This window comes from Brevibacillus sp. RS1.1 (assembly GCF_013284365.1).
GTDB classification, from domain to species: Bacteria; Bacillota; Bacilli; order Brevibacillales; family Brevibacillaceae; genus Brevibacillus; species Brevibacillus brevis_D.
Map to the genome: position 1 here is coordinate 1 of NZ_JABSVA010000007.1, position 115,343 is coordinate 115,343.

Consider the following 115,343-nt stretch of genomic DNA (forward strand, 5'->3'; position numbering starts at 1 on the left):
TAATGCCTGACAGCTCTCCCCTTATTCCTCACTCTTTTTCCTCGTTCGACGGTACAGCAAATCCATACTTTCTTTGAGCGTCTCATACTCGCGCTCGGTCAAGTTTTCGATCTGTCGGATATTTGTGATCGTCTGCTTTTTGATCTCTTCGGTCAAGCGATCTTTCTCATCTGGGCTTTTGCTTTCATGTGTCTCTGTCCAATGCGTAGCAAAGTTTGCCGTCAAGGCTCCCAGCATTCCGATCCCCGTAATCATCAAGATCGCCGCCATGATCCTTCCACCTGACGTCACAGGCGAAATATCACCGTAGCCGACTGTCGTGGTTGTCACAATCGACCACCACAACGCATCCGGGAAGCTTTTGATATTCTCGTTTACACCGTATTCCAGCAAATAAATCGCAGTCGAGCTCCACAGCATGATAATCGTGACGACGCCAAATACTTGACGCATCGGACCTGAACGAATGATTCCCAACAAAAACGGTGAAGCGCGCACGATGCGCACCAGCCGAAGCACGCGCATGATTCTGGCTAAATACAAATAAGAGTCCAATGGAATCATTGCAATCAGATCGAACCAGTTGGCCAAAGCGAATTTCCGCTTGTCTTTCGCCCTCCATAGCCGGACCAAATACTCGACAATCAGCATGATGATCAGCCAAGTGTCTACCTTGTCCATCAGTTCATCCGTCAAGAGTGGATGATTAGAGAAGTCTGCGAACAACAGGATCGCATACGTAATCACTAGCATAATGATAAAAATCTCATACATGACGCGCCAGAACAAAAAGACTCCTCCCTGTGCTCATAAGTGCCTATTCAAAATAGGATCAGTTCCGCATCGAAAAAGAGGCGGGAACCTGAAGCGGGAGGAGCCAAATGTAGAGAACCTACATGAGCACCAGACTTCGAAGGTGAACGCCTCTTTCCATGCTTAGTAACTGATCAGCGCAGCCATCAACAAGCCCGCGGCAATACTCAACCGCGAAGCGAAAATACCGACGGATACGTTTCCGTTCGGAATTTCAGACACGACTTTAAATGGTGTGATCCATTCGAACAAATAAAAAACGATGACTTGAAATACCATTCCTACAATACCCCAGATGACCAAATCCCACAAGTTAACCGAGTGGTATACAGCCGAAGCGAGGACGATTGCCAAACCGATGATTTTCCCTCCCAAATCGTGCGAGGCTGCTTTTGCCGCTGCCATTTTCTTCGGATCATCAGTCTGTGCTCCCTGCTTGATCAGATCAAACTCCTTGTAAGGAGTCGTAATCGTAAACACAAAAATCCCTACAGCCAATATGGGAATGGTCACTGCCAAATACGCTAAAAAGTTTACAACGTAATCCAATTGTCCCAACATGTACGTTGTCCTCTCCTTTCACTACTTGTCTATGCCGACCGGCAAATAATAGGATAGGTTGTTTGTTATCGGTCCCCCGACACGAGCTACAATGGCCGATGCCTCTGTACCGATCCAAAAGGACCCCCAGAGCAGCCGTCCAGCATATGCTCCCTTCATCGTCTGAACCGTTATCTCTGGAAGCTCTACCCGTCTCTGATAAATCATCGGCTGCTCCCAGTAAAACTCTTCCTGATCCTTCTCTTGCAGCGTACCATCTGATGCAAACAGCATGACACCACCACCTTCCCGCCCAAAAATCGGCTTCGTGACGTAGTCCTCCCTGCCTGCAAACCGATTTTCAAAATAAGTCGGCAGCATGTAAGCTTCGATGATCGCGTGCTCTTCTTCGGTGAAAAACTCACTCGCCTCATGTAAGTTCCAGATGAGCGCCTGCAAAGCCTTCGTCTGAATGAGAAACGCAGAAGGAGGATTAATAATGGCCAGCTTTTTGCGGGCAATCAGCGAGAGCACATGCTCACCTGTCGGATAACCATCTTCATCCTGTTCTACCGCCAGTTTTTCCAAAGCATGCAGGCGGTACAGCACATCGACTGGTAATAGCTCCTCATTCTCCTTTACATAGAGACGATCTTGCCAAACACGCAAATGCTCCAAAGCGGCAAACCGGGCAGGCAGACCCGATTGGTCCAGTAAGTACAACGTCGTTCCCTTGTCTTCCTCATGCCAGTCGAGCGAGCTAAACCAGATAGAATCTGTATCATAGCCTTGCGCCCGATAGGCGTCGAACACCTTACTGAATGCCGAACGCAACTGCCGCTCCATCCCTTCATTCGGGTCCTCGCGCAGGAAATGGCGACAAGCACGGCCGTTCACATAAAAAGCCTCGACGATTCCGGTAGGGGTATCGCTGTTACACTCGAGCATCTTCAATCCTTCTGTCGTCTGGGCAAAATCAAAGCGTCCAATCACAGTCGGCACCGTTTGGGAAACGACGATCCTGACTGCCTGTAATGCCTGCATTGGCACTCCTAGTTCTAACAACAGGGAGTCCTCTGCACGCTGCAATACGGGAACGACCTTGGTAAAGATTTGCCCAAGCCGCTCGGTTGCCATCGCGATTTCTTCTCGAAAAGCGGGAGAGATCAGGTGGATATCATATAGCGCATACTCCTCGCCATACATCCAATCCCAGGTAAATACGCCCTCTTCCCGCATCGGGCCGTACAGCGCCTCACGTTCTCGTTGGTTATGGGCTTCCATTTCCCTCACCTCACCCGGAGCTGGAATAGCCCGAGCTGCCGATACCGCCCTTGGAGCTGCTCGTGCTTATCCCACTCGATACTCCGGATTTGCTCTTGTAAGACCTGTAAGTAGAGCTTGAACCCCCACTGCTGTTATCGTCACAATAGCCGTCATTGTCGTTATCGTAGCAATCATCATCATAGTCGTCCCCGGAAGAACAACCGCTGACCGCAAGTGCAGCTGCGACGAACAGACCGACTACTTTCTTCGATTTCGTTTGTGCCATTTTCTTCCTCCTACACTGGCTTCGCGTAGTAAACATAAACCTGCCGATCTTCATCCACCTCGGCCGATGTCTTCTCCCATTCGCGTCCATTCACATACAAGTAGTCACTTTGCAAATGCAAGAGAGCATCGTCATCGTCCTTGAAATAAAACGTGTGTACGAGCGGATAAACGCTTGCATTTTCTTGATATTCACGCATTTCGATCTGGATGCTGCCCCAGCGTGCAGACACAGCCTCCGCATAATCGACAGCTTGCTCTTCTGTTGAGCGCTTGACGTAAATGACATACGTATCGTTTTCAATTGCACAGGACGTCTTTTCATAGACGACATGCCCTTTCACCAAATAATCGCAAGTAAAACGCAAGGAGACCTCATCTTTGTCCACGTTGTCATAGTAAAACTGAACTGGGTATCCCCTCGCCTCATCCAGTAGCCGATATTCCAATCGTGCCATTTTTCTCACCTCTTTTACCTATGCCAGCATTCGCAACTTTTTTATACGTGAGCCGAAACATTTGGTTGCACGACATAAGTCCTGCTTCTTTTGTTCCCGTTACTGTCGAATCATACCGCGAATGGTTTCATGCAAATGTCCGTTGCTCGCCACGAATGAAGGAGTGTAATCCTGTTGGAATGGTTCATGCATATACGGCTTTCCAGACCAGTCCGTAATCGTTGCACCCGCCTCCTGGGCGATCACAATTCCGGCGGCCACATCCATAATATTGGAGCGTTGCATCACGATATAATCGAGCCATCCGTTTGCCAGCAAGCACCAGTCCAGTGCAGGCGCAATATTTCGCATGAGACGCTTGGTCTGGAATACAAACGGTTCCGTAAAAGCCATCTCTTCTTCCTTCGTTACCGTGTTGCGCCCACGGATGTATGTCCCCACTGCACGTGTGAGGTCTTGGCGGTTATTAACGTTCAATCGTTTTCCGTTCAAATAGGCTCCTTTTCCTTTTTCCGCCCAAAACATTTGACCTGCTACCGGATTATAGACGACGCCCAGCACCAGCTCGCCCTTGTGCTGCAACGCAATCGAAATCGAGAAATACGGATAGCCGATAAAATAGTTATTCGTTCCATCTAAAGGATCGATAATCCACAGATACTCTTCCTCACGGGAAACCATTCCGACCTCTTCAGAAAAAATAGTATGTGTCGGGAAGTGGCGATGCAGTACCTCGATGATGCGCTGTTCACTGCCTTTATCCTCTGGCAGCTTCACGTCGTTATGCAATTCCTCATCGGGCACGAGTTGTTCGAGAAAACGTTCCTTCAAAAACGCACCTGCGACACTTGCTGCTTCTTTTGCAATTTCGATCATGACATTTCGCTCCTTTATTACATTGGGAACAATTTTTTTGAACAACCTTCCACTTGCACTTGTATAGGAAAGATTACTATCATAGAGAGATACCCGAAGGAGGGGGATAAACATGAACACCGACTTCATTCGGCTGAAAAATATGGAAGGTGAACTCAAATTCACCCAAATGAACAATAGCTACGGCTTCTCTGTCACCACAAAGGAGCTCGTTTTTTTCAAGCCACACACGACCTACCATTTGTTTTTGCAGGATATCATCAGCATGGTCCCGATGAAGCTGGACACAAGCCCAGTCACGTTTCGGCATCGGAGTGAGACGGTACACGCCTCGTTTGGTTCCGATTACTACAAGCTGACCGCCAAGTGGGCGCGGATAGTTTCACGATCCGGTATCGCAGAAAAAGAAGACATGGAGTTTATCGTGCCGCTTTCCACCAAAATGCTCACCTATATCTCGGAATACAGCGGTCTCGTTGTCATTAAATAACGCCGTCACCCCTCGCTCCCACCTTTTTGATGGGAAGCGAGGTTCTTTTTATTTCCGTCCATTTCTGGTGAGAACAATGAACGTTCCTGTACCGTGGGCGACCCGCCTATCCCGATCATCGTAAACACTGCCCTCCATGACGACCAATGTGTGTCCGCGATGCAAAAAGCTCGCTTCAGCGCGCAGCCGCTCCCCTTTTCCCGGAAGCAAATAGTTGAGCTTTAGCTCTGTCGTCACTGCATACTGATCGGGTGGCAAGGACCGATTGATCAAGGAGCCCATCGCTGAATCGATCAAGATCGCAAGAATTCCTCCATGAACAACTCCCCCTGAATTGTGCATAAAAGGGGTCAGAGGCAATTCAAAGCGATATGACTGTCTTTCTTCGTCTATGAACTCTCCCTTTAATCCGAGAAACCCAGAGATAAACGCGCTATTCCGTTCCCGCTTTTGATGAATGGCAGCAACAGCCAGCTCGAGAATGCGGCGCTCCTCTTCATTCCCGTCCGACCAGATGTTTTTTAACTCATCTAACATTTTGTTCACTCCAAACGAAATAGAGTCGATTCTTCTATTTTATCCCAAACAAGCTGATTTCGCTATGATTCCTAAACGTATCCCAATCGAGAGCAGCTCTCCGAACCACCCGGGGCTGAGCGAATGTTCAGACTTTTAAGGTTGTTTCTGTAATTAAAAATTGATAAGATAGTTCAAAACATAAGACAGGCATGATCCGTATTGGAAGGGAGTTTTTCAAATTGGCCAGACAACGAAGTGATATGATCAAAAAAGGATTCGACCGCGCACCACACCGCAGCTTGCTTCGTGCAGCAGGTGTAAAGGATGAGGATTTCGATAAACCGTTTATCGCTATTTGCAACTCGTACATCGACATTATTCCAGGTCACGTGCACTTGCAGGAGTTTGGAAAACTGGTCAAGGAAGCCGTTCGCGCTGCTGGCATGGTTCCATTCGAATTCAATACGATTGGTGTTGACGACGGAATCGCTATGGGACATATCGGGATGCGCTACTCCCTCCCGAGCCGCGAGATCATCGCAGACAGCTTGGAAACCGTTGTCGCTGCTCACTGGTTTGATGGCATGATCTGTATTCCAAACTGTGACAAGATCACGCCTGGGATGATCATGGGTGCGCTTCGTGTCAACATTCCAACCGTATTTGTAACCGGCGGTCCTATGAAAGCCGGAAAAACGAGTGATGGCCGCTCCATCTCGCTTTCCTCCGTATTCGAGGGTGTCGGCGCTCACCAAGCAGGCTTGATCAACGACCAGCAACTCGAAGAGCTGGAGCAATATGGATGCCCGACTTGCGGTTCTTGTTCCGGTATGTTTACAGCGAACTCGATGAACTGTCTGCTCGAAGCCATCGGATTGGCTCTGCCAGGCAACGGTACCGTACTCGCTGTCTCTCCTGAACGTCGCGAGCTGGTACAAGCATCTGCTGAAAAACTGAAAAATCTGATTGAACGCGACATCAAGCCACGCGACATCGTGACACTCGAGGCAATCGACGATGCATTCGCTCTCGACATGGCGATGGGCGGGTCAACCAATACCGTTCTTCATACACTGGCTATCGCACAAGAAGCAGGTATCGAATACCCAATCGAGCGCATCAACGAAGTAGCAAAGCGCATTCCACATATTTGCAAGCTGGCTCCTTCCTCCGACTATCATATCGAGGATTGCCACGAGGCAGGCGGCGTATCTGCGGTTCTGAAAGAAATCGCGAAAAAAGCAGGCGCGATCCATCCAGACCGTATCACAGTCACGGGCAAAACCCTTGGCGAAAACATCGCTGACGCTGAAATCAAAAACGATCAAGTCATTCGTCGCCTTGATAACCCGTACAGCGCTTCTGGCGGTCTCGCAGTTCTGTTCGGTAACCTGGCGGAACAAGGCTCGATCATCAAAACAGGCGGTGTCGATCCTTCTATTAAAAAGCACGAAGGTCCAGCCATCTGCTTCGACTCCCAAGAGGAAGCTCTGGCAGGAATCGCTGCTGGCAAAATCAAATCTGGTCATGTTGTCGTCATCCGCTATGAGGGTCCTAAAGGCGGACCAGGTATGCCAGAAATGTTGGCTCCTACCTCGCAAATCGTGGGTATGGGTCTCGGTAAAGAAGTCGCCCTCGTTACAGACGGACGCTTCTCCGGTGCTTCTCGCGGAATCAGTATCGGTCACGTGTCTCCAGAAGCCGCAGAAGGCGGTCCAATTGCGTTCGTACAGGACGGAGATATCATCTCGATTGACCTCGAGGAGCGCACGATGCAACTGCTCGTGGATGAAGCCGAGCTGGCTCGCCGCAAGGAAGGCTGGAAAGAATTCGAGCCGAAGGTAAAAACAGGCTATCTGGCTCGTTACTCCAAGCTGGTAACGAATGCGAGCATGGGTGGTATTTTGAAAATCTAGTGTTGCAAGTAAAGCCAAAACCCTTCCTTTGTGAATCACCGTCACTCAGGAAGGGTTTTTGTATTGACTTTTCCATATATCCCCTCATACAATCAAGTTAATAAATTTTAACTGGTTAAAAGGATTGTGATGCATATTGGAGCAAAAGTCGATTTTTATCATCGAAAACTACGATCAGCTAAAAGTGATCAGTGACCCGTTACGCACGAAAATGCTGATGCATCTGGTGGAAAAGCCGCACACGGGGCAACAGCTTTCCCAGCTTTTTGGACTGTCTCGTGCGAAGATTCTGTACCACCTGCGTGAGTTGGAGAAGCATGGCATCATCCAGCTGGTTAAAAAGGAAGAGAAGGGCGGCAACATTCTCAAATACTATCAGGCGGTGGCAAGAGGCTTCATACCCGCTGATCATCTGCTCACGTATACGGAGTCGAAGGAGGCTACCAGACAATCCTATGTCGAAGTGTTGCAACGGGCGAAAACAAGAGCGCTCAGTGCTCCTGAAGAAGCCTTTGCACTGACATCAACGGAAGTCGAGAAATGGCCGCGCATCTCCCTACAGTCTGAAGTCAGAGTCAGTGAGCAAGCGTTTGTGTCCTTTTTACAAAAATACCGGAGCCTACTCCACGAATTGCAGCAACGCTCCCTGGATGACCCCTCTTCGAAGCAGGATTACTACCTGATGATTACGGGATTTCAAATTGATGAACCGTTATTTAAAAAGGATGGACAGGAGTAACAAAGGAACATGTAATCCGATAAGTCCACATGTGTATGAAAAGCCTATTCGAGTAGGTTTTTCTTTCAGACATACGGTTAATATTTTTTAACCGGTTAATAATAAGGAGAGTGAATTTCCATGGAAGCTGTCCCCAAGCAATCTAGCCTTCCCTCAGCGGATACATCCCGCTTGTTTACGAAACCTTTTACCCTTCTTTGGATGTCCGCCCTTTGTTCCGGACTCAGTATCTCACTCTTTCTTTTCTCGCAAACCTGGTATATCATCCAGGTTTTATCTCAGGAAGCCTCATTAGGCATCGTATTTATGGCGGCAACCATTCCCAGGATCGTCTTCATGCTGATAGGCGGAACGCTCGCTGATCGGATGAGCAAAAAGAGAATCCTGTCAATCACAAGCATGTTGAAAGCATTTTTGATGCTGTTGCTTGGAGGAATCATCTGGTGGGGGTATTCCTCGCTGGCGCTATTTATTTGGTTCGCTCTCTTCTTCGGTACCATTGATGCCTTTTATTGGCCAGCTCAAAATTCGTTCATTCCGTCAATCGTACCCTCTTCCTCCCTTTTGCGAGCGAATTCTGTGCTACAAACGACAAACCAAACCTCACAACTGCTCGGTCCTGTTCTTGCCGGTTTTGTGATTGAGTGGGGAAGTTACCCCCTTTTATACGGCTTTGTTGGCTTGCTTCTGCTGGTTGCAAGTGTATCTGCATGGTGCATGCCGAAACAGGAACCAGCAGTTCTTTCCAAACCACAGCAACGACTCAAGGAATCTATAGAGGAAAGCTTCTGCTATGTCAAACAATCAGATTTCCTTCCCTTGCTATTGACCTCCATCATCTGCTTGAACGTATTTTTGATGGGCCCCTTATATATCGGCTTGCCGATTTTTGTAGATCAGGTGCTAGCTGGTTCTACGCTGCAGTACAGCTTTTTGGAAGGGGCACTCGCTTTTGGCATGCTTGCTGGGGCAATCGTGCTCACACTCACGACACTAGGCCAAAACAGGTTGCAGATCGCCTTTCTTTTCATGATCATGCAAGCACTTGTCTTTTTTGCTTTTAGTCTCACCCAACAGTTCTGGCTCAGCTTGCTTATTCTATTTACGCTCGGCGTCACGTTTTCTCTCATTAATGTTCCGATTCTCTCTTTTGTTCAGGAAAAGGTGCCACAAGCCTCGTTGGGGAAAGTCATGAGTTTGGTTTCGCTCTCCTCTTTAGGCTTGCAGCCGATTTCACAGGCGATAACGAGTCTATTGATCGCATGCGGACTTACGGCCAAGGAAGTGATGCTGCTTGCCTCCATCCCCCTCTTTCTTGCTTCCTGTTTCTTTTATTGGCGGCAAAAGTATGCTCGGCCTGCAAAGAGATCCGATTGAGTTTCGCGCGACAGCAAAAAGGGATGATCTGCAATAGATCATCCCTTTTCCCTATCCTATTTACAAAACTTGCCTATTCGCTCATCGCAACTTTACCGCGTGCGAGACGTATTAGTAAGTAGAGAGCCAGACGGGTAGATTACAAGACTCGCCGTGCCGAAACGAAGCGTTTCTCCCAGGACGTGCCCTTAAAGGTTGAATACGTCACTCCTGGTTTTCCATATGTATGAAGGAGTTTGTTGTTACCTGCATAGATCGCCACGTGTGTGATCCGTTTGGACGTCGTCGTTTTACTCGCCTTGAAGAACACCAGGTCTCCTTTTTTCAGGTTTGACTTGGACACACTCGTTCCTACCTTGGCTTGATCGCGAGAAGTGCGTGGCAAGCTCTTGCCGACTGCGACTTTAAATACGCGTTTTGTAAAGGAAGAGCAATCAAAAACGGCTGTGGTATTGCTGCTCGCACCGAATTTATAAGGAGTACCCATATACTTTCTTCCCGTGGCAATGACTTTGTCCGCCTTGGATTGCGTCCATGCCGCCTCAGCTACATTTTTCTCTCCTGGCAGCGGAGCGACAATCGCTGTGACTCCCAATGCAACTCCCATTACGATTCCTATGAGGGCTTTATGTAATTTCATGCTGTTCATCCTCCCTTTTCTTTTGAAAAAGATCCCTGCTCAACAGGGGACCATTTTATGCAAAGTTTGGCTGACCTCTCACTTGTTCTCTACTTTACCAAAGCCCACACACTATGAAATTACCAAAAACTTGCCAAAAATGATTTTTTCAACTGGACACGATTACCGCTTGACGCCTTCGCGCTTGATTTAACAGGCATTCCTCAAATTTTCAGTCTATTTTCCTACCAGAATGTCCCTCTCAAATTGGCAAAATTTATCCAGCCATCCTATGTTAAAATCCGTGCTGTATGCGACTTTCGTCCCAGTACCTTTTACAAAAAACCCCTTTTCGCACCTTTCTCACGTAATCTGCCTCCGGAATCTCGCTTCTCTTTCTTCTCTCTCTACTTGCAACTAGCAGGGAGTCATCGTAAAGTAGAGTGGAGTTCGTTTTGAAGGAGGCACATATGCGACTGCGTAACATTCCAGGTGCCGAAGCGGCCCTGAGAGAATATCCGACGTTCGTAGACAATCCCCTTTCCTATAAAGGAAATTGGAAGGAACGCTTCGGGAATAACAATCCGATTCACGTGGAGATCGGCTGTGGAAAAGGACGTTTCATTAATACATTGGCCGAGCGTCACCCTGACATCAATTTTATTGCGGTTGAACTGAAGGCAGAGGTCGTTCTGCGCGCTGTCCAGCGTACGGAGTACAAGGCTATTCCGAATCTGGCTTTTGTTCAGTACGACGCTTCCAAGTTGACCGAGTTGTTTGCCGATCATGAAATTTCTCGCATCTATCTGAACTTTAGTGATCCGTGGCCAAAAACCCGTCATGCGAAACGCCGTCTTACTTACAAAAGCTTCTTGAACACGTATCGTCAGGTGCTTGTGGCAGACGGTGAGCTTCATATGAAGACAGACAATGAGAACCTTTTTGAGTTTTCACTCAACCAATTCGCTGCGGAGCGTTTCCAGATGCGCAATATCACCTTTGATCTGCACCAGTCCAAGCTGGCGGCGGATAATGTGATGACAGAGTACGAGGAGCGCTTTTCTTCTCGTGGGCAGCGTATTTATCGGGTGGAAGCGAGCTGTGTGATTAAGTAGAACCGGGTTTGAGTCAACATAGGGGAGGAGAAGAAAAAGCACAGTTCTCTTCGACTCTGACACGCTCGCAAGGGGGATTTTACTGTCCGTCTCCACTTCAAAAAGGGGCCCGTCGAGCCAAAGCCACCCTACGGGCGGAAGTTTCTCAGGGAAGAAGTGTTCGACAAGCGTGGTCCCCTTTTTGAAGTTCCGACTGGGTAGGCGTTGTCAAGGTCTGCGAGCCCTCCGCTTTTTCTTCTCACCAGCTTTGTTAGTTCATCGGAACCTTCTAAATACTTGTCAAAAATCATTGTACAAAAAAAGACCCTCCGTGCAATCAAGTAAGCTTTGGAACTTACTTGATTGCACGGAGGGTTTTTTTATTCTTTTTGCCGCCCGACGCTTTTGTACACGCGTTCTGGACGTCCGACAACACCGTACGAAAGGTCTGCGATGGCGTCTCCTTTGGCTACCAAATATTCGAGGTATCGCCTTGCTGTTGAACGGCTGATGCCTGTTTCTTTGCTGACTAAATCCGTTGTGGCCTCCTGTGTCTGCATGAGAAAGCCAGAGATCTTGTCCAGCGTAATTTGATCAATTCCTTTGACTGCTTTTGTCTCGGGTGTCTTCTTTTGGCCTGTCCGGGCAATAAGTTCGTCTATTTGGGTTTGACTGATCTGATCGGTGTCTTTTTTCCAATCACTGACCTTTTGCCTGAACTCCTGGTAATTCCGTAACGTTTGTTGCAGGCGTGCAAAAATAAGCGGCTTGGTAATAAAATCGAATACACCGTAGCGAATCGCCTCTACAACCGCATCCACTTCTTTGGCAGCTGTCAGCATGATGACATCCGTTGTAGGGAACTGCTCCTTTATGATCGACAAAAAATCGAGGCCGTCCATATCCGGAAAATAAATATCGAGCAACACGAGATCGGGCTGTAAAATTTCCATTTGGTCTTTGGCCTCTTGTCCATTCGTGGCAATGCCAATCACCTCGTACCCCTCCACTTTTTCCACGAAGCGTCGGTTTACCTCTGCGATTCTCAGGTCGTCCTCAATAATGAGTACCCGTATCATCTAGTACGGCCTCCTTCCGTTCTGCCGTGTGTGCATCCTTTGGTATCGTCACAGTAAAAATTGTTCCACCTACCGGATTACCTGTATGCGTAATATTGCCGTGTACATGAATAACAGCTTGTTTGACTAAGTGCAGTCCGTAGCCATGATTCGGCTGTTGTTTGGTAGAGAAGCCCAACTCAAAGATTCGTTCAGCATTTTCTTCGGAGATGCCTGGCCCTCTATCCTCTACCTCGATGAGCAGGACCTCTTCCATATTGAGCAAAAAGATCGTGATTTCTGGTGCAAATGCACCCGGAGCTTTTACAGCGTCCATCGCATTATCTATCAAATTGCCAAGAATGACAATCAGCTGTGAGCGATCAATCGAGGCAGGAATGTCACGGAAGTTGCTTTCTGGATCAATTTTCAATTCCACTTTGCGTTCGTTGGCTTGATTCAGTTTCCCGAGCAATAAGCCACCTATCAGTGGGTCGGGGACTTCTTGGATAATAAACGTCGTATTGTGGACATGTACATTCAACTCAGAAGAGATCGTTTCAATGGCTTCCTGATACGATTCGAGCTGAATGAGTCCTGATATGAGGTGCAGTTTGTTGGAATACTCGTGCGTCTGGGAACGAAGGACTTCCGCATACTCCTTCACTCGTGACAGCTCCTGTGTGACCTCGAACAGCTCGGACCGATTGCGAAAGCTCGCTACCGCGCCCAAAACATGGCGCTCCTTATCCATAATCGGGACCCGGTTCACCACTAATATGTGCTCGTCCACTTTCGTTTCGCGGTCAAATTCGGCTTTTCCTGTCTCAATCACCTCATGAAGGCCCAACGACCGAACCAGCTCGTCCTGTTTGTCCATGATCCTGTCATTATCCTTCGCTTGCCCCAGCATATGGAGAGCGGTCTGATTCGCGAGTGTGATCGCTCCATCCTTATTGACCGCCACAATGCCTTCGCGAATCGATTCCAGCACGGCTTGATTTTCCTGATACAATCGCCCGATTTGTTCAGGCTCCAAACCAAATATGGCTTTTTTTACATTTTGTGAAAGAATGAGCGTAGCCACCACACCCAAGAGCAAGGTGACGATGCCGATGACGAAGATTCGATTACGATACGATTCGATCGTCTCATTTATATCCTCAAACAAGAAGCCGACCGAAACGACCCCCATCACCTTTCCTTCCTCATCATAGATCGGTGTCTTTCCTCTGAGTCCAGGGCCAAGCGAACCGACTGTCTCAGAGATAATAGATTGCCCTTTAAATACTGCCTCATTGTCGCCTCCCACCATCTTTTTGCCAATCTGCTCTGGATCAGGATGGGAATAGCGAATGCTTTGCAAATTTCCTACTGTGATAAAAGCCGCATTTGTGTCCACACGTATTTTTTCCACGATTGGATTGATAATCTTGGCGGGATCTTCTGTGTCAAACGCCTGTTTGATCTCGGACATCTGCGCGACGGTCTTGGCGGTATGCAGTGCGCGCGTCCCGATCTCATGCTCCAATACGCCCGCCAGCATCTGCTCAAACATTGTACCGAGTATGACCGTCACACCAAAAAGGAGCGAACAAATAATCAACATCAGCTTGCTGTGAAAACGCACATCGTTCCCTCCTCTTCTTCTCATTGTATCTCATTTCGCTCGATGACGAAAAAGAGGCCATGAGCAGGCCTCTTTTTCCTTTCTTCCTTCTTATCTTTGACTAAAATGAGATGACTCCGGTAAGAAGAGCAAGCGCAATCATCACGATCGATGTTCCAAACGCCCATTTCAGGATGAACTTTTGGGTTTCTGCATAATCGACCCCAACCATTCCGATCAACAGGTACTGTGCTGCAAACAACGGGCTGAGTACATGCAGCGGTTGACCCAGGATGGAAGCGCGACCAATTTCCGCCGGATCGATTCCGTAAGCCGCTGCTGCATTCGCCAGGATGGGAACGATCCCGAAGTAATACGCATCGTTCGACATGAAATACGTGAATGGCATGCTTGTCAGCGCTACGAGTAAAGGCATATGGGAACCAAGTGAATCCGGAATCCAGGAAACGAGTGTGCTCGCCATCGCATCGATCATTTTCGTTTCAGTCAGGATGCCTGTAAAGATACCCGCAGCGAAAACCATGGACACGGTAGCCAGTGCGTTAGCTGCGTGGGCGGCAATTCGCTCTTTCTGATCTTGCATTTTCGGATAGTTCACAAACAGGGCAATCGCAAAAGCGAGCATGAACAGCGTCGGCAGTGGCAAAAAGCTCGTAATCAGGCCGACCATCAGTGCTGCGGTCAACAACAGATTGAACCAGATCAAGCGCGGACGTTTCAGTGCAGCGGTCTCATCCGTCGCTGCCACTTCTTGTCCTGCAAGCGATTTCAAATCTTCATCTGGTATCTCAATAATCCCCAGACGCTTACGCTCTTGTTTGCCCAGAATACAGGCTACGATCATCACCCACGCAATTCCGCCAATCATCATAGGAATCACTGGGACAAAAATCTCGGAAACATCCATATGGAGTACACTCATGACACGCGCTGTCGGTCCACCCCAAGGCGTCATGTTCATGACACCGAGTGAGAGCATCGCCATGGCTGCCAAAATCATCGGTCTGATTCCCAGCTTGCGATACAAAGGCAGCATCGCGGTAACGGTAATCATATAAGTCGTGGTTCCATCTCCATCCAGTGCGACCAAGGTAGCGAGAATCGCTGTACCTACAATCACCTTCAGTGGATCACCCTTCACCATTTTTACGATTTTTTTAATTAATGGATCAAACAGACCTGCATCCATCATGACTCCAAAGTACAGAATGGCAAACAACAGCATGATTCCCGTAGGCGCAATTTTCTTGATGCCTGCAAGCATCATGTCGCCAATTTCTGTACCAAATCCGCTAATCAACGCAAATACAACAGGAACAACAATCAAAGCAACCAATGCCGAAAGCCGTTTCGACATAATCAAGTACATAAAAACGGCTACCATGAGAAATCCAAGTAATGCCAGCATACGCGAGTTCCCCCTTGCAAGAATGCGCTTTCATATCGTGCTGTCATTATAGCAATGTTCGTAAAAATCCGAATAGAATATGCGCATAAACTGTTTTAACCGCATTTCCTCTATTAACTTCATAAAAATCACGAAATGCGCATACGGTGATCGGAGCATGCAACACCTTCGTCAGTAAGCCTAACGGACCGTTTCGTGATAAGAAAGCAATTCATAAGAAATACCCATTTTTCATATTTGCTATGATGGAATCAACACCCATTTACAAACGGAAAGCAGGGGGTACGTATGAAGAGTTTAGGATCTAGGAATGTGGATGTCATCACGCTGTTTGTGGAGGATTTTCAGCAGGTGAAGGCGTTCTATCAGGAAGTATTCGGCTTTCAAGCCGTATATGAAGACGAGGTCTCTTCGGTGTTTCGTTTCGGGAATATGAGCGTGAACCTCTTGGATATTTCCGAGTCACACGATTTAATGAAACCGGGAACAGTCGCAACACGTGAATCAGGATCCCGCTTCCTGCTCACCATGTGGGTCGATGACGTAGATGAAGTCTGCGAAGAATTGAAAAACCGGGGAGTTGCTCTACTTAACGGTCCGATCGACCGGCCATGGGGAGTGCGAACGGCTTCCTTCATCGATCCGGCAGGACATGCCTGGGAGATCGCGAAACAATTGGCATAGGATCAGATTGAAAAATATGGAAAAGAAAAAGAACGGCACGAATCAGCCGTTCTTTCTTGTATTTTATACATCCCGCTTTTGAAACACCCGGATGGACAACCCCAACGCCACGATGCCATAGAGAATGGTGTAGATGAGCATGGCAGTACTCGGTGGAGAAGTCGTCCCGAAAATTCCTTGCGAAGCAAAGGACAACGGATCGTCTGCCGTGTCAAATAGTGAGAGCGTCGTTTGCCTGAATAACGAATCGGTTGGAAAAACCAGACTGGAAATAATCCCGATGTTCGTGAGTGAGCTGTTGCTAAAGGCAACACCAAGCTGCTCGATAAAGCCACCGATGAAGCTGATCCCATACAGAATGATCAGGATAATACCGCCTGTTACTGTTGTAGTTATACTGCTCAAGAGCATGGCTACACAGACAAGAATGATCGGCATACTTACGAAGAAAGCTGCTGCTTTCAGGATTTGGGCTCCACTTACCTGAACAGCCAACGCACCGCCACCCACCCATTGGTTGATCGCCAAAAGTCCGGCAAACATCAGGAGTGCGTAAAGCCCCAACATACTTGCCAACCCGAAAAATTTCCCCAATACATATTTGTAGCGAGGAAGGGCGCGGGCCAGCCACGTGTCGATTTGGTGGCTCTCAATTTCAGATGCAATACTCCCGACACTGCTCAAAATCGCCAGGAGTGCCGTAATGACGGAGCCAAAGTACAAGCCCATTCCCAAGAGCTGCGTGGAAAAGAAGTTTTTTTGCAGCAAAGCTTCTGGACCTGCGCCCCCGAATGATTCCTTCATTTCCTTGACGGCATAGCCTGTGGCAAGTCCAAACAGCAGCAAGAAGGCCAGCGACATGATCAGCGTAATCGTGAAAATACGCTTGGAGATCATTTCTCTATACGTGATTTTGATGATCGGCCACATGTCGTTCTCCCTCCTTTCTCTGCACCCAATACAGGAATACATCTTCCAGTGATTGCTGCTTGCGGACGACTTCATGTACCCCAGCCCCGGATGCGATCAATTGTTGCAACAGAGCGGGTACCCGATTGTCCTGATCCAGCGTCAATAACCATGTATCACGGTCTTCCTCTTGTCTAACGAGACGACTCTCTGTGACGAAAGAAGGAAGCTCGTTAGGCAAGCCAGCGCTATCCTTTTCCACAGTCAATTCAATTTGTGGCTGGACGCTGCTCAGCTTGCGCCAGTCGCCATGTACGACCAGCTCACTGCGGTGAATGATCCCGACGTAGTTGCACACACTCTCCATTTCACTCAGGAGATGACTGTTGAGAAAGACCGTCTTTCCTTGGTCACGAAGCCGCGCGATCAGCTCACGCACTTCTTTTCGCCCGATTGGGTCAAGTGCGGAGGTCGGCTCATCGAGGAAGATCAGCTCTGGATCGGATAAGAGGGCGCAGGCAATCCCGATACGCTGCTGCATGCCTTTTGAATAGCCACGGATGCGTTCACGCTCACGTCCAGCCATTCCGACCAGCTCAACGACATTTTTTATGACTGTTTTACTCTCGCGATGTGTTAATCCACACAACTCGGCATGATGCTCTAAAAGCTGTTGACCTGTCAACCAATCCGGATAGCGGAATAGCTCTGGTAAGTACCCTACCTTTTTTCGCGATTCTACACTACCAATCGGCTCCCCAAGCATAACCGCTTTGCCATTCGTTGGGTGCAATAACCCGAGCATCGTCCTGACAAAGGTACTTTTACCCGCTCCATTCTGCCCGAGGAAACCAAATACGGAGCCACGTGGTACTTGTAGCGTAATATTTTTGCAGCCGGCCTTGCCGTTATATTGCTTGGTCAAGTCCCAGGTCTCAATCACATAATCTGACATCGCTTACCTCACTTTCTCCATGACAAACGGGACAAAGCAGAGCCCCCTTTTCAGGAAAACTCTGCCAATACCCGACTATTTATTTCCTTATTTCAGCTGATTGGCAAAATCCAACAGCCCATCCGCGTTCTTTTCGCTGCCTTCCAGCATGTGAATGTGTCCATCTTGCTGCCACATCAGATGCACATTGTATTTACCTGTGATCAGCATTCCGTTTTGACCGTTCACTTTTACTTCCTTCATCTTACTCTCGCCGTCTGCCATGTATGGCACAGGGAGGGTATGCTGCCAGTCTTCGATGCTAATCATCTGCTTTTTCACTTGATCAGGAATGAACGGCAGGGCCAAGATTGTCTCGCGAAGCTGTGCCAGATCGACTCCCTCTGGTGCGCTTAGCTCAGGAGCACCTACGACAAAGTAGCTAATATTATCATTTCCGACAAGCATCCTGACCTGCTGCATCTGTGGAATCTTCAAGGAGAAGCGTTTGCCACTCAGTTTTTCATCAAAGCGCGCCTCTACCTGCAATTGGGCCAGTAGCTTGTTTGCACGATCGGCATCGATCTCCATGTGCATGGTAAAAGGAGATTGAATCTTTACACTATCCACCGTGACGTCCTGCGGCAGCTGTGGCAGCTTCACGCCAGCCTTTTCAGCGGATTCCTTGTTGTTGTAATAGTAGCTTCTTTGCTCAAGTTTCTCTTGATCGTTTTTATCCATCCAGATTTTTCCGATCCCAGGCAGTTCCGTCTCGCCCCAATTGCCGCTAGCGATCCATTGTTCGACCTCTCGCAGATCCTCTTGCGTCACTTTGACAAACTCTACTTTATCCATGCGGAAAATGGACAGAAAATCGTTCGCTGCTGCTTGTACTTGGGGGAAAGACAGGGACACAGCCAGTACTGCTGCTGCCGAAGCACCTGTTACCCATCTTTTTGTTTGCTTGTTCATCTGATTCCAGCTCCTTCTCATTGTTGCTCGATTGGTTATCGTTTGTCGCTCTTGTGCATAGGTGTCAGTCGTTTTCTCGATGGATTGCGAGAATCGCTGCCACGCTGCTTCCGTATTGACCTTCCCACCGTTTGTCTCGGAAAAAGCATGCTCCATCTTCTCACGAGTCCAGCTATCCAACGCGGACAGTTCGTTCAGCTGTGTGCGGCAGGTTTCACAGTACTCCAGATGAAGCAGGAATTGCTTACTTTCTTTTGAGCTGCATTCCCCATCCAAGAACGTCTGGATAAAGCCTGTATCGGCACATTTCATTCCTCTTCCCCCCTCATCCGGCCATATATGGTACGAAATTTACTTTTCGCTCTCGCGAGGAGTGTTCCCACTGAGCTGATCTGCGTGCCAGTCGCTTTCGCCAACTCCGCATAAGGAAATCCGGAATATTTCATGACCAGCAAGGTTCGTTCCCGCTCGTCTAGCTCCTCTAGCACATCGCGAACGATACTCTGGGACTCTTTTGCAAGCCACATCTCTTCTGAAGAAGGGCTGACGTGTTCTTGCTCGGATGCACTTCGCTCTTGTCTTGCGTACCTACGTTTTTCTGAACGAAGATAATTGTACGCTGCGTAGAGCGCGGACTTGGACAGCCATGCCGGGATATGTTCGATCACCGTGCGATCGGTATGGTAAAAGGAAAGAAATACATCCTGTGCAATATCTTCTGCCGTTTGTTGATCTTTCACAATTCGCATGATCTGTCGGACTACAAACGGATAATAAGTCGTAAACAATTCTTGAAAGGAATCTGTATGATCCTCTACTCGAGCATGGTTCATCACCAGGTTTGCTTGCACCTCCACTGGATTCCTCCTTCCCGCGTGCGCCATTAACGAATGCCTCTACTGCTTCGTTCATCTAATAGAAACCGCCAAGGCGAGTTTTGTGACAGGAAGAATGAAAATTATTTTTCATCTAAAAATAAATCGGGCTTCTCCAGGAAACGGCGCGTCAATTGATAGTGCTCTGTATCGCGATAATTCACCTCTTGTACCGGCGATTCGTCAAAATTAAGGATAGTCGCTCCGGGATAGCCCAATAGAATCGGCGAGTGGGACGCAATGATAAATTGTGCTCCTTCTTCCACCAAATCACGCATCATATACAAAAAAGCGATTTGACGCTTCGGTGAAAGAGCAGCCTCGGGCTCATCCAGCAGGTAGATTCCCCTGCCGTTAAAGCGATTGGCAAACAACGAGAAAAAAGATTCTCCGTGCGACTGCTCATGCAGCGAGCGTCCGCCGTAATGTTGATAGCTTTTCGGGCCCATCTCATCGATATGGCTGGCAAACTGGTAGAAGCTCTCCGCTCGTAGGAAAAAGCCATTCGTTATTTTAGGCAGCCAGGAAAGGCGTATGTAGTCACCCAAAATCGCCTCCGAGCGATGCACCTCATAAAAGTTGTGACGCGATCCTCCAGCCGTGTGAAAACCGCATTGATAGGCGATTGATTCCAATAAGGTCGATTTACCCGAGCCATTCTCTCCTACAAAAAAAGTGACACTGCTCGCAAGCTCAATCTCTTCCAGCTTGCGCAAGGAAGGCAAGTGAAATGGATATTCTTTCGTGTTGGGAAATTTCTCTCGCAGCAGCTTGATCGTTCGTAAGTAAACCATTTTTGACCTCCACTCTCATTATTTTCCCGACTCCCGCCGATACATCCTAATAAGGGCGCCTTTTTAAACGCTCATTTATTTGGGGGAGAAGCATCCGTGGACAAGGTTTCCTTTCTTCAGGAAAAAAGTACATTTCATATGAAATATCCGGATCAGAGCGACCTCGCCTTTTACCGGTGGTATACGACTCAGTATCCAAACGAAGCCATTGGGTGGTTTTACCTTGGCAAAGAACGAGAAGCACAAGGAAACTCGGAACAAGCTCTCGAAGCGTATAGGCGTGGCCTGGTATCCAAGCAAGGCCCGTATTACAACGAGACGCGTGACGCTTATCACAGACTGCTGCGTGAGCGACAGCGCAGCTCCTTGGGCAGTCGAACACGTTTACTCTTGGCTTCACTCTTGTTTCTCTATTTTCAATTCGCTTTTTCGCCCGGACCGTTGAGAGATGGGTCATCCGGGACAACCCAGCAGGCTGCCAAACAGCCCGTACCGACCCCTGGGCAAACACAGCCACATGTAGAGGTCATTGCAGTCCCTCCTACACTGAGTGCCCGTGAGCTATCTGAACAGGTCCGGCGGTATGTTGAGTCCCGGCGTCCAGCTCTGACGCAGCCTTTTACGGTGATGGTTGTCCCAGAAGTACCTGGTTCGCCGTTGTTCCGTCCCTTGCTGTTTTATCAGCCGCGCGAAGTCCGAGGCATCTTGCGTTATAATCCGACGAGTCGAACTGTTCTCAGTGAAAAATGGTGGGATAAACCTGTGCAACTGGAACGAGAACAGACGCTTGCTAAAAGTAAGGCAGAACTCACGGATGAGCAGCTAACCCTTCAGCATGTACTGATCTTGCGAAACGCCTTGTATCGCTACTATCAGCAAACGGGTACATTGCCTGCCCAGCTGTCTGATCTGGCTGGCGCTTATCCAGGCAATTATTTGCCGCAAATTCCAGTACCGCCAAAGAGACTTTTGTTAAAAAGCTATCCGTATCATCCCAAGGCCTTTTTGCCAGAGTCCGCATGGGACAGCTTGCGCAATGTACTGCCGCTTCCCGGCTATCCGGAGCCAGTTGCGCCTTTCGAACCGTTACAGCTTCAATTGACTACATCGACACATACGTTGAAGCTCATCAGCGGTTCTCATCTCGTACGCAGCTATCCCGTCGCGATAGGCAAAAACGGTTCTACACCCGAAGGCTACTATACCATTCAGCAAAAAATCAATCAGCCTCGCGGACATGACAATATTTATGGTACGAGGGGCATGGTCTTTCAGGAGAACGGATATGCCCTCCATGGGACGAACCATCCCGAGAGCATCGGCTCATCCGTTTCACTCGGCTGTGTTCGCTTGTACAATGCCGCTGTCGAGGAGCTGTACAGCTTTGTTTCATTGGGGACAGAATTCATGATCTCCAATGCCCCGTCCCCTGCCCAGCCTTGGAGCAATCCCGTTCCATTCGTCCTCCCGGCTGGTCCTGAGGAAGAGACGCCACAAGTCATTTACAATTGGCTCCATTGATTCTTTCAGCTACGTAAAGAAAAGACGTGCGGAACGTCATAGCGTTACGCGCTGATTTTTACCAGACGCTTATCGAGCGAAAAAAAAGCCCTTCTATCCTTTTTTTAAAAAGGGGTAGAAAGGGCTTTGCTTCCTATAAATGGGGAGGTTACTCAGCGTTCACGATAGCTTTGTACGGAATCTTCGTGTTGTTAATGTTGTAGACTAACAAGTAATATTTCCCTGGTTTTGCCTCAAATTCTCCAGTCAGTTTCTTACCTGTGGTTTTGGGGTAGGCGAAATATGTTTTGAGATCATCTTCATGGAACACCACCCAGTTTAAGCCTTCGTCCTTCTCGCTACTTACCGTAACTTGAATGACTCCTTTCTCTTCAACCTGAATCATGTACGTGTCCTTGTCATCTGTACGATCGGTTTGACCACTGATCTCTTCACCCAACTGTAGCGCATTAGCCTCATCAAATGAATTATTCGGCTCCGCTTCGGTCGGTTCTGTATTTTCTTCTGGCCATTCCGCGGTTACTTTGTATGGAATGGTTTCACCGTTAAAGTTGTACACGGACAAATAATAGGTGCCCGGAGTGGCTTCAAACTCACCAGAGAGCGTTTTGCCTGAGGTTTTGGGGTAAGCGAAATAATGATTCAGATCATCCTCGTGGTGAACGACCCAGTTCAAACCAGTATCATGCTCACTCGTTACGTTGATTTTCACCGTTCCGTTGCCCAATACCTTCAAGGCAAAAATGTCCTTGTCGTCCTGTTTACTTGTTTGACCACTCAGCTCCACATTGCTTTTCAACGGATTTGCCTCTGAAAAGCTGTTGTTTGGCTCCTGTTCCTTTTCCCCAATTTCTCCACCCTGCTCCTCGATCGTGATCGTCATCGATTTCGCAGTAACCGCTCCTTTGTCATCCGTTACTCGCAGTTTCACGATATATTCTCCCTGATTTTCGTAGACATGCGTAGGGTTGGCATCACTACTGCTTGTGCCATCTCCAAATTCCCACAGATAGGATGCGATGCTCCCATCCGGATCGGAGCTTCCGTTACTACTGAATGCTACCTCCTCGTTTACAGCTGCTTTTGACGGTCCGTTCATGACAATAACAGGCGGCTTGTTCTCACCATCACCTTGTTCTGGAAGTACTCCGTGGAACGTGACATCATACTCAAACTGATTGGACGAATTTACTCTATAGTTGGTAAAGTAGGCGGTTACGGTTTTATAGCCGTTCCACGGGTGGGAAGTAAGTGTAGTTAGAAACTCGTCAGTCATGCGACTCATCGTTTCCCAGTCTTGCTTCTCCCCTTGTGCCTGCGTACCCGTGTACGTCCCGGTTAACGTAAAGGTTTGGAAAAACTCTGAATGATGCCTGTTTGTAGACACATTTTGCAATCCAGCGACATCCTCAATTTCTCGGAAGATTTCTGCACTTGCTTTGGGGGCTGGTGTGACCAAATAATCATCAGACACCAGCGGCACGGTCAGATCAGGATAGCTGTCCACCAACGATTCCATTGTTCGGTGGTAATCCCGATTCAGCTCTGAATCATTGCTGAGCTTACGGATGAACTGGTCATAACCATCCACGTTATTGGCCTCTATGTAATCCATGATATCATCGAGCTTGTTCCAGTCCTCTTTCATCATGTGATACTGCAAGGCGTATGAATACGTATAAAAGTCCCATGTGCCGTAGCGTGCGTGCAAAGTTTGAGAGGCTGTATACCAATTATTTTGTCCAAAGCGAATCAGATTGTTGACCATGGATTTTCGAGGCAGAACACCTGTTGTTCGCGTGGAGCCTGCAAAGAGCTCCGCTCCTCCTTCTTCAAACCACGACAGTCTCTCGTCTCTGTAAATCGGTCCTTCATTCCACAAGCCAGGTATGGCATAGCGCCCTTGCAAATAGTGCGTGAATTCATGGCGGAATAATTCTTCCAGTGTGTATGTGCTCTGCTGCGGTGTTCGTTCGTAGGTGAAGAAAGTTCCTTTTCCCTCGATATACATGCCCCCGTTGTCCGTCTCATAGCCATACAGGGGGTTGTTCATCTTGTACTCTGAAGGACTATTGTAAAGGACCATGGTTAAAATATCGTCGGGGTTCCCTTCCTCCATCGGTTCATCTCGCCCTGCCATCCGATGAAACTGCGCTTTTACCTCTTTTGCCGCCCAGTATAACCGTTTGACTTTTTCTACTGTGACATCCCCTCCTGTTTTCATGACGATGCTTCCGTCATCGAATGTGTATTCTTTGGGCAGATACTTTTCCATGGCATCCTCACGAATCTTGTTGAACTGGATGTCCCTTCCCTTAGCGTCTTTTCCGCCATAGACCGTCTGGATCAGCTTCGCTACCTGCATATACTGAAGTCCCACATACGGATAAAGCTCTAATGCTTCTGTGAGGACCTCGTTGCCCTTATTCGGATTGGAATGGTATTCTCCCAAATGCGCACTATGATAAAACCCATTGTCGAGGACCCATTCCTTCGCTTCATCCGTATCGCCATGCAACGCGAGTTTTCCCAACTCGTTGAGATACGTATCGATTTTGCCGTAAAACTCCTGTTTCTTGGTTGGTTCATCCACTTTCCACATCAGAATATAGCTAAACTGGCTCATGATGCGGAATACAGCATCTCCCGCACTCCGTTGCGTGATGAACGTATCCATTTGTTCTTCGTATTGACGGATGATCGGTGCAGCTTTCTCCACAAGGGAAGCGCTTACAAACGTGTTTCCAATAAGTCCACCAAATGCACCTACCACCTCATTTTGGGCATCTGTCCCTAATTTAAAATTCGGATTGTCGGCAATGGCTTGTAGAGCAGGGAACACTTTTTCATGCTCGCTTCTCTGATTGAGATAGGATAATTCCTGATGGTAGTAGCCGAGATAATATCCAGAGCGAAGAACCTCTACCAAGGTGTCTATTCCTTTGGAATCGCTGCTGGAGTATTGTGTGCCTCTGACTTGCAATGCGTCAATGATGGCCTGAACGCGCTGCCGATCATTGTAAAAGGCATACGAATCGGGGGTAAAATCGAATAATTCAGGAATCTGCTCCCAGCTGACCGTCACCAGTACATTAACTAATTCGTCATAACTGAGCTTGTTCAAATCGGACATCGCGTACTTTTCGGCATTTGCCTTTATGCTCCGCTGCTGTTCGTTCGAAGACCCTTGCTCCTCTACACGCCAGGTCGGCTCCACTGGATGGGGATATTCCCCTGCTTTGTCACTGGATTGATGCTGAAACGAGGTGACTGGGTCCAGCCTTCCCTCTACATATTTCCCAGAAGGCGGAACGTTTTGATGTGCATCCCTTCCGATCGCACTCGAGTAATCCTTGACTGCCAAGGCTTGGGCAGGAGTACCAACTGTCCCCAATAGAAAGGATGTTGAGAGAAGAACACCAGCCATCATGCGGCTTGTGTGTACCGTGTGGCGCTTTTTCTTCATGAATGAGCAAACCTCCTTTGAATGGTAACGGATTGAGATAAATGACACGCTGTTAGAAATTGCAAGTATGGTGCCAATGCATATAACAGAAAAGAAGAGCAAAGATGTATACATTTTTTTACAAAACCACATAAACATGTATGTGATATTAGACACTATTCCTTTCAAAAGTGAGCCTAGCTTCGCGCACGCAAAAAAGCGCGTTCCCGCAATGGGAACGCGTCATCTTTTTACGATCACATTTATTTTTCTTCTTCCAATTCCCTCATCGATTCTTCTTGTTCTTCTTCTGGGTTCCAATAATCGAGCACTTTTCCTTGCAGAACCTTGCCTTGAATGAATTCTACCTGCTGCTCACTGAAATCCTCTGTCCACTCAATACCCAATTGCTCAGCTAGACGTACGACGGTCAACAGTTCTGACCAAGCCACGTAACGTTTGTACCAGAAGAACTGTGGCTGTTCGTTCATGTATGGGTAAAGATCATCGAAATCGGTGTGTTTACAGTCAAGTGCTCGCTCAAAATTCACCTTGGTTTGGCGTAACTGTTCTTTGAAAAATGTGGGTAGATCCCTTTGTGCGTAGCTAGACATGGACTGTCCCCCCTGTCTCCCGATTTAATGGTATTGTACCACGCGAAAGAAGCTGTGCAAATAGTCGAATCGGTTTTGAATCGTTCTTGCTGGGCTAATCTTTAGCCGTTTGAAGCATCTTGGGACTGGTTCTGCCCATCCTCTTGTGGAGGTGGTGGTAATTGAATTTCATTGGAAGAACCATTTGTCTGACCAGGCACTGGATTCATGATGTCCGGTGGAACCTCACCTGTTCCCGGATTTGGCGGTTGGCTACTGCCTCCATTATTAGTATGCTCACCAGTTTCTCCGGTACCTTGGTCAGGTGGAATTTCCCCGTTGCCATTTCCCGTACCATCCGGATTTTGTCCCTGATTGTTGCCTTCCTCGTTATGACCTGGATCTTGATTGATCATATTCTCCAGCTTCTTGGAATCGATTGGGACTGTTTTTGAAGGTGTGCCTTCCTCGCCTTGTGCATTTCGTGGAACGACTTGATACTGATACTGTTTCGGACTATCCAACACATCTACATAAGAGGTTTCCTTCATACCCGCAGAGATGAGTTTCCTTTCGCCGCTTTCACTAATGCGGTAAAGATCGTACGTATCGCCGTCAGGCCCACCAATCCAGCTAAGCACGACCATCAATTTATTCGTACTTGTGTCCAATGTCATATCTGCAGCCAATTGGATTTCTGGTTCAACTTCTTCTTGTTTATGCTGTACGGCGCCTTCTGGTCGAACGAAGTCCGATGACGGTACACCTTTTAAGGCGGTTCCCATCACTTTGGAGAACATTTGCGCCGTCATGCTACTTCCTTGGTGCATCAAATGCTGTTTGTCCTCCGGATCGAAGCCCATCCAAACGGCACCAACATATTCCGGAGTATAGCCCACAAACCAAGCATCCTTGTTTGCTTTGCTGTCGCCTGCTATCGATTGAGTCGTACCGGTTTTACCCGCAACATGGCGGCCAGAGATACGCGCTGCCTTCCCTGTCCCTTCCTGAACCGCTTTCTCCAGCATGGTATGAATCTCCCAAGCTGCTTCCGGCTTCAGTGCTTCCGATTGTTTTGGCTGGTATTCACGGACGACACCCTCATCCTTATTCTCGACCTTGCTGATCGAGTGCGCCTCGGAAACTACCCCTGCATTCACAAAAGGTGTATAGGCCTGAGCCATTTGCTTCGGGGATATACCTTGATTCAATCCCCCGAGAGCAATCGCCAGGTTTCGGTCATTCGGTGTCAGCTCTATGCCGACTTTCTTGAGGTATGCCAAGCTTTCTGATACCCCAATTTCATTTAACAGCCAAACCGGCGGGATATTTGCAGAGTCGATCATCGCCCGGCTCATACTGACTGTTTCCGTGTAGCGGTTATTGTAGTTGCGCGGCTCATAGCCATTAAAGCTCTGCCTTTTGTTACTCAGTTGCGAATTCGCGTTCCATTTGTTGATATCTTTATTGACTGCTGGAGCGAACACGGCAATCGGTTTAAAGCTGGAGCCCGGCTGACGCTTCATGTCTGTCGCATAGTTAAAGCCTTTTGGCGCATAGTTGCGTCCGCCCATCATCCCGGCAATTCCGCCTGTTTTCGCGTCGATGACAATCATCGATGATTCTACACCGCGCTTGGCGCCGTCTTTCGGGAAGTTTTTGGCATTGGCATATTCCTCTACCATGGCATCCTGTACTTTCGGATCAAAGGTCGTGTAAATGTCCCAGCCTCCACGGTACAGTTCTTCTTCCGTTACACCGAACTCTGCTTCGGACTCTTTTAACATATTGTCAAAAAACGCGCGATAGCCTTTTTTCAGGCTCCCACCGGCCACTTCATGCGGTTTGGTCGGCAACGCCTCTGCTTGAGCTGCATCCTTTTGTTCATTGGTAATAATGCCTTGCTCAGACATTAGACGTATAACAGTATCTCGACGTAGCTTGGCTTTTTCCGGATTGTTAAATGGTGAATAGGTGCTCGGTGCTTTTGGAATCGCCGCCAGCATCGCTGCTTCTGCAACGGTAACATCGCTTACCGACTTGCCGAAGTAATACTGGGCAGCATCCTCTACCCCAAATTCCCCTTCGCCCAAATAAACGCGGTTCAAGTACATCTCTAAAATTTGATCCTTGGAGTACTTACGCTCCAAGCCAATCGCAATACTCATTTCTTTTGTTTTGCGCCAGAATGTTTGATCTAGGGTGAGAAAGACGTTTCTTGCCAACTGTTGGGTAATCGTACTTCCCCCTTCAGCCAGCGATCCTTTTTTGATGTCATTGACTATGGCGCCACCGATCCGAACCATATCCACGCCCTTATGTTCATAAAAGCGCTTATCCTCTACAGCGAGGAACGCATCGATCAGGGTCTTTGGCATTTCATTAATCGGTTTGTATACACGGTTCTTCTGACGAATCAGACTAATTATCTCATTTCCGTTTTTGTCGTAAATGACAGTTGGTTCTGCTTTTAAGTCCTGTAGCTTTTGTACGTTTTGCTCAATCATCCGGTCTCCCGCATACAACAGGGCGAAGTAGCCCCCAATCACACTAAGGACAAGGAAAATTGCAAACGATACGGCAATCATCAGCAAGTTGTTCTTTTTCTTCTTGACTTTCTTCTTGGCCTTTGCTGCCATTATTTACCTCCTGGTATTCTCTCTCTCCCCCACATCTTATATAGACGGTCCCATTTCAAAAAAGTTTCTGTTTTGGGTTGTAGTCTATCATTCCATACAAAATTCCGTTTGTCACTGGAAAAGCCTATCTCCTGAAACAGAAGATAGGCTTTTTCCTAAAGGTTTACTATTTCAGCAGTTTTTCTGCTTCAGCTACCACATTTTCTACCGTGAAGCCGTATTCCTTCATGATACGCTCACCTGGTGCAGATGCGCCAAACTGATCAATTGCGATGACCGTACCGTTATCACCAGCATAACGCTCCCAGCCCATTGGAGAGCCCATTTCTACCGCCACACGCGCTTTGACAGACGGTGGAATCACAGCGTCGCGATACTCTTTTGGCTGACGCTCGAACAGGTTCCAGCTCGGCATGGAAACAACGCGTGTTTCAATACCTTTCGCAAGCAATTGCTCACGCGCCTGCATCACGAGGGATACCTCAGATCCAGTTGCGAGCAGGATGAGCTGCGGATTGCCGCTTGGAGCGTCTGCGAGAACATACGCACCTTTGCTCACGCCTTCTGCCGCTTTCTCAATGGTTTCAGGCAGAACTGGCAGGTTTTGACGAGTCAGTACCAGAACGACTGGCTCATCTGTACGGGATACAGCATATTTCCATGCCTCGTTCGTCTCCACTGCATCAGACGGACGAAGAATGGTCAAGCCTGGCATTGCACGCAAGGAAGCGAGCTGTTCAATCGGCTCATGCGTCGGTCCATCTTCACCAACTGCGATCGAGTCATGTGTAAATACGTAGACAACTGGCTGCTTCATCAGTGCAGAGAGGCGAATTGCCGGACGAACGTAGTCGGAGAACACGAAGAATGTACCCCCGTATACTTTAACGCCACCGTGAAGAGCCATACCGTTGAGGGCTGCACCCATCGCGAATTCGCGAACACCAAACCAAATGTTCCGGCCATCGTAAGAACCTGGCAGGAAGTTGCCCGCTTCTTTAATCACCGTATTGTTGGAATGTGCCAAGTCAGCAGAGCCGCCCAGGAAGAACGGAACGCTGTTTGCCAATGCATTGATTGCATTACCGGAAGCAACGCGTGTCGCCAGCTTCGCGCCAGCTTCATACGTCGGCATATGGTTGTCCCAACCAGCAGGCAGATGACCTTCTTCTGCAGTCGTAAATTGCAGCGCCAGTTCCGGATACGCTTTTGCGTATGCAGCAAACAGGTCGCGCCAAGCAGCTTCTGCTTTTTCGCCAGCGTCAGCCAAGCCTGCAAAGAAATCCGTCACTTCTTGTGGTACGTGGAACTCACTTTCATGATGCCACTCGTAGTTTGCTTTTGTCAGCTTCACTTCGTCTTTTCCAAGAGGAGCGCCATGAGAAGAGCTGGAGCCGCCTTTGTTCGGGCTACCGTATCCAATGACAGTTTTTACTTCGATCAAGGTAGGACGGTCCAAATCTTTTTTCGCTTCTGCGATAGCCGCGTCAATAGCAGCCAGATCATTGCCGTCTTCTACGCGAATGTATTGCCAACCATACGCTTGGTAGCGACCCGCAACGTTTTCAGAGAAGGAACGGGAAAGCTCGCCATCCAGAGAGATATCGTTCGAATCATAGAGCACGATCATTTTGCCCAGTTTCAGGTGAGCAGCCAGGGAAGAAGCCTCGCTGGATACACCCTCCATCAGGTCACCGTCGCCGCAAATTACGTATGTGTAATGGTCAACGATGTCAAAATTGTCGCGGTTGTAAACAGCTGCCATGTGCTTTTCAGCCATCGCCATACCGACAGCCATCGCGATCCCTTGTCCCAAAGGACCCGTTGTCGCGTCAACACCCGCTGTATGTCCAAACTCAGGGTGACCAGGCGTTTTGCTGCCCCATTGACGGAAATTATGTAGGTCTTCCAGTGAAACATCGTATTTCATCAGATGCAACATCGAGTATAATAGCATAGAGCCATGTCCTGCTGAGAGGACAAAACGGTCGCGGTCAATCCATTTTGGATTGCTCGGATTTACTTTCATAAAACGGCTCCACAGTACATGTGCCATAGGGGCTGCACCCATCGGCATTCCCGGGTGACCGGAATTCGCCTTCTCGATGGCATCAATCGCCAGCGTGCGGATGGTATTAATGGATAGCTGATCAACAGACGTATGCTGAGTCATCTCGCAAAATCCTCCCTGCGTTTTCTAGAAATTACTACCGAGAATCAGGTAAAAACACACTGTGCCATTATAGCATAGTTCCCATTCATAATCATGTTCGCTTTGCATGAATTAAGGAGGTCTTTTTCAATGAATTCGCTGTATCTTACTATCGGGATCGTTTTAGGGGTTGCTGGAATTGGAATGTTGCTCTTCGCGATGACCAGCTCTCCTATTTTGAAAAAAAACAGACTGGAGCGCCGGAAACAGGCTGCGGAGAATCATCGTCCGGAAGAGTATCATTAAAAAGAGGAGAATTCGCATGCAGAAAGAGCGCTTCGCGATGCAGGTAGCCGTTCACCTTTTCCTGGTAAAAGATTCGCAAGTCTTGTTATTACGCCGCTACAATACCGGCTACGAAGACGGCAATTACAGTGTTCCCGCCGGACATCTCGATGGGAATGAAGAAGTGAAGACAGCCGCGATCCGCGAGGCCAAAGAAGAATGCGGGATTGACATCGATCCAGCGAGCCTGGAGATGGTAGGCGTCATGCATCGGCTCTCTACAGATGAACGCATTGACTTTTTTGTTGCAACCACCGAATGGCGCGGAGAAATTATCAATGCAGAGCCGAATAAATGCGATGAGCTCGTATGGGTGGACATGGATAAATTACCCACGAACGTCATTCCTTATGTGAGACAAGCTCTCTTGAACTTTAGACGTAAAGCGTGGTTTGACAGCTTTGGCTGGGAGCGTCCCATTCGAGTGGAATAAATCATAAAAAGCAACCCATCCGCCAGACGCCTTGTGCCCGCGTTGGCAGTTGGTTGCTTTTTTTACGTTACCCTTCGCTTACTTGTAACAAAAGGTGAACCGCCTTGTTCCAGCGAGCACGCAGTCTTTTCCTCACCGATTCATCAAGTGTCGGCTCATAGCGACGCCCTACCTTCATTCGCGCTTCCAAGTCTTTCACCGACCACCAGCCGCACTCTTCCCCAAGCAGAAACGCAATGCCCATCGCTGTTGTTTCATGACTCTGGGGCACCTCAACCGGAACACCTAGCAGATCTGCCTGAAACTGCATCAAATACGGATTTTGCGTCAAGCCCCCATCGACACGCAAGACCGAAATCTTTTGTCCGACCGCCTGTTCCATTGTGACAAACACATCCGCTACACGGTGAGCGATCCCTTCCAGAATCGCTTTTGCCATTAACGGTCGGTCCGTATGCTGAGAGAGTCCGAGAAACACCCCTCTGGCCTCCGAGTTCCAGTATGGCGTGCCGATCCCATTCAATGCCGGGATAAATAAAAGACTGGTTGGGGCTTCCCCCTTGTGTAGTTGTTCATACCACTGCTCCGACCACCGTTGTAGCTCTTCTATATCCTTATACAGCCCAAGCTGCTCCTTTCCCCATTCAACAGCAGACCCCGCCGCATAAATCGCGCCATCAAGCGCATAAGTCTGTTGTGCCCCGCGTTTCCAGACAAGCGTCGTCAAGAGTCCGCTCTCATTCGTAGCAGGCGGCTCGTTTCCAACGTTCATGTAAGCGAAGCACCCCGTGCCATACGTGCATTTGGACATCCCCGGCTCTATGCAGAGATGACCGTAAAGGGCGGCTGGTTGATCCACCTGGTTGACGAGAATCGGTGCTTGAATGCCGCAAAATTGATCCGGATTCGTACGACCAAAAGAGCCAACGGTTGAACGAATCTGCGGCAGCCAGTCTTCCTCTATTTCCAAATACCGCAATATATCCTCATCCCAATTCCCCTGCCGATGGGCAAACAACAGCGTCCGGGCAGCAGTCGAAGCATCGGTTACATACGAGGCGCCTCCTGTCATCTGCCAGATCAGCCAAGAATCAAGCGTGCTGCAAAAGGCCTGCCGCTGTCGAATCTTTTCTCGCACCAGAGGCACTTCCTCCATCATCCATCTGATTTTGGTCGCAGAAAAATACGGGTCAATCAAAAGTCCGGTTTTCTCGGCTACCTTCTTTGCCCACTCACCATCCGCCTTCCAACGCTCGGCGATTTGATCGGAGCGGCGGCAAGACCAGACGACTGCCGGATAAAGCGGCTCCCCACTGACCGAATCCCAAAAGAGGACCGTTTCCCCCTGATTAGCCAGACCTACCGCTTCCACCTGCTCAGGTTCGATACGTCCCTTGAGCATCACGTCGGCCACTCCCATCAAGACCTTTTCCCAGATCTCCTCCGGATTATGCTCCACCCATCCGGACTGTGGATAAGATTGCGTATGCTTCTGATAGCTTTCAGCAACAACTCGTCCATGACGGTTGACCAACAGCACCTTGGTCCCAGTTGTTCCCTGGTCGATCGACAGCAAATACTTCTCCATACAGCAGACTCCTTTTTTATTATTCTAGGCGGAATGATCTTCTTTCTCTTCACCAAATCCGAATGTTCTGTCTCTTATACCGATACGGCCCTCCCTAATCCCTTTGCGGAACAGCAGATGATACAAAATCACACCAACTGCCAGCAAGGTAGCTGCTACGATCGCTACGCTATGGAAGTTTTCCGGAATAGTCAAAATGCCAATTTCAAAGATCAGCCATGCAATCGCTAGGAAAGTGAGCGGTGTCCGCCATTTTCCCAGGTCAAAGTACTTCGATTTGGGCAGTTCCTTGCGTTTCCATGCATAAGCCGCAATCGTTGTCAGATAGAGAAGGGCAGGCAGAACTGAAGTGGCCCCTACCAGAAGGGTCAAGGAATCTGCGAATAGCACCGCGAGAATGCCTAGCACGAAAACGAGTAAAACTGCGTTTGTTGGTACGGAAGTCTGAGGTGATACCTTCTTGAAGATGGAAGAAGCGAAGAATACATTGTCGCGTGACAACGCATAGATGAGGCGGGAAGCGGAAGCCATGATGATCAAGCCGCACGCGAAGATGGAAATGAGGCAAAGCACCAGAAAAAAGCTGGATACAGCAGAGCCAAGACTTGCTTGCAATATGTACGGAATCGGATTCGCTACACCAAGCACAGTCGGCAAATCCGTGATGGCAACAGAAATGACGATCAACAGTAAGAAACCGATCACACCACTTAGTAATACGGATAAAATCATCGCACGAGGAACCGTTTTCTTCGCATTGATCGTCTCCTCGGAGAGATTCGCAGCAGCCTCGAAACCTACTAATGTAAAGGAACCCATCAGGGCAGCCATGATAAAAGCGCCTAGGTACGAACCATCTGATTGAGTGGCAGTGGTACCGATATCGGTCAGCATGCTCCAATTTGCCCCGTTGTACATCACAACTGCCCCCAGCACCACAACGATCCCAACCATACCGATCACTTCGGTGTACACGGCGATATCGTTAATGCGAGTTGCCAGCTTCACTCCATAAATGTTTAATAAAGCTTGCACGACCAGGGTACCAATCACGATCCAGACTAGCGTCTTGGAGCTTGTATCCCAACCAAACATCTCGGCAATGATGGGCGCCAGCGCATAGTCGACGGTTGGAACGACGATAACGAGAAAGCAAAAGGCAATCCAGCCAGCAAACCAACCCAGTCCCGGGTTGGCAAGACGTGTCACCCATTGATAGGAATAACCGCTCAATGGAATTCTTCCAGCCAGCTCTGCAAAAATAATCGCCACTAACAAATGCCCTATGGTTACAATCGGCCAGGTCCAAATACCAGCCGGCCCAGCTGTACTCAGCACAAATCCATAATTGCTAAAAATACCTGTTGTAATGGAAATGAAAGAAAACGCGACGGCAAACGAACTGAACAATTTTAATGTCCGTCTCAATTCTTGCTTATAATGATACGTTTGCATATCTTGCGAATCATTTGCTTGTACCGATTGCTTCACCATGGACTGCCTCCCTCACCATTTGCTTTACACGGATGTCTTAGCAACGATGACTTGCAATCCTTCCTGAGCCAGTCGCCCAGCAAGAGATTGGGGTAGTTCCTCATCTGTAATGACTACGTCGATATCGGATAGCTCTGCCACTCTCATAAAAGCGGTTACATTTATTTTGGAATGATCAATCAGGGCATATGTTTCTTTGGCGTTTGTAAGCATCAGCTGCCTGATGTCTGACTCGCCTACATGGTAATCCGTAAAACCAGTTTCGGCTGCCAATCCCCCCACACCAATAAAAGCTTTGTCCACAAACAACCCCTCGAGGCTTTTCCTGGCAATCGGACCGGACATGGCCAGATCCCCTGCCCGCAATTCACCTCCACTCATGATCACCTTTGCATCCGGGTGATGAGATAGTTCCAATGCCACCAGTAGCGCATTGGTTATCACCGTAATTCCTTTTTTATGGTAAAGGTGTTTGGCGAACAATTGTGTCGTCGTGCCTAAATCAATATAGATCGCGTCACCGTCCTCCACCAAAGAGGCGGCGACCACTGCAATCGCCTCTTTCTCCGCCAAGTTTAATCCACTCCGCTTGGCATAAGGAGGCTCTATGTTGGTTTTATTCAGAATAGCGCCACCATGCACCTTTTTCAGTAGTCCCTGCTGCTCCATTTCATACAAATCACGCCTGATTGTTTCGCGGGTCACCATTAGTCGGCTGCATAGCTCTGCAATACGAACGGATTGATTTTCCTGTAGCATTTGCAGGATCAGCTGCTGCCTTTCTTCTTGTAGCATGGATGATCACCATCTTCTCTTAATTGTAAATCTCCTGACTAGACTGAAACAAGGTTTGGACGTTCGTCGCAAATTCTTCTGCCTTTTTCTTCACAGTCCCTTTCATTAGTATATCTCCTAATGATGCCAATCGTCCTGTCATTTGCAAATCCATCTCGTATTGAACTCGTGTGGTTCCCGGCTGTTCCTCTTTTAACTGAAGGTGCAATTGATTGCGGAACAATCCCGCCAACGCTACTGGTTGTCCGGTCATCTCTACTTGTAGCGCTTCTCCTTCTACTGCTTCTCTTAATTCTCCGGTGACACGGAATAGGATCGTCATAAACTGTATTTTCACTTCCATGTTCGCTTCATAACGGGTTGGGCTGCTCATTTTTACTTCTTTGCAGCCCGGTACGCATCCTGACAGCTTTTCTACATCCATAAAGACCGACCATACATCCGCTTTGCTTGCCTGAATCGTAAACGAGTCGGATAGCTTCATCGTAAACTCTCCCTTCTGATGATCGCTTTAAAAGAGGTGCTTGGCTGTTTCTTTTGCCAATTCCATTGAATTGGTGTGATCATCGTCGCCAAGGCAAGTACAGCTCCCCACTGCATAAATATCTGGCAGATTCGTTTTCCCCGTGGCATCTACGATGATCGCATCGTGATGATCTCGCTCGATTGGTGTTCCTTTCAAGAAAAACGTGCAAGGCACACGACCTTTTGCAAAAATGAGCGTATCGCACGCCACTTCGTTTCTCTCATCCGTCATCCGATTCCGCAGCTGCACTCCTTCTACACGGGACAATCCCTTGATAGAGGTAAGCTCCCAATCGGCCTCCGCATATTTGACCAGATTGCTCGTCTCTTTTTCCAGAAGGGTCGCTGTACTGCGTGAGATTCTACCATTCTCGATCAACACAATCTTGTGGCCTGGCAGATATCCTCGCTCTACCAGCTGCATCGCCATCATCGGCGTCATGATTCCTGCTGGACGTGTCCCCGGGATTTTATGCGCCTCACGCGGTTTTTCCAGTGAGCCTGAGGCGATCAGTACCTTTTTTACCTCAATAGAATAGGTGCCCATCGGTGACTGGACGTACAACTGATGCAGTTGACCGTTTGCCCCTGGGAAAAAACCGACGACCGTTGATTGTTCGTGAATCTCGTAGGGAAGCGACGCGATTTTTTCCAGCAGCTCCCGTTCTGGTGCAAACTCCTCGGAGCTCCAATACGGTAAGGTGAAGCCACCTTTTCTCTTCTGGTAATCAATCATCAGAACAGAGCTGATTCCTCCTTCCCACGCTGAAACGGCTGCCGTCAATCCCGAGATTCCTGCTCCAATGATCACCAATTCATACTTCATGCCTGCTTCTCTCCTTGTACTACAGCTAGATAAGAGTTTTTTACTCCTTTTAAAGGCTGCTTCCCGGTCTGATCAGGATAGGTCTCGGCCATAACATCGATGATTTTGGGAATACAGCAGTTTCCTTGGCACTCTCCTAAGGTGGCGCCCGTCCGCCGCTTCACGCCATCAATGGTCAGCGGGGTGAGTGGACGCTTCAAGGAATGGACGATCTCACTCCGGGTAATCGAGCGACACAGACAAATGATTTCTCCTGTATCCTGCTCCTCTGAAAAGAGATCGGGAAGGGTGTGCTGTGCCTGTTCGTTTGCTTGCAGCTCAAGTCCAGATTTCTGAAGTGTTTCCGCTACCAGCTCTGCTATGCCAGGGGAAGCAGATAGTCCGGTGGAACGAATCCCGGCAGCATGAATCATACGTGGCTGTACAACGGATGGACGGATGACAAAATCTCCTTCGCTGCAAACTGCCCTGACCCCGGCAAACTGACGAATCGTGGAAAATTGCCGCGTGTCTGGAACGAGTTTCTCACAGCCTGCCAGCACCGATTCCATCCCAGCCTCCGAGGTGGAACGATCCCATTTGTCCTCTTGATCCTCCGCCGTTGGCCCAAGCAGAAAACCGCCGAACACGACTGGCGAAACCAACACGCCCTTGGAGGTTTTCGTAGGAACCGGCAAAAGGATCGAGGAGATGGATATCGCCTCTTCGGTCAGGATAAACTGGCCTTTGCGCGGTGAAATCGAGAAGCTCCCCTCTCCCACCATCCGGGCAATTTCATCAGACCATAATCCGGCAGCATTCACCGCATAACGGGTCGTGACCGTTTCCCCATTTTCCAGCGTAAGGCGCAAGCCCTCTCCATCCGGTACAGTCTCGATGTGGGAGACGCCATGCCCAAGCACAACCTCCGCACCGTTTAACACGGCTATCTCTCCGAAGGCTCTGGTGGCCCAGAATGGATCACAGATAGCTTCACCCGGTACCGCCAATCCACCTGTTACCTTGGTTGTCACGGCGGGATTCATCTCCAGAATCTCCTCAGCAGACATCCAGTGAACATCTACGTCATTTGCCTTTGCCTGGGGAACATAGGTGGTTTCGATAATCTGCTTTTCTTCTTCATTTGTCGCCACCATTACGGCGCCACATGGAATGAAGGGGATTCTCAGATTCTCAACCAACATCGGCCATAAGCGGCGGGAGCGGCGAAGGCACTCTGCCTCAACCGTGCCTGGCTTTGCATCAAACCCGGTATGAACAATCCCACTGTTCGCCTTGCTTGTCCCTTCACAAACGTCAGGCTGCTTCTCGATTAAAAGCAGTTTCAGTTGATAAAACGAAAGGGCGCGTAATATGGCTGTACCGACTACTCCACCACCAATCACCACAACGTCATACTTATGGTTTTGCATTCTGTTCCACCAGCCTTGGATTTTTGTTTGCAAAATATTGCTTTTGTTTGCTTTGTTTCAAATTCATTATATTCTGACTTGTATTTTTCTGTCAATAAAGCGAACTGCTCCCATCGCATGACAGCAGCAGTTCATCATTTTGCATTTTTTTGCAAACAAGGTTTAGAGTGTGAAACGGTTGATCATTTGCTGTAATTCCCTCGCCATCTGGTTTAGCTGCTCGGCGGATGTAGAGAGCTGGTCCATCGAGATGCGCTGCTCTTCCGTTGAAGCAGCCACACCCGATGCACTTGCCGCAGATTCCTTTGCAATCAAGGACAACTGCAAAATAGATGCCGTCACCTGTTCCGTTGCCGCTGACATTTGCTCGGCAACGGAGGAAATCTCCTGAATCTGATCGGCAACATCCTGGGTAGAATCCATGATCCGGCGGAATGCTTCCCCTGTCTCATAGGCTATCTGGATGCCGGTTTCTACCTCGCGTGTTCCCTCATCCATGGCTTGTACCGCCGAGGTCGTTTCCCGTTGGATTTCCGTAATCAGGTTGGCAATTTGGTTTGCGGAGTCGTTGGACTGCTCTGCCAGCTTGCGCACCTCATCTGCTACCACTGCGAAACCTCTTCCCTGTTCCCCTGCACGCGCAGCTTCAATCGCTGCATTGAGCGCCAACAGGTTCGTCTGGGATGCAATGCTTGCGATGACTTCTACGATCTGCGAAATTTCTGCTGAGCGGCTATCCAACGAACGAACGACATGAGCAGAATGGCTTACGGATCGGTTGATGGAGTCCATTTGTCCTGACACCTTCTCTACGGATTGGTTGCCCGTCACCGCTTCGTTTGCCATATGTTTCGAAGATTCGGCCATCGTGGATGAGGCTTCGGCAATCCGCTGAATACCGATGGCCATCTCTTCCATAGCACGCGCACTTTCTTCGGCACTATGCTGTTGATTCTCCGTGCCGGTTGCTACCTCTTGGAACGACGAGGCCACCTGACCAAAGGCAAGCCGTGCTTCATGAGACTTCTTTGCGGAAGTTTCCGAAACAGTTCCGACTTGACCGGTATAGCCGCTAATATTTTTCATCATTCCGTGCAGATCCGCAATAAATGCATTCACTGCTGTCGCCACGTCGCCAATCTCATCCTTGCGCCGGATTGGGATCGTCTGGGTTAAATCCTTTTTTTCCACCAGGTTGACTATGCTTGCTTTTAGCTGCAGCAAAGGGCGTGCTACCTGTCGATTGATGAACCAGTACAAGAGCACGAGGAAAATGCTGATCGAGACACCAAAAATAATCAGGCTGATGTAAAAGTATTGGGTAACCGGTCCGTTAATCTCTGCTGCGGGCATGACAGTAGCTAGTGTCATGCCTGTTTCCCCGATAGGAGCGAAGGTGACGAATTGCGTTTGACCAGCGATGGTTGCTTGCGTCATACCCGTTGCGGTTGCTTCTGTTATTTGATTGGCAATGTCTCGCAGTCCCGTTTCAGATTCGTCCGTCATTTTCACCTGCAAGTTCTTTTGGGCATCGCGATGGGATACGTAAATGCCCGACTTGGAAACGATAAAACCGTAGCCTGTTTCGCCAACCTTCAGATTTTCGATGCTTTTGTTAAGCTCCGTAAGCCCGATATCCAATGTCGTCGTACCACTGATTTTTCCTCCCACCTTAATGGGAGCAATTGCTGTCACCATAGGAACTTTGGAAATCGGGTCGGCATACGGCTCAGTCCATACATATGGCTTGTCCACCATCCCCGCTTTGTACCAATCCTGCGCGAGATAATCATAGCTGCCATCGCTATAAGCCGGATCCAGCTCTACTTTTTCGTTATTGCGGATGGCATACCTGCCGTACAGCTTTTGCATGCTGTCGAAGCTGTATGGCTCCATCCAAAATCCACCGCCCACAATCAAAGGCTCAGACGCTACGACATCGACCAGCGTCCCTTCCATTTGCTTGATTGTTTCCTTGGAGCCATGCGAGACAGAATAAGTGAGTGTTTCCGAGAGCTTGCCTGTCTTGTCCAGCATCCCATTCAGATAAGCCGCCTCTTTGGCTACCTGCATTTGTAGCTTTGCCTCTACTTCATTCGAGATAATTTGCTCAAACTGGAGAAAACCAAACACTAGCTGAAGAATAAAAATACCGATCGTGATAGCAGCCAAAATGGTTACCAGCACATTTTTTATGCTCCTCATGCAAAAGCCTCCAATCATACAAATTTTTTAAAATGGAAATTCATGACACGACGACATTTGGTAATTTACCCCATCGTTACCAAATGTAAACTTCTTCTTTACAAACTTTTAAAAGTATCAGAACAGAACGATAATAAATCCGCATAAAAAAAGGCGCCTGCCATCCGAAAAGCTCGTGGATAGTAGACGCTGCACTAAGAATTCATATCGGTTACGAAACAGGTGGTTGCTTATTCGTTCGAGGTCCTTTCATTCCACCAAGACGCTGCAACTGGCGAATCATGAGGAACGAAAACCCTACAAAACAAACAATCGTCAATGTAATTTTGCTATATTGATAAACGCCCGCAATCATTATTTCCAGTTGATCATAGAACAAGTAGCCTGCCACAAAGTAATGCAAGGTCCAAACGATACTGCTCGGCAAAAAGAATAGAAGGAACTGCCGAAACGACATTCGGCTGGCACCAGCGAGGATAGGCATGATATGACGAATAATCGGAAGAAAGATACCAAAAGCAAGCAACCAGCCCATTGACCCGCGCAATGCCGATAGTCTATCAGCACGCAAGCCCAGCCTCCGGGTCATCCAGCCAAATACCTTCGCTCCCAGCAAGTATCCCACGCAAGAAACGATGAAAAAAACGGGGTATATGATGGCAAATGCTGGAAAAAAGTCCGCTCCTGTATTAGCAACCTGTGCCCCCATGGTCATAACCGTAATCTCATCAGGAATGAATTTTCCCAGCATGCCTGTAACCATCTCCCAGAATAGCTCGTAATACCCTGTAAACTCCACCTGTGCCGCCTCCTTTCTCTCTGCACTCTATCCTAACGGGTAAACCTTTCAAAAGAAGACAGAAATCCTTAAGAAAAGGATAAGTATTTCTGAAGAATTTCTTACAAAATACATTCGAGATACCCAAACAAAAAAACGTGTTCACCAACTACCGCTTACACACGGCTTGGCAAACACGTTCTTACGCTCTATTCTCTTCCCTCAGCCTTACGCTTGCTGCGCAACGCTGACATGGCTTCAATGAACTCTTCCTTGTCAATGACATTCAGCTCATATAGCTCCCGAATTTCATCTTCTATCAACAGCAAATCCCCTTCAGGATCACCTGTATAAATAACCAATCCGAAACGGTGCAGAAACGCCTTCAAATCGAATTCATTCGGGTTTATTTTCAATGAGCTCCCTCCAGATCGATTTCCATCCTTGCGAGGACGGCATCGTAATCAAACTCGACAGCAAAGCCGGTAATGACGATGATCTTCGCGTGTGGATACGCTTCTTGCCACGCCTCCTCCTCTTCCGGTTTCAATCCGACGATATACAAAGGGTCCGCGGATAGCTGTGGGTGTTCTTGACACAAGCGTAAAAACTCTTTGCATCTCTCCTGTTCGACAGCCGCATTCAGAACGAGGACAGCTCGCTCAACTTCTCCGGACTCTCTTTGTTTAGCCAGCAACTCAAACGTTTTGACCGAAGGCACAATGGCATTAATCTCAGGAAAACGATCGAGCACTTCATCCAGCCAATCATCTTCATGCCAGGCCAGGTAGTATAGCATCGCAGTAGACATGTAACAAACACCTCATGGATATATACTTGACAATATAGGTAGCCATTCTTGTTTCTTTTCTATTATAGCACGTCTTGCTATAACTGCCCACGCTGCTGGCTTGACTTCGCCATTTCCTTCACGTAAGGTGGAAAAAGCAAACAATTCGCTTGAACAGATTTTTGTGCGAAAAGAGGTAGACGTAGTGAATAAGAAGCACCTTGCCCTCTTGTTCTTTATTGCTTTTTTCATCATGCTCGGTTTTGGCATCATTATCCCCATTCTTCCCTTTTTCGCGGAAAAATTGGGTGCGACTTCGTTACAAATTGGCGTACTTTTTGCCAGCTACAATATTATGCAGCTGGTGTTTGCACCGATTTGGGGGGCACTTTCAGATAGAATCGGGCGAAAGCCACTCCTATCATTTGGGCTGTTCGGCTTTTCTATCACCTTTATCCTGTTTGGACTCGCTGACAGTTATACAGAAATGCTCCTGTATCGCATTTTGGGTGGAATCGTCTCGGCTGCCGCATTGCCAACCGTAACCGCAATGGTAGCGGATCTCTTCCCTTCAGAAGAACGGGCAAAAGGGATGGGGGTCATTGGCGCAGGGATTGGACTTAGCTTTGTCTTCGGTCCGGTCATTGGTGGACTGCTCAGCAAATTCGGCTTTGCCGTTCCCTTCTACGCTTCGGGTATCGTGGCGTTGCTTACATTTTTCCTGATCCTGTTTTCCTTGCCAGAGAGCTTGCCGAAAGAAAAACGGGCGAATCTGCAAAAAGAACAGCGGCAAAATCCGCTTGTCTCTTTGTTCGGATCCATGTCCTTGCTGTACGGTATTTTGTTCACCGTTTCCTTTGCTTTTTCCGGACTGGAAACGACTTTTGCCCTGTACATAAGTGATTTGTACGGTTTTACCTCCATAGACCTCGGCTACATGTTTCTCGTCATGGGCTTGATCGCTGCCGCTGTACAGGGCGGGCTGATCGGAAGAATGGTCAAGCAGCTAGGGGAAGCAAGTGTCCTCGTCATCGGGATGATTCTTTACGGCATTGGATTTTTCGCCATTCCGTTATCGGGTAACTTTTGGGTGCTAGCGCTGATCCTCTCCTTATTCGGGGCGGGACAAGGCATGATCAGAGCGACAGCCACCGCAATGATCACCCAGCGAACCACGCAAGGCCAAGGCGTGACAAGTGGAGCAATCAGCTCGATGGACAGCCTAGGACGGATCTTGGGTCCATTAGCTGGTGGAGCGGTTTACCAAGTCTCCCACGGCGGTCCGTTCTTCCTCGGAGGGGTCTTGATGGTGTTGCTCCTCCTGTGGTTCGTAAGTAGCTATCGCCGCCTTCCAGAGCCAAGCACACATGCGCAATCGTAAGCCATACAAAAGAAAGCACCGCCAGCCATTCAACAATTTGCTGACGGTGCTATTTTTATGGCAGCCTACTGTTCCTGTAGCTCCATCCAAACTGAAAAGGTTACCTCTATCTCCTGCTGTACCTGATCAATCGACTGTTGCCAAGCCACTAACTGCTCGTAATCGGCCCCTTCACTTTGGAGCAAGGCCGTCAGTTCGCCTTTTCTTCCTTCTAACGAGGCTATTTTTTGTTCAAGCTCTGCTAGTTTGTAAGGATTTGGACGTTTAGCTGTCGCATTCGTCACGGCCGTCTCTTGGACTTGTTTGACTGCTGACTGCTTTCGCTCTATTTCTTCTGGCTTACCCGCACGATCAGCAATCCTTTGTTTTTGCTTCTCCCTTGCTTCCTCATAGGAACCCACATCGTGAACCAGCCGCTTATTTTCTACCCAAAACACACCATCTGCCATCTTTTGCAGGAAATAGCGATCATGCGAGATGATAAACAACGACCCTCGGAAATCTGCCAAGGCTTCCTCCAATGTTTCTCGCGCTTCAATATCCAGATGGTTGGTCGGTTCGTCCAGAATGAGCAGGTTGATTTCCTGATGCATCATTTGGGCCAATCGTAGTCGCATCCGCTCTCCGCCGCTCAACTGCCCGATCCGCTTGAAAACTTGTTCGCCGTAAAACATAAACCGCGCCAGCAAATGTCGTGCTTCCGGCTCCGTCACGCTGGCTACCTCGCGGAAAACATCAATCAGACGTTGGTTTTGGTCCCCTTCCAAAGCTTGCTGTGACAAGTAGCCAACCTTTACGCTGCTGCCAATTTTGAGCGTACCTTCGTCTGGCTCAATCTCTCCCAGCAGCATGCGAATCAACGTGGATTTACCGCAGCCATTTGGTCCAAGCAGCGCTTTTCGCTCCCCGTAGCGCAATAAAAAGCTAGCGTCCGCAAACAACTGTTTCCCGCCAAATGCTTTCTGTACCCCCGTCGCTTTTAGCACATCCTGCCCGCTTCGGTCGGTTTTCATAAACTGCAAGCCCATGCGATCCGCTTCCATTTTTGGTCGCTCGATACGTTCAATCCGCGCCAGCGCTTTTTCCATGCTTTTTGCCCTTCGGTGAAAGGCTTCGTTCGGCGGATTGGAGCGATTGCCCCACTCCTTGAGCCGTTTGATTGTCTCTTTCATTTTCTTGATTTGTTTCTGCTGTTCCTGATAAGCAGCAAACTGGCGCAACAAGCGCTCCTCACGCTCCGTGGCGAACGCACTGTAATTGCCGATATAAAATTCAGCTTCCCCTCCGTCCACATGATAGACAGACGTGACGACCGCATCCAAAAAATAACGGTCATGGGAGATGATCAGGATCGTGCCTTGATAATTTTTTAAAAACTCTTCTAGCCACTCCATCGACTCCACATCCAAATGGTTGGTCGGCTCATCCAAGAGCAGAACATCGCTTTGTTGGCAGAGTAGCTTTGCAAGGCCAGCCTTCGTCTTTTCCCCACCACTGAGCTGGGCAAAAGGTGTCGCTAACTGCTCCGAACTAACTCCCAAGCCCTGTGTCACCTGGGCCATTTTAATCTCCCACTGATAGCCATCCCGTTGTTCAAATTCATCTTGCAGCTTTTGATACCGTAGCATGAGGCGGTTTAGCTCTTGTTCATTTTCGTAAAGCAAACCCATCTGTTGCTCGAGTTCGCGCATCTGCTCCTGCAGCTTAATGACATCCGCAAAAGCACTGGCTACAACATCCGCCCCCGTCCACTCCGCCGGATACTTCGGCGTTTGGGGCAGGTACGCCCATATCGTTCCTTTTGCCCGAAAAAGCTCACCAGAATCTGGGCTTTCGATACCTGCCAACAGCTTGAACAATGTGGTTTTGCCTGCTCCATTCGGTCCGACGATCCCGACGCGTTCTCCTGCCTTTATTTCCAATGTGATATCTTGTAAAACCGGATCGGCTCCGTACGATTTCTGCAACTGCTGTGTCGCGACAATAATCATGATAGTTTCCTCCTAGAAATGTTGGTAACGGTTCAAAATAATGGATTTCCTGGTGGCCCCGGCACAATTTTGAGACCACACCGCACGTACGAGTGGACGCAAAAAAGCCGCAGGCCATTACCTGCGGCATCGTGAAAGGGACCGACCTTACGTCAGTTACCCATTATAGACAAGAACAAACCGCCCCTGATCGATGCATGGTACGCCTATGGAAACTCCGTTCAGTTGTATGCGCAAAAAAGGACAGACTGGTCCCGTTGAATGTAAAATCATGCGTCATACTGGAAGTTTCTACCACAAACCATGCTTGAAGAGTTCCGGACACGTACACACACCTCCATTTCTCAAGGGATAGGAAATCACAACCATATCTTACATCAGGAGTTACACAAAAACAAGAGGGCCTGCTACGTGCTCCTCGTTAGCAGGCCCTCTGCGTCGTTTGTTCGATTTTTTTATCGGCTTCCGTTGCCCTCTGTGGGAAACAGCGGCTTCTTCGTCTCTGCATCTAGAAAGGAAATCGTCGTGTAAGGTGGCAGCTTCACTTTTGCCGCCAAATACGGATAGGAAATCACTTGCGGATACATTTTGCCCGGATCAGGCTGCGTTTGTTTGACATACACAAAAAGCTGCTCCAAGCTCTGCTCGACTTTGGTTACCTGCAGTCCGTAGCCAGGATTCGGTGAGGACCCGCGTGCGATGACATAAAGATCTCCCTGCTTGTGAATGCCTTGCTGTTCTTTTACCGATTCAATAAATGTACGTTCCTGTTCTGTCAGCTTATCGGCATCGACAAGCGTAAAGGCACTCTCTTCCCCAGCCATCACAATTTCCACCGCCTTTTTCTCGGCATTCCACGTGATTTGATGTCCGGCCTGCTCTGCCATCCATCTCAACGGCACATACACTTGTTTGTCACGCACGATTGCGCCCTGCCCATCTAACAGCCACTTGCCATTCAACGCTACTTTTCCTGTAACGAGTTGGAACGTCAGCGTCCCTTTTGCCAGCTTCATTTCTCCATTCGTTGCATCCTGTTTCCAAGTGCCTCCTAAAATCCGGCTCGCATCCTCGGCAGTTACATAGGTACGCTGCTGGACGAGAATCGGTGCTTTTGCCAAGGAAGATTGCTCTCCGTTTACCAGTATCGCATTTGTCGTTGTTTGTGGTGTGCTAGTCACTGCCGCATGCACAGGATAAGCCGCCAACACTTGCAGTGTCAGGGCAACAGCCAAAATCGATTTGCCTTTCATTGTTGTTCCTCCATCCCTCATCATCATTTTCGTCATTCTTTACTTGTTAGACATAGGTTACCTCTGTTTCGTTTCACTATGACTGAGATTGGCGAGAGATTAGTGCAAAAGCCAATTTCCCATGACCAAAATAACCGGGATGGACAAGAGCGCCAGCAAGGTGGAACAAACCGTCGTCATGGCCCCCATCTCCTCATCCGCTGCATAACGCCCGAACAAAATCGAGGCCAATGTCAGGGTAGGCATTGCTACTTGCACAAGGGAAACGCTGACGATATCGCTATCGATTGAAAAAACGGACAAAAGAAACGCCGTCATCAGCGGAAAAACAACGAGTTTAAACGTGAGTGGCATGCTCAAAAGCTTCAAGGATACTTGTGGTTTGTTGCGCAAAAACATAGGCAAAAGCATACCAATATACATCATGGCTAACGGAGAGGCGAGCTTGGACAGCGTTCCAAACAGCTGCTTCACAGGCTCAGGAGGCACAAAACCGATGATGGCAGAACCGAGTCCAAATACAATCGCGATCATCGGGATGTTGATGAGTGTCTTGAGCCCTTTCAAGGAAAAGCTTCCTTTTTCCTGGAGCATCATCACCCCTACTGTCCATAGCACAACATCCACACCTGCGTCAAAAATCGCTGCCAAGAGTGCCCCCTTTGGCCCGAACAATGCTGCACAAAGCGGTAAACCGATGAAGCCTGTATTCCCCAAGCCAGACAAGAGCGCGATCTCCCGGCGTTTTTTCACAGGAAGCGGAAGAGCACGCGCACCTAACCAGCCGATGAAAATACCCAAGCAGTTCAGGATAATCGAAATGAAGAATATTGCAAAAATTTGGTATAAAATTTGTTGATCAATGGTTGTCTGAAAGATCCCGTCTAAAATAATGCACGGCATGGCTACGTTAATAATAATCGTGATGACGAGTTGGCGGGAGTCCGCAGTCAAGGGTTGTCGGTAGCCGATTAAGCTACCGATCCCAATGATGACGGCCATGATGAGGATGGACTGCTGCAACGTTTGTAGTTCCATGCTGCCCTCCTGCCTACATTTCTACGGGAAGCCATTCGAGTTTTGCCGGCTCCCCTTTTTCACATGTTCGGAGCAAATCCCCGCACAAGGGAACAACCTGCTCAAGCGGAACACACCAGGAAAGGGGAAAGGCAACCTCACTACCCTCAATGACGAGTGTGGACATCACCGCCGATTGCTTGTCTGCCGCAAGGACAAAGTGCTGTTCAGCCGGCTCGTGTTCTTTCCATTGCACCAATACTTTGCCGTTGTTCCCGCCTGCTACGACCAAATCCACATGGTCTCCATACGCTGCGTGAACCAACGTTCGGGTTACTCCATCCAATTGAGCGATTTCCTTCAGCACTTCATGCCAGGCTACATGCTTTTGCTCGATTCCACTTCCATCTGTATACATACGCCAGTCGTTTAACATGTTGATTGACTCCTTTTGTCGGTGCGCTCTCCTATGAAGAACAAGCACGTCATTGCTTGTAGGCCTTTCAATTCGTACTAATTGTACGCTTCTTGACGGGGAACCTCAACCACTACTTCTGCGCCAAGTTTTTGTCTCATAACACATAGCCACCGCATGAATGGAGAATCTTAAAAGGGATAAAAACGTTCTGTAGTGGTGTCGAGGAAACAGGAGAAAACGCTCAGCTTCTTGTCCCACCCGCTGTGGGACCCTCTGCCCGCCTCCATGCAAAAAGCGAAACCGCGTCCAAAGTGGTCCTTTCAGGATGTATTTCAGAGGTGGACGCTAAAGGCGTGTTTCGCTTTTTGCATTCCGTCTCGGTCGGTGTACCAAAGATCTTCGCTGTTTTCTCCTGTTTCCTCTACGAGCTTTCCCTGTTTAAACGGGCTTTTAAAGATTTAAAAGAATGAAGAGTTGTCATCAGTTACGACAGAGAAGAATATTTCCAGACGTAGCGACTTGTGGAGTCCTACCCAGCTCCGAATGGATTCGCGGGCAACAGAAACGCAACCGTGCCCACACGACGTAGTGGCTACCACTTTTGCGTTTCCCCGCGAATCCATTCGGAGCGGACAGTCTCAGCCCTCAGCAGGACGTAGCCTGGAGCCTAAACTGGAAATATTCTTCTCTTCACCGCAGCTGCATAGACCTAAATTCAAAGTAATCAAATAGGATTTAACAATTTAAAGATTGACAAAGGCATGAACGACCACTACTATGAATCCATGAAATCCGATTAACATAAAGGGGATTACAACATGAAAAAAGTCATTCTTTCTACCTTACTCTCTTGCCTGCTACTGGGAATGGTTGGCTGCAGCACTTCCGGTTCTCCTTCTCAGCCGAATAATACGACTCCGCCTGCTGATCAAGCAGCTTCGCAAAATCTGCTGGAAAAAGTGAAAGCCGAGAAGAAACTCGTCATTGGTACGGAAGGTACATACTCTCCGTTTACGTTCCATAATCAGTCGGGCACATTGACTGGCTATGATGTGGAAGTAATCACGGAGGTTGCCAAGCGACTCGGTGTAGAGCCTGTGTTCCAGGAAACCCAGTGGGATGCCATGTTTGCGGGACTCGACTCCAAGCGCTTTGACGTCATTGCCAATCAGGTAGGAATCCGTCCTGATCGTCAGGAAAAGTACGATTTCTCCAAGCCATATACGATTTCCCGTGCGGTTTTGGTTACGCACAAGGACAATAACACCGTCAAAGACTTCAAGGATATTAAAGGCTTAAAAGCCGGACAATCCATGACCAGCAATTACGCTGACCTCGCCCGCTCCCATGAGGCAGAAATCGTCGGTGTAGACAACTTTAATCAGGCGATTGACCTGATCGCGCAAAAACGCGTGGACGTAGTGATCAACGATAATTTGTCGGTGCTTGATTTCCTGAAACAAAAGCCGGATACGCCAATCAAAGTCGTGGCGAAAAATACAGAAGGCCAACCAACCGCTTTCATGTTCCGTAAAGGAAGCACAGAACTAACTGACGCGATTAACAAGGTGCTCGATGAGATGCAGCAGGACGGCACCCTTTCCAAAATTTCCGTCAAATGGTTCGGCGATGATATCACGAAGTAATTCTTAAGCCTGAAGAAAGCCTTTATCGAGGAAAACTCGTTGACAAAATTGTCTGTCCCTTTTAGTATGTTCCTATTCAAATTCACATCGGTTTAGTGGGGGTTACTTTATGAAAAAACTATTATTTTCCCTTCTCGCTTCCACTCTGTTAGTCGCATTGGCAGGTTGTGGGTCGTCTTCAACAGGACAATCACCGCAAAATAGTGCCGCTCCCGCCCCAACAGAAGAGAAAAAAGAACAAAACTTGTTGGAAAAAGTAAAAGCTGACGGTAAAATGCTGATCGGAACCGAGGGCACATACGCGCCGTTTACGTTCCACGATCAGTCTGGCAAGCTGACAGGCTATGATGTGGAGGTCGTGACAGAGGTAGCAAAGCGCATCGGCGTCGAACCTGTGTTTCAAGAAACACAATGGGATGCCATGTTCGCTGGACTTGACTCCAAGCGCTTTGATGTCGTAGCGAATCAGGTAGGCATTCGCCCTGATCGTCAGGAAAAATACGATTTCTCCAATCCATATACCGTTTCCACAGCAGTCCTTGTCACCCATAAAGACAACACGACCGTAAAAGGCTTTGCGGACATTAAAGGTCTGAAGGCAGCGCAAACATTAACGAGCAACCTCACAGATATCGCGAAGAAAAACGGAGCGGAAATCGTCGGTGTGGAAGGTTTTAACCAAGCGATTGACCTGCTTGTTTCTAAGCGTGTAGACGTTACGATCAACGATGGGATTTCCCTGTTGGACTTCATGAAGCAAAAGCCTGATGTTCCGATCAAAATTATCGCAAAAGATCCGAACGTAGCGAAAAACGGCTTCCTCTTCCGCAAGGGCAGCACAGAGCTGGTTGATGCATTCAACAAAGCACTGGATGACATGACGAAAGATGGTACCCTCGCAAAAATATCAGAGAAATGGTTTGGTGCAGATGTCTCTAAGTAGCTTCTTTGAAAACCCAGAACGCCTGAACCGATGGATCGATATCGCGCAAAGCTCCTTTCTTCCTCTGTTGAAAGGAGCCTTGCTCTATTCTTTAACAATCGCCATCGCTGCCTTTTTCATTGGTCTAATCCTTGCCGTTCTCACTGCGCTGGCACGACTATCCGGCATTAAGCCGCTGATTGGCATCGCCCGCTTTTATGTATCGATCATTCGCGGTACCCCTTTATTGGTCCAATTGTTCATCATTTTTTATGGCTTGCCGAGCGTCGGCTTGATGATCGATCCGATACCGTCGGCAATCATCGGCTTCTCTCTCAGCGTCGGTGCCTACTCTTCCGAGGTAGTACGTGCCGCGATCTTGTCGATTCAAAAAGGGCAATGGGAAGCAGCCTACTCTCTGGGAATGACCTACTGGCAAGCACTGCGCAGGGTCGTGCTCCCTCAGGCAGCTCGCGTCTCCATTCCTCCTTTGTCCAACTCGTTTATTAGTTTGGTCAAGGATACTTCGCTGGCTTCGGTCGTTCTGGTACCGGAAATGTTTCGCAAAGCCCAAGAAGTCGTCGCTGCGACATATGAACCGTTGCTCGTCTATGCGGAAGCAGCCCTTATCTACTGGGTGATTTGCTTCGTACTCTCCATTATCCAGGATCGCATCGAAAACAAGCTGGACCGTTATGTCTAAAAAGCAGGTGAAAACGAATGATTACGATCACGGATGTGCATAAACAATTCAACACCTTACATGTGCTCAAAGGCATTTCCCTCTCGGTGGAAAAAGGAAAGGTAGTCGTTATCATCGGTCCTTCTGGCTCCGGGAAAACAACCTTGCTTCGCTGCCTGAATGCACTTGAGGTTCCGACCAGCGGCAGCGTCCAAATCGGGGACGTCAAGCTGGACTTTTCCAAAAAAGTTGAGCGAACAAGTATTCCGAAGCTGCGGAAGCAAACCGGGATGGTGTTTCAAAACTACAATCTGTTCCCGCACATGACAGCCCTTGAAAATGTGATGGAGGGGCCCGTCACTGTCAAAAAAGAAGACAAAGAAAAAGCACGTGCGAAAGCCGTTGCTCTCCTGACAAAGGTTGGTCTTGGTGACAAGCTGGACCATTTTCCCGCACAGTTATCTGGCGGACAGCAGCAGCGCGTAGGGATTGCCCGCGCACTGGCGATGGACCCGCAAGTCATGCTATTTGACGAGCCTACTTCTGCTCTCGACCCGGAGCTCGTTGGCGAAGTGTTGAAGGTGATGAAGGAGCTTGCCCAGGAAGGAATGACAATGATCGTCGTCACGCACGAGATGGGGTTCGCCCGCGAAGTTGCCGACGAGGTGATTTTCATGGACCAAGGCGTCATCGTGGAGCGAGATACCCCTTCCCACTTGTTCGCAAAGCCGCGTGAGGAACGTACACGTCAGTTTTTGCAGCATTTGAAGTAGTAACCAGAAAAAAGACTCTGTCTCTCGTATAAGAGCACAGAGTCTTTTCTTTGCAATCGGACCTTAATCATCAAAGAAGCAAATCACTAGAAATATAATAATGAGAATCCAAATGAACCCGCCACCAAAAAAGCCGAAACCATCGCGATTGCAACCCATGATCTTCTCTCCCCCTCTCATTGAGATCAGATGGAAGCACCGATCTGCTGGCAAGGATCAGTACTGCATTCAGCTTATGACAGTCTCATCTCCCCTGTATGGATGCCTGTCTATTCCAGCGATCAAAAAGAAAAAAAACGGGTGCTTGCCCCTCGGCATTTAGACAAAACCTAAAAATTAACAAATGCTTCATGTTCTCTCTACTCTTCCTTAACATCAGACAACTATCATGAATGTGTCAGACCCTACGATGGACATTACGTCCTCCATTTCCGCCCGAATAGCCCCCTTCTACATCGGGCGGGCTTTTTTTCTTTGCCGCAAACCTATAAAATATGGATAAATAGACCATTTATAGCGGAGAGAGGGATCATTTGTGGAAGGGTATAAACAGGCGTTCGCGCAATATATGGATGCTACTAATACACATGACTTTGCCAATGTAGAGAAAGTTCTTCATCCGAATGCCATTTACTGGTTTTCAGATAAGACTTGTACATCCATGAGTGAGATCCGCGCTTACTTTGAAAATGCATGGCATCTGATCAAGGATGAAGTCTATGCGGCTACGGATGTCCAGTGGATTTCCGTCGATCAAAGATCCGCTAGCTGTGTATATACGTATGAATATCAAGGCTATTACAACGGGGAATTCGTCAAGGGAAGTGGCAGAGCCACGAATATTTTCACGAAAACGGAGACAGATGAATGGAAGCTCATTCATGAGCATTTGAGCGGCAAAGTTGAGTAAGCAAAAAAGAAAAGCCTCGCTAGGAAGCAAGGCTTTCTTGAAAGGTTGAGACCCCTACGTACAAAGGGTCTCATTTGTTTTTTTATCCATTAAAAAGGAATTCGCTCTGAATGAATCACATAGTGATGTTGTGCAGCCCACTCTTGGAGACCATCCCAGAATGCTTCGCAAGCAGTAACGATTTTTGCTGGATCAGTCAGATCTCCCGCCATTACCAATCTGGCTAGCTGATCGTATCCAGCCGGGCGATGCGGTAATTCGAGCGCTTCTGGCAAAACCTTGGCCCCTGTCGAGTACAGCTTTCGGTTATGCAGCCCGATCAACATCGCACCGTATTGGGCAAATTGCATGGCCAAATAGGGCAGATAGGTATGTGGGCCATTTAGATTTACGTTTCGCAACTTGCCAATAAACTCGTACATTTCCCCTACGAGAATACCGTTGATATTCTCTGTGAACTCTTCCTGCGATGGTGATTCTGCTGCTTTTTTGAGCGTTTCAAAAAAGCCCTTCGGATCGTACAGACTCAGCGGAGAAAAGAATGGTCCATGCGTCAGCGGCCAATCATCCTCGACAGTAGACGCAGTGTTCAGCAAAACATCTGCACTGCACACATTCACTTCCGCCTTCCAAGGTCCCGCTGACCATTCGTAGCTAAATTCTATTTCTTCCCCTGTTTCTTCTAGTACACAAAACATCTCGATATCCGAATAAGGGCCGTCTGTCCCACGAGAAATAGAACCATACACCCCAATGGCCAGAATTTTTTCTTTGTACACTTCATGCAATCTCGCAGCAATTTCTTGGCAGGTTTGAAATCGTTCACTTCGAGAAATTTTTACAGGTCCATTCATGTTCATTTACGTACATCTCCCTTGATATTTTTTGAGGTGAGCTGACACAAATACATGAATGGAGGACCTCGGGATTAACGGGGGACTTTTTTTGGATGCATGTGAACTTCCTCCCATCGACCAGATCGTACTGTTCGTTATGATATGTATTTTACCAAGGAAAGGAAAATCTTACGAGTGATTATTATTGATAGCGGAAGCCTGGGCGTTGTCGATGGCCGATTGAATATACGCTTGTAGCGTATCAATGAAGGTACGAGCGGCGAACCCCATATATTTGTCCTTGCGATAAACCAGACAGATGTCTTGGCTAGGTGTCGGATGCACGAGATTGATGATCGCAATCTCGTCGTCGTTTACGTTTTGCAGCAGTAAGCTAGGCAGGATACAGCCCCCGATCCCCTTTTTTACAAGACTCAATTGAGACTGGAGTGTGGTGGTTTCGATATGAGGCTGCAAACGAAAGCCTTCCTGTATGCAATAGCGATTGATGAGCTGTCTCGCTTGATGATCCTGCGGAAACATCACCATTTTTACCTCTTGAAGCTGCCCAAACTTGATTGCCTTTTCCTTGGCGAGTGGATGTGCGCGATGAACGGCAAGCGCGAACTCTTCGTGAAATAGCGGAATGACAGTGATTCTCTCATCCGGCTCAGGTAACACCGTCACGCCCAAATCAATCTCGCCGGATGTGATTTGCTCCACGATTCGTGTAGACTCTATGACAGATAAGGATGTTTTCGGATACAAGCGGTGGAATTCTACAAGAAGAGCATCAAACAACAAGTCGGCATCGCCAGGCAGTACACCGATCGTGAGCGTGCCCCCTTCGTTGTTTTTCATGGCTGCAATTGCTTCACGTGCGTAGTCGATATGGGAAAAAACATGCCGACTCTGCTCCAGCAATACTTTTCCTGCTTCTGTCAGCGTGATTCGCTTGCCCAAGCGGTCAAACAGCGGGACACCCAGCTCATTCTCTAAAAACTTGATTTGCTGGCTGAGGTTGGACTGAGAGGTACATAGCTTTTCTGAGGCCCGGGAAAAATGCATTTCCTCACATATTGCCATAAAATACTCCAATTGCCTGAGCTCCATTGCTTCACCCCTTGCGCCCATGATCATTTTTACTAATCATTCTAATCGGAAAAGCATGATTGTTGCGTTTTCCCCTACGACGTACACTTTAGATGACGGTAAGAGTGCTGTCAATCATAGGAAAATGATAGGGAGGTTTTGTCTCATGTCTCAAAGCATGATCACTTCTGCCACATCCGTTCGTCAAATTGGTCTGCAGCAGATTCCCATGATTCCTGAGGAGCTATTGGATGTTCAATCTCCCGCTTTTTCAAATACACTTCGCTGGAATATCGGGCATATCGTCTTTTGTTTTCAGCATTTCCTGTCCATCGGCTTGCCTTACCAATCTGACCTGCCCGCTACTTACGCTAGTCTTTTTCAGACGGGAACGAAGCCTTCTGACTGGACGACTGCACCTCCCTCGAAAGATGAACTGATTCACTACTTGTCCGTACAACTAGATCTGCTGGCCTCCGTTACCCCTGAGCAGCTAGAAGCAGCTTTGCCTGCCCCCATTACAATGGGTCCCTTCCAATTTACGACGGTAGGAGAAGTCTTTAACTTTGCCCTCATGCACGAGTCCATCCATCTAGGAATCATTTCCAGTATGGTAAAAGTCATCGCACAGGAAGCAGCAGCAAAGTAGTTACAAAAAAAACGAGACCCTCGAATGGTCTCGTTTTTTCGTTTATTCGAACCGAGTGAACTTTTCTTCGGCAGGTGTGCGTGTGCGAGCTGCTGGTACATTTTCCTGATCGAAAAAACCGAGGTGCAGGAAACCAACGATTTTCTCTCCTGGCGAAACACCCAAAATAGCGTGTGCCTTCGGGTCCCAGTTGTGCGCGTTTGTTTTCCAGACAACGCCTAGTCCACGCTCCCATGCGAGCAACTGGAAGTTTTGAATGAGAGCAGCCGTCGCACTGAAATCTTCTTCCCATTGTTTTTGGCGCGGATCTTCTTTCATGATAACGACCAAATAAGCTGCTGGCTGGTTGTACATGTCTCTGCGCGCCTGATGGGCTTCTGGCGGATAGCAGGTGATCAACTTCTCGACAAACGCTTCTTTTTTCTCTGAAGATACAAACATAAATCTCCATGGCTCACGAATACAATGGTTCGGCGCGTACACTGCGTCATTCAACAGCTCCAGAACAAGTTCTTCGGGCACAGTATCTGGCTTATAATCTTTTTTAATAGAGCGGCGCTCTCGAATGATTTTGGCAATGGACACAACGGTCACCCTCTTCTCTTAGACTTCCATACTTTGATAATGGTTATCACTCTTATTTAGAACATATGTTATCGTGTACACTCGGCAAAATCAAGTAAGAAGTAAACGAAACTGTACACCATCATGAATGAAAAAAGGATGCGGCTTCTTATGCGCATCCTTTTTACCTGCTTATTCTGGTCGTCGGTCTGTCAGCCAATGTCCGCCTGCGATTTTGCCCACTGATGCCATCAAAACAGACAGATGGGACGTGCCATCAATGCCTAAATATTCGTTCATGTCATGATCCATCCAGTGACCAATCGTCGTTACCCCAAGCCCCAATCCGTTTGCTACCAAATGCAGATTTTGCGATACGTGCCCGGAATCCCACCAAATATAGCGGTACGCACGCTCTTTGTATTTGTCTTTCGTGCGATCCACCATCGCTGTCCAAACGAAATTGACAGCAGCCCGTCTCGTCACCTCTTGTTCTTCCGTGAACAGATAGGCAATCTCGGACGTGTCTTCTCTCTTCAGTCCCTCCAAGCACCAATTCTGTACATCCAGGTGATACAGGCCTTTCTCGAGTCCCTCCACGTTATTGATCATCAGGTACGTCTCAATCGGATACAGAGCCCCGGCAGACGGCGTCGTGCGTAATTGATAGTCTCCCATATCATCTGTGATACCCTGTGTCCCCCACAGCAAGAGATTCAATTCGTTAAGCGTCATGGGCTGCTTCAAGAAATTACGCTTGGATCGTCGATTAGCGAGGACCTCCCACAAATCGACGGATGCTGGAAACTGCGGCTTGCCCAATTCTATGCGTGCAAACACCTCTTCATAGCGCAAATACGTCGCTGGTCTTTTGGAAAAATCGTAACGAGAGGCCCAGCCTTTTTCCAGCTCGCCCACCCGGTAAGAGGTCGCCTCGATAAATTCATTTGCAATTCGCTGCCATTCGGGATGCATCTATGTTCCTCCTCGTATGTGCTTGGTGGTGATGTCTTTTACTATACGAAGCTCTTTTCCATTAGTAAAACAATGATTTATAATGTTTTTCATAAGATAAAACTAATGAAAAGGAACGAGGAGACATGACGCTTACCCAACTGCAAGTGTTTGTCGTCGCAGCAAAAGCTGGTAGCTTCACGCGGGCAGCAGAAGAAATCGGCTTTACGCAATCCGCCGTCTCGCAGATGATTCAGTCCTTGGAAAAAGAGCTAGGCGTCAGCCTTTTTCAGCGCAGTCGCAGCGGGATCACTCCGACGAGCATCGGAGAACGAATGCTTTCGCACGCTCGCGACATTTTGAACATCACATCCTGCATGACGGAGGAAGCAAACGTGGCCCGCGGGATTTCGTCCGGCACCTTGCGTATTGCCTCGATCCCCAGCGTCGCCTCCCGCTTTTTGCCTGGACTTTTGGGCAGCTTTCGCAAGCGGTTTCCGGCTGTGGACATCCTGCTTTTGGAAGGCGACAGTGATGAAATTAGCAACTGGCTGCACAGCTCGGTTGTCGACATTGCTTTTACCGTTATGCCTGATAAGGAAATGCAAACGTTGCCGCTCTTACAAGACGAAATGATGGTCATTTTGCCAGATACCCATCCGTTGAAGGACAGTCAGACCCTTCGTTTTTCCGAAATTGCGGAACGCTGCTTTATCATGCCAAAGGATGGCTGCATCCGAAAAATGCTGCAAGAGAATCAAATCACCCCAACAGTTACGTTTGAAGTGCGTGAGGTGTATACAATATTGACCATGGTGCAGGAGTATATCGGCGTCACCATCATGCCAGAGCTGTACATGCCACCTGTCATCCCCAAAGTCGTCGCGATCCCTCTGTCACCCCCGATTACACGGGAAGTGGTGCTCGCGGTGCGCAACTGGCAGTCGATCTCCCCACTCACGGCAGAGTTCGCCGTTCACAGCCAGCAATATGTAAAAGGAATGGATTTTGCGCCAACGAGCAAGTAGTCACACAAACAAAGCCCTCGCCTATTGGGATGGGCGGGGCTTTTGGTGTGCGAGAAGCTCTGTTAGCCATTTTTCAAATTTATTGGCACTCATAATTTCATGGGTAATAAATTCCCCCTCATAAAACAGGCCAAAGGTCGTCCATATGACAGGCGCGTTCTGTGCTGCTTCCCTCGTTGTCAGCTTGTACGCATGAAAGGGAACACTTTTCGCTTCCGCTACTTTTCTCAGCTCTTCCAAAACACCAACAGCAAATGGACACTGCGCTGTGTAATAAATGGTGACGCCTTTCTCCTTTGAAGAAGTCGTTCCTGTTTTCTTAAAGGACGGCATAGCGGCTTGTTCATTCCATTTCCATGCCACTAATTGAAAATACGGCTCTGCTTGGTCTGCCAGCTCAAACCCCATATGCTCAAAAAAACGCCTCTCACTCAAATACGGGTACTTGTTCTTCCCTACGATATGAACGATTCCGTCCATACCACGTTTGATAGCATCTTCCTTGCAATGAAGCAACAATTGTTTCGCATGCCCGTTCTCTTTATATCTGCCAGACACCCACAAACAGTTAATGTACATATAATTGGGCGCTTCAATTGGAACCCATGCCATTTCCGCAGGCAAGTACTCAATAAACACTTTTGCTCGCTCATCCAAGCGATAAAAAACCAAACCTTCATCCATTCGCTCTGTCAGCCACTTCTTCTTCTCGGCTACTGAATGTTCGTATTGTTTTGCACCTAATGCACAGCATATGTGCTCCGTTTCTATATTCTTTTTCGTGATTTCTATATACGCCATTGTTTACCGCCTCCACCTTTCCTCTGCTTTTATCTATGATCGCGGACGAGGATTTTAGATAAAAGTGGTTGGTTTTTGGTAGCTGAGTAGTTATGTATATTTTACCACTTTTTTCTTGTCATAGAAAAAGGAGAAGTAGTGAATAGCTAATTGGTTTTTTCATTCGAACAATGAAAGCTCTATTTCACCTGCTTGATCTTGCTCTAGATGAACAAGTGGAACAGGAGAGTAAATAAACGTATCCCCGTCGTTTTCAAGCTTGTACATGATACAAAACAAAGCTGATCCTCGATGATCGCCACTCGGTATGGAGAAAATCATGGCTGGGCAGCGCAGCTCAGCAGAATGAACGCTTGCACATAGATCTTTATAAGTCACAACAGCAAGGTTATCGATATCAACGAGATGCTGTTGACAATCCCCGATAACTTGCCTGTAATACTCTATATTTTGATTATACTTATTCGCAAAGCTCTGCTTATACTCCTCAATGCTAAGAAAGCAACACTCCCAATCCAAAGGTGGGATACTTAACACATAGCGATAGTACTTCAACTTTCTGATTCCTCCTCTTTTGAAATCAAGCTATTATACTTTAAGCATAAAGGAATGATTCCGTTCCATGTAAGTGTAAAGCTATCACAACAATAGCTCCATGGCTGCGCGTTCTTTATCCGCAATCTCAAGCAACAGCTTAGACGCATGCACGAGCTCTTGGTGCTCACCTGTTCTTCCTGCATGGTCGATTGATGCAGAGACGCTAACCCACATTGGAGCGATCTCTGTAAACATGCAGTGGGCTTGTTCGATCCTCGGGTCCTCCAGCCGATCAGTACATTCTCTCAAATAATCCCTATACAGATTCCGAAATAAAGCGCCACCGGTTCCCGCCCGCTCCATTAGCATCGCGGTAAGACATAAATCATGTTCGACATTGTTGCTGCGAGAAGGCCACTTCAAGATTTCATTGCTCATTTTAACAATGCCTCTATTGCCAATATTCTGAATGGGTGGGTTCAGATAGTCTTGCGCATTCATGGTCAAGGATTCGCGTATAGCAGAAACAAGCGGAAGCAATGCGTCGTTTGGCTCGATCGTAAAGGAACGATTCCGGGAGCTCATGGGTCCCTTTGCATTTCTGGCAGCGGCTAAGCTTGTCAAACTCGTCTTCACAAGTCCACCCTGTTGTCTGGTGTCCGCCAAGTAGGCGTATTCGTCATCTATACCGTAAAGTACCGCATAGTGACCGGCGAAGTGCACTTTGTTCGTAAAATAATCCAAGTAATAGGAATCTAATTTAACCCCAACCGGAATGCCGTGTTCGATGCTGCTTCGGACGTTCTGCCACGCCTTATTGACGGACGAGGTTTCTTGATATCTGACGTTCAAGCCGAGTCGTTCGGCGAGATAAGCGGTCAGTTTATCCGGTTTTATCCTTCCTCCGATGAAAGGAAAGTCCATTCCCTTCGAATCCCAGTATATGAATCCAAGCCCTTGCCCGAGTCCGAACAACATCGGCTCAGACAGGTGGACTCCCGCATATTGCAATAAATTGCCCATGGCGGTTGTTTCGCAATGTTCCCCTTGATAAGGAATGAAACCTTCAATAAATTTGACCATGTTTACTTGCCTCCTCCAATAATTCATGGATGAAACGACTAACGAACGTTTGCTCGCTCTCGATTAAGCTTAATGGATGTAAAAACAACGCCCTTACGTTCAGCGGCAAGCTAGCTCCCCCTTGTGATTCGTACTTCTGTCTTATTTTTATCGAGGCTTGTCCAAGAAAATCCAGTCGTTTCCGTAAAGCAATGACGGCCTCTTCCTTCCCGATATGGGGCAAAGCAGCCAAACCGAGATCGAAGCGATTGTCACGTTCTCGTGTAGACGACAGACTATCAAGAATTTCATTTCTCAGCTTACGTATACCCACTTCGGTGAGGGCAAACAGGGTCGGCGCTGGCCCCTTGCCGGATTTCTCCTCGGATGTCTCAGGTGAGATCCATCCTTTATCGCTAAGTTTCTTCAATCCTGTATATATCGAAGTTGTACCGATATTTGCCCATTCTTTATAACCTCGCTGTTCGACTAACTTCATAATATCGTATCCGGAAGCTTGACGATGTTCCGCGATCAATTGCAGGAGCATGAATTCGACATTCGATAATCTATGCATAGAGGGACTCCTTATCTTTAGTATTTCATATATGGAATATAACGCAGGTGTAATAAAAATTCAATAACCGAATCTGTTTCGGCACTTGAGCTCGCGGCATCAACCGATCATGCCGATCTTTTTTGGACGTCGTGCTTTGACTATGATAATGAAAGCGCAAGATCTTGAAACATAATTTCCCCTATACTAAAAATACGAAAAATGGCAATTAGTTGTGACGAAAAATTGGGGGAACGAACATGAGTAACAAGGTGGAAGGATTGTTAACGAACACAGATTTTCGCAGGCTCTGGATTGGGCAAACGGCATCACAGTTTGGGACTCAGGTTGCATTATTAGGAATGCCATTAGTGGCAGCTCTCTATTTAGGAGCCAGTCCCATGCAAATGGGGTTGCTTGGTTTTGCCGAGTATGCGCCATTTATCCTTTTCGGGTTGCTCGCTGGTGTATGGATAGATAGATTTCCCCGGCGACCCATTCTTGTCGCCGCTAACTTTTTCAGGGGTGCATTACTGCTCATAGTGCCGCTGACAGCCTTAACCGGATTCCTGAATATGACAGTGCTATATTTGATAGCCTTTATAGTGGGGATCTGTACTGTCTTTTTCGATGTTGCCTATACATCCTTTTTGCCTTCCATTGTGAGCAAGGAGCAGCTTGTTGATGGGAATAGCAAACTAGAGACAAGTAAATCTACCGCGCAAATTGCTGGGCCGGGTTTATCAGGTGGACTGGAACAGTTAATCACCGCTCCTTTTGCAATATTATTCACTTCGGTATCCTTTTTTGTATCCGCTGTGTACATAGCCCGGATTCGCAAGTTGGAGACAGTCGTGACAGATGCGAAAAAACAAAAAAACATGTGGCTGGAAATCAAAGAAGGGCTGCATACGGTTTACACAAAACCGTTGCTGTGGGGAGTGGTGCGCTGCTCAACAATCTTTAACCTTTCCTGGAATGTTATTTTTAGTGTTTATGTTCTATATGCATCGCAAGAACTCAAAATCAGTGCGAGCATTGTTGGCATCATTTATGGAACGCTAGGAGTAGGGTACCTATTTGGCTCGCTGCTTGCCCAAAGGGCTGTACGTCGTTTTGGAGTAGGTCCAACTATTATGGGTTCCGCTACGATCGCAGCAAGTGGCGGTTTGCTTGCTCCATTAGCAGTAGGATCAGAATTAAGCATGGCGTTGATTATGATGACGGGACAGCTTCTTTTCGGAATGGGTGTCTCCATGTTTAGCATTAGTACCGTCAGTTTACGTCAAGTAATTGTACCCGATGCCCTGCAAGGTCGCGTGAATGCTACGTTTCGCTTTATCTCGTGGGGTTCTTTACCGCTAGGCTCGTTAATTGGAGGGATGATAGGGGGGGCAATGGGTTTACGGTTCGCTTTGTTTGCCGGTGGCATTGGATTGTTAGCTTCGGCTTGTACATTATTGTTCACCCCATTTTTACAACTGCGTATGAGATCATTTCATGAATTAACATTGGAAAAAGATGCGTCTATAAAGAGCTAAGGAGTTTGCCTTAACAAGTATGAAACTAACAGGTATTCAGGAATGTATTTTTGCTCCTGAATACCTTTTTAAAATTATCCCGGTTGATCGCTACCAACCAGAAAGACCTTCTTTACTGGCTAGTACTGAATGCCGAGCTCTGCCGCTAACACGCGAAACATCGCATACGACCAAAGGAGCGGTACAGCGGGGTGTCCTGCTCTCTCCACCCACATCTCATAATGAGCCGGGGAAAGCAAATGCTCCTGTACTTGTTCAGGCAGTCCGTTCACTTGCCGCTGGGACACAATCCACGCCGCTATCTTTTCGGCTTCTTCACGCCTGCCTGTTTTCACGTAATACCAGCCCAACCACGCAGATCTGTCAGCCACTTCTTCTTCTCAGCTACTGAATGTTCGTATTGTTTTGCACCTAATGCACAGCATATGTGCTCCGCTTCTATATTCTTTTTCGTGATTTCTATATACGCCATTGTTTACCGCCTCCACCTTTCCTCTGCTTTTATCTATGATCGCGGACGATTTGACCAAGCCTCTCAATGCCAGATTCAAAATCGGCGATCGAAGCATACCCATACGAGAGCCGCACATACCCTTCTTTCGTCTCCCCGTAAATGTTGCCCGGATTCAGCAGAATGCCCTGGCGTTTGGCTGCTGTAAAGAGCTCCATCGTCGAGAGCTTTCCATTCATTTTCAGCCAGATGAAAAATCCTCCGTCAGGTACTTCCCACGTCGCGAGCTCACTCATGTGCTTCGTAAGTGCCCGGATGGCAGCCGCTCGTCTTGTAATGAGCTGCTCTCTGACCTTGTGCACATGCCTCTCATACAAGCCACTTGCCAGCCACTCCTCCGCCACACGTTGTGATAGTGAGCTGACTCCGTAATCCGTCTGCATCTTGATATCGGCCAGGCGTTCGATAACTGGCTCTGGCCCCACTACCCATCCAATCCGCAAGCCGGGGGTCAATGTCTTTGACAGGCTCCCAATGTACAGGACATGTCCGTGTTTATCTCTAGCCTTGAGCGGCAGCGGTGGAGGCTCTTTCGTCCACAGCTCGCGGTAAATGTCATCCTCGATAATCGGCAGACGCTCTTCTTCACATACCCGCAGCAGCTCCAGCCGGCGTTTTTCTGTCATCAGGATGCCTGTTGGATTATGAAAGCAAGGATTGGTGTACAGAATCGCCCCATGCTCCTCTTTTCGCCTCGCATAGATCGCCTGTGCAATCATCCCCTGACGATCCATCGGCAATCCGGCAAGCTCCATCCCCCCCGACTGGAACACATGCAAGGAATTGAGATACGAAGGCTGTTCCAAAAACACAGTTGAACCTCGATGCAATAACCCAACCGAAATGAGCTGGAGCGCCTGCAATGCACCAGACACGATTAAGACAGAAGACGGCGAAGCTGTAATTCCTTGTCGTCCGACATAATCACTGACCGCTTGGCGCAGGGGAAGGTACCCTCTCGGCTCTTCATATCCAAATCCGCTAAGGTTCCTCGTTACCCGCTCCATGACTTGCTTCATCGTATCGACTGGAAACATGTCTGGGGAGAGCTCTCCTTTGCTCAGCTGAATCAGGTCTGCCTGGAATTCACGCTTATTGATTTCTTGCACCGACGTCATACTTGGCTTATGCAATCCAGATCTGACGTACTTACTCCAATCCGGCGGTGGTGTCGTAGCCAACAGCGTCCAGGTATTATTGACAACGACAGTGCCCATTCCCAGCTTGCCCTCGATCAACCCGTCTGCGGTCAACTCCTCCAATGCCGCAATGACCGTGCTCCGATTGACTTCGAACGCTTGTGCCAAGTCGCGTTGGCTGGGGATTTTGCTGCCAATCGGCCATTCTCCTGTAGATATTTTTCCTTTGATAAAATCAATAATTTTCCGATATTTCGGCAACCGTTTCTCTCTGTGCAACCTGATCGATCCCTTCCTCTTCCTCATCTTCATAGGTAAAAGTGGTTGGTTTTTTTGATAGCCGAGTGGTTGCAGATATTTTACCACTTCTTGTTTACCATGGAAAAGAAAGAAGAAGCAGAGAATAGCAGGTTGGTTTTTTCATTCGAAGGAGGGAAGTTATCTTGTTTCATCCTGTCAGAAGTCGTATTTTCGCTGCACATGCCATCAGCATTTTGTTATGGGCCTCGGCCTTTGCCGGTATTCGCGTTGGGCTGCAAGCATACTCGCCGGAGCATCTCTCGCTGCTTCGCTTTCTGATTGGTTCTCTTTTTCTCGGGATACTCGCACTGTTTTTCCGCATCCGTCTGCCGGAGTTAAAGGATGTCCCAGCTATCCTTCTGCTTGGGGGCTTGGGTTTCGCCGTTTACCATACAGCGCTCAACTACGGGGAGATGAGCGTAAGTGCAGGTGTAGCCAGCCTTTTGGTCACGACGACGCCGATCTTTTCCGCTCTCCTCGCTCTCCTATTCTTCCGGGAGCATTTCGGTGTGAGAGGCTGGTTCGGTGCACTGATCAGTTTTCTAGGAGTCGCCATCTGTACGATTGGCACAGGAGAGACCCTTCAAATAACAGACGGAATATTCTTTATTTTATTGGCAGCCAGTAGCGAAAGCATTTACTTTGCGTTTCAGAAGCCATTCGTAGAAAAATACGGCGTTCTCGCGTTTACCGCCTACACCTTATGGGCAGGTACCTTCTGCATGCTCTTCTTTCTGCCCGGACTTGGCACAGCGATAGCCCAAGCGCCTTTTGATGTAACACTCAGTGTTGTGTATTTGGGCATTTTCCCTAGCGTTGTTGCTTATTTGTCCCTCGCCTATGTGACTTCTGTCGTTGGCACCTCGGAGGCTACTACCTCCCTTTACATGACGCCAGTGCTCGCTTTTCTGATTGCTTGGGTGTGGCTGGGTGAAGGTCCTACGCTTGTGACGATGGCTGGTGGCGTTGTGACCCTTGTCGGTGTCCTGCTCGCAACGATGAAGCCTCGGTTATCCAGAAGCACATTCAAACACCAACCCTTTTAGAAACGCCAGCATTTCCATGCTTGTCGCTATAGGCGTATCGATCGAGCTTGGAATGACTACCGTTTTGCTTTGCGGATGCCTCGTAACCATTTGGATCAGAGAGAGCTTCACATCGAGCTTTGACTCAGTCTCCGCCGGGAGAAACAGAACCGGGCATCTCATTTGTGCGCAGGCATCCTCAAAGTGCAAATCACAGACTGTCTCTATGCTCAGCGAGGCAGATGCTCCCTTGCAAGCGCCCCTTGCCCTCACGACAGAGGAAGCGGTTGCTCTGATTTTGTCCTATGAAGCTCTCCTCTCCTTCACGGACAAGCCATTTGCAAAAGAAACCCTGTCTGTGATAGCCAAGCTGCTTGCGAGTATTCCAACAGAGTCCTGAGCTGAGCATAGCAACAAATGGTGTCAATAGATGTCAGCAATAAGAAAAACCAGGAAGACCCTCTTCCTGGCTAGTACGGAATGCCGAGCTCTGCCGCCAGCACGAGAAACATCGCATGCGACCAAAGGAGCGGTACAGCGGGGTGCCCTGCTCTCTCCACCCACATCTCATAATGAGCCGGGGAAAGCAAATGTTCCTGTACTTGTTCAGGCAGTCCGTTCGCTTGCCGCTGGGACACAATCCACGCTGCTATCTTTTCGGCTTCTTCACGCCTGCCTGTTTTCACGTAATACCAGCCCAACCACGCAGATAACAGCAGCCACTGCCCCCCTCCGTAATACGTATCAGCCGGGTAGCGATGCACGCCGTGTCCTGCGCGCAGTTCCTCTTCTATGGCCTGCACGGTTCGGAGCATAAGAGGATCATTCACGTCGACGATCCCATACGGCAGTGCCAACCAGAGAAGACTTGCATCCACAGAAGGATCCCCGACGGATTTTATCAATCGTCCATTGGCTGTGCCATGCTCGCGTATGAATTGGCGGATGGTCCCTCCTTGCTGAGCGAGTTCGAAAGCTCGTTCGGGCAAATAAGGCTCCATCACCTTGATCCCGGCATAAATGGCTCCCAGCGTCACTGGATGGATTCGGTCTCCTCCCTCTTCCCAGCAATCAAAGTTCGGGAGCTGCCAGCACGCCACGACATAGTCAATCGTCAGTTCAATCGATGGCTTGAGCTCGTGAATCAAGTCATGCTCTCCACTCATCCGCACATGCTCAGCCAGCCCCCACAGCCATGTCCCGTAGCCATCGAGCTGAAAGCTGCCCCATTCACCTGCCACTTCTTCTCCGTCCGCTGTATAGCGCGTATGCAAAAAGCGGTCTCTTCCCGCATCATTTTTGTCTAATCCATTTTTCACTGCCGAAATGGCTGTTCTTGCCTTTGTCTCATGCTTTCGGATCACATCATTACACCATTGGTAAAACTTGCGGGCACTCTCATGCTTGCCGATGCGGTTCATCGCGTAGGCCGTAAATGTTCCATCGCGGAGCCACGCATACTGATAGTGGACAAATGCGGGTGAAGCGAGATACGCCCCGGTACTCGCTTGATGCTGTAGGATCAACTTTACACTTTCCTCGATCAGGGTCATGGTTATCCCCCCTTATTCGGACAAGCCGACTTCGTAACAAATACAGTCGCTGCTCGTCTTCGGGCTATGCTTTTATAGCATATGCACCCGACATCCAAACGAAAACCCAAGATGCATAACAAAAGAAAACCCACTGGATGCGCATGTCCGGTGGGTTCTTGTACACTTAATTTTGTGAAGGTACATCGGTATGTTCCGATTTCAGGAACTGCTGCAGCTCCTCATAAAAAGTCGGGTTGCAAGCCATCACGCTGCTTTTTTGGTCGTACGGCAGTGGTGTCCCCGTCATGGTCGTCACCCGGCCGCCCGCTTCTTCTACAATAATGCGAGCTGCCCCAAAATCCCACGCATTGAGCTGCATACTGACGTAGCCATCCAGTCTTCCCGCAGCCACATACGCCATTTCCAGAGCGGCGCTTCCCAAGAGGCGCATTCCGCGAACCTTCCCAGCAAGCTTTTTCACAATCAAATCAATGCCGATCTGCTCAGCACGCTTGTTCCAAAATACGCTCGTACATAACAAAGCTTGCTCCAGGCTCACTTCTCGATTCACTTGCAAGGGACGATCATTGAGAAAAGCCCCTTCCCCTTTTACCGCATAAAACAACTCGTCTCTGGAAGGATCATAAACCGCTCCGACCATTCCCTCTCCCTTATGATACACAGCAATGGAAACGGAAAAATTGATTTGCTGATGCACAAAATTGGTCGTACCATCAATCGGGTCGATGACCCAAAGCGTGTCATACTGCTTGTAATCCTCCACATGTGCGCTCTCTTCTCCAAGAATGCCGTGATCAGGGAAGCGTGCAAGAATCATCTGAATGACGTGATTCTCCACTTCTTTATCTACGGCCGTAACAAGATCGGAGGCAGATGTTTTATACTCGACGGTAAAAGGCTCCTTCATTCGCTTCAGACTCAGCTCACCCGCTGAACGGGCGCATTGCAAAGCGAGCTCCTTGAGAGCCGCCAGTGTTGATGCTTGCACACGTATCGCCACCTAAAACTTGACTTATTTTTTCGCAAAGCACGCCCTTTTCTTCCAGAAAGAGAGGCTTCGATGTTTTAATTGAATATGATGAGACAGCTCGTGTTAAAAAACGGTCATGCTATATGATTTAGTGTACCATACTTTACCTGCTGTTACACCACACGTTAGCCATGGGGAGTGTGCCTGAAATGTCGTTGCTTCACCCAACTCCCGAATTATTGAAAAAGGGTGTATCCCTCGTCAATTTCTGACTGGGGAGACACCCTTTTTTTACGTGACCACTTTAGCAGCAGCGCGTTACGCCGCCTTTTTCAAATCGTTCGGTCAATGCGTACATGTAGTACTCACGCTCTGTCATCGGAAAGATACCCGGTGCCCCATGCGTCTCGTACCAATGGGCGAGATAGCGGTCATAGTCAGGCATTCCGAAAATGGTTTTAATAACAGAGCTCACTTTGCGCATTGCCTTTCGCATGGCTCTTAGCTTGCGCCTCATGCTACGTGATGTCCTTTCCCGTCAAATACATTTCCTTTGGACTTGATGTACGGAGATTCCTGCAACGGATAGTGCTTGCCGCGGAGAATATTGATCCATACCCGCGCACCATCGAGAATGATCCCAATCGTAATGACCATGAAGATCGCACATACCACAGCATCGATCTGGTCGTTGAAGATCATTTTTTGTGCAGCTTCTATCGTTTTTACCCCTTTTGGCAGCGTCCCCGCATCCAGTGCCTTTTGGAATGCTTCTGCATGCGAGAGGAAGCCGATTTTCGGATCAGGATGGAACAGCTTTTGCCAGCCTGCTGTCAGCGTAGCCGTCGTCAGCCAAGCCATCGGTACGAGTGTGATCCACGAGTAAGCCGCTTTGCCCATTTTGAAAATAATCGTCGTTCCCACCGTAAACGCTATCGCGGCGAGCATCTGGTTGGCGATACCAAAGAGCGGCCACAGGGTGTAAATGCCTCCCAACGGGTCCATGACACCTTGGAGTAGGAAGTATCCCCATCCGATGGTAATGATCCCAGAACCAATCAGATTACCTGGCAGCCAGTTGACTTCCTTCATTTTCGGAATGACGTTGCCGAGCATGTCTTGTACCATAAATCGTCCGACACGTGTTCCCGCATCGATCGTCGTCAAAATAAAGACAGCCTCAAACAAGATCGCAAAGTGATACCAGAATGCCATTAATGCCTTGCCACCCAATACTCCCGAGAAAATCGTCGCCATCCCAATTGCCAGTGACGGTGCTCCGCCCGTCCGGGAAAGGATCGTCTTTTCTTGAATGTCGTTGGCGAGCGTTGTTAAATGGTCAGGGGTTACGGTATAGCCCCAGCCTGTTATCGTCGTCGCAACCTGAACTACATCCACGCCAATTGCTGCGGCAGGTGAGTTGATCGCAAAATAGACACCGGGAGTCAACACGCACGCTGCAATCATCGCCATCACCGCGACCCCAGACTCCATCAGCATCCCGCCATAGCCGATCAATGGCGCATGCGATTCCTTCGCGATCATCTTCGGCGTCGTTCCGGATGATACGAGTGAATGGAATCCTGATACGGCTCCGCACGCGATGGTAATAAACAAGAAGGGAAACAGATTTCCTGCAAAAACAGGGCCAGTTCCATCAATGAATTTCGTTAGTGCTGGCATTTGCAATGGCGGCAGTGTCAGCACAATTCCCACCGCCAATACCGCAATCGTCCCTACTTTCAAGAATGAGCTGAGATAATCGCGCGGTGCCAACAGCAGCCACACAGGCAAAACCGAGGCAATAAACCCGTACACAATGATCATCCAGGCAAGCTGTACTTTGGAAAACGTGAAAGCTGGTCCCCATGTAGGCGATGCAGCAACGATTTGACCGAGCCAGAGGGAAAAGAACAGCAGGGCAAGCCCGATAATCGAGCCTTCCAATACTTGCCCAGGTCGTATATACCGCATATACAATCCCATCATTATCGCGATAGGCAGCGTCATGAATATCGTGAAGGTAGCCCAAGGTGATTCAGCAAGAGCGTTAACCACAACCATCGCTAAAACAGCAATCAGGATAATCATAATGGCAATAATACCAATCAAAGCGAGTGCTCCGCCAACAGGACCGATCTCTTCCTTGGCAATCTGACCGAGAGACTTTCCATTGCGACGCATCGATCCGAACAGAATAATAAAGTCTTGTACCGCTCCACCGATCACGACCCCGACGATAATCCAGATCGTTCCCGGCAAATATCCCATTTGCGCAGCCAACGTAGGACCTACGAGTGGGCCTGCTCCTGCAATCGCAGCGAAATGGTGCCCAAACAACACCCATTTGTTCGTGGGCACGAAGTCTTTGCCGTCGTTGTTCACTTCTGCTGGGGTAGCGCGATTATCATCGAGCGCCATAAGTTTTTTGGCTATGAATTTGCTGTAAAAACGATAAGCTACAGCATAAGTACAAAATGCGGCTGTCAGTAACCAGAACGAGTTGACTGATTCCCCTTGCCAGAGGGCTATCATCCCGAATCCGACAGCACCCAATGCGGCTATCCCGCCCCAAATCAAGAGGGAAAGAAACCATTTCTTCATCCGAGTCGCCTCCTTCTATTTATTTAATATTCAGGCAATGAACCTTAGAAAAAAGTATCACATCGGACAGCTTGCCAACATAAAAAATGACTGAACCGTACAAAAACAGGCACAAGCTGCACCATCCTCGTTTGAGTGTAAGCGCGTTCAATTTGGGGACGTAGAAAGTCTCCGCCCCGAGTCCGATACAAACCCCTCCACAATATGTTAAAGTTATACATAAATTGGTATGGAAATCAAAAAGGAGAATACGCACATGCGACGAATCGGGGGTTACATCATTATCGGAATCGGAGCGATTTTTGTTCTGGCTACCTACCTGAACGTACCGCTCGCAATGGACATGCTTTGGCCAGTCTTTCTTCTCATCCCAGGAATCGGGTTTCATATTTTCTTTTTTATGAACCCAATGCCGAATCGCGCTGGATTGTTGGTGCCAGGCGGGATCTTGCTCGTTTATGCTCCACTCTTCTTTTTCAGCCAGCTATTTTTTCATGGGGATATGAGCACGACGTGGCCCTTTTTCCTGATTGGTCCTGCTGTGGGGCTTACCGAGCTGTACCTATTCGGCAATCGCAAACCCGCTCTCTTGATCCCCATTGGCATCCTCACTGTTCTCGCTATCATATTTTTGATCGCGAATCTGGCGTCTACCCAAGTAGGCGGCATCCTCGGCTTGATCCTGATCGTTTTGGGCGGGATTATGGTGACACGGAAGAAAAACGATGACTATCCCGTGTAAGCAGTCAAAAAAACAGACCAATCCTCCCCCAAACGGGACGCAGGATTGGTCTGTTTCCTTTAAAACCCTAATCGTTTCTTCAATTCCTTTACGACATTGCGGCTAACAGGCACTTCTGTTTTGCGTTGATCCTGCATGACTAGATGAATCGAGCCTTTAAACCAAGGGACGAGCTCTGCCGTTTTAGATAAATTGACAATGAAAGCGCGATGGGTCCGAAAAAACTGTTGGCGTGACAGCCTGCTCTCCAGCTCCTGCAACGTAAAGGTGGTCGCATATTGCTCACCTGCTGTATAGATCCTCGCATACCTTCCTTCCAAGGTGGCATAGACGATTTCGTTTGGATCAATCAGCATAATCTTGCCGTTTTTTTCTACCGGGACACGATGTGGCTGAGTATCGACCAGTACATTTTGCAGAAGGGATTGTAGCCTTTCCTCCAGTAGCGGTGACGCGTCCAATGCAGGCTCGCTTTTCCGCCTCATTTTTCGTACCCGGTTCATCGTCTTTTCCAGACGCATTTCGCTGAACGGCTTGACGATATAATCAACGGCTTCGGCCTCAAATGCTCTCACCGCATGAAATTCATACGCACTTGCAAAGATGATGACAGGTGGATTGACCATGGATTCCAGAAGCTCCTGCCCCACATCTACACCGTCCCTGTCCTGCAAATGGATGTCCAAAAAAACCGCATCCGGCTCTGTCTGAAGCACCGCTTCCAACGCCTCTTCCCCACTGCCCGCCTCTCCTACTACGGATACTTCCGAAAACTGCTCCAGCAAATACCGCAGTTCTTCTCTGGCAGGCGTCTCATCATCGACGATGAACACTTTGAGCACTGACGTTCACCCCTATCGGTAATTGTATGGTGCATGTTGTCCCGCTCCCGCTTTTGCTCTCGATCACGATTCCATATGGTTCTCCGTAGATCGATTGGAGACGACTTTTTACATTGGCAAGACCGATTCCAGATAATTGCCGTCCTGCGCGCTTCTCATCTGGTGCTCGCTCGGATGGGTCAACCTCCATTCCGACTCCATTATCTGCCACTGTCAGTTCGACGATTTGCTTTTCTTTGCGGCGCGCACGAATTACTACGGTTCCCCCTTCGCGCTTGGGCAACAGTCCGTGCTTGACCGCATTCTCTACCAGCGGCTGCAAAATCAGTCCTGGCACGGTAAACCGCTCTACGCCGTCCTCGATGTCGTACTCTACATGGAGCTTGTCCCCGAATCTCGCACGTTCGATGGCCAAATAGGCTTCGATATGCTCCAGCTCACGCGCCAGACTGACATATCCGCCAGAGTCATGCAAATTACGGCGGAAGTACTCTCCCAAATGAATCAATAATTCACGGGCCTGTTCGGGACGGAAGCGAATAAACGAAACGATCGTATTGAGCGCATTAAACAAGAAATGCGGATTGATCTGCGCATGCAAGGCCCTGATTTCTGCATCTGCCAACAGGCGGGACTGCTTCTCTAGCTCAGCCAGTTCGAGCTGACTCGATATCAGGTTCCCCAATCCACGTACGAGCTCCAGGTCCACTGCTGACAGTTTGCGCGAGCGATCCTGATACAGCTTGAGCACACCCGCTACTTCACGTCTTCGCATCAGGGGGACAAGGATCGCATAGCGCAAGGGACAGTTCGTCTCCCTGCACCCAATCTCTTCCTTCGTCTGGGCAATCTTTACTTCTTTAGTCGATAAAACTTCACGGGTCGCCTTGGTCGTTATGCCTTCTCCCACTACGTGATGAGACGAGCCTGCACCAACATGCGCAAGTACAGAGCGCGTATCGGTAATCGCTACCGCTGCTACACGCGTCGTCCGCAAAATTTCCTCCGCTACCTTTTGGGCAGAATCATAGGTCAGCCCTTGACGTAAGTACGATAGTGTTTTGTCCGCTACTTGCAGCGTTCGCTGGGCTTGGAGCGCCCCAATCCGATCCTCTTCCTTTTTGGCCAAATCAATAATAATGATCAAAATAGCAATTCCGACCGAGTTGACGACTGACATCGGTACACTAATGGCCTGAACCAATGCCAAAGCGTCAGCGTATGGGCGTGCGATGAGCAAAACAATGCCCATTTGCAGCCACTCTGCCAAGAAACCAACGAAGAGTGCTGTCGTCCACCCGATTTTTTTGCTGCGGTTACGGAGGAACTGATAGATTAATCCCGCAAACAAGCCCTCGCTTATGGTCGAGATGGCACATGCCAAATCTGTAAAGCCGCCCAAGGAATAGCGATGAATTCCCGCGATCAGCCCTGTCATCAACCCTACCCAGGGACCAGCCAGCAAGCCTGCCACGACCGTCCCGATCACGCGTGAATTCGCAATCGCATCCTGATACCAAATGCCATTATAGGTACCCAGTATGGAAATAGCAGAGAAAATGACGACCATCAGTGCTTTTTCCCGCCACGTTGCTTGCTGGTTCAATATGCTGCGGAATGCACGTACACGCGTAAACAGCAAGGCCATCACAATCAAAACCGCCGTCCGCTCCGTCAATGGGACCATTAATGCCAGATTCATTGTTTTATCCCTCTCAATCGCTGCCCGATAGTTCCTGTCATTTCCATAACTAATCAAAATATTCACGCTTCACACCGTATTTCCCTTTTGCTTCTCTTCCTTTCCTGGTAAAAAAGGTTGCCGAAGTAATTTCGCCAACCCATGGAAACCCGTATCATTTTAATATTCGAACTCCAGTATTTTACACTTTTCCTTCCGCTCAAATCCTAGCTTTGTCCCCAGACGTACCGACTCCTCGTTGGTTTCTAGCGTGGTCCAGTGCGGTGTCAGTCCATGTTGCATGCAATGCTCCAGGTACGCTACGCAAGCAAGTGTAGCAAAGCCTTTGTTCATGTCGGCTTCCTCGTACGTTTCCACGCTAATTTCATGGTCACGCTCATGGACACAGCAAGACAGGCAAGCACTCACAATCGTATTTCCCCGACGAAAATACTAATCACACCGGTTTGATCGACCAAGGCTGTCCGGGGCTGCTCCACATCATCTACGAAAATCGCTCCTCGATTTGTTCCATTGATAATCGCTTGGATGGTCAGATCGTTCACGTTCTCAGGTGACAGCAACGTCCTGATTTTTGCATAATCATTTGGCTCCAATCGATGAATCATCACAATTTCAGCCCTTTCACTTTCTTTTGGTCATCTGTGTACTTTTGCGGCTATTTGAACGACTCTACCAAAAGCTTCTACGCTACCGTCCTGTGTTAGCTGAATGTCCTGCTGAACTTCCCTCTTGATACTTACATCGCATAACCATCTATTTATATCCAATATTTGGTTCCTACTAGTATAGATGATAGAGATGGGTAAATGGTTCATGAGTTTTTATTTTTTCTGCTTCGCAAACAAAAAAGACCATCCCTTCAGCGTTTTCAGCCTGAGATGGTCTTGTCATACTTGTTACGTCAATGAATTACAAGTTCCCTCTGCGCTCCTGCTCGCGCTCCAACGCCTCGAACAGTGCCTTGAAGTTGCCATTTCCGAAGCCGCGCGCTCCTTTGCGCTGGATAATCTCGATAAACAGCGTCGGACGGTCTACAATCGGCTTGCTGAACAGCTGCAAGAGATAGCCTTCGTCGTCTCTGTCGACCAAGACCCCCAGCTTTCTCAGCGCCTCGATGTCTTCGTCAATTTCCCCTACACGCTCTTTCAAATCTTCGTAGTACGCATCTGGGACCATGAGGAAATCTACACCGTTATCACGCAGCTTCGATACCGTTTCGATAATATCGTTGGTCAGGATGGCAATATGCTGTACACCTGGCCCTTTGTAGAACTCCAAAAACTCCTGAATTTGCGACTTGCGGCGTCCTTCTGCTGGCTCATTAATCGGGAACTTGATGCGTCCAGTTCCACTTTGCATCACTTTGGACATGAGCGCAGAATACTCCGTCGAGATGTCGTCCTCACTGAAATTTTGTACGGCTGTAAAGCCCATGACCTTTTGGTAATATTCTACCCACTCATCCATGATCTCGACGTTACCAACGATGTGGTCGATGCCGATGATACCCGTGCTCTCTCGTTTGACTGGAGATTGGTAAGCTTTATAGCCCGGGAAGAATGGTCCGTTGTAATTTTTCCGTTCGATAAAGGAATGAATGTTTTCGCCGTACGTACCGATAATCGCTTTTTTGACCGTCCCGAATTCATCGGTATACTCAGTCGGTTCCATGATCGGAATGGCTCCGCGAGAAACGGCCTCCCGGTAAGCCTGCTCACAATCCTCTACACGCAGGGCTACGTCCTTGACTCCGTCCCCATGCTTTTTCACAAAATCCGCGATCGGGCTGTCAGGCGTAAGGGCCCCACTGATCACGAACGTCATATGCTTCTGCTTCAAGACGTAGGAAACCTTTTCCCGAGAACCTGTCTCCAAGCCCGAATAGGCTACTGCTTCAAAACCAAACGCATTTGTGAAATAGTGCATAGCTTGCTTGGCGTTCCCTGTATAAAACTCCAGGTAGTCCCAGTCCTGAATCGGGAAAAAATCGGTATTGCTCATTGCCTACCCCTCCGCTTTCCTTTTCAATTATTGACATTATTTTGTGAATTGGGATTATTTTGTCGTTATCTTGAGAGTACCTTGGAAGCGCTTCCCCTTGCAAGAGCACGAAACAACGCGAAAACGCTCAAACGCTTTTATTCATTAAAGTACGCATGCGAGTAACAACTGGATACCAAAAAGCCACCGATCAAGTTGACCGATGGCTTTCCCTTCGTTTTCCTACTACCTATGCTTGAAAACAAATTGTTTCAGTTCCGCTAGAGGGGCAGCTCCTACGGCCTTGTCAATCATTTCTCCGTTCTTGAGCAAAATGGTCGTTGGCAAACTCATAATGCCATACTGATTGGCAATCTCTTGTTGTTCATCGACATTGACCTTTAGAACTCTCACTTCGCTGCTATGCTCCCTATCGAACGATTCGAGTATCGGCCCAAAAAAGCGGCACGGCCCGCACCAAGGTGCCCAAAAGTTGACGAGAGTATAGCCCTCGCTTTTTACATCATGTTGAAACGTAGAATCTGTCGTGTGGCAAATGCTCATTTGTAAGTTCCTCCCCTTTTTATGTTGAATAGTTATTCAAAAAGACCATTACAGAGCCTTAATATCCTTGATAAAGACAAAAAATAGCTCCCTGTACTTGGATCATTTCAAACAACGCATTCACAGACTTATCATATCTATAATATCCCTCAAGGATTTTTTGTGTCAAGTTGCCCCATCCAAAAATCGGCTTCGAAAGTGCAGATGACAGCGCGAATCACTCTCCCCCTTGCTCATGCTCCCCATTCACTTTATGATGGATGTATTAAGTCCATGATTGAGGTGTATTATGAAGTATTCACAGGCAACAGATTATGCCCTCCATGCGATGCTCTATCTGGTAGCAGAAGCCCCTGATAAACCCGTTAGTGTTCAGCTTTTGGCAGAGAAGCTAGGCGTTTCACAAACATACCTATCCAAAATGCTGACCAAACTGGTCAAAGCTGGGTTGATCCACTCGGTCTCTGGCGCAAATGGCGGATACAAGCTCAAACGCAATCAGGATGATATATCGTTTCTGGATGTTATCCAAGCCATTGAAGGGACAACCTCCTTGTTTGAATGCAGCTTCCGTCATGATAGTGCCTGTCTGATTCAACAGGTTGTGACTGACGCCGAGCAGCAAATGATGCATACGCTAAAGAGTAAAAAAATTGCTGACCTGGTCCCACATATCCCCAAACCATGATCCTTTGACGTAAAACATCTTCCATGAAAAGCTCCGGCCGCCTTGACCGGAGTTTTTCTTCATAACGGTATCGTTCAATCGATGAGAAAGGCGTGAACAAGGATGAGTCAATGGACAGAACAAGCCGCCAAGCAATGGGATCAATTTGCAGAAGACTGGCGAAAACGAAGTGAGCATATGTGGGAAAAAGGGAGCCGCAGCACCATCCTCCCCTATTTTATGAAGCATGTAGCTGTCGGAGCTGGACCTGTTCTCGATGCAGGCTGTGGTGACGGCTATGCCAGTTGCAAGCTTGCAGAGCACGGCTATCAGGTGGAGGGCATCGACATTGCCGGGGAAATGATCCGCCTCGCTCATGACCGGGTCATTTCCTCCTCAGGCTCTGTTCATTTTCAGACGGGAGATATCAGCGAGCTTCCTTTTGCCAATGATTCATTCTCCGGTGTGCTCTCGATTAACGTAGTGGAATTCACGCCGTCTCCGCTTCAGGCACTCTTGGAGCTTCACCGCGTGCTCGCACCCGGAGGAATTCTCGTCTTGGGTATCCTCGGTCCTACAGCTGGCCCACGCGCTCATAGCTATCGCAGACTTTATGAAGAGACGACGATCCAAAATACGATGATGCCCTGGGAAGCCAAGCAGTTAGCGAGCGAAAATGGCTTCACACTGCTTGACGAAGAGCCGGTATACAAAGAAGGAATTACGCCAGATATCGCGGGCCGCTTAAGCGTAGAGCTGCGGGAGGCTGTCAGCTTTTTGACCTTGTTTGCTTTGCGAAAATAGATGAGAATGCTCTCCACTTTCGTTAAGTATGCCGGTCACACCTATGAGAGGGAAAACCGGTAATTTTTTATGATCAATCACATCGAACAGTGTCCCCCTAGTCTAGGCTTTGCTATTCCATATCTGGGCAGTTTACTTACCAATATTTCGTTGTTAAAATGGTCGTGCTAATAAAATTTATTTACTTTTATTATTTTTTATTAATTCTACTACAACTTTGTGCGACACACATCTCGGAAGGTGAGAAGAATTATTATCAACGAATGTAATTTTACAATTGTAGCCCCTATCATTTGCTTTCATTGTGGGAATGGGAACTTTCACAAATCTGATAAGAAACACCAAATATACAAAGACCTCATCAATAATGAAGTCATTGAGATACCGGTAAAGCGTCAACGGTATCGATGCACTGCTTGTGGTACGAAAGAATGGGACGTTGTATTGGGAGCATCAACGCATTTGAAAAAAACGAGAAGACTACTTTCCTTTGAAAAGCGCAACACATGATTCCAAGGTTCATGTGCCATCGCGAAAGGATCCACCAACGATAGTTAAGAAGCCGCTTCCCTGAAGCTCACAGGGAAACGGCTGATTTTTCTCACACTGCATTATCGATACCATCAATTCGTTCGGGTCACATTCCATATCCATACAGTCTTTTTATTTACCGATACTGAACATTATTCAGCTGCATCCACATCCATTTACTGTCAATCAACAAGGCAAGGGTCATCTCATCTATCCCATGCAGTTGACGGTACAGACGCTGGGTTTCGACCAAGTCATTGTAGGTCAAGAACGGATAGTCCTTCCTGCCGAATGTTCCATCTGGAAAATAAGCGTAATGCAAATCGCCATTTCCGAGAATCCACTGCGACCCAAGGTTTACGACACCGTAGAGCATCGTATCCGCTAAATCTTTGTCAGTCCGATCGCCGAATTGCATGTAGCTTTTGTAGAGAAAATTAATTTCAGCCAATTGATGATTCAAAGAAACATGTGTCCGAATCATCGGATTCGTTGCTGTCGCGTAGTCCGGAATCAGCCAGCCTTGCTGTACACCAGCGACGACAAAACGGTTCACGGCTGCATGATTGTGAAAATAAGAAGTATATTTTTTCGCCGCTTGGCAAAAGTCCTTTTCTTGATACTGATCGCAGCCCCGCAGAATCAGATCAGCCGCTCCTGTGTTGAATCTCGTATCGTAAAAGCCCTCTTGTATCCCGTAATCGTCACTTAACCACAAAGAGCGCGGCTGCGTCTTCCAGTACCCCTCAGGCTCCTGCTGTTTCAAGCTCGCTTTCAGCATCACATAGCCCATATCCCGGGCAGCATTGCTTCCACCTGTATATAAAAAGGAGCGAAGGACATAATTTTCGGGAATCCGCCAAAAGGAGGACTCCGAAGTCGGCTCATACGTAGAAGGGCTTTGATAGTAATACCCATCGTACAGCCATTTTGCCTTTTCCGTAACGTCCAAGTTAAGCCAGATGCTGTCAAACATTTTTTCTCCCCAAGGAACAAGCGGTTCTCTCGAATCGAGCGCCCACATTTCGCTGATAAAGCCTGCTTTCATCGGCAGCTTGACCACGAGCTCGACACCAGAAGGCGTCTGTTTTACTTCGACTGGCAACGCTAATGCCGGCTTTTCTTCAATCGTGGCTCTACCTTTATCCACGTAGGTAATGGGCTTACCTAACCAAATATACCTGCCCTCTGTCTCTAGGAAACCAGCGGAAAGCGGAAGGGTCTGGACTTGATCAAGCGTGACAACCTTCCAATACGGCTTCTTCGACTCATCATAGTCTCGGTAGCGGAACATCATGTTCTGACTGTTACCCTGAATGGGGATGGTGAAAACGTAGGGCATCATATTGCGCTGACCTGTCATTTTATGGGCCCAATACGTGGCACCATCTGAGAATCGAAACTCTTGTTTTTGGTGAATCGCGCCATTCAGGTGCTCAACATTCTCTGTTTCTATTGGTTTTTTCCATTCATTTGCAGAAATATCGCTCGGAAGGATACTACTTACGGCGATGGCCGTCATCAAAAGGAGCATTCTGCTGATTTTTCTGACCATGTCATCCCCCAATTCTAGTAAAGGAGAACCGAAAGTCCTACTTTAAAATGAATATTTCGTAGTGATTATTATTTTAAAAATAATCTGATAAATTAACCATAGGTGTCTACTTCTATTACGCAGGAGGGAATTTATGGACAAGAAAGTACGCTACGTTGTTTCTACAGCACTCGTAATATCTCTGTTCACCAACCCCTCAATCACCGAAGCTGAACCACAAACCCACATTCCTTATTACGGAATCGGGCCAACCTATGTACAACCTGCACAGATTGAGAGCTTGTTTCCCAAGCCAACTATCCGGTTTGGGACACCCGGTTTCCAAGAAGGAAAAGAAGCTTTTACGTCCCAGGAAGAAATGATGGCTTACATAAGCAAATTGGTTGCAGGCAACAAGGAAATCCAGCTGCTATCCATCGGTACATCATTGGAAGGTCGGGACATCCCCCTGCTGTTATTCAGCAAAGACCACGGCAAGCTCAAACAAACCAATGACAAGCCACTCATCTGGCTACAGGCACAAATCCACGGGAATGAGCCTGCCGCTGGTGAATCTGCTCTTGTGATCGCCAAATGGTTGGCAGAGGGAAAGCTTGGGACCCACCTTCTGGATAGCGTAAACGTTGCGATTGTTCCTCGCATCAACCCGGATGGCTCCTACCAGTTCAAACGTTACATCGCGACAGAGCTGGATGCCAACCGCGACTACATGAAGGTAGAATATCCAGAGGTGCAAGCGGTTCACCAAGCCATGAATACCTATCAACCTGATGTGGTGCTTGATGCCCACGAATACGGCGTCTCTTCCAGCCAGCTTCGCGATGTTGGAGAAAAAGGCGCGATCTCTTCCTACGATGTTCTGATCTCCTCTGCGAAAAACTTGAATATCCCCACCAACCTGCGCAAAATGTCAGACAACCTGCTCTTGGCTGACGCTCAAAAAGCACTCGACAAGGAGCAACTTTCTCATCACGCTTACTATACGCTGGCAAAAGGCAAGGACGGAAAAGTGACCGCAACAGAAGGCAGCACAGAGACAAGAATCGGACGCAATGCCTTGGGATTGAAAAACACGTTAACATTTTTGGTGGAAACACGCGGCATCGGCATTGGACGCGCCGATTTTGAACGACGTGTATACAGTCAGGCCATAACTCACGCTGCTGTCATTCAATCAACAGCGGCCAACGCCAAGGCAATCAAGTCCGCCGTGACCCAGGCACGCGCAGAAATCACGGAAAAAGGCAAAAAGGCAAACGACAACGACAAACTCGTTATCCTGAGTGAGAATAAGCGAATACCGGGTCAATCTCTCGAAGTAGTCGATCTCGCAACAGCAAAAAAAGTGTCTACCCCTATCGACTGGGTAAGCTCTACAGATGCCTATCCTGTACTCGAACGTGAGCGCCCCACTGCTTATCTCATGCCTCCTGGCTATCATGACGTTGCAGCCAAGCTGGAACTGCTCGGTGTTTCGGTAAGCAAGCTATCAAAAGAAACGACCATAGCGGTAGAAAGCTACACCATTTTGGAAAACAAGGCGAATACGATATACGAGAATGGGCATTTCACCAATCAAGTGACTGCAAATGTAACAGAAACAACGAAAACCTTTCCTGCGGGTAGTTACGTGTTCAGCATGGCCCAACCAAACGCGAACTTTATTGCGTTGGCCCTGGAACCGGAATCAGTGGACAGCTACGTCACGTTTAACTTCCTGCCCGTTGAAAAGGGCGATGAAGTACCGGTGTATCGCTATATGCTGGAGCATCCACTACCCACTACAAATAAGAACTAAAGGAAAAATTCCCCTCTCTAGAGTTAGACTCCTGAGAAGGGAATTTTGTTACATGTATGGGCTTACTTTATTTCAAACACTTCTTGGGCAAGCCCTGCTAGCTTATTCGTATTGTCGCTCACTTCGACCATCGTCGCAGAAATTTCCTCCGTAGCGGCTGCCTGACTCTCCATGGTTTGATTGATCAATTCAATCGAATTTTGTAGCAGGGTTATCAAATCCCGGATGGAATCCGTGGTTTGCTTGATTTTGTCTGCATTCGTCCGTGAATCTGTCGCCATATTGCGAACCTCATTCGCGACGACAGCGAATCCACGCCCTGCATCTCCTACTCTCGCAGCCTCAATGCTCGCATTTAGTCCCAAAATGTTACTTTGATCAGCGATTTTTTTCACGGCGAGTGTAATTTGCTCGATCTCAGTTGTACTTTGGCTCACATCATTGGCTTGCTCTGAGATCGCCTTCATTTGCTCGTTCAAATTCCCGATCTGCACGGCCATCTCGTGTGTGGTGGCACTGACCTGCTCGACGACGCTCGAGAGATTTGCGGCAATTTCATACAGCTCATTGGCTCGCTCCATACTCGAACCAATGCCAACACCGCCGATAACTTTTCCCGTGTGATCATGCAAGGGGATCGCCCGTGCGACGAGAGGAAAACCAAATAATTCCTTGGGAACCATCATCGCCTGCTTGGTGTTTTTTTGAATCGCGTTGGTGATCACATCTCCCTCCTGGAGTGGATCACCAGACTTTACCTGCAGGGAAAATGTTTGGGCAGGCACATTGCGCAATAGCTTTTCCGTGTCGTAGACCCCAATGGTAATGTCATCGTTGAGCAAATCATTTAAATAGGGAGCAACCTTGATGAAAGCCTCGAGAAGTTCTGCATTTTTCCCCTTTTCGGAGGCTTCTGTTTCGTTCCATCCTTCGTATCCGTTCATGACCCTCTTCACCTCTATCTTTTGCTAGCATTAGTACGGAAATTGACGCTTCTTGTGCTGAACCGAAATCCATTTTAGCGTAGTAAACTCTTCTAGGCTCCATTGACCATTCAAGCGTCCCAATCCGGAATGCTTTTCACCGCCGAACGCCACAATTGGTTCGTCATTGATCGTTCCATCGTTGATATGAATCATGCCGGTCTCAATGCGCTTGGCCATCTGGGCACCTCTCTCCAGATCGCGGGTATGAATCGCCCCGGACAATCCAAATGGTGTCTCGTTCGCCATACGAATTGCTTCTTCCTCGGAAGCAAACGACATGATGCAAACAGCCGGACCAAACAGCTCTTTCGATGCAATGGACATGTCTGTGGTCACTCCTGTCAAAACAATCGGCTCGACCACGTTTCCTTTTACTTCCCCTTTCAGTGCAGGAACGGCTCCTTCGCGTATCGCCTCATCGATCGTTGCCATCAGGTTGGCGACTTGCCGTTGATTGATGAGTGGACCGATTACCGTGTCTGGATCATTTGGGTCGCCTACCTTGAGACCAGATACTTTTTCCACATACAGATCGAGGAATTTATCGTATACATCTTGGTGAACCAGAACCCGGTTAGCCGACATGCAAATCTGACCTTGGTGGGTAAAGCGGCTGAATACCGCTGCATTGACGGCATACTGGAGATCCGCATCCTCCAAAACAATCAGGGCACTATTGCCACCTAGCTCCAAAATCGCCTTCTTGAAATGCTTCGCTGCCACTTGCGCGATATGGCTTCCTACTTGGCTAGAGCCTGTAAACGAAAGGATGCGCGGAATCGGGTGGGAGACAAACCCATCGCCAATTTCAGCAATATCCGTTACAACGACGTTGATCAAGCCTTTGGGCAGACCTACTTCTTCAAAAATTTTCGCGATGAGAGTCCCACCCGTGATTGGCGTGTGCTCATGCGGTTTGAGGACGACACCGTTGCCCGCGCCAAGAGCTGGAGCTACGGACTTCATCGACAGATAGAACGGGAAGTTGAACGGACTGATGACACCGACAACTCCTGCGGGAATCCGATACAAACGATTTTCCTTTCCGTCTACGGGAGAAGGGAGAATTTTTCCTTCCATACGTACAGGGAACGTAGCCGCCTCGCGAATAATATCCTTGACAAGCCCGATCTCAAAAAATGCCTTCAGTCGGGTTCCACCTAGTTCACGAATGATGATCTGAATGATTTCTTCTTCATGCTCTTCGATATAGCGAACTGCACGCTCCAACATTCGGGATTTGGTATAGGCATTCACTTCATCCCACTCTTTTTTCGCGTTGGCTGCCGCCTTGTAAGCCGCGTCGATATCCTCCAGATTTGCCATTTTGAATTCTGCGATGACTTCCCCGTTGTAAGGGTTGATATCTTGCAATGTCTTCGCGCCAAGTCCGTCGCGCCACTCCCCATTGATGTACTGCTTGTCCAGTGTTTGAAGGATTGACATGCTACAACCACTCCCTTTTGAAAAATAAAGAGGCCCCTTTCGCATGAAAGGAGCCGTCATACTAAAACAGCAAAATACACTGCTCGTTGGCAACCCGGCTGCCATCGTAACGTGTACATTAGGCCCGTGGCTTTGCGTCCCCACTTTTCAATGGGTTTGCCCATTCATAGCGAATGCTGATAAGATTTTGTCGAAAAAAGGAAAGATATGGAGAAACATACTTTGATTATAGTACTCCATTTCGAATAGTCAAACGTAAACATGTAAATATTTCGTGAAAGGAAAGAACAAATATCAAAAAGTCCGCATCGCTTGGATACGGACTCCTGATTTTTCTTCCTCATGATCACAATAACTTTTTGACATCCTTTACGCTCGTCGCGAGCATTTGCTCTACCGCGTTGGCGTCTCTTACGTGCTTGGTGATGCCTTCATTCAGCTCGTCCAGTAAGCCCTTTGCCTCACTTACCTGCTGGGACACATCGTCAGCAAAACGCTTTTGATGCGCGATGATTTCCATCACACCCGCCACTTCGACGTTCAGTACCTGGAAAGCGTTCGCGATCTGATCCGTCTTCTGTGCAGCATCCTTGCTGATGGAAAGTCCATTTTTGATCGCACTGCTGCTTTTTTCACTGTTGGACAATGCTTCTTTGATTTCTTCTTGAATCTTGCCGATCAATTCCGCAATCGTCTTGGTCGAGTTCGCTGTCATCTCTGCCAGCTTCCGTACTTCATCCGCTACGACAGCAAAGCCTCGGCCTTGTTCCCCCGCACGTGCAGCTTCTATCGCTGCATTCAGAGCGAGAAGGTTAGTCTGATTCGTAATATCGCTGATTACCTTGACAATACTCGTAATTTCCGAAGAACGCTCTTCCAAGAGGCTCATGGACTTGGACGTATGAACCGATTCTTTGTCGAGCAGGCTCATGACTTCCACAACGTCCGTCATAGCCTTATTGCCTTCATCTGCACGCGCTACCGATTGTTTGCAGATGTCTGTCAGGCGCTCTCCTCGAACCGACAACTGGCTCGCAGATTCATCATCCCGCTCATTAATGGCCTGGATATTCTCTACGGCACGCTTCATCCTCGTCACCAATCGCACCATTTGATCGGAATCGGCGTTCATTGCTTGGTCCGAAGCGAGGATTGCACCCATCTGTTCGTAAAGACCGCGAAGCTCATGTTTCCATGCGTCTTGCTGTCCTGCCATTGTGGTTGTGGCTGTCGTCGCTGCTGTCTCTTTTTCTGCCAGGCCTTTGTCTTTTTTCCAAAACATCCGCTTCCCTCTCCTTTGTACCCATCAATTGTCACCTCGGCGGCTATATACGCGGGACTCGATTATTCCCGGATGTTGTTTCGCCAAGCTCAGCAAGTTTTCCAAGAAATAATAGTGACCCTCCAAGAGCTCCACGTCTTTACGCTCAAAATGCTTCACCTGCAAATACTGCTGCATTTCCAAAGCATAGCGCTCCAGTTTATCGTGAAAATCGTTGGCACGAAGCATTTGCTCCACTTCTGGATATTCTGTTTTCAGGCGACTCAGCTCGCTGTATACACGCCCACCCTCCAGAATCATCTGGTAGGCCGTACGCTCGAGCGTAGCTGTTGTAGCTGCCTCCTGCTCCTCACGCTCCTCGCGCAAAGCTGCCAAGTACGTGATAAAATGGTAGACAGTTAAAAACAATGGTCCTAAAAATAGAATGATCCCTGCCTTGTACACATGCTGATTGGACAAATTGCTGATGAGCAGGAACAAGTGAAACAAGATCGCACCCAACCATACATAGATGATGATTTGGTGATTGATCTTCCCTGCCTTTTGGTGGCGTGAAAAGGCAAAGGTAAGTCCGAGCAGATAAAAGGCAAGCAACGTAAAGCTGGCAGAAAACAAAGCCATCTCCATATCGGTCAGCCAATCTGCATCGGCGGGTATTTCGATAAAGAATTCAAAAGCGAGCACCAGCAGTGAGAACAACAACCCCATGATCCAAAACCGGCTTACTTCCGAGTCATTCCTCCGCCGGGAGCGGTAGCGTTTTGCACGGGATCCTTCCATAATGCTCTCACCTCATTCTCTATGATTCGCCATGATTCTATCTTTTCCTTTCACATGGGGCCAAAATCTGACATCGGAGGCTGTTATGACAAAAAATTTACCAACACCATTTATCGAGCGCATGAAAACCTTGCTCGGACACGACTATGAGGCCTTCGTTTCCTCGTATGATCAGCCTGTGACACACGGCTTGCGAGTCAATCCGTTGAAGGTGGAGCGTGACGATTTTTTGAAAATCTCGCCGTTTGCTGTAGAAGCAGTCCCTTGGTGCGAAAACGGGTTTCGCTACAAAAAGCCTGCTCGTCCCGGCAAGCATCCTTTTCACTCCGCTGGCATGTATTATTTGCAGGAGCCAAGCGCGATGTCCGCTGCCGAAGCACTCGGTGCACAACCTGGTGAGCGAATCCTCGACCTGTGTGCAGCGCCAGGGGGAAAATCGACGCAGCTTGCAGCGTTTTTGCATGGACAAGGAATGCTCGTGGCAAACGAAATCCATCCTGTTCGGGCAAAAGCCTTGTCAGAAAATCTGGAGCGCTGCGGCGTGACCAATGCCGTCGTGACCAACGAAACGCCCGAACGCTTACAGGAGCGATTCCCTCAGTTTTTTGACCGAATTTTAGTAGACGCTCCTTGCTCTGGCGAAGGAATGTTTCGCAAGCTGCCCGAAGCAATCGAAGACTGGAGCCCAGCAAAAGTAACGGAGTGCCATGTCATGCAAGGCGATATTCTCGAGGCGGCCGCTGCTATGCTGAAGCCAGGCGGGACGTTGGTCTACTCCACCTGCACATTCGCTCCGTTGGAAAACGAGCAGTCCCTAGTTAATTTCCTCGGCCGTCACCCGGAATTTGAGATCGTCCCGCTGCCACATGCAGATTGCTTTTCTGCTGGTCAACCCGAGTGGGCCTCGCCGCAAAACGAGCAGCTCACCCAGACAGCCAGATTGTGGCCTCATCGTCTACAGGGAGAAGGTCATTACCTCGCCAAGCTGCAAAAGAGTGAGACCGCTGAAGTTCATGAACCTTCCGGGAAGCGTAAAGAAAAGCGTGCGGCAAAATCAGCTCCGGCAGGTCGAAAAGAAGCCTTGGCAGCCTGGCGTACATTCGCAGCCGAAGCACTCCCTGCGCTTTCCAAACCATTTGAAGATGAGTCTGCCTTTCTTTTATTTGGCGAGCAGCTCTACTACTCACCTGCCCCCGAGCTCGACTGGGACAAGCTCAAGGTCGCGCGCGTCGGTCTGCATCTAGGAACGGTAAAGAAGAACAGATTTGAACCTGCCCACGCCTTGGCACTCGCTCTCTCTCCTGCGGAGGCAGCCCGTGTCGCTTCGTATGGCGCGGACGATCCTGAACTGTTGCGGTACTTAAAAGGAGAAGCGCTCACGCGTGAAGGGGAAAGTGGTTGGACGCTGGTTACTGTAGAGGGATTCTCCATCGGTTGGGGCAAGCAATCAGAGGGGCAACTCAAAAATCATTATCCAAAAGGTCTACGCTGGTTGTAGATTTCCATCCAAAATAAAAAAGCCCACAAAGCTACACGAAATGCATTCGTAACTGCTTTTGGGCTTTTCTCTTTTTCTTATGATCGCCCTCTGCGGGACGGATTGTCTACTACGGACAAAGAGCCATTTCTAATATAACGCAATATTTTTGAAACAGATATCCCTGTTGCGTTGGCAATTTGCATCGCATTCGAATTCGGATACGTTCTCACGTAATTGCGAATCATCTGGTAGTCTTGCATTTCGTTTTCTCCGCAAACCTGGCAACTGTACTCTCCCCGGCCCATCGGACTGCCGCATTTCAAGCACGTATCCGTCGTCATCACTGGTTCTCCTCACACCCTGTACTATGGTACTTTTACAAGAAAGGGTTCTATCTTCCTATCTATTACCCAATTCACATGAGAGGAAAACACTATTTTCTATCGCAATTCCTGTATTCTATTAAAATTCGATACAGTCATTCCAAATTCCTTTAAAAAGGCCAGTATGGAGGCTTCAAACCGCTTTTTGCGAAAAGGACAATCGCAAACCCAATTAGAAAGACACCACTGAGGCCATGAGAAACGTTGAACCATCCTGGACGAAAAAAGCGAGCCAAATACGCGGCCAACAAAGCTACCAGCCCCAGAAACAAAAAAGTCGATAACAGACAGCCTGTCGCAAACAAGAACACCTCCGTTGAATGAACAAAAGTGCCAGATGCCAATAGTGAGCCAAATACTCCCGCCCAAAACAGAACAGTCAGAGGATTTGCGAGCGTCAGAAGCACGCCGTGCCAAAAGCTGCTTCGACCAGATGGAGCCTGCTGAACTGGTGCCTGTTCATGTTCTCCTCTTCCGTTTATGGCACGCAAGGTTTGAATCCCAAACCAAGTCAAAATCAGGGCTCCGATAATCAAAACCATCTGTTTGACCCAATGGATTTGTAACAGCAGCGACAATCCCCCGATCGCCCCTACCATATAAACCGCATCTGCGAGTGCAACACCCAGTACCATCATGAATGCATCCCGCAATCGCCGAGTCATCGAGCGATGCAACACCGCCAGACAAACCGGACCAACGGATAGCTGGAGCATCATCCCGAATAATAGACCGTGCCAGATCGCCATCAGGTTCACATCTCCTCTTTCATGGAAGACAGGACGATCATCGTATTCGTCTTGCTTACCCCTTCTACTTGCTTCAATGTTTCAGAGATGAATCGTTCCAGATCAGCCGTCCCTTTTACGGCTACCTTCAATACATAGTCGTAAGCTCCCGCAATATGATGGCATTCCAGCACACAGTCTGCCTGCATGACCGTTTCACGGAAGCCAGCGATATGCTCCGTTTTCTCGATTTGCACCATCACAAATGCAATCAGGTGAAGCCCTAGCTGCTCCCGATCCAGCTTTACCGTGAATTGCCTGATGAGTCCTGTATCCTCCAGCTTGCGTATTCGCTCGGAGACCGCAGGCACGGACAAATGAACCTGCTTGCTGATGTCGGAGCTGGTGATTCGGGCATTTTCCCGCAATAAGCGAAGGATTTGTTCATCAATCCGATCCATAGTGGTGCCCCTCCTTTTTATCATGATTATACCAATTCCTTCATAATAAAAAGGGATTTGACGCTATCACCGTATATTTTAAAGAGATAATATGTCTTAACTTTCATTTTTTCTGTCACACGAATGATCTTGGGGCGTATTCCTAAAATAATGCGGCCGAGAGAGACAAGAAGTTATCATACGCCATCTTCTTACGCTGATAGCTGCTCTTTCTTTGTGGAAAACAAGCGGATCGCGAGCAACAATGACAGCAACGCTATAACAAATCCGGACCAGCCCAGATGCTCCACAGAGGAGTTGCTGATCACCAGTCCCCCAACCCACGATCCCAAAGCGAAGCCAAATTGAATAAAGGATGTATTGATGCTAAGTGCGATATCTGGCGAACGGGGCACCTGGGTAACCAAATATAGCTGTTGGGCCGGAGACGTTGCCCAAGTGGCGAGCATCCACAGCATGATGATCACGATATACGTAGTGATTACTCCATCCATGACCGATAGCAAAAGCAGCATACCTGCCTGAAGAGAGAGTCCAAAATAAATCGTAAACTTCGGCCCTTTGCGATCTGCGATAATCCCTCCAATTTTTGACCCCATAAAACTGCAAATGCCTGCTAAAAACAGAATCCCGGAAATCTCGGAAGCCGAAAGCACGGCCCGGGTTAGCAAGAAAGGCGCAATATAGGTAAACAATGTGGAATAAGCGCCGATGTACAACAGCGTGATAACAACCGCAGTAAGAATCTTTCTATTTTTTATAACAGCTAGCTGTGCCCGCGGTGTTACAGCCTCCTGCGCTTTTATAGGCGGGACTTTTTTATAAATGACAAGCAACGGAACCAAGCCCAGCAGTCCAATAACAATAAACAGCAGTCTCCAACCAATCGCTTCGCTTAAAAAAGTGCCAACGGGAAGACCAAGTACAAGTGAGCTGCTCAATCCCATCAAAATGATGCCGATTGCTCGCCCACGATTGCCTTCTTCAACTAGCCGTGTAGATACCGCCATCGCAACAACAGTAGCAACTCCCCCACTGAGTCCTTGAATCATGCGTGTAACCAGCATCATCTCAAAGGAAGAACTCACATAAACCAGCCAGTTGCTCAAAATAAAAATGCCAAGCATCATAAGTAATAATTTTTTTCGGTCAAGATGGATCGTGGCAGCGATGACAATAGGAGCCCCTACTGCCGCAGAAAGGGCAAATGCAGTGACAAGCAATCCGGCAGACGACGTCGTGACACCCAGATCAGCTGCCACCGTTTGAATGATCCCGCTTATCAGATACTCCACTGTCCCAATCAGGAAAACTGCCAAAGCGAGAATATGGACAACCCCTTTATTCCCCATGCTCACTTTGCCCCCTTGCTACAATTGGAATCTGGATTTCTATGAGCTCAACTCCAGGTTCTTCTGATAAGGGAACATAGATTTCTCTGCCGGGCTGCTCATCTCGAATACAGTAACCATGCTGTTCAATCCACGTAGCCAGATCCAGGCAAGCTGATTCTTTCATGGTCGAATCCGAACGGAATAGTAACGTAGCCATTGTCTCGGCAGGCAAGAAGCTTCGTTCCATTTGCTCGGGCAGTTTGACAGATTCTGTTTTAATGCCATAGCCCACCCCAAAATCGAAAAGCTGATCCTTCGTTCCGGTTTCCTTCCATAGCACTGTTTTGGGACCAGTCAAGGATAACTTCAGGCTGACATCAAGCATGCTGTCGAACATATGAAACAGCCAAGGAATATCTTCTGCAGCACCCCGAGCCGAATAGGAGATCAAGTGCATAGCATCTACCTGCTTCAAAACCACCTCTTGCTCCTTCTCGATCCTTCCCTCCCGTTCTACAAGCTGCACTCGTTCTTTAATACGGGCAAGCTTTGCCATTTCCATCTCCAGCAGGGATTGGATTTCATTTTCTTTGAGCCTCAGCATGCCCCGAATTTGTTCGGCTGGTATATTCTCATGAAGCAATTGCGCGATCTGGTGCAAGGTGAACCCCAATTCTTTGAAGATGACAATTCGATTGATCTGCAGAAGCTGTTCGGCACAGTAATATCGGTACCCGGTCGTATCATCGATTTTTGCTGGTTTTAGAATCCCAATCTGATCATAATAGCGCAACGTTTGCAACGGAATTCGGCTCAGTCGGGAAAACTCGCTGATTTTGAACAATTCCACACCTTCTCTCTCATTACTTCGATCTGAGTATAAACCTTCTAGTCGGGTGTAAAGTCAAGAATCGAAAGGCGTTTCTACAAAAAAAACTGCCCAGATCCTTCTCGGATCTGGACAGGCTTTTCTATCTTATTTTCCCCGAGATTTCCCTTGGGATTGACTAAATGGTCTTCCACCCTTGGCAGAACGGGCTGCTCCACCTTTTCCTGCTTTTTTGGCATCGGCAGGCTTGGCAGATTTACCCGCTTTGCGTGCTGCAATCGCTTCAGCCTTCTTGCGGTTTTTCTCGTACTGCGTTTGCAGATCTCCCAGCTCACGCGCCATCTTCTTTTTGTAGCCTGGCTTTACCTTCGTCTTTTTCTTTATCGCTTCACGTACAGGAGAGAACTCTTTGTCTTTTTCCTTCTGTTGCTCTTTCGCCTGTTGCGCCCGCAGCTCAATGAAATGAGTTTCCCGTTCTTCTGCGCGCTGACGACGTCCGGCATCCAGATGGCGTCCTTCCTGCAAAATTCTTTCTTCGATCGAAGCCTTCGTCGCTTTGGCAAAGCGAGCTATCAAGTTTTTCTGACGAGGAGAAATAAGGGAGATCGCTTTTCCTTTTTGTCCTGCACGACCCGTACGACCAACGCGGTGAATGTAGCTGTCCACGTCATTCGGCAAATCGTAGTTGATGACGTGAGTTACACCTTCTACATCGAGTCCACGAGCCGCGATATCTGTCGCGATCAAGTATTGGAAACGAATTTCGCGGAATTGCTTCATCAGTTGCTCCCGCTTGTTTTGGGACAAATCACCGTACAGGGCTTTCGCCGAGAGGCCATTTTCCTGTAGGCGGGCTGTAAGCTGTTGCACACGTACTTGCGTATTGGCAAACACAATGGTCAAGAACGGCTGCTCTTGCTCCAGCACATCGACGAGAGCATCCGTCTTATCGCTTTGGTTCACTACATAGTAAAATTGTTCAATGCGCTCCACAGTCTTCTGCTTGCCCTCGATCTTGATATGCGGAGGCTGTTTCATGAAGCGGTGCGCCAGTTTTTTCACCAGATCAGGCATCGTAGCCGAGAACAACAGCACCTGACGCTGGGAAGGCGTGTGGACGATCACTTGCTCCACATCTTCCAAGAAGCCCATTTCCATCATTTTATCGGCTTCATCCAGCACTAATGTGGAGATACGTCCGAAATGGAGCGATCCGCGCTTCATATGATCCAGTACACGTCCTGGTGTTCCTACAACAACTTGAACCGTTTCTTTCAGCTTGCTCAGCTGTTTGTCGATATCCGTTCCACCGTGCAGGGAGAGTACATTCACATTCAGGTGTTTGCCCAGCTTTTCTACTTCTTTGGCAATCTGGATGGAAAGCTCACGCGTCGGAGTGAGGATGAGCGCTTGAATGTCGCGTTTTCCCTCATCCAATGCGTTGAGGATCGGCAGCATGAATGCAGCTGTTTTACCCGTACCTGTCTGAGCTTGTCCGATCAGATCTTTGCCTTCCATAATGAGAGGAATGGCTTCCTCTTGAATTTGTGTTGGTTCTTTATAATACAGGTCTTGAATCCCTTGCATCAGCTCCGGACGAAAACCAAAAGACGCAAACGATTTTGCCATAACTTCCACTTCCTTTCACAAGCGATCCGATTCGCCACACCATGACTGCATGGACAGTGGATGCGATAAAACCGGCTCTCATCAATCAAAATTCATCCTAGGCAGGTTGTTGCCCTTGCGAAATCCTATCCTACCTATACTAAAGGAGTCCTTTCGAAAAAACAACTAAACCGTTCAACTCCCGGGCATTTTTCTTCAAGACTCGCGACGATGAAGCAAGCCTCGCTAAAATTTTTGCTTACATCATGTGACCATGTATCGATCTCGCTGATCTAATTACTGTCCATGCGAAAAACCAACACAGAAAGGAGTGAGAAAGATGAATCTAACAGAACAGGTTCTCTTGGCAAAACGAGGAGATCGTGAAGCTTTTATCGCTGTTGTCAAACAAGTCGAGAGCTCCTTGTACCATACAGCTAAATCCATCCTGAAAAAGGAGGAAGATATTGCGGATGCTCTCCAGGAAACCATTTTGAAAGCTTTTAAATCTCTGCATTCACTTCGTGAGCCCCAATTTTTCAAGACATGGATATTCCGAATTTTGATCAATGAATGCAACAAGATCGTAGCAAATCGCTCCCGTAACGTTCTAATGGATGAATTCCCTATCCAATTGTCACTTTCACCGAAAGACGAACTTATTGACCTGCGGGACGCCGTTGAGAGATTGGATGAACAGCAGCGCCTTGTTATTGTGCTTCACTATTTTGAAGACATGCCTTTAAGACAAGTAGCAGAGATACTGGAAATTTCGGAGACCGCTGCAAAAATGCGACTCAGTCGGGCACGGAACAACTTGATGGAGAAATTACATACATTTCGGGAAGGGAAGATACATTATGGATCAATCTAAATTCGATGTAGAACTAAAGGAGTACAAACGTACAAAAGATTCGACGATGTCACCATTGGTACGGGCTCGATTGGATGCAACATACGCCGCTCTCCCGGAAATGTCTCGTGAACGAAAAGTCCAACGATTACGCAAAGCACCCTATGTTGCGGCCGCAGCAGTCATTCTAGGTGCAACTGTATTCACCTCCGGATTTATCTCGCCAGTCATGGCGCAATCGATTAAGCAGATCCCATTGGTGGGCAGTCTCTTTAGCTTCATCGAAGCGGACCTCGGCTTACGAGCTGCAGGCGAACAAGGTCTTTCTTCCAAGGTCAACAGAAGTATTTCTCACCAGGATATGAAACTCGAGGTAACAGAGACGGTCTTCGACGGAACACGCGCTGTCTACCTCCTCAATGTAACGGCTCCAAACCTGAAGGACGGCATGTTTGATACGGGAGGGGAGGTTGTCAAACTCAGTGACGCGATCGCAAATGTCACTTTTAGCATCGATGGAAAAGGGCAAGATGACCCAGGTAGTTTGGTAACAGGCGGCTTTTTCTACTCAGCTGGGGAATCTCACCCAAACTTTCTGGTCTTCGAAGAAATTTTGAAGACACCTGACCACAATTCTACTGGCAAGATTCCAGACTCTTTCCATGCGGAAGTGGTTGTTAAGCTTGCTGGTGTTGATGAAGCCTTCAAGCTGAACATTCCGTTCCAAAAAGCGACGGACAACACGATCCAACTTAAACCGAATGCTATTCAATCAAACGATGGGATTTCTTTCGAAGTATCCGAGGTCAATGTGACGCCAGTGACGACGCGCTTGTTGTATTCGGTCAAACTGGATGGCGAGACATCAGATAAGTCCATCAGAGCTGCCCTGTTTGACGACCAAGGTCGTCAACTGACATCCCTCCACGGAGAAGGGGAACGTAAGGATAACACTCTCACATTTGACGCCCGCTATGCTTCTGCACAAGGACAGCCGAAGTATTTCATAATCAAGCCTTTTGTCGTAAAAGATCATTTCGCTGAAACAGTCACAGATGATCAGTTTATTAAGGGTCTGGAAATAAAGGTAGACCTCCCCGAGAAGAACAAGTAACAAAACGAAAACCCTCCCCAATGCATTCATACATGGGGAGGGTTCTGCTTTCCTTGCCTATCTGTCGATCAATTGTTGAATCGTTTCCTTATCGAGCTTCTTGATAACAGCTGTCAGCAGTTGGGCAGCCTGCTCGAAATCGCTTTTGGACATAATCGCATTATGGCTGTGAATATACCGTGTCGCAAAGCCGACGACAATCGATGGGCAGCCAATTCCGCTTAAATGGAATTTCGCTGCATCTGTTCCACCTCCTGCGAGGGCATCCACCTGGATATTGATGCCAAGCTCGTCTGCTGTGTCGAATACGAGATCACGCAATCCGGTGTGTGGAATCATCGTAGCATCAAATAACATGACGAGCGGACCGTCTCCCACATTGCAGATCATCGGATACGATTCATTTCCAGGTGTGTCATACGCTAGTCCAACATCAACAGCAAAAGCAATATCCGGTTCAACCAGCCTCGCTATTGTGCCAGCACCACGAGTCCCTACTTCTTCCTGAACGGTTGCACCAGCGTATACCACATTCGGATGCTCTTCCGTCTGTAATCGTTTCAGTACCTCGATTGCCATCGCGCACCCCGCCCGATTATCGAGCGCCTTTGCGACCCACAGCTCTCCGTCATGCATCGTCGTAAAATTACTGTCAGGGACAATCCAGTCACCTGGGCGAACACCCATTTCCTTTGCATCCGCTTCATCTTTTGCCCCGATGTCGATGTACAACTCCTTGAGCTTCATGACTTTTTCCCGTTCTTCTTTTTCCAGCGCGTGTGGTGCCTTCGAACCAATGAGCCCCAGATACTCACCTTTGCGTGTCTTGACCTTCACACGATGCGAGAGCATATTGTGCGTCCACCATCCGCCAAGCTGGATGAAACGCAAGTACCCTTTTGGCGTGATATGTGTCACCATAAAGCCTACTTCATCCAAATGTCCCGCTAGCAAAATTTTCGGACCGTTTTCTGCACCCGTCTTCTTCCCGAGCACTCCACCCAGCCGATCCTTTACCAACTCATCGCAAAGAGGCTGCAAGTACTTCTCCATCTTTACTCTGACTTCGCGCTCGTGCCCAGGTACTCCGTCCGTTTCCGTCAAATCCTTGATCAATTTCGTAAGATCGTCCATCATTTATCTCCTTTTTGATACTGAATTCCCTTATTATTGTTTCCCCAACCGCTGTCCCGAATGCGCTCGAGTGCATCTTCATGCTGTCTCATTTGATTCAATTGCCTTCGCAGCATTTGCTAAGTTTTTTGTCTCGTCTAATTCAGCAAAAATAAAAACGGCTGGAGCTTGTGCCCAGCCGTTTGCCTATTTTCTACTTCGCTAATTCATAGATCGCTTGGGCGTAAATCGCTGTCGCCTTGATCAGGTCATCCACGAAAATATATTCATCTCGCTGGTGGGCACTGTCAGGTCGTCCTGGGAAAAGCGGTCCGAATGCTACCCCAACATCCAACGAACGGCCGTAGGTAGCGCCGCCAATTGCAATGATGCCAGCTTCCTCACCCGTTTGTTCTGTATACACGCGTTGCAGTGTCGTCACCAAAGGATGATTCGGGTCGACGCGGTGCGGTGTCAGATGCTCAGCCACTTCGAGCGTAAATGCTCCTTCACTGAATCGTTCTGCCAGAACGGCCGACCATTTTTCGAAGGCAACAGAATGTGGGTAACGGATATTCAGACGGAAAAGCGCATCCTGCTTTTCGTCATACTTGATCACACCTGTGTTCACTGTGAGCGCACCCATTTCTTCATCATTATGCGCGATGCCGATCGCTTCCCCATAATGCTGCTTGTGCAAATAACGATCAGCCAAGCCTACGAATACTGCTCCCCGTTCATCCAAGGACAAGGTGCGCAAAAAGTGAATGAGCTCGGTACCCGCGTTGACACCTTTGCTTGGGTCCATTCCGTGAACCGAGACGCCCTCCATGTGCAGCACGACGAGGCCATCCTGCTCCTCCGCCTTGCCTTTCAAGCCAGTCGCGTCCAAATGCTGACGATAATTTTGTGCAATCGCCTCACTATTCAAGCCGATTGGCACAAGCGTTGCTACAGCCTTGTCTGGAACCATGTTCATCCGCAAGCCAGCCTGCAAGGAAACGAGCTTTGCCTCCACATTTTCCGCAGCAGGTATTCCGAGGCTTTGGAAGGATTCATGCTTCTGGCGCAATGAAAGGTCAGTCAAGCCTTTTTCCGCATAAATCAGCGGGAAATCGGCATCTGGCGTAAAGCCCATCGTCGGCATTTCTTCCGTTTCAAAATACGTGTTCACACATTGCCAGCTCGATTCTTCATCCGTACCGAAAATAAAGCGCACGCGCTTCGACAGCGGCAATCCCAGCTCCATCACGATCTTCGCGGCGAAAATGGCCGCCATCGTCGGTCCCTTGTCATCAATCGCACCACGTGCCACCAGACGTCCATCCACGATCTCAGCCGCATACGGTGGTGTACTCCAGCCATCGCCTTCCGGTACGACATCGACATGGCTCAGAATGCCGATCAATTCCTCGCCTTGTCCGAATTCAGCGTGCCCTGCATACCCGCGGACGTCTTTTGTTGTCATGCCTGCCTTTTCGCATACGCCTAGCGCAAAGTCAAGCGCTTGCCGAATCCCTTCTCCGAAAGGGGCACCTTCCCGCGCGGAATCGGGGTCGAGTACGCTTTTTATTTGCAAAAATTGTTGCGTCGTCGCAATCAGTTCTTCTTTGCGTTTATTTGTTTCTTCCAGCCAATTAACGCTTGTCATTCTCTTCTCCAGTCCCTTCATTCATACTTCCTTCGTCCATTGCCGCATCGACGTCGAGATCCAGCTCCACCAACGATAATAATGACTCCATCGGCACTTCTTTTTTCGTAAACTCTGCTTGGGCGTCTTTAATTTCGTCCCGGATATTGTTCATTTCGCTATCCAGCTTGTAGGACGCCTTGGCAGCTTCGAACAATCTTTGCCGTATATCGGACGGGATAATTCCCTCGTATTTATAATTCAGCGAGTGCTCAATCGTCGCCCAAAAATTCATTCCCAATGTGCGAATCTGAATTTCTACCGGAATGGTCACTTGCCCACCCGCCATCATGATCGGATACTCTACAGCAAGGTGATAGCCGCGATAGCCGCTTTCTTTTGGGGTAGAGACATAATCCTTCTCCAAATACACACGCATGTCCCCGCGGTTGCGGATCATCTCTACGACAGCCGGTATATCATCAATAAACTGGCAAATGACACGGATGCCAGCGATATCGCGAATTTCCCAGCAAATATTATCATCAATAGGAAACTGCAAGCGGTTTGCCTTGTTGTAAATACTCGGGATCGATTTGAGCCTGCCCACCGCAAACTCAATCGGTGAATGCTCCTTGCGTTTGCGCAGCTCGTTACGGATATTTTTAATTTTGACTTTGATTTCTTCTACAGCTTGTTCGAACGGTAGCAGATATAGTTCCCAATCTAGTTTGTGCACGCTTACGTCCCTCCGGCTTGAAACTCTCCATCGTCCTTATCATTCAACATTTTGTGTGAGATATCCTTCCAAAATACAAAAAGAGACGGGAGAAAAGGCAGTTTTCACCGGCTTTTGCTCCGTCCCTTTTTTCTTAATTTTCGCGCGAGACAAAGGTTGCAAGGGAGCTTCTCAGCTCTTCTGCTAGAATAGCCAACTGATTCGCAGCATCTGCGATGAGCTCCATCGCTGCACTCTGCTCTTCTACCGCAGCCGAGATGCTCTGGACACCAGCAGCCGCTTGCATCGATGCGGACGATACTTCCCCAGCGACTACAGCTACTTGTTGGGCATCTGGCGCCATACGTTTGAAGGCTTCACTGACACCGTTAATTTCTTGCGACACTCCGAGGATGTTTTCCTCGATGTGCTGGAACATCTCTTGCGATTGATGGGCTGTCTTCATGCCACGGGCGGTTGTTTGAGCACCCTCGACCATTCTGGATACCGCTTCCTTCGTATCCTTTTGCACATCTCCAATCATGCCTACGATCTGCTGGGCAGCATGGTTGGTATCCTCCGCCAGTTTGCGCACTTCCCCTGCTACGACAGCGAATCCCTTGCCATGCTCTCCTGCTCTGGCCGCTTCAATCGCAGCATTTAAAGCGAGCAGATTGGTCTGGCGGGCTATTTCTGTAATGACAGCGATAATTCTCGAAATGTCCTTCGAGCGCCCTTCCAATACATGAATGACATCCGTTGCAGCTTCTACCGAACGATTGATTTCGTCCATGCTGTCCATCACATCTGCGATCGCGCGTCTGCCTGCGTGGGCATGCTGCTTCATTTCTTCCGCAGATACAGTCACTCGCTCTACATTTTCCGTTACTCCTTCCACATCCTTCGTCAAATCAACAGCCAGATTCAAGGTTTGTCCCATTTTCTCCACCTGGCTATCTGCAGAGGCAGCCACTTGATCAACGACGAGGACTATTTGCTGGCTGGAAGCAGCAATCTCACTGGTGTTTCCCTGAATATTTCGCACCGCCCCGGAAACGGAAGCAGCTGCCTGCTGAATCTGAAACAAGATTTTGCGCAATTGCTTCTGCATCGTAACGAGAGACCCAGCCAGTTCCCCTAATTCATCTTTTCGTTTTAATAGCTTGTCAGGAATCTCTCGTGAAAAATCACCATGACCGATCCGTTCTGCAACAGCAAGCATGCCCCGAAACGAGCGGCGAAGCCAGTTTGCTGTAAATAACGAGATGATGACGATGAGCATGAGGACGGCACCATTAAAAGCAATCATGGCATTCCGAATGCGGGTTGGACCCTCCAATATTTCGGTCATATTCCTCTCTGCCAAAATCGCCCACGTCTTCTTCCCCACTTTGACCTGATCGTAGGACACGAGCACTTGTTGTCCTAAGTAATCCATGCTCTCGACCGTTCCTTCTGATTGTTGGGTGAGCAAGACTTGATCGACGATGGGCGTATCTACTTTTTGCTGTAACAACGTATTGGGTCCACTGCCCAGTTGCGATCGCATGAGCTTGTCCGGACTACCAACCAAGTAAATCTTCCCGGTTTCCCCCAGCCCTTCTCGTTGGTTGAATATTCTTGAAATATAATCCATGGATACTTCGACTGCTATTTGCCCGATGATGTAGCCTCGTTCGTAGATCGGCGCTGCAATGTATACCCCTGGCGCCCCTCCGGATGGTTCGTAAATACCTAGATCTGACATTTCTGCGCTTTGGGTTTTCTGAACTTGCTGCACGGTCTGGCCAAGTACAGAGCCAGCGTGTGGGCCTGTCAGGAGATTGGTACCGAAATCGGCCTGTGGCTTTGTCTCGTACACGATGTCCCCTTGTGCATTTAACAGAAAGCCATTTACGAAGCCGTAGCGAGCGACCTCCATCTTCAATTCATTCGTATACCGGGCTTGCACTTCTTCATAAGCAGGTGATCCCAGGCCTTGCTGCCACACGTCCTCAAACGAAGAAAGGGCAGACATTACTGTTCCCGATGCAGCCAACGTATCCACGTTCCTGGCTCGCTCGCGAAAGTAATTTTCCACCTGTTCCTTGTTGCTTTGACGTAGTGCTTCCAGTGTAGCGGCACTTCCATTCAACAATTCCTGCTTGGATTCCTGATAAGCAAACACTCCCGCTGCTGTCAGCGGTACACTTCCTGCCAATAGTAGTACGAGCAGTATACGAGCGCCTAGTTTCATGGAAAAGCCCCCCATTTTTGCCAATCGGTTTTTCTGGTATACTAATAGAATATTATTTATATTTCTACTATTTATATGAATATAGTACCAGAAAAGGAAAAAGGAAGGCTAGACCAAATGTATCAGGCTGTTTCGAAAATCATAGCAATTTCGTCGCACATCGGCAGCTTGGAGCAGTTAATGCAATCCTTCCAGGCTTTTTGCGGCAGTGTTTCCTTGGCAACCACCCAAAACCCGCACTTTTCAAAAAACACTTGTTGATAGGTCAGCGCCAGTACACGCTTAATTCCCAAAAGGCGGCATTGCTCAACCAAATGAAGAACCAGATGTTTCCCAACGCCCATCCCCTTTGCTTTTTCCGAGATAGCCAAGGAGCGGATCTCCGCCAGGTCCTCCCACAAAATATGCAGGCCTGCGACACCTACGACCGAATCTCCGTCATGAGCGACAATAAAGGATTGCAAGTTTTCCAAGAAAGACAGCTTCGTACGTGGCAGCATCAAGCCTTGCTGTGCATATTCATTAACAATCTCCAACATGGCATCCACGTCTTTCATCGTAGCCTGACGTACTGCCAGCGCCTTTGCAACACCCATTTTACTCTCCTCCACCCCATGCATCGCGAGCCTGGTATGATTTAATATTTATTCATTATAGTATATAAATATACATTCGACCTTCGCAGAAGTCTATCCTTTTTTCACCTAAATTATGCTCAATTGCATGAACTATTCTTTTGTTAGGTAACCGTTGTGTTATAATCAAGCGTACGAGTTCATAGGGAGGTGCTACATACTTGACGACGAGACGGGAACGGAAAAAGCGCGAAACACGCGAAAAAATCTTCAATGCTGCCATCAAGCTTTTCAAAACACATGGCTTTGAAGCAACTACCATCGACATGATTTCCGAAGAAGCGGATGTTGCACGCGGTACGATCTTTCTGCATTTCACTTCAAAGGAAGCTATTCTTGCTAACTGGGGATACGAGCGTCTGCATGAAATCGAGGAGCGCCGGGAAGAGTGGGATTATGGTGACGAATGCAAGGCGAAGGTGCTGCGGATCTACAAGATCATGAATGAAGTCACCATCACCAATTTCGATTTCATCAAAGTCGTCGTAGAATCCTCGATGAAACATCGGAAAGTGCTTGAGAACGAAAAGAACATGTACTTTGAATTGCGCCAGCTGTTCGCCGACCTGATTGAAGAAGCGCAAGAAAAGAATCAATTGAAAAGTAAATTCAACCCACTTGTTGCTGCGAATATGTTGGAAAACATTTACTATAACGCTCTTTATGATTGGGTACGCAGCGAAGGCGCCTGGGCACTCGAAGAAATCATGGAAGAGAAGGTCTCTATCGTATTCGAAGGGCTGGTCGTGGAATAATCCGACTGACCAGCCCTTCGAATGTGACAACTTATGATTTATTCGAAATAGGCCCATTTGTACTGCGCGTATCCCAGACCTGAAATGACTACACCTTTTAACTTGGGATTCTGCGCATACACCGTAGACTTAAAGTAAAACGGAATAACTGGCATTTCATCCACCAAGATTTTCTCAGCCTCTTGCAAGATCGCTTTTCGTTTGGCAGCATCCTTCTCCTTGGCAGAAGCCGCCAATAGATCGGCATATTGACGATTCTCCCAACGAGTATGGTTGTTGCCTTCCTTCGTTCGGAATATTTCTAGGAAGTTGATCGGATCGTTGAAATCCCCCGTCCACCCCATCCGCGCTACTTGGTACTTCCCATTTTTCACGTTTTCATAGTAGACATTCCATTCCTGATTCTCCAGCTTGACATGCACACCCAAGTTCTTTTGCCACATGTCCTGTACAGCTTGCGCGATTTTGGTCTGTGCTTCCTCCGTATTATAGGACAGTGTAATTGGCGGGAGCTGGTCGACGCTAGCGTATCCTTCTTCCTTCATCCCTTCCGCCAATAGCTGCTTGGCTTTTTTCATGTCGTTGTCTGTAAATAAGCCTTGCTCGTTCTCAGCAAACATCGTAGGCGGCACTACGGCTGTCGCAACCAATTCCCCTCCCTGCGTGATGTTCTCGACGATGTCTTTCCGGTTGATCGCGTATGAAAAGGCTTGGCGAATTTTTTTGTTGTGGAAAGGCTTTTGCTCTGTGTTGAATTCATACCAATACGTTCCGGCTTTTGGCGTGATCACCAGCAATCCTTTTTCCTTCAAGGTCGGCATCGCGTCTAGCGGAAGATTGCCAGCCGGGGCACCTGCCCAATCGAGATCGCCGCTCTCCAGCATGGACAGCTCTGTATTCGCGTCATTGATCATATTCATTTCGATTTTCGTCAGCTTGACAGCGTCTGCGTCCCAATAATGCTCATTTTTCGTCAGCGTTAGCTTGTTTTTATGCTCCCACGCAGCGAGTTTGAACGGTCCATTCGAGGTGTAGGCTGGTCCTGCTTCCTTCGCCCAGTCCGGATTGTCTTTCACCACTTTCGTATTTAGCGGAAAGTAGCTGTAAAAGGCTGTCAGCTCCAGAAAAAACGGCGTCGGGTTTTCCAGTTGGACGACCAGTGTCTTGTCATCTGTTGCCTTGACCCCGATCTCTTCGGGCTTCGCTTTGCCAGCAAAGGCCGCCTCTGCATTTTTTACATAAAACAGCTGGTAGGCATACTGGGAGCCGTTTTTGGAATCGAGTGCCCATTTCCAAGCGTTTTCAAAATCGTGCGCAGTTACGGGATCGCCGTTCGACCACTTCGCATTGTCGCGAATCGTGAAGGTGTACGTCAACAAATCGTCTGATGCCTTGATTTCCTGGGCCATCGCGGGCTGAGGAATGCCCTTGTCGTCAATGCGAGTTAGCCCCTCAAACGTTTGAAAAATAACATTGGATGACCAAACATCCGAAATGAGTCCGGGATGAAGAGAGAGCGGTTCTGTAAAGTTATTCAGTCTGAGTATTTGTTCGGGTTGCGCCGATGCATTAGCTGGTGTAGCTTCATTCGTTGGTTGTGTGACAGGCTTTGCTGCTTCCTGTGGTTGTCCGCATGCAGCAAGCGCTAAAGCCAAACCTGCTGCGAAAAAAGCTTTTCCTGTTTTTTGCCACCATCTGTTTGCGGATCGTCTCATGGTCTATTCCCCTTCGCTCGAGAGCCTTTGCTGTTCTTCACGCTGCTGCCATTCTTTCAGCTCGCTTTTGATTTGATAGAGTTCTGCACGTGTTTCGAGCTTGAACGCTTTTAATTCACTTCTGATGACAGCCAGCTCATGTAAGAGTCGCTCCCACACCTCTTGATCTTTGTCCATGTTCCTCTCCTTTTCCGGTCAAATACACTGCAGGCAGTTGAATCGTCACCTGCGTTCCATGCCCGTGTTGACTCTGAAAGTGGATCGTCCCTTGCATCGCCTCGATGATCCGGCAGGTTACCATCAAACCGAGACCTGTCCCTTTTTCCTTTGTAGAATAAAAAGGTAGCCCTATCTGTTCAATCTGCTCTGGCGTCATCCCCTCTCCCTCATCTATGATGGAAATCACATGATACTTCCCGGCTGCTCGTACGGTGACGTGCAGCATGCCACCTTGTCCCATCGATTCGATACCGTTTTTCATCAGATTCATCAATGCTTGCTTGAGCTTAACGGCGTTGCTCTCAACGAATAGGCCCGGCTCGGTCTCACAGGTGATTTCCACTCGATTCATGACGCTGTAGGAGGACATGATAGCCGCGACTTCTTTCACGGTATGCGCAATTTCCAGTCGCTCCAGCGTCTCAGAATGAGGCTTGGCCAGATTTAAATAGTCAGAAATGATAAATTCAGCCCGATCGAGTTCATTTAAGACCAATCGGATATATTCAACGTTTTTCGGATTCGTCTCCTCACGCAACAATTGGACAAAGCCTCGTACCACCGTGAGTGGGTTGCGCACTTCGTGGGCGACACTGGCTGCCAGCTCGCTGATCAGGTTCAGCTTTTCTGAGCGTTCGACCTGCTTGCGGATAATATGAGATTCTCGAATAAACTCGATGAAGTAAACGGCTGCACCTTGTACGATCAAAGCGAGGTAGCCGATTTCCACCAGCGGCTCCAGATAATTGTTAATGATGGACAACGGAAATCCTCTCCAGATCAAAACAACCATCCCTCCACCGATGATGGATAGCTGCTTTAAGCATCCGATCAAGAGAACGAGCCCAAGTTTCTTTCGTAAAGAGTAGCCATACCAACGATTCACCAATAAAAACGGAATGATCGCATAAACCATCGTTCCAAGGATCGTTACGAGTACGCCATCGCTACCTAAAACGATCCTTACGATAAACATCACCAAAATCGTCAAAATGCCCGGGATATACCCAGCGTATAAAATGGTAATAATGATCGGTATCGAGCGTAAATCGTACTCCATACCATTACTGAGTTGTACGGGAAAGCTCATCGCAAAAATAACACTGATCGAGCTACAAACGATAACCATTGATGATTTGATGCTCATCTTGTTCGAGGTTGATCGCCCCACCCAAACATTTCTATACAGCAAAACAGGGACGATAACGAACAGTAACTGTAGCAAAATGTCTTTGATGATTAACATATATCGGTTCCCCTGGCTCTTAGAATATTTCGATTTTTCTTACAGAATAACATTACAGGTGTCTTTCTGGAAGGCACATTTTCAACATCTGGCAGAAAGGATGTTTTTGTTGCGGTGACCAGCACATTTCCCTATGATGAAGAAGAGCTTGTTTGAAGACCTTGGAGGTAATGACATACACATGCGAAATGGTATAAAACGTGAAGATATCGAGCTGTTGGCACCTGCCGGTAACTGGGACTGTTTGAAAGCAGCCGTGGCCAACGGAGCCAATGCCATCTTTTTTGGGGTAGAAAAGTTCAACGCGCGTGCTCGTGCTGAGAACTTCCAAATGGCGGAACTGCCTGAGATTATGGCTTATTTGCACATGTACGGGGTAAAGGGCTTCCTTACCTTTAATATTCTCGTATTTGAAAATGAACTAGAGGATGCACGCGAGCTGATTGACGCCTGTATTCACGCTGGAGTAGACGCTGTGATCGTACAGGACCTCGGTCTCGTAAAGATGATCCGCGAGATATCTCCAGACTTCCCGATTCACGGCTCTACACAAATGACGATTACTTCGCCGGAAGCGGTGGAGTTCACGAAGCCGTTTGATATGGAACGCGTCGTACTCGGCCGTGAAAATTCATTAAAAGAGATCAAAAAAATCGGTGAAAAAGCAAAGCTGCCGATGGAAGTATTCGTTCACGGTGCCTTGTGCGTTTCTTATTCGGGACAATGTCTGACCTCGGAGATGTGGGGTGGACGCTCGGCAAACCGCGGGGAGTGTGCCCAAGCCTGTCGCTTGCCGTATGACCTGATGGTAGACGGTGTGCAAAAGGAAATGGGGAACATCGCTTACGTGCTGTCTCCAAAAGACTTGGCTGCTATCGATTTGGTTCCTGAGCTGATCGAGGCTGGCGTGACTTCCTTTAAAATTGAAGGCCGCCTGAAAACACCTGAATACGTGGCAAACGTCGTGAGTAAATACAATGCCGCCATCGAGCGTTATTTTGCCGGACAAGATACAGGACCAACCGAGGTAGAAGTACGCGAGCTGCAACAAAGCTTCTCTCGCGGATTTACACACGGATTTTTGACCGGGACAAACAACAAGCAGCTCGTAGATGGTTCGTTCCCGAAAAGCCGCGGTGTGTTTTTGGGAACCGTGAAAAAACTGCTTCCTACAGGCATTTTGGTGGACATCACTTCTCCTGTCAAACGCGGAGACGGAATCGTGTTCGACGCGGGTGACCCCACGCAAAAAGAAGAAGGCGGTCGCATCTACGATATTTTGAGCCGTAGTAAAAAGGTTGAAGGCGAAGTTTCCAAAGGCATGTACGAAATCGTCATGGGACGCAATGACGTGAATCTGAAGCGTCTTCATGTCGGTGACCGCGTATGGAAGACGAGCGATCCTGAGCTGGATCGTCGCCTGCGCAAAACGTTCGAGACGGAAAAGCCTTATCGTACCTTCCCGCTTTCTGTTCACGTGAGCGGAAAGCTGGGTGAAAAGCTCAGTGTCACTTGGGTAGATAAACAAGCGAATCACGCTGTCAGTGTTCCTTCTGAGGTATTACTGGAAACTGCTTTGAAGCGTCCTCTGACAGCTGAGTTGCTGCATGATCAATTAAGCCGTCTGGGCGGAACCGTTTTCCACCTGGAAGCTCACGATCTGACTGTCGATCTCGAAGGGGATCTCATCGTACCTGTCAGTGAGTTGAACCGGATGCGTCGTGACGCGGTTGAACAGCTCGTGTTCCTGCGCTCCAAGCCGCCGATTTACCACCATCACGATATCAATGTATACGCGGATGCCCCGAAGAGCCAGCCAGTGGAAAAGCCACTCCTGACAGCGCTGTGCCGCTCGCTTGAGCAATTGGAGGCTGCCGCGCAAACGGATGTGGACTTCCTCTACGCTGACTTTGAATTCGTCAAGCAGTATCCAGAGGGTGTCAAGCTGGCCCATAAGTACGGGAAAAAGATCGGGATTGCTACGATGCGCATTCATATGCCGGATGAAAACGGTGTCCTTGCCCTGATCGCGAAAAGCAAACCAGACGCTATTCTGGTGCGCAATACGGGCGCACTCTATTACTACTTGTCCCGTCGTGACGAAATCGACATTCCACTGATTGGCGATTTCTCCTTGAATGTCGCGAACCACAAGGCAGTTGAACTGTTCCTTGCAACAGGTCTTGAGCGCGTCACGCCATCGTACGATCTGAACATCCAGCAAATGGTTGATATGCTCAGCCGCTCAAACGCTGCGAACATGGAGCTGGTTATCCACCAGCACATGCCGATGTTCCACACCGAACACTGCGTTTACTGCACATTCATGAGTGAAGGTACTGACCATACTAATTGCGGAACTCCATGTGAGACCTCCCGCATTTCTTTGAAAGACCGCGTCGGTTTTTCTCACCCTGTACGTGTGGATACCGGTTGCCGCAATACCGTTTATAACGCGATTGACCAGTCCGGTGCTGAATACTTGAGCGAGTTCCGCTCCCTGAATGTCGGTAGCTATCGCATCGAGTTTTTGGAAGAAGAACCAGAGCGCGTGAAAGAGGTAATCAGTCTGTATCGCAAGGCATTGCGCGGAGAAGTTAGCGGTACACACGTATGGCGTACCCTAAAGGCAACCAACCAGTTGGGCGTCACACGTGGGCAACTGACGAAATAAATACCAGATTTGTAGAGAGGAGAGAGAAAGTATGGCTGACCTGAATCAACCGACTGTAGAAAACTTGGCCATTATCATTGAGGGCATCAAAGCAAAGCTGAACATGGCGAATACAGCAGTGATGCGCCCGGAGGACTTCGATCTCGTTCATTACGAGGATTTGCTGTACCTGTACAACATGGTGCAGAAAAAAGCAGCGTTTGGCATCAATGAAATGACCGCCATCGTTGAAGAGCTGGGTGCGATGAGAAAGCAATCCTAGTTTTGCCCCAACAAGAGAAAAAAGCGTCGCTCCTGTACATGGAGTGACGCTTTTTTGCGTGGACTTTATTTTTTCAACGTAACGGTAAACGTTTTGAACTCAATGTCTTTCCCTTGTTTCTTTATCATCTCGATGGTTGATTGGATTATCGTTTCTTCCCCATTTTTATCCACCCCAACACCACCACCTTGAGATGGCAATGACAGATATGGAGTGATCCTTAATTCTTTTACATCTGCTGTCACCGGATCGAAACGACGGGTTCCTGCAAGGTATTCTTTACCATCTGATTTTTTACCTTGGCTACCGCCTGAGTAGGCTCCTAGCTCATTTCCTTTATCATCAACGACCTTGAATTCCAAATAGCTCGATAGATAGCCGATTTCCTCCGTTACAGCCTGGAAGCTGACCACCAGTCCTGCTGGACCCATTGTTATATCCGGAACAGTGAGGTCAATGCCTCCAGCTTTTTGCTGGTGATTGATCGCAATGCGCTTGGTATCTGTACGGGAGATGATTGGCAAGGAGAAGTTCCACTGCTTGCCGTCCTCCCCATGAAAGCTCAATCCCAGCTTGAACTCCTCGGGCAAGCCATTGATCGCATCGATATCGACAATCCCGGTCGCTAGCGTCGGCGTGATCTGTGTATGCTTGCTGCTTCCTGCGTATCCAAATGCTTTCCCATTTACCGTCAGATCTGGGGAGGAGCCTAAATAATGCTCTCCGACTGCCTGCTTCGTTTCCAATGTATAACCAATCGTAAAACGGGTGCCGTCATAGTACACTTCATTGACAGTAATCGCATGACCATCCACGTCCTGCGACTCGCCAATGACAGTTGTTAAGCCTTTTTCACTCGCTAGCTTCAATCCGTTATCTCCATATGCCGAGAAAATCGATCCAATCAAAGGCACCTTGGACACCAGATTGGCCATCGCCGGAGAAACTGCTGCTGAGCTAAACAAGACCCCTAAAGCTACGACCGCTGCCCCTGTACTGTACACCAGCTTTCGTTTGTTCAGGCGTTTTTTCTTCGGTACAGCCTTCTGAACGGTTTGGGCGATAATAGCGTCCAGCTTCTCTGTCGGGACTGGAATGCGATCTACTTGCTCTTTATAGGCATGAATTTTTTCTCTCATCGAAGTACTCCCCTTTTAGTTTCTTTTTTAATAGTGTCAATCCTCTGTGAATATTCGTTTTTACAGTGCCTTCCGGACAATCCAGCGTTTCCGCGATTTGTTTTACGGAGTAGTCCTTGTAAAACCTTAGCAGCAGTACCGTTACATACTTTTCTTCCAGCTCTTCCATTGCTTCCAACAGATCGATCCGTTCCTCGAGCCTTACGCTTCCTGTATCCCGCACATTTTCAATCATGTCTTTGCTAAGCGAGATTACCTTGCGTTTCCTAGCCAAATAGGCAAGCGCCGAGTTGATCAAAATGCGCGTCAACCATGTGGTAAAATACTGCTCTTCCTTTAAGGTTGAAATGGAGAGTAACGCCTTATAGACCGTTTCTTGAAAAATCTCAAGCGCATCCTCTTCGTTGCGCGTATACACGAAAGCCATCTTGTACAAATTGGCTTTTTCCTGATGAATCAGCATTTGAAACGCGTCAGCATCACCATCCTTGGCACGAGCAACGAGACCAAGTTGTCTATTCAAACAGCTCCCCCCTCCTTTTCTCCCCTGTTAGAGAAATCAGGGCGACAAAACGTTTCATTTTTTTCTATCGAAATAAAAAAAGCCTGCTCTCACAGTCTACCTGAGACTACGAGAACAGGCTCTATCCGTTACATTTTTTTCAGCACAATGACTGCGTTGTGACCGCCAAAGCCAAAGGAATTGGACATGCCGATATCGAGCGTGGCTTTGCGTGCTGTATTTGGCACATAGTCCAGATCGCATTCGGGGTCACGCTCTACCTGATTAATTGTCGGGGGAATGATTCCTTCCTGCAAGCTCTTAATCAGGGCGATCGCCTCCGCACCCCCGGCTGCACCAAACATATGTCCCGTCATCGATTTGTTGGCGGTGATCGGTACACGGTACGCCTGGTCGCCAAACAGCTTTTTGATGGCCAGTGTCTCAGAGCGGTCTCCGAGTTCTGTGCTGGTTGCGTGCGCGCTGATGACATTCACGTCGGTCGGTTGCACCCCTGCTTCCTGGAGGGCCCATTTCATCGCACGGTAGGGACCGATTCCTTCCGGATGTGTCGCCACCATATGATAGGCATCAGAGCTTGCCCCATAGCCAATCACCTCGGCATACATGCGGGCGTTTCTTTTCTTGGCGTGTGATTCTGATTCCAATATCACAATCCCGGCACCCTCTGCCATGACAAACCCATCCCGCTTGGCATCAAATGGCCGACTCGCTCCTGCTGGATCATCATTTCTTGTAGACAATGCCGTCGCATTGCTAAAGCTGGCGAGAGATATGTCTGTCACTGCGGCCTCAGACCCTCCTGCGATAACGACATCCGCCCCGCCCGCCCGAATGAGCCGGAAAGCCTCACCGATGGACGTATTCCCAATCGAGCATGCAGTAACAGGTGACATTGTCGGACCGTATAAACCGTACTTGATGCTGATCATCGCTGCTGCCATGTTGGAAATGAGCATGGGAACAAGCGTCGGGCTGACCCGCTCAGGACCTCGTTCACGTAAAACGTTATGCTGCTCAAGAAGCGTCCCTACCCCACCGATGCCAGAGCCTACATAAACCCCGATTCGCTCGCGGTCCAACTCGTCCAGCTGAAGTTCTGCATCCTCTAGTGCTTCTTCTACAGCAGCAAGGGCAAACTGGCAAAAGCGATCCATTCGCCGCGCTTCTTTGCGCCCAAACCGCTCCACCGGATCAAAATCTCGCACCAAACCTGCGATTTTCGTTTTATTTCGTGCTGTATCAAAAGTATCAATTGGAGAGATACCAGACTTTCCTTGCACGAGACTGTTCCAAAACTGATTCACTGTATTCCCTATCGGGGAGATTACTCCCATTCCTGTGACAACGACTTTTTCCATGATTAGCCTCCTATTCGAGTGCCTTATGGAAACCATCTTGTCACACGTGTTATCCTATTACAAGTTGTTGTTTATCCTAGTATAATGAGTACTAGTCTAACAAACTTACCCAGTTGAGGAAATTGGGAAATGGAGAGTGTACCATGAATCAGCAAACGCGGTTGCAGGCACTGTCTACTTTTTTGAAAGCGCAACGCGCCAAAATTTTACCACAATCGGTCGGGCTGGCCCCTGGGACACGTAGAAGAACACCTGGGCTACGAAGAGAAGAAGTGGCTCAGCTTGCCGGGGTTAGCTCCACCTGGTATACATGGCTGGAACAAGGCCGCGATATCAAGGTCTCGCCTTCTGTTCTGGATGCGGTAGCAAGAGCCTTGCAGCTTACCGTCGATGAGCACAAATATTTGTATGCGCTGGCACTAGAGACAGGGACTGGAGTCGGGCAAAGCCCGCAAAAAGATGAACCGCCGCAGATCAATCCAGCCCTGAAACGAATCTTAAAAGAGTTGCGCTCGTGCCCAACCATCATTTCAGATCGGCGCAGTCATATTGTCGGCTGGAACGAGGCAGCTACACATGTCTTTCTTGATTTTGAACAAATCCCATATGAAGAGCGGAATTTAATCCGCCTCGTGTTTACGCGTAAGGAATTACGACGGCTGGCCGTCAACTGGGAGCATTTCGTCAGCGGCTTTCTCGCGATTTTTCGCGCCAATTACGGTCAGTATGTAGAGGACGAGTGGTACGAGCAGTTTTTAAGTGAGATGCGGCAGGTTCATCCCGACTTTCACGACCTGTGGGAGCAGAGCCGCGTCAGCTCAGCTCCGGAGGTATTACTGGAATTCCGTCATGCGAAGGTAGGGAAAATGCTCTTTCATCTGACTTCGCTGCAAGTTTTCGGAAATGCGGATTTGCGGTGCAGCATTTACACACCTGACCCGAATTCTGCCACCGAGACAAAGCTGTGGCAACTGATTGATCGGCCGGTTTCTTCTTCGCAGCCGTGACCGAAGGTCTTTGTGGTTTGAGTCAACATGGTGGAGGAGAAGAAAAAGCACAGTTCTCTTCGACTCTGACACGCCAGCTGGGGGATTGACTGTCCGTCTCCATTTCCAAAAGGGGACCGTCGAGCCAAAGCCACCCTACGGGCGGACGTTTCTCAGAGAAGAAGTGTTCGACAAGCGTGGTCCCCTTTTGGAAGTTCCGACTGGGTAGGCGTTGTCAAGGTCTACGAGCCCTGTGCTTTTTATTCTCGCCAGCTTTGTTGGTTGATCGTTACCTTTTAAAACTTGCAGACCAAAGGAAAACCAGCCCGACGGCATCTGCCCGGGCTGGTTCCCTTTGTTAATGATTTACAATTCCTACACGCGTCCCGGAGGAAGCAAGGCTTCCGACTTCCTCGCAGCCTTCTTTCCACAGCAAGTAACGGATACTGTCTGCCAGTGCTTCCCAGCTCGCCTCGATGACGTTGGTGGAAACGCCGACTGTACTCCACTTTTCGCCGTTGCTCGAGGATTCGATTAGGACACGTACTTTTGCAGCAGTCGCGCCGTTTTCGTCCAAGACACGCACCTTGTAATCTTCCAGCTGCATTTTTGCAATGCACGGGTAGTAGCTCTCCAATGCTTTTCGCATCGCATTGTCCAGCGCATTCACCGGACCGTTGCCATCGGCAGCCGTATGGACAGACTCCCCGTTCACCCGCAGCTTCACGGTTGCCTCCGATGTGATCGATTGGATGGCTGCCTTTTCCAGCATGATTTTGAAGGAGTCTAGCTTGAACAGGTTTTTTAGCTTGCCGGAGGCTTCCAGCAGCATCAGCGTGAGCGAAGCCTCTGCTCCCTCGTATTGATAGCCTTGGAATTCGCGCTCTTTGATGTGTGTAATGATTTCTCTGGCCTTTTCGCGATCCAGCGATAGATCGATCTCGAGCTCTTCCATTTTGGCGAGCAAATTGCTTTGTCCTGCGAGCTCTGAGACGAGTACGCGACGTTTGTTGCCGATATTTTCTGGCTCGATGTGCTCGTACGTTTTCGGATCGCGCATAACGGCACTTACGTGAATACCACCCTTGTGAGCAAACGCACTGTACCCGACAAATGGCTGGTTGTTTGGCATCGTCATGTTGGCAATTTCCGCTACATAGCGAGACAGCTGTGTCAGCTCCTGCAATTGATCGCTGCTCACACAATGATGTCCCAGCTTGAGCTGCAAATTCGGAACCACTGAGATCAGGTTGACGTTCCCGCAGCGCTCACCGATACCGTTAATCGTTCCTTGTACTTGCTGTGCGCCCGCCTGAATCGCAGCCAGTGCATTGGCAACTGCCACTCCACTGTCATTATGCGGATGAATGCCTACAGGCGTCCGTAGATGACCCACAGTCGTTTTGACAATATCATAGACTTCATGCGGCAGTGTCCCGCCGTTTGTATCACAGAGAACAATCCAGTCAGCCCCAGCCTCTTCTGCCGCTTCCAGTACACGCAATGCGTAGCGTGGATTCGCCTTGTACCCATCGAAGAAATGCTCTGCCAAAAAGAGAGTCGTCAGTCCGTTTTCTTTTAAAAATGCAACCGAATCAGCGACCATGCGCACGTTCTCTTCCAACGTCGTCTTGAGAGCCTCCGTCACGTGCAAGTCCCATGATTTCCCGAAAATCGCGGCTGCCGAGGCTCCGCTTAAGATCAATGCTTGCAGATTGTCATCATCTGCCGCTGCTACATTCGGTCTACAGGTACTGCCAAAAGCCGTTACCTTTGCGTGCTGCAGCGAAATCTCCCGGATACGCTCAAAAAAAGCCATGTCCTTTGGATTGCTGCCCGGCCAACCGCCTTCAATAAAATCGATACCAAACTGATCCAGCCGCAGTGCGATCTTTATCTTGTCTTCTACCGACAGGCTGATCCCCTCTCCCTGCGTTCCATCTCGCAGGGTCGTATCATACAGATACACCTTGCTATTCATGTTTCTTCTCCACCTGTTCTGTTATTTTTCTGAATAATCACATCATTCGAACCGTTAGAACGATTCCCAGTATACCACAGCCCAAATGGAAAGAAAACGCGGGAAAATTGAGGTTTTTTCTATGTCCGTGGGGTGCGGACAAATGCGACAGTTTGCTTGATCGCAGCTTCCAACGGAGCCGATGTACCCGCAAACGGATGACGCGTGTTAAACGTATGATCTCCGCCTTCTATCCAGTGCAGCTCGCTGTTTTTGGCAGCCTGATGAATTCTTTTTGCACCCTCTACCAGACGGACATAATCTTTTTCTCCTGTGATGATGCACAGTGGTTGCTCCATCGTAGAAACCAGTTCCAAAATATCGTATTGTTGGCGATTGTTGTCCACATCCTCGATCACGACTCTGGTGATGGGCATGTCTTGACCGGTTCGTGCATTTGCTATGTATCCGACGCCTGTCTCTTCTATTTGTCTGCGCAGCTTTTCATCGAACAAATCGACATGAGCGATTCCGTTCCAGGTCACAATCCCTGCCACCTGCGGGTTGTTTGCTCCGAATAAGATCGCGTCACCGCCGCCCTTGCTGTGTCCCAATACGTACAGCTTTGTTTTGTCCACGTAATCGGGTAACGGGAGCTTGCCTGACAAAATCCGTTCCGTCAATGCTTGCAAATCAGCCAGCTCGCGCGCATATGTATTGCGTCCGAATTTCTCCAGCTCGTCGAACTCCGTCAAGCTCTCCCCTACGCCATTGCAGCTAAAATTAAAGCGAATGGTGGTAATGCCTTGCTTAGCCAGCTCATCGGCCACGTAGGGAAAGCTTCCCCAATCCTTGAAGCCTTTAAAGCCGTGGCAAAACAGCAGTAGTGGCTGTGCTGAGCCTGCCGATTCCTCCGTATGAATGTCGCCGCGCAGCGTTAACTCCTCGTCGAGTGCGATGGAAAAGGATTGTTTTTGCATGTGCGTTTCACCTCTTGTGCATTTTTTTATTATTATGCCGTGTCTTTTCAATTCCTTAGCCTGAGTCTATAAACATCCGCATGTTGCGAGTGATTCCTTGAGTGTTGTTTGGCTTGTTTGTTTCAATTCATACTCGCGCGTAGCGAGTGACGTCAGGTCTTGTTCGGACGCGACCGCCTCTTGGTCGTTTCAACCCACACTCGC

Annotated in this window: 109 protein-coding genes, 1 pseudogene, 1 CRISPR repeat array and 1 riboswitch (1 of these 112 running past the window's edge); of the genes and pseudogenes, 31 read left to right on the forward strand and 79 right to left on the reverse strand. The window is 48.5% G+C overall.

The genetic code is table 11. From position 1 onward, the window contains the following. Window positions 1–21: 21 nt before the first annotated feature. The 6 genes from HP570_RS20860 to HP570_RS20885 all read right to left on the reverse strand — a co-directional run bounded on the left by HP570_RS20860 (window position 22) and on the right by HP570_RS20885 (window position 4,238). On the reverse strand, window positions 22–789 hold the full coding sequence (locus tag HP570_RS20860; RefSeq protein ID WP_173626999.1) for a potassium channel family protein: 768 nt from the start codon (window positions 787–789) through the stop codon (window positions 22–24). A 147-nt stretch (window positions 790–936) separates the two neighbouring features. Next, window positions 937–1,374: a DUF350 domain-containing protein gene (locus tag HP570_RS20865; protein WP_015892514.1), complete on the reverse strand. Its 438-nt coding sequence runs from the start codon at window positions 1,372–1,374 to the stop codon at window positions 937–939. Between the two features lie 21 nt (window positions 1,375–1,395). Then, window positions 1,396–2,637: a glutathionylspermidine synthase family protein gene (locus HP570_RS20870; RefSeq protein WP_173627000.1), complete on the reverse strand. Its 1,242-nt coding sequence runs from the start codon at window positions 2,635–2,637 to the stop codon at window positions 1,396–1,398. A 10-nt stretch (window positions 2,638–2,647) separates the two neighbouring features. Further along, window positions 2,648–2,905 carry a hypothetical protein gene (locus tag HP570_RS20875; RefSeq protein WP_087346303.1) on the reverse strand — a complete coding sequence of 86 codons (258 nt, stop codon included), beginning with the start codon at window positions 2,903–2,905 and terminating at the stop codon, window positions 2,648–2,650. Between the two features lie 10 nt (window positions 2,906–2,915). Beyond that, a complete protein-coding gene (locus HP570_RS20880) occupies window positions 2,916–3,362 on the reverse strand; it encodes a hypothetical protein (RefSeq protein ID WP_173627001.1) in 447 nt (148 codons plus the stop codon). A gap of 99 nt (window positions 3,363–3,461) precedes the next feature. After that, the gene (locus HP570_RS20885) at window positions 3,462–4,238 is read right to left on the reverse strand and encodes an inositol monophosphatase family protein (protein ID WP_173627002.1); all 777 of its coding nucleotides are present in this window, start codon (window positions 4,236–4,238) and stop codon (window positions 3,462–3,464) included. 112 nt (window positions 4,239–4,350) lie between these two features. Here HP570_RS20885 and HP570_RS20890 point away from each other — a divergent pair, with 112 nt between their 5' ends. After that, window positions 4,351–4,728 carry a hypothetical protein gene (locus tag HP570_RS20890; RefSeq protein WP_016743021.1) on the forward strand — a complete coding sequence of 126 codons (378 nt, stop codon included), beginning with the start codon at window positions 4,351–4,353 and terminating at the stop codon, window positions 4,726–4,728. 48 nt (window positions 4,729–4,776) lie between these two features. Here the strand turns inward: HP570_RS20890 and HP570_RS20895 are convergent, their stop codons facing one another. Then, window positions 4,777–5,265 carry a PaaI family thioesterase gene (locus HP570_RS20895; RefSeq protein WP_015892519.1) on the reverse strand — a complete coding sequence of 163 codons (489 nt, stop codon included), beginning with the start codon at window positions 5,263–5,265 and terminating at the stop codon, window positions 4,777–4,779. Window positions 5,266–5,486: 221 nt separating this feature from the next. Between HP570_RS20895 and ilvD the strand changes: the two genes are divergently transcribed. The 3 genes from ilvD (at window position 5,487) to HP570_RS20910 (ending at window position 9,279) form a co-directional block, all read left to right on the forward strand. Next, a complete protein-coding gene (gene ilvD / locus HP570_RS20900) occupies window positions 5,487–7,163 on the forward strand; it encodes a dihydroxy-acid dehydratase (protein ID WP_015892520.1) in 1,677 nt (558 codons plus the stop codon). A 136-nt stretch (window positions 7,164–7,299) separates the two neighbouring features. Beyond that, the gene (locus HP570_RS20905) at window positions 7,300–7,902 is read left to right on the forward strand and encodes an ArsR/SmtB family transcription factor (protein ID WP_173627003.1); all 603 of its coding nucleotides are present in this window, start codon (window positions 7,300–7,302) and stop codon (window positions 7,900–7,902) included. Between the two features lie 120 nt (window positions 7,903–8,022). Then, window positions 8,023–9,279: an MFS transporter gene (locus HP570_RS20910; RefSeq protein ID WP_173627004.1), complete on the forward strand. Its 1,257-nt coding sequence runs from the start codon at window positions 8,023–8,025 to the stop codon at window positions 9,277–9,279. Between the two features lie 139 nt (window positions 9,280–9,418). Here the strand turns inward: HP570_RS20910 and HP570_RS20915 are convergent, their stop codons facing one another. Next, the gene (locus HP570_RS20915; RefSeq protein WP_015892523.1) at window positions 9,419–9,919 is read right to left on the reverse strand and encodes a C40 family peptidase; all 501 of its coding nucleotides are present in this window, start codon (window positions 9,917–9,919) and stop codon (window positions 9,419–9,421) included. A gap of 449 nt (window positions 9,920–10,368) precedes the next feature. On the opposite strand from HP570_RS20915, the gene trmB reads away from it, so the two are divergent. Continuing rightward, the gene (gene trmB / locus HP570_RS20920; protein ID WP_016743027.1) at window positions 10,369–11,013 is read left to right on the forward strand and encodes a tRNA (guanosine(46)-N7)-methyltransferase TrmB; all 645 of its coding nucleotides are present in this window, start codon (window positions 10,369–10,371) and stop codon (window positions 11,011–11,013) included. 359 nt (window positions 11,014–11,372) lie between these two features. Here the strand turns inward: trmB and HP570_RS20925 are convergent, their stop codons facing one another. The 3 genes from HP570_RS20925 to HP570_RS20935 form a co-directional block, all read right to left on the reverse strand. After that, window positions 11,373–12,071, reverse strand: coding sequence for a DUF977 family protein (locus tag HP570_RS20925; protein WP_016743028.1), 699 nt, complete (start codon window positions 12,069–12,071; stop codon window positions 11,373–11,375). Then, a complete protein-coding gene (locus tag HP570_RS20930; protein ID WP_483862095.1) occupies window positions 12,049–13,680 on the reverse strand; it encodes an ATP-binding protein in 1,632 nt (543 codons plus the stop codon). Before HP570_RS20930 ends, HP570_RS20925 begins: the two co-directional genes overlap by 23 nt. A gap of 100 nt (window positions 13,681–13,780) precedes the next feature. After that, window positions 13,781–15,088 (reverse strand): CitMHS family transporter, encoded by a 1,308-nt coding sequence (locus HP570_RS20935; RefSeq protein ID WP_173627006.1) that lies wholly within the window; start codon window positions 15,086–15,088, stop codon window positions 13,781–13,783. Between the two features lie 288 nt (window positions 15,089–15,376). Between HP570_RS20935 and HP570_RS20940 the strand changes: the two genes are divergently transcribed. Then, window positions 15,377–15,772 (forward strand): VOC family protein, encoded by a 396-nt coding sequence (locus tag HP570_RS20940; RefSeq protein WP_015892530.1) that lies wholly within the window; start codon window positions 15,377–15,379, stop codon window positions 15,770–15,772. 63 nt (window positions 15,773–15,835) lie between these two features. Here HP570_RS20940 and HP570_RS20945 read toward each other — a convergent pair whose 3' ends face one another. From HP570_RS20945 to HP570_RS20965, 5 genes are all read right to left on the reverse strand, one after another. After that, the gene (locus HP570_RS20945) at window positions 15,836–16,702 is read right to left on the reverse strand and encodes an ABC transporter permease subunit (RefSeq protein ID WP_087346277.1); all 867 of its coding nucleotides are present in this window, start codon (window positions 16,700–16,702) and stop codon (window positions 15,836–15,838) included. Further along, the gene (locus tag HP570_RS20950) at window positions 16,674–17,636 is read right to left on the reverse strand and encodes an ABC transporter ATP-binding protein (RefSeq protein WP_173627007.1); all 963 of its coding nucleotides are present in this window, start codon (window positions 17,634–17,636) and stop codon (window positions 16,674–16,676) included. Before HP570_RS20950 ends, HP570_RS20945 begins: the two co-directional genes overlap by 29 nt. Window positions 17,637–17,723: 87 nt before the next feature. Continuing rightward, window positions 17,724–18,899, reverse strand: a complete 1,176-nt coding sequence (locus HP570_RS20955) for an anti-sigma factor family protein (RefSeq protein ID WP_173627008.1) — start codon at window positions 18,897–18,899, stop codon at window positions 17,724–17,726. Next, entirely contained in the window at window positions 18,896–19,444 is a 549-nt protein-coding gene (locus HP570_RS20960; protein WP_142497827.1) for an RNA polymerase sigma factor SigX, read from the reverse strand. The genes HP570_RS20955 and HP570_RS20960 overlap by 4 nt, the downstream gene beginning before the upstream one ends. 101 nt (window positions 19,445–19,545) lie before the next feature. Next, window positions 19,546–20,256 carry an AAA family ATPase gene (locus tag HP570_RS20965; protein WP_172141521.1) on the reverse strand — a complete coding sequence of 237 codons (711 nt, stop codon included), beginning with the start codon at window positions 20,254–20,256 and terminating at the stop codon, window positions 19,546–19,548. A 96-nt stretch (window positions 20,257–20,352) separates the two neighbouring features. Between HP570_RS20965 and HP570_RS20970 the strand changes: the two genes are divergently transcribed. After that, complete coding sequence (locus HP570_RS20970; RefSeq protein ID WP_173627009.1) at window positions 20,353–21,777, forward strand: L,D-transpeptidase family protein; 1,425 nt, start codon at window positions 20,353–20,355, stop codon at window positions 21,775–21,777. Between the two features lie 148 nt (window positions 21,778–21,925). Here the strand turns inward: HP570_RS20970 and HP570_RS20975 are convergent, their stop codons facing one another. The 4 genes from HP570_RS20975 to tkt all read right to left on the reverse strand — a co-directional run bounded on the left by HP570_RS20975 (window position 21,926) and on the right by tkt (window position 30,627). After that, complete coding sequence (locus HP570_RS20975; protein ID WP_173627010.1) at window positions 21,926–25,243, reverse strand: collagenase; 3,318 nt, start codon at window positions 25,241–25,243, stop codon at window positions 21,926–21,928. A 242-nt stretch (window positions 25,244–25,485) separates the two neighbouring features. Next, on the reverse strand, window positions 25,486–25,836 hold the full coding sequence (locus HP570_RS20980; RefSeq protein WP_015892537.1) for a hypothetical protein: 351 nt from the start codon (window positions 25,834–25,836) through the stop codon (window positions 25,486–25,488). A gap of 101 nt (window positions 25,837–25,937) precedes the next feature. Further along, the gene (locus HP570_RS20985) at window positions 25,938–28,454 is read right to left on the reverse strand and encodes a PBP1A family penicillin-binding protein (protein ID WP_173627011.1); all 2,517 of its coding nucleotides are present in this window, start codon (window positions 28,452–28,454) and stop codon (window positions 25,938–25,940) included. 166 nt (window positions 28,455–28,620) lie between these two features. Next, a complete protein-coding gene (gene tkt / locus HP570_RS20990; RefSeq protein WP_015892539.1) occupies window positions 28,621–30,627 on the reverse strand; it encodes a transketolase in 2,007 nt (668 codons plus the stop codon). Between the two features lie 129 nt (window positions 30,628–30,756). Between tkt and HP570_RS20995 the strand changes: the two genes are divergently transcribed. Together HP570_RS20995 and HP570_RS21000 are read left to right on the forward strand one after the other, a co-directional pair. After that, complete coding sequence (locus HP570_RS20995; RefSeq protein WP_231850507.1) at window positions 30,757–30,912, forward strand: hypothetical protein; 156 nt, start codon at window positions 30,757–30,759, stop codon at window positions 30,910–30,912. Between the two features lie 16 nt (window positions 30,913–30,928). Beyond that, window positions 30,929–31,384, forward strand: a complete 456-nt coding sequence (locus HP570_RS21000) for an NUDIX hydrolase (protein WP_173627012.1) — start codon at window positions 30,929–30,931, stop codon at window positions 31,382–31,384. Window positions 31,385–31,451: 67 nt separating this feature from the next. On the opposite strand, the gene HP570_RS21005 is transcribed toward HP570_RS21000, so the two are convergent. From HP570_RS21005 to HP570_RS21050, 10 genes are all read right to left on the reverse strand, one after another. Next, window positions 31,452–32,972: an FGGY family carbohydrate kinase gene (locus tag HP570_RS21005; protein WP_173627013.1), complete on the reverse strand. Its 1,521-nt coding sequence runs from the start codon at window positions 32,970–32,972 to the stop codon at window positions 31,452–31,454. Between the two features lie 24 nt (window positions 32,973–32,996). Further along, on the reverse strand, window positions 32,997–34,466 hold the full coding sequence (locus HP570_RS21010) for an APC family permease (protein ID WP_173627014.1): 1,470 nt from the start codon (window positions 34,464–34,466) through the stop codon (window positions 32,997–32,999). Between the two features lie 24 nt (window positions 34,467–34,490). Further along, on the reverse strand, window positions 34,491–35,261 hold the full coding sequence (locus tag HP570_RS21015; protein ID WP_173627015.1) for a DeoR/GlpR family DNA-binding transcription regulator: 771 nt from the start codon (window positions 35,259–35,261) through the stop codon (window positions 34,491–34,493). 19 nt (window positions 35,262–35,280) lie between these two features. Continuing rightward, window positions 35,281–35,745 carry an SRPBCC family protein gene (locus HP570_RS21020; protein ID WP_173627016.1) on the reverse strand — a complete coding sequence of 155 codons (465 nt, stop codon included), beginning with the start codon at window positions 35,743–35,745 and terminating at the stop codon, window positions 35,281–35,283. Between the two features lie 27 nt (window positions 35,746–35,772). Next, the gene (locus HP570_RS21025) at window positions 35,773–36,612 is read right to left on the reverse strand and encodes an NAD(P)/FAD-dependent oxidoreductase (protein ID WP_173627017.1); all 840 of its coding nucleotides are present in this window, start codon (window positions 36,610–36,612) and stop codon (window positions 35,773–35,775) included. Further along, entirely contained in the window at window positions 36,609–38,024 is a 1,416-nt protein-coding gene (locus HP570_RS21030) for an NAD(P)/FAD-dependent oxidoreductase (protein WP_173627018.1), read from the reverse strand. Before HP570_RS21030 ends, HP570_RS21025 begins: the two co-directional genes overlap by 4 nt. Before the next feature lie 162 nt (window positions 38,025–38,186). After that, window positions 38,187–40,229 carry a methyl-accepting chemotaxis protein gene (locus tag HP570_RS21035; protein WP_173627019.1) on the reverse strand — a complete coding sequence of 681 codons (2,043 nt, stop codon included), beginning with the start codon at window positions 40,227–40,229 and terminating at the stop codon, window positions 38,187–38,189. Window positions 40,230–40,440: 211 nt separating this feature from the next. After that, complete coding sequence (locus HP570_RS21040; protein ID WP_173627020.1) at window positions 40,441–41,028, reverse strand: DedA family protein; 588 nt, start codon at window positions 41,026–41,028, stop codon at window positions 40,441–40,443. A 188-nt stretch (window positions 41,029–41,216) separates the two neighbouring features. Further along, window positions 41,217–41,423, reverse strand: a complete 207-nt coding sequence (locus HP570_RS21045) for a YqgQ family protein (RefSeq protein ID WP_015892550.1) — start codon at window positions 41,421–41,423, stop codon at window positions 41,217–41,219. Then, window positions 41,420–41,818 carry a hypothetical protein gene (locus tag HP570_RS21050; protein WP_016743052.1) on the reverse strand — a complete coding sequence of 133 codons (399 nt, stop codon included), beginning with the start codon at window positions 41,816–41,818 and terminating at the stop codon, window positions 41,420–41,422. The genes HP570_RS21045 and HP570_RS21050 overlap by 4 nt, the downstream gene beginning before the upstream one ends. A 22-nt stretch (window positions 41,819–41,840) precedes the next feature. Between HP570_RS21050 and HP570_RS21055 the strand changes: the two genes are divergently transcribed. Continuing rightward, entirely contained in the window at window positions 41,841–43,178 is a 1,338-nt protein-coding gene (locus HP570_RS21055; protein ID WP_375138862.1) for an MFS transporter, read from the forward strand. 65 nt (window positions 43,179–43,243) lie between these two features. On the opposite strand, the gene abc-f is transcribed toward HP570_RS21055, so the two are convergent. The 4 genes from abc-f to HP570_RS21075 form a co-directional block, all read right to left on the reverse strand. After that, on the reverse strand, window positions 43,244–45,169 hold the full coding sequence (gene abc-f / locus HP570_RS21060; RefSeq protein WP_173627021.1) for a ribosomal protection-like ABC-F family protein: 1,926 nt from the start codon (window positions 45,167–45,169) through the stop codon (window positions 43,244–43,246). 455 nt (window positions 45,170–45,624) lie between these two features. Continuing rightward, on the reverse strand, window positions 45,625–46,422 hold the full coding sequence (locus HP570_RS21065) for a stalk domain-containing protein (protein WP_173627022.1): 798 nt from the start codon (window positions 46,420–46,422) through the stop codon (window positions 45,625–45,627). Window positions 46,423–46,521: 99 nt separating this feature from the next. Further along, window positions 46,522–47,460, reverse strand: a complete 939-nt coding sequence (locus tag HP570_RS21070; RefSeq protein ID WP_173627023.1) for an AEC family transporter — start codon at window positions 47,458–47,460, stop codon at window positions 46,522–46,524. Between the two features lie 13 nt (window positions 47,461–47,473). Further along, window positions 47,474–47,875, reverse strand: a complete 402-nt coding sequence (locus HP570_RS21075) for a hypothetical protein (RefSeq protein WP_087346211.1) — start codon at window positions 47,873–47,875, stop codon at window positions 47,474–47,476. 800 nt (window positions 47,876–48,675) lie between these two features. On the opposite strand from HP570_RS21075, the gene HP570_RS21080 reads away from it, so the two are divergent. The 5 genes from HP570_RS21080 (at window position 48,676) to HP570_RS21100 (ending at window position 52,790) form a co-directional block, all read left to right on the forward strand. Then, window positions 48,676–49,503: an amino acid ABC transporter substrate-binding protein gene (locus HP570_RS21080; RefSeq protein ID WP_173627024.1), complete on the forward strand. Its 828-nt coding sequence runs from the start codon at window positions 48,676–48,678 to the stop codon at window positions 49,501–49,503. A gap of 109 nt (window positions 49,504–49,612) precedes the next feature. Beyond that, entirely contained in the window at window positions 49,613–50,446 is an 834-nt protein-coding gene (locus HP570_RS21085; RefSeq protein WP_015892558.1) for an amino acid ABC transporter substrate-binding protein, read from the forward strand. Next, window positions 50,433–51,128, forward strand: coding sequence for an amino acid ABC transporter permease (locus HP570_RS21090; protein ID WP_173627162.1), 696 nt, complete (start codon window positions 50,433–50,435; stop codon window positions 51,126–51,128). The genes HP570_RS21085 and HP570_RS21090 overlap by 14 nt, the downstream gene beginning before the upstream one ends. Window positions 51,129–51,145: 17 nt before the next feature. Then, entirely contained in the window at window positions 51,146–51,880 is a 735-nt protein-coding gene (locus HP570_RS21095; RefSeq protein ID WP_173627025.1) for an amino acid ABC transporter ATP-binding protein, read from the forward strand. 535 nt (window positions 51,881–52,415) lie between these two features. Then, window positions 52,416–52,790, forward strand: coding sequence for a YybH family protein (locus HP570_RS21100; RefSeq protein ID WP_173627026.1), 375 nt, complete (start codon window positions 52,416–52,418; stop codon window positions 52,788–52,790). Between the two features lie 89 nt (window positions 52,791–52,879). Here the strand turns inward: HP570_RS21100 and HP570_RS21105 are convergent, their stop codons facing one another. Together HP570_RS21105 and HP570_RS21110 are read right to left on the reverse strand one after the other, a co-directional pair. Continuing rightward, on the reverse strand, window positions 52,880–53,650 hold the full coding sequence (locus tag HP570_RS21105; protein ID WP_173627027.1) for an ANT(4')-I family aminoglycoside nucleotidyltransferase: 771 nt from the start codon (window positions 53,648–53,650) through the stop codon (window positions 52,880–52,882). Window positions 53,651–53,815: 165 nt separating this feature from the next. Beyond that, on the reverse strand, window positions 53,816–54,739 hold the full coding sequence (locus tag HP570_RS21110; RefSeq protein WP_173627028.1) for a LysR family transcriptional regulator: 924 nt from the start codon (window positions 54,737–54,739) through the stop codon (window positions 53,816–53,818). Between the two features lie 145 nt (window positions 54,740–54,884). On the opposite strand from HP570_RS21110, the gene HP570_RS21115 reads away from it, so the two are divergent. Then, window positions 54,885–55,367 carry a DinB family protein gene (locus tag HP570_RS21115; RefSeq protein ID WP_173627029.1) on the forward strand — a complete coding sequence of 161 codons (483 nt, stop codon included), beginning with the start codon at window positions 54,885–54,887 and terminating at the stop codon, window positions 55,365–55,367. Between the two features lie 42 nt (window positions 55,368–55,409). Here HP570_RS21115 and HP570_RS21120 read toward each other — a convergent pair whose 3' ends face one another. Next, window positions 55,410–55,961, reverse strand: a complete 552-nt coding sequence (locus HP570_RS21120; RefSeq protein WP_173627030.1) for a nitroreductase family protein — start codon at window positions 55,959–55,961, stop codon at window positions 55,410–55,412. 162 nt (window positions 55,962–56,123) lie between these two features. Continuing rightward, a complete protein-coding gene (locus tag HP570_RS21125; protein ID WP_064201094.1) occupies window positions 56,124–56,906 on the reverse strand; it encodes a SagB/ThcOx family dehydrogenase in 783 nt (260 codons plus the stop codon). Window positions 56,907–57,031: 125 nt separating this feature from the next. Between HP570_RS21125 and HP570_RS21130 the strand changes: the two genes are divergently transcribed. Then, the gene (locus tag HP570_RS21130) at window positions 57,032–57,913 is read left to right on the forward strand and encodes a LysR family transcriptional regulator (protein ID WP_173627031.1); all 882 of its coding nucleotides are present in this window, start codon (window positions 57,032–57,034) and stop codon (window positions 57,911–57,913) included. Window positions 57,914–57,934: 21 nt separating this feature from the next. On the opposite strand, the gene HP570_RS21135 is transcribed toward HP570_RS21130, so the two are convergent. The 4 genes from HP570_RS21135 to HP570_RS21150 form a co-directional block, all read right to left on the reverse strand. Then, window positions 57,935–58,714: a GNAT family N-acetyltransferase gene (locus tag HP570_RS21135; protein ID WP_173627032.1), complete on the reverse strand. Its 780-nt coding sequence runs from the start codon at window positions 58,712–58,714 to the stop codon at window positions 57,935–57,937. Window positions 58,715–58,873: 159 nt separating this feature from the next. After that, the gene (locus HP570_RS21140) at window positions 58,874–59,269 is read right to left on the reverse strand and encodes a hypothetical protein (protein ID WP_173627033.1); all 396 of its coding nucleotides are present in this window, start codon (window positions 59,267–59,269) and stop codon (window positions 58,874–58,876) included. Window positions 59,270–59,353: 84 nt separating this feature from the next. Continuing rightward, window positions 59,354–60,334 (reverse strand): BtrH N-terminal domain-containing protein, encoded by a 981-nt coding sequence (locus HP570_RS21145; protein WP_173627034.1) that lies wholly within the window; start codon window positions 60,332–60,334, stop codon window positions 59,354–59,356. Next, window positions 60,318–60,890 (reverse strand): PadR family transcriptional regulator, encoded by a 573-nt coding sequence (locus HP570_RS21150; protein ID WP_173627035.1) that lies wholly within the window; start codon window positions 60,888–60,890, stop codon window positions 60,318–60,320. The genes HP570_RS21145 and HP570_RS21150 overlap by 17 nt, the downstream gene beginning before the upstream one ends. A gap of 239 nt (window positions 60,891–61,129) precedes the next feature. On the opposite strand from HP570_RS21150, the gene HP570_RS21155 reads away from it, so the two are divergent. Next, window positions 61,130–62,410, forward strand: coding sequence for an MFS transporter (locus HP570_RS21155; protein ID WP_173627036.1), 1,281 nt, complete (start codon window positions 61,130–61,132; stop codon window positions 62,408–62,410). Window positions 62,411–62,529: 119 nt separating this feature from the next. Here the strand turns inward: HP570_RS21155 and HP570_RS21160 are convergent, their stop codons facing one another. The 3 genes and pseudogenes from HP570_RS21160 to HP570_RS21170 form a co-directional block, all read right to left on the reverse strand. Then, a complete protein-coding gene (locus HP570_RS21160) occupies window positions 62,530–62,781 on the reverse strand; it encodes a hypothetical protein (protein WP_254495404.1) in 252 nt (83 codons plus the stop codon). Further along, window positions 62,775–62,882, reverse strand: a pseudogene (locus HP570_RS21165) (GNAT family N-acetyltransferase); the annotation flags it as partial. The pseudogene HP570_RS21165 and the gene HP570_RS21160, both read right to left, overlap by 7 nt. A gap of 29 nt (window positions 62,883–62,911) precedes the next feature. After that, window positions 62,912–64,366 (reverse strand): aminotransferase-like domain-containing protein, encoded by a 1,455-nt coding sequence (locus HP570_RS21170; RefSeq protein WP_173627163.1) that lies wholly within the window; start codon window positions 64,364–64,366, stop codon window positions 62,912–62,914. Between the two features lie 137 nt (window positions 64,367–64,503). Between HP570_RS21170 and HP570_RS21175 the strand changes: the two genes are divergently transcribed. Beyond that, on the forward strand, window positions 64,504–65,406 hold the full coding sequence (locus HP570_RS21175) for a DMT family transporter (protein WP_173627037.1): 903 nt from the start codon (window positions 64,504–64,506) through the stop codon (window positions 65,404–65,406). Between the two features lie 16 nt (window positions 65,407–65,422). Next, window positions 65,423–65,785, forward strand: a complete 363-nt coding sequence (locus HP570_RS21180) for a hypothetical protein (protein ID WP_173627038.1) — start codon at window positions 65,423–65,425, stop codon at window positions 65,783–65,785. 70 nt (window positions 65,786–65,855) lie between these two features. Here the strand turns inward: HP570_RS21180 and HP570_RS21185 are convergent, their stop codons facing one another. From HP570_RS21185 to HP570_RS21200, 4 genes are all read right to left on the reverse strand, one after another. Next, a complete protein-coding gene (locus tag HP570_RS21185; RefSeq protein WP_173627039.1) occupies window positions 65,856–66,938 on the reverse strand; it encodes a glycoside hydrolase family 15 protein in 1,083 nt (360 codons plus the stop codon). Window positions 66,939–67,104: 166 nt separating this feature from the next. Further along, a complete protein-coding gene (locus tag HP570_RS21190; protein ID WP_015892578.1) occupies window positions 67,105–67,929 on the reverse strand; it encodes an inositol monophosphatase family protein in 825 nt (274 codons plus the stop codon). A gap of 286 nt (window positions 67,930–68,215) precedes the next feature. After that, entirely contained in the window at window positions 68,216–68,428 is a 213-nt protein-coding gene (locus tag HP570_RS21195; RefSeq protein WP_016743075.1) for a CstA-like transporter-associated (seleno)protein, read from the reverse strand. Next, the gene (locus tag HP570_RS21200; protein ID WP_173627040.1) at window positions 68,425–70,515 is read right to left on the reverse strand and encodes a carbon starvation CstA family protein; all 2,091 of its coding nucleotides are present in this window, start codon (window positions 70,513–70,515) and stop codon (window positions 68,425–68,427) included. Before HP570_RS21200 ends, HP570_RS21195 begins: the two co-directional genes overlap by 4 nt. Window positions 70,516–70,771: 256 nt before the next feature. Between HP570_RS21200 and HP570_RS21205 the strand changes: the two genes are divergently transcribed. Beyond that, the gene (locus HP570_RS21205; protein ID WP_015892581.1) at window positions 70,772–71,257 is read left to right on the forward strand and encodes a hypothetical protein; all 486 of its coding nucleotides are present in this window, start codon (window positions 70,772–70,774) and stop codon (window positions 71,255–71,257) included. A 59-nt stretch (window positions 71,258–71,316) separates the two neighbouring features. On the opposite strand, the gene HP570_RS21210 is transcribed toward HP570_RS21205, so the two are convergent. The 6 genes from HP570_RS21210 to trxA all read right to left on the reverse strand — a co-directional run bounded on the left by HP570_RS21210 (window position 71,317) and on the right by trxA (window position 76,348). Next, complete coding sequence (locus tag HP570_RS21210; RefSeq protein WP_173627041.1) at window positions 71,317–72,099, reverse strand: LytR/AlgR family response regulator transcription factor; 783 nt, start codon at window positions 72,097–72,099, stop codon at window positions 71,317–71,319. Then, a complete protein-coding gene (locus HP570_RS21215; RefSeq protein ID WP_173627042.1) occupies window positions 72,074–73,801 on the reverse strand; it encodes a sensor histidine kinase in 1,728 nt (575 codons plus the stop codon). Before HP570_RS21215 ends, HP570_RS21210 begins: the two co-directional genes overlap by 26 nt. A 159-nt stretch (window positions 73,802–73,960) precedes the next feature. Further along, the gene (locus HP570_RS29695; RefSeq protein ID WP_309139207.1) at window positions 73,961–74,209 is read right to left on the reverse strand and encodes a GNAT family N-acetyltransferase; all 249 of its coding nucleotides are present in this window, start codon (window positions 74,207–74,209) and stop codon (window positions 73,961–73,963) included. Further along, entirely contained in the window at window positions 74,206–74,409 is a 204-nt protein-coding gene (locus HP570_RS29700) for a hypothetical protein (protein WP_254495406.1), read from the reverse strand. The genes HP570_RS29695 and HP570_RS29700 overlap by 4 nt, the downstream gene beginning before the upstream one ends. Before the next feature lie 304 nt (window positions 74,410–74,713). After that, window positions 74,714–75,805 (reverse strand): 4-hydroxyphenylpyruvate dioxygenase, encoded by a 1,092-nt coding sequence (gene hppD / locus HP570_RS21225; RefSeq protein WP_015892585.1) that lies wholly within the window; start codon window positions 75,803–75,805, stop codon window positions 74,714–74,716. 225 nt (window positions 75,806–76,030) lie between these two features. Continuing rightward, window positions 76,031–76,348, reverse strand: coding sequence for a thioredoxin (gene trxA / locus HP570_RS21230; RefSeq protein WP_015892586.1), 318 nt, complete (start codon window positions 76,346–76,348; stop codon window positions 76,031–76,033). A gap of 289 nt (window positions 76,349–76,637) precedes the next feature. Between trxA and HP570_RS21235 the strand changes: the two genes are divergently transcribed. Both HP570_RS21235 and HP570_RS21240 read left to right on the forward strand, forming a co-directional pair. Further along, window positions 76,638–77,036, forward strand: coding sequence for an RrF2 family transcriptional regulator (locus HP570_RS21235; RefSeq protein WP_015892587.1), 399 nt, complete (start codon window positions 76,638–76,640; stop codon window positions 77,034–77,036). 102 nt (window positions 77,037–77,138) lie between these two features. Next, the gene (locus HP570_RS21240) at window positions 77,139–77,819 is read left to right on the forward strand and encodes a class I SAM-dependent methyltransferase (RefSeq protein ID WP_173627043.1); all 681 of its coding nucleotides are present in this window, start codon (window positions 77,139–77,141) and stop codon (window positions 77,817–77,819) included. 667 nt (window positions 77,820–78,486) lie between these two features. On the opposite strand, the gene HP570_RS21245 is transcribed toward HP570_RS21240, so the two are convergent. Beyond that, window positions 78,487–79,905, reverse strand: coding sequence for a hypothetical protein (locus HP570_RS21245; protein WP_173627044.1), 1,419 nt, complete (start codon window positions 79,903–79,905; stop codon window positions 78,487–78,489). Between the two features lie 133 nt (window positions 79,906–80,038). Between HP570_RS21245 and HP570_RS21250 the strand changes: the two genes are divergently transcribed. Next, on the forward strand, window positions 80,039–81,703 hold the full coding sequence (locus HP570_RS21250; RefSeq protein WP_173627045.1) for a M14 family metallopeptidase: 1,665 nt from the start codon (window positions 80,039–80,041) through the stop codon (window positions 81,701–81,703). 62 nt (window positions 81,704–81,765) lie between these two features. Here HP570_RS21250 and HP570_RS21255 read toward each other — a convergent pair whose 3' ends face one another. The 4 genes from HP570_RS21255 to HP570_RS21270 all read right to left on the reverse strand — a co-directional run bounded on the left by HP570_RS21255 (window position 81,766) and on the right by HP570_RS21270 (window position 86,197). Next, window positions 81,766–82,647: a methyl-accepting chemotaxis protein gene (locus HP570_RS21255; RefSeq protein ID WP_173606302.1), complete on the reverse strand. Its 882-nt coding sequence runs from the start codon at window positions 82,645–82,647 to the stop codon at window positions 81,766–81,768. A gap of 30 nt (window positions 82,648–82,677) precedes the next feature. Beyond that, the gene (gene yfmT / locus HP570_RS21260) at window positions 82,678–84,135 is read right to left on the reverse strand and encodes a benzaldehyde dehydrogenase (protein WP_173627046.1); all 1,458 of its coding nucleotides are present in this window, start codon (window positions 84,133–84,135) and stop codon (window positions 82,678–82,680) included. 85 nt (window positions 84,136–84,220) lie between these two features. Further along, window positions 84,221–84,306, reverse strand: a riboswitch (cyclic di-GMP riboswitch). 175 nt (window positions 84,307–84,481) lie between these two features. Continuing rightward, on the reverse strand, window positions 84,482–85,417 hold the full coding sequence (locus HP570_RS21265; RefSeq protein WP_173627047.1) for a methyl-accepting chemotaxis protein: 936 nt from the start codon (window positions 85,415–85,417) through the stop codon (window positions 84,482–84,484). 24 nt (window positions 85,418–85,441) lie between these two features. Further along, entirely contained in the window at window positions 85,442–86,197 is a 756-nt protein-coding gene (locus HP570_RS21270; protein ID WP_015892595.1) for a hypothetical protein, read from the reverse strand. A gap of 85 nt (window positions 86,198–86,282) precedes the next feature. Between HP570_RS21270 and HP570_RS21275 the strand changes: the two genes are divergently transcribed. Then, window positions 86,283–87,695: an RsmB/NOP family class I SAM-dependent RNA methyltransferase gene (locus tag HP570_RS21275; RefSeq protein WP_173627048.1), complete on the forward strand. Its 1,413-nt coding sequence runs from the start codon at window positions 86,283–86,285 to the stop codon at window positions 87,693–87,695. 77 nt (window positions 87,696–87,772) lie between these two features. On the opposite strand, the gene HP570_RS21280 is transcribed toward HP570_RS21275, so the two are convergent. The 6 genes from HP570_RS21280 to HP570_RS21305 form a co-directional block, all read right to left on the reverse strand. Further along, a complete protein-coding gene (locus HP570_RS21280; protein ID WP_015892597.1) occupies window positions 87,773–88,018 on the reverse strand; it encodes a hypothetical protein in 246 nt (81 codons plus the stop codon). A 152-nt stretch (window positions 88,019–88,170) separates the two neighbouring features. Beyond that, on the reverse strand, window positions 88,171–88,809 hold the full coding sequence (locus tag HP570_RS21285; RefSeq protein WP_173627049.1) for a LysE family translocator: 639 nt from the start codon (window positions 88,807–88,809) through the stop codon (window positions 88,171–88,173). A gap of 5 nt (window positions 88,810–88,814) precedes the next feature. Next, complete coding sequence (locus tag HP570_RS21290) at window positions 88,815–89,249, reverse strand: Lrp/AsnC family transcriptional regulator (RefSeq protein ID WP_048034169.1); 435 nt, start codon at window positions 89,247–89,249, stop codon at window positions 88,815–88,817. A 191-nt stretch (window positions 89,250–89,440) separates the two neighbouring features. Beyond that, the gene (locus HP570_RS21295; RefSeq protein WP_173627050.1) at window positions 89,441–90,601 is read right to left on the reverse strand and encodes an MFS transporter; all 1,161 of its coding nucleotides are present in this window, start codon (window positions 90,599–90,601) and stop codon (window positions 89,441–89,443) included. Further along, window positions 90,591–91,427 carry a MerR family transcriptional regulator gene (locus HP570_RS21300; RefSeq protein WP_173627164.1) on the reverse strand — a complete coding sequence of 279 codons (837 nt, stop codon included), beginning with the start codon at window positions 91,425–91,427 and terminating at the stop codon, window positions 90,591–90,593. The genes HP570_RS21295 and HP570_RS21300 overlap by 11 nt, the downstream gene beginning before the upstream one ends. 132 nt (window positions 91,428–91,559) lie before the next feature. Continuing rightward, complete coding sequence (locus HP570_RS21305; RefSeq protein ID WP_173627051.1) at window positions 91,560–93,041, reverse strand: DEAD/DEAH box helicase; 1,482 nt, start codon at window positions 93,039–93,041, stop codon at window positions 91,560–91,562. Window positions 93,042–93,360: 319 nt separating this feature from the next. Between HP570_RS21305 and HP570_RS21310 the strand changes: the two genes are divergently transcribed. After that, on the forward strand, window positions 93,361–93,894 hold the full coding sequence (locus HP570_RS21310) for an RNA polymerase sigma factor (RefSeq protein ID WP_173627052.1): 534 nt from the start codon (window positions 93,361–93,363) through the stop codon (window positions 93,892–93,894). After that, on the forward strand, window positions 93,881–94,987 hold the full coding sequence (locus tag HP570_RS21315; protein WP_173627053.1) for a DUF4179 domain-containing protein: 1,107 nt from the start codon (window positions 93,881–93,883) through the stop codon (window positions 94,985–94,987). The genes HP570_RS21310 and HP570_RS21315 overlap by 14 nt, the downstream gene beginning before the upstream one ends. A 57-nt stretch (window positions 94,988–95,044) precedes the next feature. On the opposite strand, the gene HP570_RS21320 is transcribed toward HP570_RS21315, so the two are convergent. From HP570_RS21320 to HP570_RS21340, 5 genes are all read right to left on the reverse strand, one after another. Next, the gene (locus tag HP570_RS21320; protein WP_173627054.1) at window positions 95,045–96,121 is read right to left on the reverse strand and encodes a M42 family metallopeptidase; all 1,077 of its coding nucleotides are present in this window, start codon (window positions 96,119–96,121) and stop codon (window positions 95,045–95,047) included. A 193-nt stretch (window positions 96,122–96,314) separates the two neighbouring features. Then, a complete protein-coding gene (pepV, locus tag HP570_RS21325; RefSeq protein ID WP_173627055.1) occupies window positions 96,315–97,751 on the reverse strand; it encodes a dipeptidase PepV in 1,437 nt (478 codons plus the stop codon). Continuing rightward, the gene (locus HP570_RS21330) at window positions 97,738–98,469 is read right to left on the reverse strand and encodes a GTP pyrophosphokinase (protein ID WP_173627056.1); all 732 of its coding nucleotides are present in this window, start codon (window positions 98,467–98,469) and stop codon (window positions 97,738–97,740) included. The genes pepV and HP570_RS21330 overlap by 14 nt, the downstream gene beginning before the upstream one ends. Window positions 98,470–98,602: 133 nt before the next feature. After that, complete coding sequence (locus tag HP570_RS21335; RefSeq protein ID WP_173627057.1) at window positions 98,603–100,684, reverse strand: methyl-accepting chemotaxis protein; 2,082 nt, start codon at window positions 100,682–100,684, stop codon at window positions 98,603–98,605. A 122-nt stretch (window positions 100,685–100,806) separates the two neighbouring features. Then, complete coding sequence (locus HP570_RS21340; protein ID WP_007722846.1) at window positions 100,807–101,280, reverse strand: N-acetyltransferase; 474 nt, start codon at window positions 101,278–101,280, stop codon at window positions 100,807–100,809. 200 nt (window positions 101,281–101,480) lie between these two features. Between HP570_RS21340 and HP570_RS21345 the strand changes: the two genes are divergently transcribed. Continuing rightward, window positions 101,481–102,074 (forward strand): TetR/AcrR family transcriptional regulator, encoded by a 594-nt coding sequence (locus tag HP570_RS21345; RefSeq protein ID WP_007722843.1) that lies wholly within the window; start codon window positions 101,481–101,483, stop codon window positions 102,072–102,074. A gap of 38 nt (window positions 102,075–102,112) precedes the next feature. Here HP570_RS21345 and HP570_RS21350 read toward each other — a convergent pair whose 3' ends face one another. From HP570_RS21350 to HP570_RS21360, 3 genes are read right to left on the reverse strand one after another with little or no spacing between them, the layout of a single operon-like run. Then, on the reverse strand, window positions 102,113–103,789 hold the full coding sequence (locus tag HP570_RS21350; protein ID WP_173627058.1) for a peptide ABC transporter substrate-binding protein: 1,677 nt from the start codon (window positions 103,787–103,789) through the stop codon (window positions 102,113–102,115). Window positions 103,790–103,792: 3 nt separating this feature from the next. Continuing rightward, window positions 103,793–103,966: a hypothetical protein gene (locus HP570_RS21355; RefSeq protein ID WP_172801887.1), complete on the reverse strand. Its 174-nt coding sequence runs from the start codon at window positions 103,964–103,966 to the stop codon at window positions 103,793–103,795. Beyond that, window positions 103,926–105,254: an ATP-binding protein gene (locus HP570_RS21360; protein ID WP_173627059.1), complete on the reverse strand. Its 1,329-nt coding sequence runs from the start codon at window positions 105,252–105,254 to the stop codon at window positions 103,926–103,928. Before HP570_RS21360 ends, HP570_RS21355 begins: the two co-directional genes overlap by 41 nt. 181 nt (window positions 105,255–105,435) lie before the next feature. Between HP570_RS21360 and HP570_RS21365 the strand changes: the two genes are divergently transcribed. Next, on the forward strand, window positions 105,436–107,928 hold the full coding sequence (locus tag HP570_RS21365; RefSeq protein ID WP_173627060.1) for a U32 family peptidase: 2,493 nt from the start codon (window positions 105,436–105,438) through the stop codon (window positions 107,926–107,928). 31 nt (window positions 107,929–107,959) lie between these two features. Further along, window positions 107,960–108,190 carry a DUF1128 domain-containing protein gene (locus tag HP570_RS21370; RefSeq protein ID WP_015892616.1) on the forward strand — a complete coding sequence of 77 codons (231 nt, stop codon included), beginning with the start codon at window positions 107,960–107,962 and terminating at the stop codon, window positions 108,188–108,190. 65 nt (window positions 108,191–108,255) lie between these two features. Here HP570_RS21370 and HP570_RS21375 read toward each other — a convergent pair whose 3' ends face one another. The 3 genes from HP570_RS21375 to fabF form a co-directional block, all read right to left on the reverse strand. Beyond that, entirely contained in the window at window positions 108,256–109,329 is a 1,074-nt protein-coding gene (locus HP570_RS21375) for a DUF4179 domain-containing protein (RefSeq protein WP_173627061.1), read from the reverse strand. Continuing rightward, window positions 109,304–109,852, reverse strand: coding sequence for a sigma-70 family RNA polymerase sigma factor (locus HP570_RS21380; protein ID WP_173627062.1), 549 nt, complete (start codon window positions 109,850–109,852; stop codon window positions 109,304–109,306). The genes HP570_RS21375 and HP570_RS21380 overlap by 26 nt, the downstream gene beginning before the upstream one ends. A 128-nt stretch (window positions 109,853–109,980) precedes the next feature. Continuing rightward, window positions 109,981–111,213: a beta-ketoacyl-ACP synthase II gene (gene fabF, locus HP570_RS21385; RefSeq protein WP_173627063.1), complete on the reverse strand. Its 1,233-nt coding sequence runs from the start codon at window positions 111,211–111,213 to the stop codon at window positions 109,981–109,983. A 143-nt stretch (window positions 111,214–111,356) separates the two neighbouring features. Here fabF and HP570_RS21390 point away from each other — a divergent pair, with 143 nt between their 5' ends. Further along, the gene (locus HP570_RS21390) at window positions 111,357–112,220 is read left to right on the forward strand and encodes a helix-turn-helix transcriptional regulator (protein WP_173627064.1); all 864 of its coding nucleotides are present in this window, start codon (window positions 111,357–111,359) and stop codon (window positions 112,218–112,220) included. A 337-nt stretch (window positions 112,221–112,557) separates the two neighbouring features. Here HP570_RS21390 and cimA read toward each other — a convergent pair whose 3' ends face one another. Together cimA and HP570_RS21400 are read right to left on the reverse strand one after the other, a co-directional pair. Continuing rightward, complete coding sequence (gene cimA / locus HP570_RS21395; protein WP_173627065.1) at window positions 112,558–114,180, reverse strand: citramalate synthase; 1,623 nt, start codon at window positions 114,178–114,180, stop codon at window positions 112,558–112,560. A 119-nt stretch (window positions 114,181–114,299) separates the two neighbouring features. Further along, entirely contained in the window at window positions 114,300–115,139 is an 840-nt protein-coding gene (locus tag HP570_RS21400; RefSeq protein WP_173627066.1) for an alpha/beta hydrolase, read from the reverse strand. Between the two features lie 119 nt (window positions 115,140–115,258). Beyond that, a CRISPR array of direct repeats spans window positions 115,259–115,343; the repeat unit is 32 nt (it continues 1,333 nt past the right edge of the window).

Bases quoted from the DNA above. Each gene is read 5' to 3' on its own strand.
- HP570_RS20865 (WP_015892514.1), bottom strand. From the start codon at position 1,374: ATGTTGGGACAATTGGATTACGTTGTAAACTTTTTAGCGTATTTGGCA.
- HP570_RS20870 (WP_173627000.1), bottom strand. From the start codon at position 2,637: ATGGAAGCCCATAACCAACGAGAACGTGAGGCGCTGTACGGCCCGATG.
- HP570_RS20875 (WP_087346303.1), bottom strand. From the start codon at position 2,905: ATGGCACAAACGAAATCGAAGAAAGTAGTCGGTCTGTTCGTCGCAGCT.
- HP570_RS20880 (WP_173627001.1), bottom strand. From the start codon at position 3,362: ATGGCACGATTGGAATATCGGCTACTGGATGAGGCGAGGGGATACCCA.
- HP570_RS20885 (WP_173627002.1), bottom strand. From the start codon at position 4,238: ATGATCGAAATTGCAAAAGAAGCAGCAAGTGTCGCAGGTGCGTTTTTG.
- HP570_RS20890 (WP_016743021.1), top strand. From the start codon at position 4,351: ATGAACACCGACTTCATTCGGCTGAAAAATATGGAAGGTGAACTCAAA.
- HP570_RS20895 (WP_015892519.1), bottom strand. From the start codon at position 5,265: ATGTTAGATGAGTTAAAAAACATCTGGTCGGACGGGAATGAAGAGGAG.
- HP570_RS20910 (WP_173627004.1), top strand. From the start codon at position 8,023: ATGGAAGCTGTCCCCAAGCAATCTAGCCTTCCCTCAGCGGATACATCC.
- HP570_RS20915 (WP_015892523.1), bottom strand. From the start codon at position 9,919: ATGAAATTACATAAAGCCCTCATAGGAATCGTAATGGGAGTTGCATTG.
- trmB (WP_016743027.1), top strand. From the start codon at position 10,369: ATGCGACTGCGTAACATTCCAGGTGCCGAAGCGGCCCTGAGAGAATAT.
- HP570_RS20925 (WP_016743028.1), bottom strand. From the start codon at position 12,071: ATGATACGGGTACTCATTATTGAGGACGACCTGAGAATCGCAGAGGTA.
- HP570_RS20935 (WP_173627006.1), bottom strand. From the start codon at position 15,088: ATGCTGGCATTACTTGGATTTCTCATGGTAGCCGTTTTTATGTACTTG.
- HP570_RS20940 (WP_015892530.1), top strand. From the start codon at position 15,377: ATGAAGAGTTTAGGATCTAGGAATGTGGATGTCATCACGCTGTTTGTG.
- HP570_RS20945 (WP_087346277.1), bottom strand. From the start codon at position 16,702: ATGTGGCCGATCATCAAAATCACGTATAGAGAAATGATCTCCAAGCGT.
- HP570_RS20950 (WP_173627007.1), bottom strand. From the start codon at position 17,636: ATGTCAGATTATGTGATTGAGACCTGGGACTTGACCAAGCAATATAAC.
- HP570_RS20955 (WP_173627008.1), bottom strand. From the start codon at position 18,899: ATGAAATGTGCCGATACAGGCTTTATCCAGACGTTCTTGGATGGGGAA.
- HP570_RS20965 (WP_172141521.1), bottom strand. From the start codon at position 20,256: ATGGTTTACTTACGAACGATCAAGCTGCTGCGAGAGAAATTTCCCAAC.
- HP570_RS20975 (WP_173627010.1), bottom strand. From the start codon at position 25,243: ATGAAGAAAAAGCGCCACACGGTACACACAAGCCGCATGATGGCTGGT.
- HP570_RS20980 (WP_015892537.1), bottom strand. From the start codon at position 25,836: ATGTCTAGCTACGCACAAAGGGATCTACCCACATTTTTCAAAGAACAG.
- HP570_RS20985 (WP_173627011.1), bottom strand. From the start codon at position 28,454: ATGGCAGCAAAGGCCAAGAAGAAAGTCAAGAAGAAAAAGAACAACTTG.
- tkt (WP_015892539.1), bottom strand. From the start codon at position 30,627: ATGACTCAGCATACGTCTGTTGATCAGCTATCCATTAATACCATCCGC.
- HP570_RS20995 (WP_231850507.1), top strand. From the start codon at position 30,757: ATGAATTCGCTGTATCTTACTATCGGGATCGTTTTAGGGGTTGCTGGA.
- HP570_RS21000 (WP_173627012.1), top strand. From the start codon at position 30,929: ATGCAGAAAGAGCGCTTCGCGATGCAGGTAGCCGTTCACCTTTTCCTG.
- HP570_RS21005 (WP_173627013.1), bottom strand. From the start codon at position 32,972: ATGGAGAAGTATTTGCTGTCGATCGACCAGGGAACAACTGGGACCAAG.
- HP570_RS21010 (WP_173627014.1), bottom strand. From the start codon at position 34,466: ATGGTGAAGCAATCGGTACAAGCAAATGATTCGCAAGATATGCAAACG.
- HP570_RS21015 (WP_173627015.1), bottom strand. From the start codon at position 35,261: ATGCTACAAGAAGAAAGGCAGCAGCTGATCCTGCAAATGCTACAGGAA.
- HP570_RS21020 (WP_173627016.1), bottom strand. From the start codon at position 35,745: ATGAAGCTATCCGACTCGTTTACGATTCAGGCAAGCAAAGCGGATGTA.
- HP570_RS21025 (WP_173627017.1), bottom strand. From the start codon at position 36,612: ATGAAGTATGAATTGGTGATCATTGGAGCAGGAATCTCGGGATTGACG.
- HP570_RS21030 (WP_173627018.1), bottom strand. From the start codon at position 38,024: ATGCAAAACCATAAGTATGACGTTGTGGTGATTGGTGGTGGAGTAGTC.
- HP570_RS21035 (WP_173627019.1), bottom strand. From the start codon at position 40,229: ATGAGGAGCATAAAAAATGTGCTGGTAACCATTTTGGCTGCTATCACG.
- HP570_RS21050 (WP_016743052.1), bottom strand. From the start codon at position 41,818: ATGTCTACTGCGATGCTATACTACCTGGCCTGGCATGAAGATGATTGG.
- abc-f (WP_173627021.1), bottom strand. From the start codon at position 45,169: ATGATTATTGTCGCGACACAGCAGTTGCAGAAATCGTACGGAGCCGAT.
- HP570_RS21065 (WP_173627022.1), bottom strand. From the start codon at position 46,422: ATGAAAGGCAAATCGATTTTGGCTGTTGCCCTGACACTGCAAGTGTTG.
- HP570_RS21070 (WP_173627023.1), bottom strand. From the start codon at position 47,460: ATGGAACTACAAACGTTGCAGCAGTCCATCCTCATCATGGCCGTCATC.
- HP570_RS21075 (WP_087346211.1), bottom strand. From the start codon at position 47,875: ATGTTAAACGACTGGCGTATGTATACAGATGGAAGTGGAATCGAGCAA.
- HP570_RS21080 (WP_173627024.1), top strand. From the start codon at position 48,676: ATGAAAAAAGTCATTCTTTCTACCTTACTCTCTTGCCTGCTACTGGGA.
- HP570_RS21085 (WP_015892558.1), top strand. From the start codon at position 49,613: ATGAAAAAACTATTATTTTCCCTTCTCGCTTCCACTCTGTTAGTCGCA.
- HP570_RS21090 (WP_173627162.1), top strand. From the start codon at position 50,433: ATGTCTCTAAGTAGCTTCTTTGAAAACCCAGAACGCCTGAACCGATGG.
- HP570_RS21095 (WP_173627025.1), top strand. From the start codon at position 51,146: ATGATTACGATCACGGATGTGCATAAACAATTCAACACCTTACATGTG.
- HP570_RS21105 (WP_173627027.1), bottom strand. From the start codon at position 53,650: ATGAACATGAATGGACCTGTAAAAATTTCTCGAAGTGAACGATTTCAA.
- HP570_RS21110 (WP_173627028.1), bottom strand. From the start codon at position 54,739: ATGGAGCTCAGGCAATTGGAGTATTTTATGGCAATATGTGAGGAAATG.
- HP570_RS21115 (WP_173627029.1), top strand. From the start codon at position 54,885: ATGTCTCAAAGCATGATCACTTCTGCCACATCCGTTCGTCAAATTGGT.
- HP570_RS21125 (WP_064201094.1), bottom strand. From the start codon at position 56,906: ATGCATCCCGAATGGCAGCGAATTGCAAATGAATTTATCGAGGCGACC.
- HP570_RS21130 (WP_173627031.1), top strand. From the start codon at position 57,032: ATGACGCTTACCCAACTGCAAGTGTTTGTCGTCGCAGCAAAAGCTGGT.
- HP570_RS21135 (WP_173627032.1), bottom strand. From the start codon at position 58,714: ATGGCGTATATAGAAATCACGAAAAAGAATATAGAAACGGAGCACATA.
- HP570_RS21145 (WP_173627034.1), bottom strand. From the start codon at position 60,334: ATGGTCAAATTTATTGAAGGTTTCATTCCTTATCAAGGGGAACATTGC.
- HP570_RS21150 (WP_173627035.1), bottom strand. From the start codon at position 60,890: ATGCATAGATTATCGAATGTCGAATTCATGCTCCTGCAATTGATCGCG.
- HP570_RS21155 (WP_173627036.1), top strand. From the start codon at position 61,130: ATGAGTAACAAGGTGGAAGGATTGTTAACGAACACAGATTTTCGCAGG.
- HP570_RS21170 (WP_173627163.1), bottom strand. From the start codon at position 64,366: ATGAGGAAGAGGAAGGGATCGATCAGGTTGCACAGAGAGAAACGGTTG.
- HP570_RS21180 (WP_173627038.1), top strand. From the start codon at position 65,423: ATGCTTGTCGCTATAGGCGTATCGATCGAGCTTGGAATGACTACCGTT.
- HP570_RS21185 (WP_173627039.1), bottom strand. From the start codon at position 66,938: ATGACCCTGATCGAGGAAAGTGTAAAGTTGATCCTACAGCATCAAGCG.
- HP570_RS21195 (WP_016743075.1), bottom strand. From the start codon at position 68,428: ATGAGGCGCAAGCTAAGAGCCATGCGAAAGGCAATGCGCAAAGTGAGC.
- HP570_RS21200 (WP_173627040.1), bottom strand. From the start codon at position 70,515: ATGAAGAAATGGTTTCTTTCCCTCTTGATTTGGGGCGGGATAGCCGCA.
- HP570_RS21205 (WP_015892581.1), top strand. From the start codon at position 70,772: ATGCGACGAATCGGGGGTTACATCATTATCGGAATCGGAGCGATTTTT.
- HP570_RS21215 (WP_173627042.1), bottom strand. From the start codon at position 73,801: ATGAATCTGGCATTAATGGTCCCATTGACGGAGCGGACGGCGGTTTTG.
- HP570_RS29700 (WP_254495406.1), bottom strand. From the start codon at position 74,409: ATGATTCATCGATTGGAGCCAAATGATTATGCAAAAATCAGGACGTTG.
- hppD (WP_015892585.1), bottom strand. From the start codon at position 75,805: ATGAGCAATACCGATTTTTTCCCGATTCAGGACTGGGACTACCTGGAG.
- trxA (WP_015892586.1), bottom strand. From the start codon at position 76,348: ATGAGCATTTGCCACACGACAGATTCTACGTTTCAACATGATGTAAAA.
- HP570_RS21235 (WP_015892587.1), top strand. From the start codon at position 76,638: ATGAAGTATTCACAGGCAACAGATTATGCCCTCCATGCGATGCTCTAT.
- HP570_RS21240 (WP_173627043.1), top strand. From the start codon at position 77,139: ATGAGTCAATGGACAGAACAAGCCGCCAAGCAATGGGATCAATTTGCA.
- HP570_RS21245 (WP_173627044.1), bottom strand. From the start codon at position 79,905: ATGGTCAGAAAAATCAGCAGAATGCTCCTTTTGATGACGGCCATCGCC.
- HP570_RS21250 (WP_173627045.1), top strand. From the start codon at position 80,039: ATGGACAAGAAAGTACGCTACGTTGTTTCTACAGCACTCGTAATATCT.
- HP570_RS21255 (WP_173606302.1), bottom strand. From the start codon at position 82,647: ATGAACGGATACGAAGGATGGAACGAAACAGAAGCCTCCGAAAAGGGG.
- yfmT (WP_173627046.1), bottom strand. From the start codon at position 84,135: ATGTCAATCCTTCAAACACTGGACAAGCAGTACATCAATGGGGAGTGG.
- HP570_RS21265 (WP_173627047.1), bottom strand. From the start codon at position 85,417: ATGTTTTGGAAAAAAGACAAAGGCCTGGCAGAAAAAGAGACAGCAGCG.
- HP570_RS21270 (WP_015892595.1), bottom strand. From the start codon at position 86,197: ATGGAAGGATCCCGTGCAAAACGCTACCGCTCCCGGCGGAGGAATGAC.
- HP570_RS21275 (WP_173627048.1), top strand. From the start codon at position 86,283: ATGACAAAAAATTTACCAACACCATTTATCGAGCGCATGAAAACCTTG.
- HP570_RS21280 (WP_015892597.1), bottom strand. From the start codon at position 88,018: ATGACGACGGATACGTGCTTGAAATGCGGCAGTCCGATGGGCCGGGGA.
- HP570_RS21285 (WP_173627049.1), bottom strand. From the start codon at position 88,809: ATGGCGATCTGGCACGGTCTATTATTCGGGATGATGCTCCAGCTATCC.
- HP570_RS21290 (WP_048034169.1), bottom strand. From the start codon at position 89,249: ATGGATCGGATTGATGAACAAATCCTTCGCTTATTGCGGGAAAATGCC.
- HP570_RS21295 (WP_173627050.1), bottom strand. From the start codon at position 90,601: ATGGGGAATAAAGGGGTTGTCCATATTCTCGCTTTGGCAGTTTTCCTG.
- HP570_RS21305 (WP_173627051.1), bottom strand. From the start codon at position 93,041: ATGGCAAAATCGTTTGCGTCTTTTGGTTTTCGTCCGGAGCTGATGCAA.
- HP570_RS21310 (WP_173627052.1), top strand. From the start codon at position 93,361: ATGAATCTAACAGAACAGGTTCTCTTGGCAAAACGAGGAGATCGTGAA.
- HP570_RS21315 (WP_173627053.1), top strand. From the start codon at position 93,881: ATGGATCAATCTAAATTCGATGTAGAACTAAAGGAGTACAAACGTACA.
- HP570_RS21320 (WP_173627054.1), bottom strand. From the start codon at position 96,121: ATGGACGATCTTACGAAATTGATCAAGGATTTGACGGAAACGGACGGA.
- pepV (WP_173627055.1), bottom strand. From the start codon at position 97,751: ATGACAAGCGTTAATTGGCTGGAAGAAACAAATAAACGCAAAGAAGAA.
- HP570_RS21335 (WP_173627057.1), bottom strand. From the start codon at position 100,684: ATGAAACTAGGCGCTCGTATACTGCTCGTACTACTATTGGCAGGAAGT.
- HP570_RS21340 (WP_007722846.1), bottom strand. From the start codon at position 101,280: ATGGGTGTTGCAAAGGCGCTGGCAGTACGTCAGGCTACGATGAAAGAC.
- HP570_RS21350 (WP_173627058.1), bottom strand. From the start codon at position 103,789: ATGAGACGATCCGCAAACAGATGGTGGCAAAAAACAGGAAAAGCTTTT.
- HP570_RS21355 (WP_172801887.1), bottom strand. From the start codon at position 103,966: ATGGACAAAGATCAAGAGGTGTGGGAGCGACTCTTACATGAGCTGGCT.
- HP570_RS21360 (WP_173627059.1), bottom strand. From the start codon at position 105,254: ATGTTAATCATCAAAGACATTTTGCTACAGTTACTGTTCGTTATCGTC.
- HP570_RS21365 (WP_173627060.1), top strand. From the start codon at position 105,436: ATGCGAAATGGTATAAAACGTGAAGATATCGAGCTGTTGGCACCTGCC.
- HP570_RS21370 (WP_015892616.1), top strand. From the start codon at position 107,960: ATGGCTGACCTGAATCAACCGACTGTAGAAAACTTGGCCATTATCATT.
- HP570_RS21375 (WP_173627061.1), bottom strand. From the start codon at position 109,329: ATGAGAGAAAAAATTCATGCCTATAAAGAGCAAGTAGATCGCATTCCA.
- fabF (WP_173627063.1), bottom strand. From the start codon at position 111,213: ATGGAAAAAGTCGTTGTCACAGGAATGGGAGTAATCTCCCCGATAGGG.
- HP570_RS21390 (WP_173627064.1), top strand. From the start codon at position 111,357: ATGAATCAGCAAACGCGGTTGCAGGCACTGTCTACTTTTTTGAAAGCG.
- cimA (WP_173627065.1), bottom strand. From the start codon at position 114,180: ATGAATAGCAAGGTGTATCTGTATGATACGACCCTGCGAGATGGAACG.
- HP570_RS21400 (WP_173627066.1), bottom strand. From the start codon at position 115,139: ATGCAAAAACAATCCTTTTCCATCGCACTCGACGAGGAGTTAACGCTG.